Source organism: Paratissierella segnis, from assembly GCF_014385195.1.
Classification (GTDB): Bacteria; Bacillota; Clostridia; order Tissierellales; family Tissierellaceae; genus Paratissierella; species Paratissierella segnis.
The window spans coordinates 114,017-229,359 of record NZ_JACRTG010000018.1 but is presented as its reverse complement, the minus strand read 5'-3'; the positions used below and the strand labels follow the sequence as shown (position 1 = coordinate 229,359).

Annotated in this window: 134 protein-coding genes, 1 pseudogene and 1 other annotated feature (2 of these 136 running past the window's edge); of the genes and pseudogenes, 18 read left to right on the top strand and 117 right to left on the bottom strand. The window is 34.3% G+C overall.

Annotated features, from left to right (window positions below):
* From H8707_RS08345 to H8707_RS08320, 6 genes are all read right to left on the bottom strand, one after another.
* On the bottom strand, positions 1–464 hold the 5' portion of the coding sequence (locus tag H8707_RS08345) for an amidohydrolase (RefSeq protein ID WP_262429682.1). It extends 1,000 nt beyond the left edge of the window; the window shows 464 of its 1,464 coding nt (coding positions 1–464); the start codon lies at positions 462–464; the stop codon falls past the left edge of the window.
* 4 nt (positions 465–468) lie between these two features.
* Entirely contained in the window at positions 469–1,467 is a 999-nt protein-coding gene (locus H8707_RS08340; protein ID WP_262429681.1) for an ABC transporter ATP-binding protein, read from the bottom strand.
* A gap of 5 nt (positions 1,468–1,472) precedes the next feature.
* Complete coding sequence (locus tag H8707_RS08335) at positions 1,473–2,438, bottom strand: ABC transporter ATP-binding protein (protein WP_262429680.1); 966 nt, start codon at positions 2,436–2,438, stop codon at positions 1,473–1,475.
* A 42-nt stretch (positions 2,439–2,480) separates the two neighbouring features.
* The gene (locus H8707_RS08330; RefSeq protein WP_262429679.1) at positions 2,481–4,121 is read right to left on the bottom strand and encodes an ABC transporter substrate-binding protein; all 1,641 of its coding nucleotides are present in this window, start codon (positions 4,119–4,121) and stop codon (positions 2,481–2,483) included.
* 68 nt (positions 4,122–4,189) lie between these two features.
* Complete coding sequence (gene opp4C / locus H8707_RS08325) at positions 4,190–5,083, bottom strand: oligopeptide ABC transporter permease (RefSeq protein WP_262429678.1); 894 nt, start codon at positions 5,081–5,083, stop codon at positions 4,190–4,192.
* A 10-nt stretch (positions 5,084–5,093) separates the two neighbouring features.
* The gene (locus H8707_RS08320; protein WP_262429677.1) at positions 5,094–6,047 is read right to left on the bottom strand and encodes an ABC transporter permease; all 954 of its coding nucleotides are present in this window, start codon (positions 6,045–6,047) and stop codon (positions 5,094–5,096) included.
* A gap of 530 nt (positions 6,048–6,577) precedes the next feature.
* On the opposite strand from H8707_RS08320, the pseudogene H8707_RS08315 reads away from it, so the two are divergent.
* Positions 6,578–6,954, top strand: a pseudogene (locus H8707_RS08315) (IS5/IS1182 family transposase); the annotation flags it as partial.
* 195 nt (positions 6,955–7,149) lie between these two features.
* Here the strand turns inward: H8707_RS08315 and H8707_RS08310 are convergent.
* The 16 genes from H8707_RS08310 to H8707_RS08235 all read right to left on the bottom strand — a co-directional run bounded on the left by H8707_RS08310 (position 7,150) and on the right by H8707_RS08235 (position 26,156).
* The gene (locus tag H8707_RS08310) at positions 7,150–8,322 is read right to left on the bottom strand and encodes a mannitol-1-phosphate 5-dehydrogenase (RefSeq protein ID WP_262429676.1); all 1,173 of its coding nucleotides are present in this window, start codon (positions 8,320–8,322) and stop codon (positions 7,150–7,152) included.
* Positions 8,319–8,747: a PTS sugar transporter subunit IIA gene (locus H8707_RS08305; protein WP_262429675.1), complete on the bottom strand. Its 429-nt coding sequence runs from the start codon at positions 8,745–8,747 to the stop codon at positions 8,319–8,321. The genes H8707_RS08310 and H8707_RS08305 overlap by 4 nt, the downstream gene beginning before the upstream one ends.
* A gap of 2 nt (positions 8,748–8,749) precedes the next feature.
* On the bottom strand, positions 8,750–10,810 hold the full coding sequence (locus H8707_RS08300) for a BglG family transcription antiterminator (RefSeq protein WP_262429674.1): 2,061 nt from the start codon (positions 10,808–10,810) through the stop codon (positions 8,750–8,752).
* Positions 10,811–10,967: 157 nt separating this feature from the next.
* Positions 10,968–12,374 carry a PTS mannitol transporter subunit IICB gene (locus H8707_RS08295; protein WP_262429673.1) on the bottom strand — a complete coding sequence of 469 codons (1,407 nt, stop codon included), beginning with the start codon at positions 12,372–12,374 and terminating at the stop codon, positions 10,968–10,970.
* Positions 12,375–12,548: 174 nt separating this feature from the next.
* Positions 12,549–14,255 (bottom strand): phosphoenolpyruvate--protein phosphotransferase, encoded by a 1,707-nt coding sequence (ptsP, locus tag H8707_RS08290; RefSeq protein WP_262429672.1) that lies wholly within the window; start codon positions 14,253–14,255, stop codon positions 12,549–12,551.
* 10 nt (positions 14,256–14,265) lie between these two features.
* Positions 14,266–14,526 carry an HPr family phosphocarrier protein gene (locus H8707_RS08285; RefSeq protein ID WP_262429671.1) on the bottom strand — a complete coding sequence of 87 codons (261 nt, stop codon included), beginning with the start codon at positions 14,524–14,526 and terminating at the stop codon, positions 14,266–14,268.
* Positions 14,527–14,541: 15 nt separating this feature from the next.
* The gene (locus H8707_RS08280) at positions 14,542–15,108 is read right to left on the bottom strand and encodes a DUF5317 domain-containing protein (RefSeq protein WP_262429670.1); all 567 of its coding nucleotides are present in this window, start codon (positions 15,106–15,108) and stop codon (positions 14,542–14,544) included.
* A 105-nt stretch (positions 15,109–15,213) separates the two neighbouring features.
* Positions 15,214–15,759, bottom strand: coding sequence for a rubrerythrin family protein (locus H8707_RS08275; protein ID WP_262429669.1), 546 nt, complete (start codon positions 15,757–15,759; stop codon positions 15,214–15,216).
* A 153-nt stretch (positions 15,760–15,912) separates the two neighbouring features.
* On the bottom strand, positions 15,913–16,377 hold the full coding sequence (locus tag H8707_RS08270; protein WP_262429668.1) for a chemotaxis protein CheD: 465 nt from the start codon (positions 16,375–16,377) through the stop codon (positions 15,913–15,915).
* 4 nt (positions 16,378–16,381) lie between these two features.
* Entirely contained in the window at positions 16,382–17,410 is a 1,029-nt protein-coding gene (locus H8707_RS08265; protein ID WP_262429667.1) for a protein-glutamate methylesterase/protein-glutamine glutaminase, read from the bottom strand.
* A gap of 5 nt (positions 17,411–17,415) precedes the next feature.
* Positions 17,416–18,231, bottom strand: coding sequence for a CheR family methyltransferase (locus H8707_RS08260; RefSeq protein WP_262429666.1), 816 nt, complete (start codon positions 18,229–18,231; stop codon positions 17,416–17,418).
* Positions 18,232–18,345: 114 nt separating this feature from the next.
* A complete protein-coding gene (locus tag H8707_RS08255; RefSeq protein WP_262429665.1) occupies positions 18,346–20,163 on the bottom strand; it encodes a methyl-accepting chemotaxis protein in 1,818 nt (605 codons plus the stop codon).
* Between the two features lie 47 nt (positions 20,164–20,210).
* A complete protein-coding gene (locus tag H8707_RS08250) occupies positions 20,211–20,708 on the bottom strand; it encodes a chemotaxis protein CheW (RefSeq protein WP_262429664.1) in 498 nt (165 codons plus the stop codon).
* Between the two features lie 65 nt (positions 20,709–20,773).
* Positions 20,774–22,840 (bottom strand): chemotaxis protein CheA, encoded by a 2,067-nt coding sequence (locus tag H8707_RS08245; RefSeq protein ID WP_262429663.1) that lies wholly within the window; start codon positions 22,838–22,840, stop codon positions 20,774–20,776.
* 163 nt (positions 22,841–23,003) lie between these two features.
* On the bottom strand, positions 23,004–25,478 hold the full coding sequence (locus tag H8707_RS08240; protein ID WP_262429662.1) for a LuxR C-terminal-related transcriptional regulator: 2,475 nt from the start codon (positions 25,476–25,478) through the stop codon (positions 23,004–23,006).
* Between the two features lie 447 nt (positions 25,479–25,925).
* Positions 25,926–26,156, bottom strand: coding sequence for a hypothetical protein (locus tag H8707_RS08235; protein WP_262429661.1), 231 nt, complete (start codon positions 26,154–26,156; stop codon positions 25,926–25,928).
* A gap of 291 nt (positions 26,157–26,447) precedes the next feature.
* Here H8707_RS08235 and H8707_RS08230 point away from each other — a divergent pair, with 291 nt between their 5' ends.
* Positions 26,448–26,612, top strand: coding sequence for an aspartyl-phosphate phosphatase Spo0E family protein (locus H8707_RS08230; RefSeq protein ID WP_262429660.1), 165 nt, complete (start codon positions 26,448–26,450; stop codon positions 26,610–26,612).
* 300 nt (positions 26,613–26,912) lie between these two features.
* On the opposite strand, the gene H8707_RS08225 is transcribed toward H8707_RS08230, so the two are convergent.
* The 4 genes from H8707_RS08225 to H8707_RS08210 all read right to left on the bottom strand — a co-directional run bounded on the left by H8707_RS08225 (position 26,913) and on the right by H8707_RS08210 (position 28,292).
* The gene (locus H8707_RS08225) at positions 26,913–27,188 is read right to left on the bottom strand and encodes an ArsR/SmtB family transcription factor (RefSeq protein ID WP_262429659.1); all 276 of its coding nucleotides are present in this window, start codon (positions 27,186–27,188) and stop codon (positions 26,913–26,915) included.
* A 78-nt stretch (positions 27,189–27,266) separates the two neighbouring features.
* A complete protein-coding gene (locus H8707_RS08220; protein ID WP_262429658.1) occupies positions 27,267–27,839 on the bottom strand; it encodes a manganese catalase family protein in 573 nt (190 codons plus the stop codon).
* A gap of 11 nt (positions 27,840–27,850) precedes the next feature.
* Entirely contained in the window at positions 27,851–28,111 is a 261-nt protein-coding gene (locus tag H8707_RS08215; protein ID WP_262429657.1) for a spore coat protein CotJB, read from the bottom strand.
* Entirely contained in the window at positions 28,104–28,292 is a 189-nt protein-coding gene (locus H8707_RS08210; protein ID WP_262429656.1) for a spore coat associated protein CotJA, read from the bottom strand. The genes H8707_RS08215 and H8707_RS08210 overlap by 8 nt, the downstream gene beginning before the upstream one ends.
* A 267-nt stretch (positions 28,293–28,559) precedes the next feature.
* Between H8707_RS08210 and H8707_RS08205 the strand changes: the two genes are divergently transcribed.
* On the top strand, positions 28,560–28,805 hold the full coding sequence (locus H8707_RS08205) for an alpha/beta-type small acid-soluble spore protein (protein ID WP_262429655.1): 246 nt from the start codon (positions 28,560–28,562) through the stop codon (positions 28,803–28,805).
* 92 nt (positions 28,806–28,897) lie between these two features.
* On the opposite strand, the gene H8707_RS15170 is transcribed toward H8707_RS08205, so the two are convergent.
* On the bottom strand, positions 28,898–29,629 hold the full coding sequence (locus tag H8707_RS15170) for a L,D-transpeptidase family protein (RefSeq protein ID WP_316699627.1): 732 nt from the start codon (positions 29,627–29,629) through the stop codon (positions 28,898–28,900).
* Positions 29,630–29,784: 155 nt separating this feature from the next.
* Positions 29,785–30,072, bottom strand: coding sequence for a hypothetical protein (locus tag H8707_RS08190; RefSeq protein ID WP_262429654.1), 288 nt, complete (start codon positions 30,070–30,072; stop codon positions 29,785–29,787).
* A 292-nt stretch (positions 30,073–30,364) separates the two neighbouring features.
* On the opposite strand from H8707_RS08190, the gene yedE reads away from it, so the two are divergent.
* The 6 genes from yedE to H8707_RS08160 all read left to right on the top strand — a co-directional run bounded on the left by yedE (position 30,365) and on the right by H8707_RS08160 (position 37,434).
* Positions 30,365–31,453, top strand: a complete 1,089-nt coding sequence (gene yedE, locus H8707_RS08185; RefSeq protein WP_262429653.1) for a YedE family putative selenium transporter — start codon at positions 30,365–30,367, stop codon at positions 31,451–31,453.
* Positions 31,446–31,658, top strand: a complete 213-nt coding sequence (locus tag H8707_RS08180) for a sulfurtransferase TusA family protein (RefSeq protein ID WP_262429652.1) — start codon at positions 31,446–31,448, stop codon at positions 31,656–31,658. Before yedE ends, H8707_RS08180 begins: the two co-directional genes overlap by 8 nt.
* 7 nt (positions 31,659–31,665) lie before the next feature.
* Entirely contained in the window at positions 31,666–31,938 is a 273-nt protein-coding gene (locus H8707_RS08175) for a DUF3343 domain-containing protein (RefSeq protein WP_262429651.1), read from the top strand.
* A 91-nt stretch (positions 31,939–32,029) separates the two neighbouring features.
* On the top strand, positions 32,030–33,412 hold the full coding sequence (locus tag H8707_RS08170; RefSeq protein WP_262429650.1) for an NAD(P)/FAD-dependent oxidoreductase: 1,383 nt from the start codon (positions 32,030–32,032) through the stop codon (positions 33,410–33,412).
* 411 nt (positions 33,413–33,823) lie between these two features.
* Positions 33,824–35,605, top strand: a complete 1,782-nt coding sequence (locus H8707_RS08165) for an ABC transporter ATP-binding protein (RefSeq protein ID WP_262429649.1) — start codon at positions 33,824–33,826, stop codon at positions 35,603–35,605.
* A gap of 11 nt (positions 35,606–35,616) precedes the next feature.
* The gene (locus tag H8707_RS08160) at positions 35,617–37,434 is read left to right on the top strand and encodes an ABC transporter ATP-binding protein (protein ID WP_262429648.1); all 1,818 of its coding nucleotides are present in this window, start codon (positions 35,617–35,619) and stop codon (positions 37,432–37,434) included.
* 43 nt (positions 37,435–37,477) lie between these two features.
* Here the strand turns inward: H8707_RS08160 and gndA are convergent, their stop codons facing one another.
* The 8 genes from gndA to H8707_RS08120 form a co-directional block, all read right to left on the bottom strand.
* On the bottom strand, positions 37,478–38,878 hold the full coding sequence (gene gndA, locus H8707_RS08155; RefSeq protein WP_262429647.1) for an NADP-dependent phosphogluconate dehydrogenase: 1,401 nt from the start codon (positions 38,876–38,878) through the stop codon (positions 37,478–37,480).
* Positions 38,879–38,894: 16 nt separating this feature from the next.
* Complete coding sequence (locus H8707_RS08150) at positions 38,895–39,749, bottom strand: MurR/RpiR family transcriptional regulator (protein WP_262429646.1); 855 nt, start codon at positions 39,747–39,749, stop codon at positions 38,895–38,897.
* Positions 39,750–39,765: 16 nt separating this feature from the next.
* Positions 39,766–40,422, bottom strand: a complete 657-nt coding sequence (locus H8707_RS08145) for an HAD family hydrolase (RefSeq protein WP_262429645.1) — start codon at positions 40,420–40,422, stop codon at positions 39,766–39,768.
* Positions 40,423–40,573: 151 nt separating this feature from the next.
* A complete protein-coding gene (locus H8707_RS08140; protein WP_262429644.1) occupies positions 40,574–41,767 on the bottom strand; it encodes a M20 family metallopeptidase in 1,194 nt (397 codons plus the stop codon).
* A gap of 33 nt (positions 41,768–41,800) precedes the next feature.
* Complete coding sequence (locus tag H8707_RS08135; RefSeq protein ID WP_262429643.1) at positions 41,801–42,664, bottom strand: PTS system mannose/fructose/sorbose family transporter subunit IID; 864 nt, start codon at positions 42,662–42,664, stop codon at positions 41,801–41,803.
* Positions 42,664–43,419, bottom strand: a complete 756-nt coding sequence (locus tag H8707_RS08130) for a PTS mannose/fructose/sorbose/N-acetylgalactosamine transporter subunit IIC (protein ID WP_262429642.1) — start codon at positions 43,417–43,419, stop codon at positions 42,664–42,666. Before H8707_RS08130 ends, H8707_RS08135 begins: the two co-directional genes overlap by 1 nt.
* A gap of 24 nt (positions 43,420–43,443) precedes the next feature.
* Positions 43,444–43,926 (bottom strand): PTS sugar transporter subunit IIB, encoded by a 483-nt coding sequence (locus H8707_RS08125; protein ID WP_262429641.1) that lies wholly within the window; start codon positions 43,924–43,926, stop codon positions 43,444–43,446.
* Between the two features lie 48 nt (positions 43,927–43,974).
* Positions 43,975–44,385 carry a PTS sugar transporter subunit IIA gene (locus H8707_RS08120; protein ID WP_262429640.1) on the bottom strand — a complete coding sequence of 137 codons (411 nt, stop codon included), beginning with the start codon at positions 44,383–44,385 and terminating at the stop codon, positions 43,975–43,977.
* Between the two features lie 532 nt (positions 44,386–44,917).
* Between H8707_RS08120 and H8707_RS08115 the strand changes: the two genes are divergently transcribed.
* From H8707_RS08115 to H8707_RS08085, 7 genes are all read left to right on the top strand, one after another.
* Positions 44,918–45,289 carry a DUF2089 domain-containing protein gene (locus H8707_RS08115; RefSeq protein ID WP_262429639.1) on the top strand — a complete coding sequence of 124 codons (372 nt, stop codon included), beginning with the start codon at positions 44,918–44,920 and terminating at the stop codon, positions 45,287–45,289.
* Positions 45,290–45,342: 53 nt separating this feature from the next.
* Positions 45,343–45,729 carry an SHOCT-like domain-containing protein gene (locus tag H8707_RS08110; protein ID WP_262429638.1) on the top strand — a complete coding sequence of 129 codons (387 nt, stop codon included), beginning with the start codon at positions 45,343–45,345 and terminating at the stop codon, positions 45,727–45,729.
* A 75-nt stretch (positions 45,730–45,804) separates the two neighbouring features.
* Positions 45,805–46,368 carry a LemA family protein gene (locus H8707_RS08105; protein ID WP_262429637.1) on the top strand — a complete coding sequence of 188 codons (564 nt, stop codon included), beginning with the start codon at positions 45,805–45,807 and terminating at the stop codon, positions 46,366–46,368.
* 12 nt (positions 46,369–46,380) lie between these two features.
* The gene (locus H8707_RS08100; RefSeq protein ID WP_262429636.1) at positions 46,381–47,145 is read left to right on the top strand and encodes a TPM domain-containing protein; all 765 of its coding nucleotides are present in this window, start codon (positions 46,381–46,383) and stop codon (positions 47,143–47,145) included.
* Between the two features lie 110 nt (positions 47,146–47,255).
* A complete protein-coding gene (locus H8707_RS08095) occupies positions 47,256–47,600 on the top strand; it encodes a PadR family transcriptional regulator (protein ID WP_262429635.1) in 345 nt (114 codons plus the stop codon).
* Complete coding sequence (locus H8707_RS08090) at positions 47,587–48,297, top strand: permease prefix domain 1-containing protein (RefSeq protein ID WP_262429634.1); 711 nt, start codon at positions 47,587–47,589, stop codon at positions 48,295–48,297. Before H8707_RS08095 ends, H8707_RS08090 begins: the two co-directional genes overlap by 14 nt.
* The gene (locus H8707_RS08085; protein WP_262429633.1) at positions 48,290–48,787 is read left to right on the top strand and encodes a hypothetical protein; all 498 of its coding nucleotides are present in this window, start codon (positions 48,290–48,292) and stop codon (positions 48,785–48,787) included. Before H8707_RS08090 ends, H8707_RS08085 begins: the two co-directional genes overlap by 8 nt.
* A 37-nt stretch (positions 48,788–48,824) precedes the next feature.
* Here the strand turns inward: H8707_RS08085 and H8707_RS08080 are convergent, their stop codons facing one another.
* The 6 genes from H8707_RS08080 to H8707_RS08055 form a co-directional block, all read right to left on the bottom strand.
* Complete coding sequence (locus H8707_RS08080; RefSeq protein WP_262429632.1) at positions 48,825–49,247, bottom strand: hypothetical protein; 423 nt, start codon at positions 49,245–49,247, stop codon at positions 48,825–48,827.
* A 76-nt stretch (positions 49,248–49,323) separates the two neighbouring features.
* Positions 49,324–50,211, bottom strand: a complete 888-nt coding sequence (locus H8707_RS08075; RefSeq protein WP_262429631.1) for a hypothetical protein — start codon at positions 50,209–50,211, stop codon at positions 49,324–49,326.
* A gap of 229 nt (positions 50,212–50,440) precedes the next feature.
* A complete protein-coding gene (locus tag H8707_RS08070) occupies positions 50,441–51,217 on the bottom strand; it encodes an ABC transporter permease (RefSeq protein WP_262429630.1) in 777 nt (258 codons plus the stop codon).
* Positions 51,214–52,179, bottom strand: a complete 966-nt coding sequence (locus H8707_RS08065; RefSeq protein WP_262429629.1) for an ABC transporter ATP-binding protein — start codon at positions 52,177–52,179, stop codon at positions 51,214–51,216. The genes H8707_RS08070 and H8707_RS08065 overlap by 4 nt, the downstream gene beginning before the upstream one ends.
* A 421-nt stretch (positions 52,180–52,600) precedes the next feature.
* Positions 52,601–53,998: a hypothetical protein gene (locus H8707_RS08060; RefSeq protein ID WP_262429628.1), complete on the bottom strand. Its 1,398-nt coding sequence runs from the start codon at positions 53,996–53,998 to the stop codon at positions 52,601–52,603.
* Positions 53,999–54,063: 65 nt separating this feature from the next.
* Positions 54,064–54,669, bottom strand: a complete 606-nt coding sequence (locus tag H8707_RS08055; protein WP_262429627.1) for a phosphatase PAP2 family protein — start codon at positions 54,667–54,669, stop codon at positions 54,064–54,066.
* A gap of 359 nt (positions 54,670–55,028) precedes the next feature.
* Between H8707_RS08055 and H8707_RS08050 the strand changes: the two genes are divergently transcribed.
* Positions 55,029–56,129, top strand: coding sequence for a YkvI family membrane protein (locus H8707_RS08050; protein ID WP_262429626.1), 1,101 nt, complete (start codon positions 55,029–55,031; stop codon positions 56,127–56,129).
* Here H8707_RS08050 and fumC read toward each other — a convergent pair.
* The 9 genes from fumC to gcvT form a co-directional block, all read right to left on the bottom strand.
* A complete protein-coding gene (gene fumC, locus H8707_RS08045; RefSeq protein WP_262429625.1) occupies positions 56,126–57,490 on the bottom strand; it encodes a class II fumarate hydratase in 1,365 nt (454 codons plus the stop codon). The two genes, H8707_RS08050 and fumC, sit on opposite strands and share 4 nt — an antisense overlap.
* 53 nt (positions 57,491–57,543) lie before the next feature.
* Positions 57,544–58,974 (bottom strand): aspartate ammonia-lyase, encoded by a 1,431-nt coding sequence (locus tag H8707_RS08040; RefSeq protein WP_262429624.1) that lies wholly within the window; start codon positions 58,972–58,974, stop codon positions 57,544–57,546.
* Positions 58,975–59,069: 95 nt separating this feature from the next.
* Entirely contained in the window at positions 59,070–60,242 is a 1,173-nt protein-coding gene (locus H8707_RS08035; protein ID WP_262429623.1) for an NAD(P)-dependent malic enzyme, read from the bottom strand.
* Positions 60,243–60,399: 157 nt separating this feature from the next.
* The gene (locus tag H8707_RS08030) at positions 60,400–62,430 is read right to left on the bottom strand and encodes a sigma-54 interaction domain-containing protein (protein ID WP_262429622.1); all 2,031 of its coding nucleotides are present in this window, start codon (positions 62,428–62,430) and stop codon (positions 60,400–60,402) included.
* A 112-nt stretch (positions 62,431–62,542) separates the two neighbouring features.
* Positions 62,543–63,958 (bottom strand): dihydrolipoyl dehydrogenase, encoded by a 1,416-nt coding sequence (gene lpdA / locus H8707_RS08025; protein WP_262429621.1) that lies wholly within the window; start codon positions 63,956–63,958, stop codon positions 62,543–62,545.
* Positions 63,959–63,967: 9 nt separating this feature from the next.
* Positions 63,968–65,416 (bottom strand): aminomethyl-transferring glycine dehydrogenase subunit GcvPB, encoded by a 1,449-nt coding sequence (gene gcvPB / locus H8707_RS08020; RefSeq protein ID WP_262429620.1) that lies wholly within the window; start codon positions 65,414–65,416, stop codon positions 63,968–63,970.
* Position 65,417: 1 nt separating this feature from the next.
* The gene (gene gcvPA, locus H8707_RS08015) at positions 65,418–66,761 is read right to left on the bottom strand and encodes an aminomethyl-transferring glycine dehydrogenase subunit GcvPA (RefSeq protein ID WP_316699625.1); all 1,344 of its coding nucleotides are present in this window, start codon (positions 66,759–66,761) and stop codon (positions 65,418–65,420) included.
* A 2-nt stretch (positions 66,762–66,763) separates the two neighbouring features.
* Complete coding sequence (gene gcvH, locus H8707_RS08010; protein ID WP_262429619.1) at positions 66,764–67,147, bottom strand: glycine cleavage system protein GcvH; 384 nt, start codon at positions 67,145–67,147, stop codon at positions 66,764–66,766.
* Between the two features lie 21 nt (positions 67,148–67,168).
* Positions 67,169–68,269, bottom strand: a complete 1,101-nt coding sequence (gene gcvT, locus H8707_RS08005; protein ID WP_262429618.1) for a glycine cleavage system aminomethyltransferase GcvT — start codon at positions 68,267–68,269, stop codon at positions 67,169–67,171.
* Between the two features lie 189 nt (positions 68,270–68,458).
* Here gcvT and H8707_RS08000 point away from each other — a divergent pair, with 189 nt between their 5' ends.
* Complete coding sequence (locus H8707_RS08000) at positions 68,459–69,583, top strand: aldo/keto reductase (protein WP_262429617.1); 1,125 nt, start codon at positions 68,459–68,461, stop codon at positions 69,581–69,583.
* Positions 69,584–69,610: 27 nt separating this feature from the next.
* On the opposite strand, the gene cwlD is transcribed toward H8707_RS08000, so the two are convergent.
* The 66 genes from cwlD to H8707_RS07670 all read right to left on the bottom strand — a co-directional run.
* Complete coding sequence (gene cwlD, locus H8707_RS07995) at positions 69,611–70,342, bottom strand: N-acetylmuramoyl-L-alanine amidase CwlD (protein ID WP_262429616.1); 732 nt, start codon at positions 70,340–70,342, stop codon at positions 69,611–69,613.
* A gap of 104 nt (positions 70,343–70,446) precedes the next feature.
* Positions 70,447–70,917 carry a GNAT family N-acetyltransferase gene (locus H8707_RS07990; RefSeq protein WP_262429615.1) on the bottom strand — a complete coding sequence of 157 codons (471 nt, stop codon included), beginning with the start codon at positions 70,915–70,917 and terminating at the stop codon, positions 70,447–70,449.
* An 11-nt stretch (positions 70,918–70,928) separates the two neighbouring features.
* On the bottom strand, positions 70,929–71,273 hold the full coding sequence (locus H8707_RS07985) for a DUF3885 domain-containing protein (protein WP_262429614.1): 345 nt from the start codon (positions 71,271–71,273) through the stop codon (positions 70,929–70,931).
* A gap of 171 nt (positions 71,274–71,444) precedes the next feature.
* Entirely contained in the window at positions 71,445–71,858 is a 414-nt protein-coding gene (rpsI, locus tag H8707_RS07980; RefSeq protein ID WP_394354650.1) for a 30S ribosomal protein S9, read from the bottom strand.
* 4 nt (positions 71,859–71,862) lie between these two features.
* Positions 71,863–72,291, bottom strand: coding sequence for a 50S ribosomal protein L13 (gene rplM, locus H8707_RS07975; protein ID WP_262429612.1), 429 nt, complete (start codon positions 72,289–72,291; stop codon positions 71,863–71,865).
* Between the two features lie 114 nt (positions 72,292–72,405).
* Positions 72,406–73,146: a tRNA pseudouridine(38-40) synthase TruA gene (gene truA / locus H8707_RS07970; protein WP_262429611.1), complete on the bottom strand. Its 741-nt coding sequence runs from the start codon at positions 73,144–73,146 to the stop codon at positions 72,406–72,408.
* A 5-nt stretch (positions 73,147–73,151) separates the two neighbouring features.
* A complete protein-coding gene (locus tag H8707_RS07965; protein WP_262429610.1) occupies positions 73,152–73,949 on the bottom strand; it encodes an energy-coupling factor transporter transmembrane component T family protein in 798 nt (265 codons plus the stop codon).
* Positions 73,942–74,805, bottom strand: coding sequence for an energy-coupling factor transporter ATPase (locus tag H8707_RS07960; RefSeq protein WP_394354649.1), 864 nt, complete (start codon positions 74,803–74,805; stop codon positions 73,942–73,944). The genes H8707_RS07965 and H8707_RS07960 overlap by 8 nt, the downstream gene beginning before the upstream one ends.
* Positions 74,799–75,623 (bottom strand): energy-coupling factor transporter ATPase, encoded by an 825-nt coding sequence (locus H8707_RS07955; protein ID WP_394354653.1) that lies wholly within the window; start codon positions 75,621–75,623, stop codon positions 74,799–74,801. Before H8707_RS07955 ends, H8707_RS07960 begins: the two co-directional genes overlap by 7 nt.
* 268 nt (positions 75,624–75,891) lie before the next feature.
* A complete protein-coding gene (gene rplQ / locus H8707_RS07950; RefSeq protein ID WP_262429608.1) occupies positions 75,892–76,233 on the bottom strand; it encodes a 50S ribosomal protein L17 in 342 nt (113 codons plus the stop codon).
* 23 nt (positions 76,234–76,256) lie between these two features.
* The gene (locus H8707_RS07945) at positions 76,257–77,204 is read right to left on the bottom strand and encodes a DNA-directed RNA polymerase subunit alpha (protein WP_262429607.1); all 948 of its coding nucleotides are present in this window, start codon (positions 77,202–77,204) and stop codon (positions 76,257–76,259) included.
* 65 nt (positions 77,205–77,269) lie between these two features.
* Positions 77,270–77,893: a 30S ribosomal protein S4 gene (rpsD, locus tag H8707_RS07940; protein ID WP_262429606.1), complete on the bottom strand. Its 624-nt coding sequence runs from the start codon at positions 77,891–77,893 to the stop codon at positions 77,270–77,272.
* Positions 77,894–77,909: 16 nt separating this feature from the next.
* Positions 77,910–78,308: a 30S ribosomal protein S11 gene (gene rpsK, locus H8707_RS07935; protein ID WP_262429605.1), complete on the bottom strand. Its 399-nt coding sequence runs from the start codon at positions 78,306–78,308 to the stop codon at positions 77,910–77,912.
* 16 nt (positions 78,309–78,324) lie between these two features.
* Positions 78,325–78,687: a 30S ribosomal protein S13 gene (rpsM, locus tag H8707_RS07930; protein ID WP_262429604.1), complete on the bottom strand. Its 363-nt coding sequence runs from the start codon at positions 78,685–78,687 to the stop codon at positions 78,325–78,327.
* A gap of 45 nt (positions 78,688–78,732) precedes the next feature.
* The gene (gene rpmJ / locus H8707_RS07925) at positions 78,733–78,846 is read right to left on the bottom strand and encodes a 50S ribosomal protein L36 (protein ID WP_262429603.1); all 114 of its coding nucleotides are present in this window, start codon (positions 78,844–78,846) and stop codon (positions 78,733–78,735) included.
* Between the two features lie 16 nt (positions 78,847–78,862).
* Positions 78,863–79,081, bottom strand: coding sequence for a translation initiation factor IF-1 (gene infA, locus H8707_RS07920; protein ID WP_262429602.1), 219 nt, complete (start codon positions 79,079–79,081; stop codon positions 78,863–78,865).
* A gap of 30 nt (positions 79,082–79,111) precedes the next feature.
* Complete coding sequence (locus tag H8707_RS07915) at positions 79,112–79,393, bottom strand: KOW domain-containing RNA-binding protein (RefSeq protein WP_262429601.1); 282 nt, start codon at positions 79,391–79,393, stop codon at positions 79,112–79,114.
* Between the two features lie 43 nt (positions 79,394–79,436).
* Positions 79,437–80,081: an adenylate kinase gene (locus tag H8707_RS07910; protein ID WP_262429600.1), complete on the bottom strand. Its 645-nt coding sequence runs from the start codon at positions 80,079–80,081 to the stop codon at positions 79,437–79,439.
* Positions 80,082–80,101: 20 nt separating this feature from the next.
* Positions 80,102–81,376 (bottom strand): preprotein translocase subunit SecY, encoded by a 1,275-nt coding sequence (secY, locus tag H8707_RS07905; protein ID WP_262429599.1) that lies wholly within the window; start codon positions 81,374–81,376, stop codon positions 80,102–80,104.
* On the bottom strand, positions 81,377–81,826 hold the full coding sequence (rplO, locus tag H8707_RS07900; protein ID WP_262429598.1) for a 50S ribosomal protein L15: 450 nt from the start codon (positions 81,824–81,826) through the stop codon (positions 81,377–81,379).
* Positions 81,827–81,845: 19 nt separating this feature from the next.
* A complete protein-coding gene (gene rpmD / locus H8707_RS07895) occupies positions 81,846–82,022 on the bottom strand; it encodes a 50S ribosomal protein L30 (RefSeq protein ID WP_262429597.1) in 177 nt (58 codons plus the stop codon).
* An 11-nt stretch (positions 82,023–82,033) separates the two neighbouring features.
* The gene (gene rpsE / locus H8707_RS07890; RefSeq protein ID WP_262429596.1) at positions 82,034–82,540 is read right to left on the bottom strand and encodes a 30S ribosomal protein S5; all 507 of its coding nucleotides are present in this window, start codon (positions 82,538–82,540) and stop codon (positions 82,034–82,036) included.
* Between the two features lie 17 nt (positions 82,541–82,557).
* Entirely contained in the window at positions 82,558–82,920 is a 363-nt protein-coding gene (rplR, locus tag H8707_RS07885; RefSeq protein ID WP_262429595.1) for a 50S ribosomal protein L18, read from the bottom strand.
* A 16-nt stretch (positions 82,921–82,936) separates the two neighbouring features.
* Positions 82,937–83,476: a 50S ribosomal protein L6 gene (gene rplF, locus H8707_RS07880; RefSeq protein WP_262429594.1), complete on the bottom strand. Its 540-nt coding sequence runs from the start codon at positions 83,474–83,476 to the stop codon at positions 82,937–82,939.
* Positions 83,477–83,506: 30 nt separating this feature from the next.
* Complete coding sequence (rpsH, locus tag H8707_RS07875; RefSeq protein WP_262429593.1) at positions 83,507–83,902, bottom strand: 30S ribosomal protein S8; 396 nt, start codon at positions 83,900–83,902, stop codon at positions 83,507–83,509.
* 32 nt (positions 83,903–83,934) lie between these two features.
* Complete coding sequence (locus H8707_RS07870) at positions 83,935–84,120, bottom strand: type Z 30S ribosomal protein S14 (RefSeq protein WP_262429592.1); 186 nt, start codon at positions 84,118–84,120, stop codon at positions 83,935–83,937.
* Positions 84,121–84,138: 18 nt separating this feature from the next.
* Positions 84,139–84,681 carry a 50S ribosomal protein L5 gene (rplE, locus tag H8707_RS07865; RefSeq protein WP_262429591.1) on the bottom strand — a complete coding sequence of 181 codons (543 nt, stop codon included), beginning with the start codon at positions 84,679–84,681 and terminating at the stop codon, positions 84,139–84,141.
* A 29-nt stretch (positions 84,682–84,710) separates the two neighbouring features.
* Positions 84,711–85,025 carry a 50S ribosomal protein L24 gene (rplX, locus tag H8707_RS07860; protein ID WP_262429590.1) on the bottom strand — a complete coding sequence of 105 codons (315 nt, stop codon included), beginning with the start codon at positions 85,023–85,025 and terminating at the stop codon, positions 84,711–84,713.
* A 16-nt stretch (positions 85,026–85,041) separates the two neighbouring features.
* Positions 85,042–85,410: a 50S ribosomal protein L14 gene (rplN, locus tag H8707_RS07855; protein WP_262429589.1), complete on the bottom strand. Its 369-nt coding sequence runs from the start codon at positions 85,408–85,410 to the stop codon at positions 85,042–85,044.
* Between the two features lie 29 nt (positions 85,411–85,439).
* Positions 85,440–85,694, bottom strand: coding sequence for a 30S ribosomal protein S17 (gene rpsQ, locus H8707_RS07850; RefSeq protein ID WP_262429588.1), 255 nt, complete (start codon positions 85,692–85,694; stop codon positions 85,440–85,442).
* A 6-nt stretch (positions 85,695–85,700) separates the two neighbouring features.
* On the bottom strand, positions 85,701–85,907 hold the full coding sequence (gene rpmC, locus H8707_RS07845) for a 50S ribosomal protein L29 (protein WP_262429587.1): 207 nt from the start codon (positions 85,905–85,907) through the stop codon (positions 85,701–85,703).
* Positions 85,897–86,340: a 50S ribosomal protein L16 gene (gene rplP / locus H8707_RS07840; RefSeq protein ID WP_262429586.1), complete on the bottom strand. Its 444-nt coding sequence runs from the start codon at positions 86,338–86,340 to the stop codon at positions 85,897–85,899. Before rplP ends, rpmC begins: the two co-directional genes overlap by 11 nt.
* A 31-nt stretch (positions 86,341–86,371) precedes the next feature.
* Positions 86,372–87,046: a 30S ribosomal protein S3 gene (gene rpsC, locus H8707_RS07835; RefSeq protein WP_262429585.1), complete on the bottom strand. Its 675-nt coding sequence runs from the start codon at positions 87,044–87,046 to the stop codon at positions 86,372–86,374.
* Positions 87,047–87,061: 15 nt separating this feature from the next.
* Positions 87,062–87,397: a 50S ribosomal protein L22 gene (gene rplV / locus H8707_RS07830; protein WP_262429584.1), complete on the bottom strand. Its 336-nt coding sequence runs from the start codon at positions 87,395–87,397 to the stop codon at positions 87,062–87,064.
* A 21-nt stretch (positions 87,398–87,418) separates the two neighbouring features.
* A complete protein-coding gene (gene rpsS, locus H8707_RS07825; RefSeq protein WP_262429583.1) occupies positions 87,419–87,703 on the bottom strand; it encodes a 30S ribosomal protein S19 in 285 nt (94 codons plus the stop codon).
* Positions 87,704–87,732: 29 nt separating this feature from the next.
* On the bottom strand, positions 87,733–88,566 hold the full coding sequence (gene rplB, locus H8707_RS07820; protein WP_262429582.1) for a 50S ribosomal protein L2: 834 nt from the start codon (positions 88,564–88,566) through the stop codon (positions 87,733–87,735).
* Between the two features lie 26 nt (positions 88,567–88,592).
* On the bottom strand, positions 88,593–88,886 hold the full coding sequence (rplW, locus tag H8707_RS07815) for a 50S ribosomal protein L23 (RefSeq protein WP_262429581.1): 294 nt from the start codon (positions 88,884–88,886) through the stop codon (positions 88,593–88,595).
* The gene (rplD, locus tag H8707_RS07810) at positions 88,886–89,509 is read right to left on the bottom strand and encodes a 50S ribosomal protein L4 (RefSeq protein WP_262429580.1); all 624 of its coding nucleotides are present in this window, start codon (positions 89,507–89,509) and stop codon (positions 88,886–88,888) included. Before rplD ends, rplW begins: the two co-directional genes overlap by 1 nt.
* Positions 89,510–89,536: 27 nt before the next feature.
* Positions 89,537–90,163, bottom strand: a complete 627-nt coding sequence (gene rplC / locus H8707_RS07805; RefSeq protein ID WP_262429579.1) for a 50S ribosomal protein L3 — start codon at positions 90,161–90,163, stop codon at positions 89,537–89,539.
* 55 nt (positions 90,164–90,218) lie between these two features.
* Positions 90,219–90,533 (bottom strand): 30S ribosomal protein S10, encoded by a 315-nt coding sequence (gene rpsJ, locus H8707_RS07800; RefSeq protein ID WP_262429578.1) that lies wholly within the window; start codon positions 90,531–90,533, stop codon positions 90,219–90,221.
* Between the two features lie 676 nt (positions 90,534–91,209).
* Complete coding sequence (gene tuf / locus H8707_RS07795; RefSeq protein ID WP_262429564.1) at positions 91,210–92,403, bottom strand: elongation factor Tu; 1,194 nt, start codon at positions 92,401–92,403, stop codon at positions 91,210–91,212.
* Between the two features lie 23 nt (positions 92,404–92,426).
* Positions 92,427–94,496, bottom strand: a complete 2,070-nt coding sequence (gene fusA / locus H8707_RS07790; RefSeq protein WP_262429577.1) for an elongation factor G — start codon at positions 94,494–94,496, stop codon at positions 92,427–92,429.
* A 61-nt stretch (positions 94,497–94,557) separates the two neighbouring features.
* Positions 94,558–95,028, bottom strand: coding sequence for a 30S ribosomal protein S7 (gene rpsG, locus H8707_RS07785; RefSeq protein WP_262429576.1), 471 nt, complete (start codon positions 95,026–95,028; stop codon positions 94,558–94,560).
* A gap of 107 nt (positions 95,029–95,135) precedes the next feature.
* On the bottom strand, positions 95,136–95,555 hold the full coding sequence (gene rpsL, locus H8707_RS07780; protein WP_262429575.1) for a 30S ribosomal protein S12: 420 nt from the start codon (positions 95,553–95,555) through the stop codon (positions 95,136–95,138).
* Positions 95,556–95,572: 17 nt separating this feature from the next.
* Entirely contained in the window at positions 95,573–95,815 is a 243-nt protein-coding gene (locus H8707_RS07775) for a ribosomal L7Ae/L30e/S12e/Gadd45 family protein (protein WP_262429574.1), read from the bottom strand.
* A 109-nt stretch (positions 95,816–95,924) separates the two neighbouring features.
* Positions 95,925–99,455: a DNA-directed RNA polymerase subunit beta' gene (gene rpoC / locus H8707_RS07770; RefSeq protein WP_262429573.1), complete on the bottom strand. Its 3,531-nt coding sequence runs from the start codon at positions 99,453–99,455 to the stop codon at positions 95,925–95,927.
* Positions 99,456–99,489: 34 nt separating this feature from the next.
* A complete protein-coding gene (gene rpoB / locus H8707_RS07765) occupies positions 99,490–103,209 on the bottom strand; it encodes a DNA-directed RNA polymerase subunit beta (protein ID WP_262429572.1) in 3,720 nt (1,239 codons plus the stop codon).
* 240 nt (positions 103,210–103,449) lie between these two features.
* Complete coding sequence (gene rplL, locus H8707_RS07760) at positions 103,450–103,833, bottom strand: 50S ribosomal protein L7/L12 (protein ID WP_262429571.1); 384 nt, start codon at positions 103,831–103,833, stop codon at positions 103,450–103,452.
* 31 nt (positions 103,834–103,864) lie between these two features.
* Positions 103,865–104,398 (bottom strand): 50S ribosomal protein L10, encoded by a 534-nt coding sequence (gene rplJ, locus H8707_RS07755; protein ID WP_262429570.1) that lies wholly within the window; start codon positions 104,396–104,398, stop codon positions 103,865–103,867.
* A 17-nt stretch (positions 104,399–104,415) separates the two neighbouring features.
* Positions 104,416–104,550 (bottom strand) — a sequence feature (ribosomal protein L10 leader region).
* Between the two features lie 38 nt (positions 104,551–104,588).
* Positions 104,589–105,287 carry a 50S ribosomal protein L1 gene (gene rplA / locus H8707_RS07750; protein WP_262429569.1) on the bottom strand — a complete coding sequence of 233 codons (699 nt, stop codon included), beginning with the start codon at positions 105,285–105,287 and terminating at the stop codon, positions 104,589–104,591.
* Positions 105,288–105,333: 46 nt separating this feature from the next.
* On the bottom strand, positions 105,334–105,759 hold the full coding sequence (gene rplK / locus H8707_RS07745; RefSeq protein WP_262429568.1) for a 50S ribosomal protein L11: 426 nt from the start codon (positions 105,757–105,759) through the stop codon (positions 105,334–105,336).
* 85 nt (positions 105,760–105,844) lie between these two features.
* The gene (gene nusG / locus H8707_RS07740) at positions 105,845–106,396 is read right to left on the bottom strand and encodes a transcription termination/antitermination protein NusG (RefSeq protein WP_262429567.1); all 552 of its coding nucleotides are present in this window, start codon (positions 106,394–106,396) and stop codon (positions 105,845–105,847) included.
* Positions 106,397–106,433: 37 nt separating this feature from the next.
* Positions 106,434–106,637 carry a preprotein translocase subunit SecE gene (gene secE, locus H8707_RS07735; protein WP_262429566.1) on the bottom strand — a complete coding sequence of 68 codons (204 nt, stop codon included), beginning with the start codon at positions 106,635–106,637 and terminating at the stop codon, positions 106,434–106,436.
* A 22-nt stretch (positions 106,638–106,659) separates the two neighbouring features.
* The gene (gene rpmG, locus H8707_RS07730; protein ID WP_262429565.1) at positions 106,660–106,809 is read right to left on the bottom strand and encodes a 50S ribosomal protein L33; all 150 of its coding nucleotides are present in this window, start codon (positions 106,807–106,809) and stop codon (positions 106,660–106,662) included.
* 504 nt (positions 106,810–107,313) lie between these two features.
* A complete protein-coding gene (gene tuf, locus H8707_RS07725; protein ID WP_262429564.1) occupies positions 107,314–108,507 on the bottom strand; it encodes an elongation factor Tu in 1,194 nt (397 codons plus the stop codon).
* A gap of 789 nt (positions 108,508–109,296) precedes the next feature.
* Positions 109,297–109,620, bottom strand: a complete 324-nt coding sequence (locus H8707_RS07720) for a phage holin family protein (RefSeq protein WP_262429563.1) — start codon at positions 109,618–109,620, stop codon at positions 109,297–109,299.
* A complete protein-coding gene (locus H8707_RS07715) occupies positions 109,598–109,873 on the bottom strand; it encodes a hypothetical protein (RefSeq protein ID WP_262429562.1) in 276 nt (91 codons plus the stop codon). The genes H8707_RS07720 and H8707_RS07715 overlap by 23 nt, the downstream gene beginning before the upstream one ends.
* Entirely contained in the window at positions 109,866–110,642 is a 777-nt protein-coding gene (locus H8707_RS07710) for a GH25 family lysozyme (protein ID WP_262429561.1), read from the bottom strand. Before H8707_RS07710 ends, H8707_RS07715 begins: the two co-directional genes overlap by 8 nt.
* Entirely contained in the window at positions 110,639–110,872 is a 234-nt protein-coding gene (locus tag H8707_RS07705; protein ID WP_262429560.1) for a hypothetical protein, read from the bottom strand. Before H8707_RS07705 ends, H8707_RS07710 begins: the two co-directional genes overlap by 4 nt.
* Before the next feature lie 98 nt (positions 110,873–110,970).
* Positions 110,971–111,159, bottom strand: coding sequence for a hypothetical protein (locus H8707_RS07700; protein ID WP_262429559.1), 189 nt, complete (start codon positions 111,157–111,159; stop codon positions 110,971–110,973).
* 1 nt (position 111,160) lies between these two features.
* Positions 111,161–111,391 (bottom strand): hypothetical protein, encoded by a 231-nt coding sequence (locus tag H8707_RS07695; RefSeq protein WP_262429558.1) that lies wholly within the window; start codon positions 111,389–111,391, stop codon positions 111,161–111,163.
* Positions 111,384–112,058, bottom strand: coding sequence for a hypothetical protein (locus H8707_RS07690; protein WP_262429557.1), 675 nt, complete (start codon positions 112,056–112,058; stop codon positions 111,384–111,386). Before H8707_RS07690 ends, H8707_RS07695 begins: the two co-directional genes overlap by 8 nt.
* Positions 112,058–112,456 carry a hypothetical protein gene (locus H8707_RS07685; RefSeq protein WP_262429556.1) on the bottom strand — a complete coding sequence of 133 codons (399 nt, stop codon included), beginning with the start codon at positions 112,454–112,456 and terminating at the stop codon, positions 112,058–112,060. The genes H8707_RS07690 and H8707_RS07685 overlap by 1 nt, the downstream gene beginning before the upstream one ends.
* Entirely contained in the window at positions 112,446–114,014 is a 1,569-nt protein-coding gene (locus H8707_RS07680; RefSeq protein ID WP_262429555.1) for a hypothetical protein, read from the bottom strand. The genes H8707_RS07685 and H8707_RS07680 overlap by 11 nt, the downstream gene beginning before the upstream one ends.
* An 8-nt stretch (positions 114,015–114,022) precedes the next feature.
* Complete coding sequence (locus tag H8707_RS07675; RefSeq protein WP_262429554.1) at positions 114,023–114,367, bottom strand: DUF6711 family protein; 345 nt, start codon at positions 114,365–114,367, stop codon at positions 114,023–114,025.
* 11 nt (positions 114,368–114,378) lie between these two features.
* Positions 114,379–115,343 carry the 3' portion of a phage tail tape measure protein gene (locus H8707_RS07670; RefSeq protein ID WP_262429553.1) on the bottom strand. It continues 1,393 nt past the right edge of the window, so only the last 965 of its 2,358 coding nucleotides appear in the window; its start codon lies beyond the right edge, outside the window — the gene reads right to left on this strand; the stop codon is at positions 114,379–114,381.

The window sequence follows — 115,343 nt, the reverse complement described above, 5'->3', positions numbered from 1 at the left end:
TTCATCAAAACCTTTCCACCACCACCTTCTTCAGCTGGGCAACCGTAGAATCGGACGGTTCCTTCCATATTATTAAGTTCAAGATAATCCTTGTTAGCTATTGCAGCAGCCATAGCTGCTGTTCCTAATATATGGTGACCACAACCATGCCCATATCCATCTTTTTTAATAGGTTTTCTTTCAGTAGTATTCGCTGCTTGACTAATCCCCGGTAAAGCATCATATTCCCCCATATAACCAATTATAGGTTCTCCCTTACCCCATTCTGCAATAAATGCAGTAGGTAATTCAGCTACACCAAATATAATTTTAAAACCTTCTTCTTCCAAAATTTTAGCAAGTCGTTTTGAAGATTTAAATTCTTCAAAAATCGGTTCTGCATAATCCCAGATATCTAGACTAGCATCTATATATTTTTGTCTTTTTTCTTCTATAAGTTTTAAGATATCATCCTGTGTTTTCAACACTTTATCTCTCCTTTCTGATCCTATCTACTTTATGACAAGCAGCATAGTGATTGTTTCCGTAATTTACTAATTCTGGTTGATTTTTTTCACAAATTTTAGATGCATATAAACAACGTGTATGAAAATAACAACCACTTGGGGGATTAGCCGGACTTGGTACATCCCCCTTTAAAATAATTCTATCTTTTTTATATTCAGGGTCTGGAATTGGAATAGCTGACATCAAAGCCTCAGTATATGGGTGAAATGGAATATTATATATTTCATTTTTATCCGCAATTTCTACTAAGCGTCCCAAATACATAACAGCAACCCTATCACTGATATGTTTTACCACACTTAGATCATGTGAAATAAATAAAAAAGTAAGCCCCATTTTTTCTTTCAAATCATTCATTAAATTAAGTACTTGAGAACGAACAGAAACATCAAGTGCTGAAACCGGTTCATCACAGATAACCAATTCTGGATTCAATGCCAATGCTCTAGCTATCCCTATTCTTTGTCTTTGTCCACCGGAAAACTGATGGGGATATCTGCCAATGGCTTGTTCATTTAATCCTACCATTTTTAGTAATTCTATAACCTTTTCATTTCTTTCATTTTGTGCCCCTTTTTTATGAACTTTTAACGGTTCTTCAACTATATCTCCTACCGTCATTCTTGGATTTAGTGATGCGAATGGATCTTGAAATATAATTTGTAATTTCTCCCTCTGCTTTCTCATCTCATCTTTATTTAATGATAATATGTCTACACCATCCATAATAACTTGACCTTCCAGAGGTTCAATAAGCCGTATAATACTTCGACCTAATGTAGATTTACCACATCCGGATTCACCTACCAAGCCCAAAGTTTCGCCACATTTAATATTAAGGCTGATGCCATCTACAGCCTTGACATATCCCACAGTCTTCTTGAACAATCCTTTAGTAATGGGAAAATATTTTTTTAATCCTTTGACTTCTAATAAAACCCTCTCTTCCAATTCTATCATCCTCTCTACCCTTTATACAACCAGCATCTGACCTTGTGCTCTTGTAATTCAAATAATTCAGGCTGCTTTTCTTGACATATGCTCATAGCTTTTCCGCATCTTGGCCAAAATCTGCATCCTTTAGGCATCTCTCCTATATCTGGCACAACCCCATCTATCACATGTAGTTTATTTACATTTTGATCTAATCTAGGTATAGAGTGTAACAATCCTGACGTATATGGATGCATTGGCATAGAAAATATTTCTTTAACAGAACCATATTCGATTACCCTGCCAGCATACATAACCAGTACATTTTGTGCCATATCTGCAACTACCCCTAAGTCATGGGTAATAAGAATTATTGATGTATTAAACTGTTTTCGTAATTTTTTTAATTCCAACAAAATCTGTGCTTGAATCGTAACATCCAAAGCAGTAGTTGGCTCATCTGCAATCAATAATTCTGGTTGACATGATAGAGCCATTGAAATCATAACACGTTGTCGCATACCACCACTAAGTTGATGTGGAAACTCATTCATTCTTTGCTCCGGTGATGGAATACCGACTGTTTTCAACATATCAATTGCCTTTAATTTAGCTTCTTTTTTATTTACATTCTGATGTAATAAAATTGCTTCTGTAATCTGTTTGCCAACAGTGTAAACAGGATTTAAGGAAGTCATCGGTTCCTGAAAAATCATAGAAATTTTATTGCCCCTGATATTTCTCATCTCATGTTTATTCAATTTTAACAAATCTCTACCTTCATAAAAAATCTCACCTTTAGTAATATAAACAGGAGGAGAGGTAATTAAACGCAGGATAGAATGTGCTGTCAAACTTTTACCACATCCTGATTCTCCAACTATACTTAATATCTCACCACGATCAATTGCAAAACTTACATCTTCAACTGCATTATTGTATCCTTGCTTTGTTTTTATACTTGTTGTTAATCCTTTTACTTCTAATAACGGTTCCATAATCCCCCTCCTCATGTAAATTTATGCTTTAAATATTTATAACTATTCTGTAAATGTCCATTCATGAGCTTTAAAATTTAGATGTATAAAATCGTCTGCAGGTATATTTTGGATTGTATCCTTATAAACAGGAGCTGCATTATCATGATATAGCCATATATAGGTAGGTTCATCATATAACAATTGTTGATATTCTTTATAAATTTCCATTTTTTCTTCCGTAGTAAGTGCATTTCTTCCTCTTTGAGCTAATTCATAGTATCTTGAATCAGTAAAATTACAGAAATTCTGTGCACCATTAGGTTGCATTAAAACACGTGAATCATCTGGATCAAGGGAACCTGCACCACCTAAAATAGATAAATCACTCTGTCCTTCTCTAGCCATTACAATTAAAGTTGGCCAGTCAACCATCTGTATTTTTACCTTTACACCTATGTCTGCTAAATTCTGCTGTATAATTAATGTTGCTGCTTCTCTTGCAACATTAGTGTTGTAACTAACAAATGTAATTTCTCTATCAAAATCCCATCCCGCTTCTTCCAGTAATTTTTTAGCTTCATTGGGATTATATGGGTCAACCGCTATATCCTTATTAAAATATGGATTATCAGGATTTAATGGACTTACGGCAAGAATACCGTTTCCATAAAGGCCCTGGTTAATAATTTCACTACGATTTATTGCCATACTAAATGCTTTTCGTACACGCACATCTTTAAAATATTCTTTTTCACAATTTATTGTCATATAAGTGTATTTCATGGAAGGTCGGGATTCTGCAACAATCCCAGGTGTTGATTCCAATAAAGACAAATCTGATAATGGAACATCATCAATTACGCAATCCAATTCTCCACTCATCAATGCAGCTGAATAATTCGCTGTAGACATTGGTTTAAATACTACTCGTTCTACATTAGGAGTACCTAAAAAGTAATCTTTGTTCGCTAGGACTGTTATACTTTCTCCAGAAATCATATTATCAAAAATAAATGCACCCGTTCCTATTGGATGTTGCCAATACTCACTTTTTTCCATTTCCGACATAGGAACATCCTTCAAAATATGATATGGTATTGGATAATATCTTTGCGCATCAATACTTAAAAATGTAGATTCTGCCATTGGATTTTTAAAATGATATTCTAATGTGTGGTCATCAACTGCAACCACTCCTAATTTTTCAAAATCATTACATACGCCGGAATCATCCGTACCATCCAATGCAGAAAAATAACTTCTTCTAGTAACAGTAGATTCTGGTGCAGTTCCTACATGAGCAGCAAATACCATGTCTTGTGCTGTAAAAGGTTCACCATCATGCCATTTAACATTAGGATTTAAGTGAAATTTAATTATTTTTCCATCATCTGAAGATTCCCAACTATCTGCCAGCCTTGGCGAAAATGAACCATCAAAACTTGTATATACAAGGCGATCATAAATAAAATCAAAAACTTTATCACCAGATGTAGATGTTGCATTATAAGGGTGATAACTATTCGGTTCATTGTCTATACCAATTGTTATTACATCCTTATGTACTTCATTTCCTTGAGGTATAGAATCAGTTGAAGTATTTGACTCTGGTAATTCTTCTTTCTTACCACATGCACTAAGACTACCAACGATTAATAAAACTAAGAGCAAGCAAATTGAACTTTTTTTCAACTTTTTCATATTAAACCATCCTTTTCCTTTTAGTTTATTTATTAAATCGGTTTCTAACCGTTTAATTACAAAAAACATTATATTTTCATTCTAGGATCTAAAGCATCTCTTAATCCATCTCCTATAAAATTAACGCAACAGATTGTTATAACAAGCATTAATCCCGGTGGGATCCATGCCCATTGTTTAGTAGTCAAAACTGTCAGTGATTGTGCACCGTATAACATATTACCCCAAGAAGCCTGTGGTGGTTGAACACCCATCCCTAAGAAGCTCAAACTTGATTCTTGTAAGATTGCTCCAGCTACTCGAAATGTTGCAGCTACAATGATTGGCGCTACTGAATTCGGCAATATATATTTTAAAATTATTTCTGAATCTTTAACGCCGATTGCCTTCGCAGATTCTACGTACTCCTTTTCACGAACGGATAGTACATTACCCCTTATCAATCTTGCAAATTCAGGCCAGCCCATGATGCCAATAATTACTATAATTGACCACATGGACGGACCTATAATTGAAACTAACACTAGGATCAATATAATAGATGGAAAAGAAATAAAAATATCAGCAATTCTCATGATAATAGCATCAATGGTTTTTCCATAATAACCAGCAACAATACCAAGTGGAATACCAATAAGAACGCTTATACCTGTTGAAAGAAGTCCTACCAATAAGGACACCCTACCGCCGTAAATTAATCTAGAAAAATTATCACGTCCTGCATTATCTACTCCTAACACCAATCCTTTTGTAGGCCCAGAATATGGTAATTCTCTCCCAATGGTATACGGATCCAATTTCATAGTCATTGGTAGAAAAGTAACTATCAATATTAATAATGTCAGAATAATTAACCCGATAATCGCTAGTTTGTGATTAACAAATCTTTTTGCAACATCTCGAAAATATGACTGCTTTTTAGATGAACTATAAATGTTATCGTTTTTATTATTTACCATCATAGTTACCCTCCTAATTGTATGTAATACGTGGGTCCAAATACGCATATAGAATATCTACTAATAGATTTGTTGCCAGGACAACAATTGCTACTATAACAGAAATTCCCATAATAATTGGATAATCTCTTGATGTGATTGAATTAATCATTAAAGTCCCCAAACCAGGCCACCCAAAAACTCTCTCTACAACAACTGAACCACCAATCATAAACGGAAATGAACCACTAAAAATTGTTATAATAGGAATAAGCGTGTTTCTAAATGCATGAATGATAATTACTCCCCATTCTTTCACGCCTTTAGCTCTAGCTGTTTTAACATAATCTTCAGTAAGTACTTCTAACATATTGCTTCTGACATGTCTCATAACTTTACCTATTTCCGGTATAGCTATTGCAAATGTTGGTAAAACTAAATGTTTAATTAATACTAATAAATCAGTAGCTCCACTTGCATCGTACATTCCACCAAAAGGGAGTATTTTTAACTTAACTGAAAAAATATAAATCAACATCATTCCTAAAAAAAATCCTGGTACCCCAGACATGATGAATGCCAATGTTGACATAATATAATCAAGTATAGAATATGGTTTTAACGAAGAAATAATCCCTAAAGGAATTCCAATAATATAGGATAAAACAATTGCTGAAACTGTTAGTACCAATGTTGCTGCTATTCTTTCAGTTACAACATCAACAACTGGTCTATAGGACGTATATGAATATCCCATATTTCCATGTAACAATTCATTTAGCCACTTAAAATATTGAATGTATACAGGCTTATCCAACCCTAGTTCAGCTGAACGTCTTACTACCTCTTCCTTAGTCATTCCAGGATCTGCTAATAAAGCATCCAATGGTGAGCCTGGAGCTAAAGTTGACATGAAATAGACTAGCATTGTAATACCAAAGAATGTTATTATAGCTAATGCTGTTCTCCTAATAATATAATTAGACAATCACACACACCTCGTATTCCATAAATTTTTATTATTTTTGGTACCTTAACTACTTTCATTATCATTATATAACCTTATAATATGAATTTTATTATAATTATCTGAGATTTAACATCATGAAATCATTTACACATTGCTTTGATGCTACTCATATTATAATGTTATAATATGAATATACTTAAAAAATAAAAACTAGTTGCTAGTTTTATAAACAAACTGTTGAACTCCTAAACTCACGAGCTTATGAACTTAATTTTGTAGAATTATATAATTGTAAATGAATGCGCTTTCACTTTATATTAAATACACGGTTTAAATTCCCATAAGAAATTCAATAAATCTATATTATCAATATTTGGATTCTATGTCAATACCTTTTCTATTTTAGTGTGATTATATTTTTTCATATAAATTAATAAAACCTCATAAAAAATAAAGCAATCCCTATGTCAAAGGCATTTATAAAACCACTTTGATATTAAAATTTAATTGTGTATCTTATTCATAAGGAGGAAATATAGCAAGAATCCATGTCTTTTAAATATTTGCTTAATATGGCGTCAGGGGAAGACGTTATCAATTCAAGTTCTTTAACAAAGTTTAAAAAGCAAAGAAAAGACTGTAGAAATAGCATTAGAAAAAGGTATAATAAAGAGCAAATCAATCATTGTGGATTCCACTCATACTCAAAGCAAGGTAAAACCAAAAATCACAAAGAGAGATTCTTACTGAAATAGATGAATCAATAAAAAAGGATTTTCCTGTGAAAGTAAATAGTGGTATTCTAGAAGATGAAATTGAATACTGTGAAAAACAAATATCTGTTGTAGAGAACAATGAAATAATATCTAAATACCCTAAGGCAAGAGAGAAACTAAATTTACTGAAGGAAATAATAGAAGATGATTCGAATTAATATGATATATTCCAAAAACCGAACTAGTGAAGAAAAATATCACTAGTTCGATTTAATTTTTATTACTTAGATTATAAGTCTAGAAAACAATCTAATATTTTTCAGTGGTCTCATAAAAAAGCGGTTATTTTTTACTGTCCATTTTATAGGTTCTATTTTAAAAATTACATGAGGTTTTATTATTAATTACATTCGTATGTTAGATGGGGATTTTTCTAAATTATAGTAGCTTTCTTCGACCAGTTCTGTCAATATTGAGTCTTCTTCTAATCCGGAGTATTTCTTCAAAGTCTTTGATATATTGTTTTCTTTAAGGTAATCATTGAGTTCTATGCTTTCTTTATCCTCCGGATTTATATATTTTAATATATATGATATTGCTTTTGCTAAATTATATGGTATTTTTCCCATTTTAATCAATTGTTGTGCTGGATATATAAATCTTTCATTTGCTGATATCTTTCTTATTGGTGCCCTTGCTACTCTTATTATGTCATCTGATATATGAGGATTTTTAAATCTATTTATTATGGTATCTACATATTTTCTTTGTTCTTCTTCTCCAAATTTAAAACTCTCTATTAAATATTCTGATGTTTCTTTTAAAACTCCTAGTACCATTTCTTCTATCTTTTCATCATCCATTGCTTCTATTATTGTTTTGTATCCAAATGCGTTTCCTATATATGCTGTGGTTGCATGTCCTGTATTTACTGTAAATAGCTTCCTTTCTATATAGGGCTTTAAGTCCTTTTTATACTCCACCCCTTTTATAGGTTTAAAATTTCCTCTAAATTTATCGGCTTCTACTACCCATTCATGATATGGCTCTACTGTTACATCAAGTATATTCTCATTCTTTTGAATAGGTACAATTCTATCTACTGCTGAATTCGGAAAGCCTATATATTTTTCTGCTTTTACCTTTTCTTCCTCGTCTAAATGCAAATATAGATTTTTCTTTAAAGTATCTGTGGCACCTATTGCATTTTCACATGCCATTATGTTGAAAAATTCTATATTTTCTTTACTAAGTCTTTCTTTAATTCCATCTGATATGGTTTTGGCTATTATGGGCAAAATATTTGGTCCAACTGATGTTGTAATTAAGTCAGCTATCCGAATAGCTTCTTTTAATCTTTCCATATCTTTTAAATTGTGAATACCAATTACATCCGATATTCTAATGGATTTTTCATCGTTACTTGCAAAATATACATTATATTCTCTTTTAAGATTTATTTCATCGATTATCTTATCGCTTATGTCTGCAAATATTAGATCATAGCAATTAACTTTTAGAATCTGCCCTATAAATCCCCTTCCTATATTACCCGCTCCGAAGATCAATGCTTTCATAAATCCATCGCTCCAAACAATTTCAATATTTCCTGTTTTGTTTTTGCGTTAACGATTTTATCTACATTTTCCATATCGGAACAAATAACAGCGATATTTGAAAGCAACCCTAAGTGGGTATTGCCCTTACCTGCAATACCTATTACTACTTTCGCTACATCATCGCCGAAGCTTACTCCTTCAGGTATTTGAACGATACTAATTCCCGATTTAAGAATTTCATTTTGAGACCCGCTTGTGCCATGAGGAATAGCTATATTGTTGCCTATATAAGTTGTACTTATATTTTCTCTTTCTAACATTTTTTCTATATAAGCTTCTTTGACATAATTGCCACTTACTAATAGTTCCCCTACTTTTTTAATTGCTTCATCTTTACTGTTAAAATGTTGATTCAATAAAATGTTTCCTTCTCGCAGCAACATAACTACCCCCTTATATTGTTTAATAACTCAATGTATGTTAAATTCAATATATTCTCTAACAATTTATCTATTTCATCCTTAGAAGAATTTGAAAAGGTATTGATATTTCCGGACTCCAAAAGGCTTATGCTAATGCTGCTTATGATATCCAGTTGATATTTGTTTAAATTTTCTTCAGTTATTAGGAACAAAAACGTTTTCACATTCTGCAAATTTGAATCCATACCTTTTACTTGAATCTCTTTATCATTTCTATAGATTTTAAATACTGTTTGATATATATTGTCACTCCTACAGTGAAGAAGCACTAAATCTGAATCCGGGATTCCGCTTCCAATATTGCTTTCTTTTTCCAATATTAAGCTTTTGATCTGTCCTTCATTGCAAATTGAATTTTCTTTTAGATCCTCCTCTATAATATCCAACACACCTTCCAATGTATCAGTTGATATCTTTTTTAGTTCAAATCCCTTTAATATTTGATTTATAGTTGAATTCATCGAATCAATAAAATCAACTTTTTCTAACAAATTTGTAGATTCTTCATTGGTAATCTTAATATTTTCTTTAGTCACATTAATGAGCTTATTATTTATAACATTTTCAATGCTGATTATATCTTCAGCTCCAAGCATTGGATTTACAAGAATATAATCAAAATTGGCATTATATATCCCTACGGTAGAAATTATAATATCAAAATTATCTACGTCTTGCTTGGATAATTCTTTTATTGAACTCTCTTCAATTATTGAAAGCTGAGGAAAATTATCCAATAATCTTTTAGATAACATTCTGGATGCCCCAATTCCATTTGTGCAAACAACCAATGTTGATATCTTAGGCATTTGTTTCAATGTTGGAATTGCCGAGGCAAAGTGTATAGTCAAAAATCCAATCTCATCTTCGCTAAAGTTCAGATTGGGAAATTTGTATTTTAATATGCCTTCCAATACATTAAATAATATAAAATAGTCTTTTTTTATTTCATCCTTTATAGGGTTATATACAAAAATTCCATTTTTAACTCTGTTGAATAAGGGTTCTAAATGAGATATAAGTCCGTCCATAAACCTTTTATCCTGTTTAAATTGGTACCCGGTATGTTTAGAAATAAGATCAATTAGCTCCATTGCAAGTAAATTTATATCCAATTTTTCATTTATGTCAAATTGTCCAATTCTCTTGGAGCCCTTAAGATATTCGGCAAAAAAACTTACTTCTCCCTTAGGAATATCCATAGATATTAATTGGGATATATAATTGTGGATAATAAATGAAGTTTTGTATTCAGGATAAAGTGCAGAATCTTTTGTTGGTTCTTGTTTTATATAATTATTCATCTGTATTCTTTTTACCGAAAGAGATAGGTACAGTAATATTTCCAATTTTGAGTAATCGGTAAGTACAAATGGTAAATTTGGCAATGCTTTCTCCAAAATTCTTTCTATTGTTAAAATCAATTTACTATCCATAATCTCCAATACTTTGTCATTTTCATTAAAGAATACAAATTCATCATCTTTCAAGGAATAGAGAGAGCTTTTCTCGATTCTGGTCATCAGCAAATTGATAAATGATAACCGCTTATCCCTTTCCCTCCCAACTAGTTCAATACCATAGCCTCGCTTTCTGATTAGTTTGATTGGTAATTGTAAAATTTTCTCTTCAAAAAAAGTCAAATCTTGAATTATAGTAGTGTTTGATATGGACAATTCCTTAGAAAGATTGTTTACTTTAAGTGGATATTTACTGGTCATCAATCTATAAAATATGATGATAACCCGTTCCTCTTGATTTAATTCATAATTATGCACATTATTTAATAAGCTCTTGAATCTTTCAACATCTTTGTCACTGCCATTTATTCTTATCCCCTTACCGGTAGCTCTCTCTAAATCTAAGCCAAATTTTTTTAATGTTAATTCAACATTTTTTAATTCTCTCTGAATAGTTTTTATACTGACTCCCAATACCTTTGATATATCCTTAATAGGCATAAAGAGGTGCTGGGAACGTAACAGTATTTCCAATATAGATTTTTCCCTGTTGGTTAAATACATTTCACAGCACCCCTTTATTCAATTCACAATTCACAATCGACCCTTGGGTCGTCCTGCCGTGTACCCTTTGTAGTCTAAGGGTGAGACGGACAGTATAAGCACTGCTTTCGAAGGGTCTCCACTTTTTGGGTCATCTTTCGGGTCTTTATAAAAGAATCTAATTCTTAGTCAGCTTTTCAACTATCTCATCATAAACCGGACTTCCAAGGAAATTATCAACTGATAAATGGATAGCATTATTATTCTTTGCCCTTGCCCTTTGAGTCAGATCCTTATGGGTGATAATAATATCTGCATCATCCGGAATATCGTTTATTGATTTATTAATGACTTCAACATCCAAACCTGCTTCAGTAATCTTTTTCCTTAATAATGAAGCTCCCATAGCACTTGAGCCCATTCCAGCATCACATGCAAATATTATCTTTTTAACATTTTTATATGATTTCTCTTCATCCCTCAATGTATGAGAAACTGAACTCTTCTTGCCCTTCATTTCTTCCATTTTATTAACAGCAGTTGAAATATCATCATTAGGCTCTTTAGCTACCTTTAAGATTGCTGATGCAACCAAGAAAGATACAATAGTTGACACTAGAACTCCCAGCAATACTCCTATATATCCTCCCCTTGGAGTCATAGCCAAATATGCAAATATACTCCCCGGTGATGGAGTAGCAACAAGCCCTGACTTAAAGATACTAAATATCAATGTACCTGAAGCTCCACCAGCCATTGCTGCAAGTATTAATGAAGGTTTCATCAAAATATATGGGAAGTAAATTTCATGAATTCCACCTAAAAAATGAATAATAGCTGAACCGTAAGCAGTATTTTTTGATGTTCCTTTCCCAAACAACATATAGGCAAGCAATATTCCAAGACCAGGTCCCGGATTTGTCTCCAGCATGAATAAAATCGATTTCCCAGCCTCGGCAACTTGCTCTATACCCAATGGTCCCAGTATTCCATGATTAATTGCATTGTTTAAAAACAGCACTTTTGCAGGCTCTATAAATATATGAGCTAATGGTAATATACCCATGTTTATGATAGCTCCAACTCCAGCTGCTAATACATTATTCAATGCCAGGACCAATGGACCTATTATTACATAGGAAATAAGTGCAAGTACAGCTGCTAAAATTCCTGCTGAAAAGTTGTTTACAAGCATTTCAAACCCGGATTTTATCTTACCCTCTAATACTTTATCAATCTTTTTCATCAAAAATCCGCCTAGTGGGCCTACAAGCATGGCACCCAGAAACATAGGAACTGATGCTCCTACGATAACACCCATAGTCGCTGTAGCGCCAACAACCCCTCCTCTATCGCCGTGTACTATTTTTCCTCCTGTGTACGCAATCAATAGCGGAAGTAAATAACCTATCATTGGATCAACCAACGAACCAAATTTTTCATTTGGTATCCAGCCAGTGGGTATGAATAAAGCCGTTATAATTCCCCAAGCAATAAAAGCACCGATGTTTGGCATAACCATACCGCTAAGATTAGAGCCGAATTTTTGAACTTTTGCCTTAAAACCACCTTCTGCCCTTTCCATCATAAAACCCCCTTATATATTTAATATTTCTCTCAATATAATCTTATTCTAAGGTCAAGTATTAAACAACTAAATTAAATTACATAATTGTCCTCTTTGTTAAGACATATTAGTAATAAAGGGTTAAAAAAGGAGATTCCTTAATATAAGAATCTCCTCTTTCTCTTTTAATAATTATTTTATAATATTTTCATCTATATACTTTTCTACATCTTCTGCTGTTGGTAAACTTAACAATGTGTCGAGATGTTTTTGAACTTCTTCTTTCGAATAGTTCTGTAAATCATATCTGGCTCTTAACATAGATGATGCGCTCATGCTGAACTCATCAAGTCCCATTGCTAACAGCACAGGCAACAACTTTTTATCTCCGGCTGCTTCACCGCACATTCCAACCCATATGCCTTCTTTATGACCGTTTTCTATAGTCATCCTAATAAGATTCAATACTGCCGGATGGTATTGGTTGTATAGATATGCAATATCTTGATTACCTCTATCTACTGCCAAAGTATATTGGATTAAATCATTGGTTCCTATACTAAAGAAATCTACTTCCTTTGCAAATATCCTAGAATGTATTGCTGCAGCAGGAATCTCTACCATTATACCTATTTCAATATCTTCATCAAATGGTATATTTTCCTTCCTTAATTCTTCCTTTACTTCCTCAATTATTGCCTTTGCATCTCTAATCTCTTTTATATTGGATATCATCGGGAACATTATTTTGATATTTCCAAAGCTGCTTGCTCTTAATATTGCTCTGAGCTGGGTTCTGAATATGTCTTGTCTGTCAAGACAAAGTCGGATAGCTCTATACCCCAAGAAAGGATTCATTTCCTTTGGTAGACTTAGATAAGGTAATTCTTTGTCTCCGCCTACGTCCAGAGTTCTGATTACCAATGGTCTTGTCCCTAATTTCTGTGCAACAATTTTATATAATTCAAATTGTTCCTCTTCACTGGGTAACCTATCTCTATCCATATAAAGGAACTCAGTCCTGTAAAGTCCAACTCCTTCGCCACCATTTTCAATTACTTTGTCTATATCCTTTGGAGTACCTATATTTCCTGCTATTTCAACTTTATGCCCGTCTTTTGATATTGACTCTCTATCCTTCATAGTAAGTAATTTTTTCCTAAAATCTGCAAGTTCAATAGCTTTTTCTTCATATTTTTTTATTTCATCCGAGGAAGGATTTATAATTATTTCCCCGTTATCACCATTTATAATTATATAGTCCCCATGCTTTAGGGTCTTTGTTGCATCTTTAACTCCTGAAATAGCCGGTATTTCTAAAGTTCTTGCAATAATTGATGTATGGGAGGTTCTTCCTCCTAATTCCGTTACTATACCGACTACCATATCTTTATTCATCTGTGCTGTATCAGAAGGAGTTAAGTCTTCTGCAACTATAATTGATTTCTCATCTATTATAGTGAGATCGGCGGATTTAATCCCCATCAAAACTCTTAATAATCGTTTAGATACATCTTGTAAGTCTACAGCTCTGGCCTTTAAATACTCATCTTCAATATCTTCAAATAATGAGACATAAAAATTTACTACTTCATTCACTGCATATTCAGAGTTTAATTTTTCATTTTCGATTTTGTCTTTTACCCCGGCAATAAATTCCGGATCTTCAAGCATCATGCTATGAGCAATAAAAATTTCTGCTTCCTTTTCACCTATATTTTTTAGACTCAATTCATGAAGTTTGTCTATCTCTTTTTTGGTATCTTTTAAGGCATTTTCAAATCTTTGAATTTCTAAACCCGGATTTTCAATATCTTTTTTTATTATTTTTAATTCAGGTTCTTTAAATAAGAATACTTTTCCAATGCCAATACCTGAAGAAGTACCTATGCCTTTCATTTGAACCCTCCTAGTCTTTTAAATTATTTACTAATTCAACTAACGTTTTAACGGCAGTTTCTTCATCTTCTCCGTTAGCCTGAATTGTTATCTTCTCGCCTTTTGCTGCTCCCATGCTCAATAGCCCCATTATACTTTTAGCGTTATACTCCTTTTCATCCTTAAATAACTTAATTTCAGATTTGAACTTTGATGCTTCCTTCACAAAAATGGATGCTGGCCTTGCGTGTAAACCTGTTTCATTTTGTAATACAACATCTTCTTTTATCATTTAAATTCCTCCCATTTAGTTATTATTTTCTATAGTCATATAATTATATAATAATATAAAGACTCCAATACTTATTAAAATATCACCAATGCTTATAACCTTAGGAAACGGATAAGGTTTTGATAATGGTATTATATCACATAATAATTTCAATTTTGTATCATTATTCATCAAGGAATGGGTCAATATTTGATTATTCTCCAATAGAACAAGCTCCCCATATAATTTTGATTTAAGCAACCCATTTGAGGAAACAGGCATCTTCCCATTATTTAATAATAAAGGTAAAAAGTTTAAAATTGTACCTATAGAAACAATAAAAAGACCTTGTTCCTTATAATTAAATAGTAATCCAATTATTAATAATAAATATATTATAATATGAATAATAAAAAAGTATGTATCTAAAAAAATAGAAATATCGCTTTGTGTTTTAATAATTATTAATAAAGAGATTATATTGATAATGAAACTAAGAAGTATAAACTGCCAGCCTCTAATATATAAAGTACCGATATTTTTGATTTTACCCTTTTTTATTTTTCCTATAAACAAGGATAAAAAAATGGTTTCAAAAATCATGTGCCAGTTTCCCTCCTCTACTCTTAATATGCTTAAAATACATCCATTATAACCTATTTAAAGGAAATTGTTTTCCTAAAAAATAAGACGCCAATTAGCGTCTTATTAATATACTTTAAATATTTCTTTTTTAGCATTACATAAAGGACATCTATCCTCTTCTCCGGTTAATGAAATAAATCCACATACAGGACACATATATATATGCTCTGCTTCTAAATCTTTACCAGCATCTACCAACTCTTTAGCTTTGGTATACAAGTCTGCATGGACTTGTTCCGCTTGGACTGCATATTTCATGGCTTGAATTGCAGCTTTTTCTCCTTGCATTTCAGCTACCGCTATGTATGCAGGGTACATTTGAGTTACTTCATACATTTCTCCGTCAATCCCGCCTTGTAGGTTTTCAGATGTACTTCCTAATCCAAACACACCACCTGAAAGCACTGGAAAATCACCGCTTATGTCTTTTAAAGCTTTGAAATGTAATGTAGCATGTACTTGCTCGGCATCCGATGTTGCCATAAAAAGTCTTGCTACATTTGGGAAACCATCTTTCTCTGCTTTTTGTGACCAAATCCTATACCTCATATGAGCTTGACTTTCACCACCAAAAGCTGATCTTAAGTTGTCTTGTGTCATAGCATTCATTAAAATTCCCCCTTCAGATACATCCATTTTTGGCTTATAAACTCTAATAATCATTATATACTATTATTTTATAAAAGTCTATATAAAGAAACTTGAGTTTAAACCATTGAAGATAGCAGCATTTGTAATCACAATTGTAAGGTAGAACTCAAGCTATATCGATTGGCGAAAAACCTTAACCACTCCGGTTTTCACATTCATTTCGAGACTCCTGCTTTCATTCCCGCGCAAATCGGCTTTTTGAATCGTCAATCCCATGTTTAACAATGAGAGCTTAACAGCATGGATGTTCTTCATACCTACTTTGTATACATCCTGACCGTTTATAGAATCCGCCCCGCCGAACATCTGGATATAGAGTTCTTCTTTGCAGCAACCGTATTTCTGGCAAATAGCATTTATAAGAAGAGGTACACCTGTTACGGCAAAATACCCCGGACGTTCCACGATATCCCTGCTGTGTAGCAATGAAGGAAGTACCACATGAATCATACCTGCCGCCTTTTTCTCCGCACTGTAAACAGTCACCGCCACACATGAGGCCAAGGCAAAGGTCCTAATAATATCATCTTCCTTGTTGGATATAATATATTTTCCCATGCCCACTACAAGTTCCATTTAATCACCTACCTAACAGATTAAACAGCACCTGAGGAATGTTTTTAAGCGCTTCCTGTATTTCTACACCACCCATATCAAATGCAACCCTAGGCATTCCATATACAATTGATGAGGCTTCATCCTGTCCGATGGTTCTGCCACCTTTGCGTCGTATGGCAAGGAGCCCTTTTGCTCCGTCATACCCCATTCCGGTCAGTTGTATTCCAATGGCGCTGCTGCCGGCTTCCTTTGCCACTGAATCAAACAAAACATCCACAGATGGGCAATGCCCGTTAACCTTCTCTCCACGAAAACACTCAACCTGATACCTCCACCCAATTTTTTTAATTCTCATATGTCTATCACCAGGAGCAATCAGCACTGTACCTTGATCCACGAAATCTCCGGTTTCAGCCTCCTTGACACATAATTCGGTTTGATTATCCATCCGCTCCGCAAACATCTTTGAAAATACAGGAGGGATATGCTGCACAATCACAATCCCCGGAATAGTGGGAGGTAGGTATCTGAGTATACTGTAAATCGCTTCGGTCCCACCGGTAGAGGCTCCTATAGCGACAATCCTGTCTGTATCCTGCGCTATATTCCCAGAAACATTTGCAAAAGATTCTTCGTGTTTTTGCAGTGTGGGCTTTGCCCCAGCAGCTGTCTTTATTTTTTGAACAAGATCTTCAGCGAACTCCATGACAGCTTTTGATGACTGGGTACCGGGCTTCACTACAAAGTCTACTGCACCTGCACTCATTGCTTCAAAAACAGTCTTATCAACCGAGCTGACCATGACAACCGGAAAAAAATGCTGAGGCAATAACCAGCGTACAAATTCAATTCCGTTCATTTTAGGCATTTCCACATCACAGGTAAGCACATCGGGAAGAACCTCTATAATTTTATCCCTTGCTTCAAATGGATCGGCGGCAACAGCCACCACCTCAATCTGCGGGTCTGAGGAGAGAATTTTTACAAGCATTTCACGGAACAGTAAGCTGTCATCAACTACCAGAACCCGGATTTTTCTTCGTTTATCCATAAACCCTACTCCTTTCTGTAGACGGCAGGCATTACATACTTGTATTTTGTTCGAGCACGGTTCAGGTTTTCCGATTGTCCGATAAACAGAAAACCTCCGGGCTCGGTAATATCATAGAGGTGCTCAATCAGCTTATCTCTGGTCTCGTTGTCGAAATAAATCATAACATTACGACAGAAAATGACATGCATTTTTCTTTTAAACGGGAATACAGGGTCTATCAGATTGAGCCTGCAGAAAATTACCTCATTCCTGATTTTATCGGACAAAATATATCGTCCATCATCTTGTTCTTTGAAATACTTCCGTATCCAGTTCTCAGGCAGGTCTAATATATTTTCACTGTCATAAATTCCAGCCTTTGCAGAGGCAAGCACCCCTTGGGAGATATCAGTGGCAAGAATTTTCGTATCCCACCCTGTCTTATCCTGCCCAAAGAATTCATCAGTAATCATCGCTAATGTATAAGGTTCTTCCCCTGTAGAACATGCCGCACTCCAGATTCTCAGGTCATGAGATCTTATCGTTTTTTTCAAATATGGTAGCACCATATCTCTGAAATAATAAAAATGTTCAGCTTCTCTCATGAAAAAAGTATGGTTTGTTGTGATTCTATCCAGCATAACGGATAGAGCTTGTCCGGTTTTATCGGCTTTAACATAATCCATATACGCTGTAAAGCTGTCAACATTCATATTTGACAATACCTGACCGAGCCTGCCCTCAATTAAGACCTTTTTTTCGCTTTTGAAGTAAATTCCGTAGTTGGATTTTATATAATCTGCAAATTGTCGGAACTCATTTTCTGTTATAGTTACCATATCTTCATCTTCTCCTATATTTAATAAGATAAAGAAGGTGAGCTATGAGACTCACCTTTAATTCCTGAGTATGTTTATATTTAAAGATAACTTCATATAAATATTTTTTAGATATCAATATTTCCCCAAACTAAATTCGTCTTCAGACAATGGGTTTTCAGATGGCAGTTCTTTTAACAGAGGGATAGTCGAGACCTCATCCTGAGCCTTATCGGATGACAGTTTAAATTTTCTAACCTCCTCGTGTAGCATAGCAGCTTGTGCTGACATTTCTTCGCTAGTAGCAGAGTTTTCTTCAGCGGTAGCTGCATTAGTCTGTACAACAGAGGAAATCTGAGAAAGTCCCAGCTTAATCTGCTCAATAGCACTGTTCTGCTCCCCAATAGACTCTTCAATTATTCCAAAACTTTCGATTACCTCGGTGGCGCTCGTGCTTACATCTTTCAATATCTGCCCTGTTTGACCGGTGATTTCCGTACCCTTTGCCACGGTATCGACGGAATTTTGAATCAGTTCCGCAGTTTGCTTGGCAGCTTCGCCCGATTTTGCAGCAAGGTTTCTAACTTCATCTGCTACAACTGCAAAACCCTTTCCGGCATTTCCTGCACGGGCGGCTTCAATGGCAGCATTTAAAGCTAAGATATTGGTCTGGAAGGCAATTTCTTCAATGACCTTCGTAATATTGGCAATCTGATCGGAAGCTGAACCGATTTCAGTCATAGCTCGTGTAAGTTGTTCCATATGCTCGTTTCCTGCATTTACACCTGCACCAGCCTTCTGTATGGATTTAGACGCAGCTTCGACGATGGATGAATTTTCCATTGCCTTCTGTGCGATTTTTTCAGCAGAGGCAGCAAGCTCCTCTACCGAAGCGGCCTGCTCGGTTGAACCGCTTGCCAATGCCTGTGCTCCACTTGAAACTTGGTCTGAACCTGTAGCTACCTGTTCAGCAGCCACATTGATAGATCTTAACGTTTCGCTAAGAGTATCCCTCATCTTGCGCATTGAAGATAGTATTGGTGAATACCCACCTACATAATATTCAATTGCTTGACTGTCAATCGCAAAGTTGCCATTGGCAAATTCGCTTAAGCCTGATGATAGATCGGTTACAACTGATGTCAATGTATCCGCCATTTGTCGGAAAGACTGGGTTAGAATACCAAGTTCATCATTTGAGGTAACTTCAATATTGATATCAAAATCCCCTTGAGTTAGTTTGTTGGCAGCATCCACTATACGTTTGATTGGTTTTGAAATACCTCGTGAGATAAATAAACCCGTTACCACTGCCAAAATTACACTGGCTACAACACCAACTATCATGACAACATCGGCAGAGGCTGCACGCTCTCCGTTGTTCTTAATCTGTAAAATTGCATAATCCTCGTTATATTTCATCAGGTCGTTAATACTCTTTTCCATGGAATCGCTCAGAGTATACATCCCGCCGCCGTTTTGTAACATTCGATGAGCTTCCACATAGCGTTCCGGAACCATGACAATGCTCTTATATTCTTGGTATCCTACATCAAACGATTCTATGGAATTATCCAGTGCAGCAAGCAACTTCAGTTCCTGATCTACTTCCTCAGGATTGTATTTATCAAGAAATGCTCTATAATTGTCCAAATTTTCGTCTATAGTACCTCTATGAAGCTCCAAAGTTTCACCGACGGCCTGTTTATCCTTTACCTCATCAGCCAAAGCCATTTCAAAAAGGTCAGCTCGTACCTTTTGAAAATAGGTGCTTACTCCTTCCAAGCTTTTAAGCGCTAATACGGAATCCGTATATGCAATACTATACGAGCCGTCAATACGATTAAGATTTATGATACCTATAGCACCAACCACACCGGCAATCACCGCTACAATCAGAAAACCACAAGTGATTTTAGTTCCAATTTTAAAATTTTTAAATTTTTTTCCCATTATTCTTAATCCTCCGATTTTCTATTTTTTTAAAGCTGATTCAACATCTACAACGATGCATTAATCTCTTCAAGTTCATCATCAGTCAGCAGTTTCTGACAATCTAAAAGCAAGGTAATACTACCACCGACCTTGCCAATTCCCTTTATGTAATTGCAGTGGCCTTTCCCAACATCCGGAGGGGATGAAATATCCTCATCCTGCATGGTAAGTACCTCTACAACGCTATCCACAATCAGACCTATGGAAATATCATCAATCTCAAGCACTATGATGCAGGTTCTTCCGTCATATTCCCTTATTTCTTTTCTGAAGCGCAGTCGAGCATCTATAATAGGTATGATTTTACCCCTCAAGTTGGTAATCCCTTTCACATATTTCGGCATCTCAGGAACTTCCGTAATTGGTTGTATCCCGATAATTTCCGTAATATAGCGAATTTCCATCCCATACATCTCTTTTCCTAAAGAAAAAACAAGATATTTCCCTTTTAACGTATCTTCATATTCCATCTCCGACGGATTCAATATGTCAGTCTTTGTCATTTATTACAACCTCCTTCTTCGTTTTCTCCCTTCTTATATATAAAACAATTTTTATAATTCAGATTTCACATTCCAAGCAACCCTCCTGTGTTGAGGATAAGGCTTATACTGCCGTCACCCAAAAGTGTACATCCCGTCAGTTCATCAATTCGCTTCAAATTTTTCATATAAGCCGGAAGTGCCTTAACCACCACCTGATGCTGTCCGACAAGCTCATCTGCAAAAAGGCTCAGACATTTTTCATCTTGTTCAATTATTAACATGATTCCTTTTGTTAGATCTGTGATATCGCTTTTCACCTCAAATAACTTGTGGAGACGGAGAATTGGGTAACATTCTCCTCGGACCATGATCATTTCGTTGCCTTCAGGGTCTAGTATCAGGTCATCAGCCTTTGCCTGAAATGTCTCCCGTATAGACGTGGTGGGGATGGTATATTTGGCATCACCTACCCGAATGTTCATACCATCGATGATTGCAAGGGTAAGTGGAATTTTCAACGTAGTAACCGTTCCATTGCCCTCCACACTGTCTATAGATACCGAGCCCCCGACTGCCTCCAGATTTTTTGTCACAACGTCCATTCCGACTCCGCGACCAGAGAATTCAGTTACTTCGTCATTGGTGGAAAATCCGGGAAGGAAAAGCAGATTATAAATCTCCTTGTCCGTCAGTTCCTTTTCCGACTTTCTAATTAGTCCATTTTTCCGTGCTTTTTGCAAAACTTTTTCTTTATCTATTCCTCTTCCATCATCTCTGACAATGATGAATACGTCACTTCCGACATTTTTCGCTTCCAGCGTAATCTTTCCTGTTTTAGGCTTCCCGACAGCTACACGTACGTCAGGCTCTTCGATGCCGTGGTCAATAGCATTACGAACAAGGTGCATCAGGGGATCTGAAATATGCTCAATAATGTCTTTGTCCACCTCGGTTTCCTCTCCAATTAGCGTTAGCTCGACTTTTTTATCAAGTTTTCTGCTCATATCCCGTACGAGTCTGTGCATCTTGCGGAAGGAAGCCGACAACGGAACCATCCGGATGGACATGACCATATCCTGCATCTCGCCGGTTATTTTTTTAAGCTGCCTTGCAGATTTATAATAAGAATTTAATTTTACACCCTGAAGTTCAGGGTTTTGTGTTACCATCGCTTCGGCAATCACCATTTCGCCCATCAAATCCATCAGCTTATCCAGCTTCACAACATCAACGCTGATGATGCTTTGGTGGGAGCTTCTGCTTTCCATTGGTACCTGTCCAAGCTCATCCTTGGTTTTAAGCTCTGGTATCTTGACCGGCGACTCCTGTGTAACTGCCATTTTTGTCGAATCAGACTCTCCACATATCTGTTCTTCAGAGAGCTCATGAAGTTCAAGCTCTCGTAAAAAGGCGGTAGTACCAATAAAGAAATCATACAATTCCCGATAATCTTTGTCGCTCCTGAACAGGATGGTAAATCCCTGTTCCCGAATGATCTTTACGCTGTTATCATTATCAATTATGTTTTCGGGAATATGGCGAAATTCTTCGGTAATCTCCTTTAAATGATGAATAATACCAAATGCCCTGACATTTTCCATTTCACAGCCGTCCTCAAAGAATATAATAGCTTCATATAACTTCTTGTTGTCGTTTGTCTCGTTCTTGTCTAGAGGCAAACAATAATGTTCTTTGACGATAGGATTTACGTTTGTATCTAAAGTATCTACACCATCTTCTTCTCCCTTTAGAGAATGCAAATAGCTTTTGATGCCTTCAATCAATTCGGTGGGGTTCCCGTCAAGTTTGTCCGAGTTTTTGACCTTTTCCATCTCCAATTTGATAAAATCTACTCCTTTCAAAACTAAGTCAGCAAGAAGTCCGCAGTCTATGTTTTCCGAATTTTCTTCACGAATGTAATAGAAAAGGTCTTCAATAGAATGTGTCACAGATGCGATGTTATCGTACTTCATGATGGCTGAGGAACCCTTGATGGTATGCATTGCCCTGAAAATTTCATTAATCGCATCCGGCGTGAAGAAGTTCTCTTTTTCACTGATAAGTACTGAAGTTTCAATCTGTTCAATGTTCTGTGTTGTTTCATATATGAATAAGTCCAGCATCGATTCATTTGAAAATATGTCATCCAATTTAATTCCTCCTCATAATATTCACTGGTTTTTCTATTTTATATTTTTAGGATGCAACGTACATCACGATTTCGACATAAAATAACAAAAAAACAATCTGTTATATAAAATACGACAAATTGTTTTCTTTTTCATCCCCCTTTTAGGGGGAATTGTATTTTCATCAAAAATCTTTTGTGTTAAGCTCCCTTCTTGAGTGAATTTCAAGTTTACTGTAAACAGCTTTTAAAGTCGACTTGACAGTCTCTTCAGAAATATAAAGCTTATCTGCAATCTCTTTTCTGCTCATTCTATCTTTGAAAAGCAGGGCGATTTCTCGTTCTCTCGGAGTAAGGGGAGACTTTTTATGTAGAATCGCCTTTCTTATTACATCTCTACCCTTCTGTTGGCGTTCACAAAGCGTTATCAAAAAAGTAAAATCTGTAGAACCAAGTTCATTAAGAAAATATTTCATGCATTCCTCTTGAGCAAAGGGCAGATAGATTTGATCCGGCAGTGCTATGTCAAAAGCCTCTCTAAGATACTTCCAAGACTCCAGCTGTTTTCCGTTGTTCCGTTTTAAAATGGCAAGAAAGATGAGTTGATACATCTGCGGCATTATGAATTTAATATTTCCAGTCATATTACTAGATGTATCCATGGCAAACCTGCACGCAGCATAAAATTCATTGTATCTTTTGTCCATAAGTAAAAGCCATAAGTTAAGTACCTGTGCCATTGGAACAATCGGTGCGTACAATGTTTTCTTGATACTTTGCATATCGTAAAACCATGTGGCAATATAATCTTTGATACCAAGCACAAAGCCTATAATCGACATACAATATTCCACCATATGCTGTATGGACGGATTGGAGCTTTCTTTATCGTAGCCTTGAATGTTCCTTACTGCCGTAAAATAACTTCCCTCGTTACCTCGTAAAATAGCAATACGAGCAAGTACCAGCTCTGCGCTAAGGCATATACCGATTTGTCCAAAACTTTTAGCATCATAGAGTGCTTTATAACATAAAATTTCAGCTTCATCGTCCTCACCTCTCATGAGCATTGCCTCCGCCCTTAGAATGCTTTGTGCACCGGCACCTCGTCCGCCAGTCAACTTAAGATATGTGAATGATGCCTCATCCATTTTCTGCAAGGTGTCTTCCAATGTACCTACTTCACGCCAATAAAGGTTCAATATAGAAGGGGAAGCATACCCATATATGGATTTGCGGTTTATAATTTTTAACGGTTTTCCTAAAGTTTCCCATGCGTTTCTCTGACTCTCCATCATTTTGGTAATATCATTAAAATCCATCATAGAGACCAGATAGATATATTCGCCTTTAATTTCTCGAATTTCATCTGACTCAAAACCCTTTCCCTTCCGGATAATAAATTTAAGCAACTCACAAATCTTTAAATATGCCCCATACTGTCCAGCTGCAAATGTCTGATGTCCCAAAACTAGTAATGTGAAAGGATATTTACACAGAGTTTCCTCGGGGCATTCATTGATTAAAGCTTCGAAAACTTCCGGTACGTATTTGTCTTGATAATTGTAAAAATACTCACAACTAAGGGGCATGGAAAGAATGGCGTCGTAATCTTTCACCTTATAGAAAAACTCAGCGGCAGAGCAATACTTCGCCTCAATGACACAAGACACACCAGCTTTTCGGTATGCCTTACTTTGATATTCTTTCGTTTGGCAATGATAGAAGCGGCTTCTCAGATAATCAAGTAAAATGTTGTGAATGATAAACTGACGATTATCTGGCGTGTATCGTATGAAATCACTTGCTTTAAGTGCTGTTTCAATTGTATTTGGATTAAACTCCTCATCCAACATTGAGACTGCTTGACGAGCTGTAAAGCAGTCCAATACAGAAACCCTCAGCAGAAAATCTTTTTCCACAGGCGTAAGCCTATTCCAAACAGCGGTTTCCACCAACTGTTCAATGTCTGCTGAATAAACGAATCGACCCGTTTCTTTATAATTAACCATCTGAAGCCTGATGGCTGATATCCAACCCTCGCTACTGCTTGATAAGCTCTCCAATTCCTCCTTTTTGATACGTAAACCCTCCATTCGGAAAAGACTTGTAATACTATTTTTATCGAATAAGAAAGCAGGCGCTTTTATTAAATAGATATTGTCGTTATGGATGAAAAGCTGCTCATGAAAAGGAAGTTGCTGGGTAATGAATATCATGTGCAGATTAGGGTTTTTATGCATTGAAAAAGCGCTGATAAGCTCCTGATGAACATTGCAGTCCATAAGCTGATAATTATCGATTACTAGGTAGGTTTCCTTTTGGCAGTTTAGGTTTTGTAAGATATTCTCAATATCAAATAACGTTTCCATTTTAGGTATCCTCAACCTTTTCATCTCTTCTGCAGATTCACTGTCGACACAGTTAAATAGATTGCAGATTCTTAACCATGCAACAAAGATAGGCTCACTCAAGCAGGTGTACCATTCGCAGGTGGCATCCGGTAGCTCTTTTCTCAAATATTCTCTCACTGCTGTAGTTTTCCCAAATCCAGAGGGCGCCTCTACAATGGTCAATGGATAGTATGGTATTTGGCTAAGCCGTTCTTTGAGTTTGTCCGAAAAATAGTATGCTTTTTTAAATTCTTTTTTCTTTTGCACTTACATTCCTCCAATTCAACTTTGAGGATATGCATTTGATTCTAAACTGTTTATGCAAATCCCAAAGATTTTGTATTATGATATTATGTATCAGCATGTCCAAGATTATTAATAGCACCTTGACCATTCAATATTCCCATAATATTCCTCAATTTAATACACAATTATACCACAGGCTTTTAGAATCAAATCATTTATATTGTAGGCAAAAAAAAGTTGTAGGTTATTTGTTTCCCTACAACTTTTTACGGCAACAGAGTCTATTTTTTCAGTGACTTCTATTTAAAATTTATTTACTTGTTACTATTAAAAAATATAACAAAATAAGACAAACAATATTACAATTAATATATTGTCCCAATAGTTTATAATAAATTCATACATTTTTAATATTATTATTGGGTTTTATAAATAATTTTGTGTATATTTATCTTAACCCATGTATACCTATTCTATATCTGAATTTCTCATATACATAAAAGTATCCTCTGTTAGAGTTATTAGATTTTCTTTTAAATCATAAGTTAAATCCGTAAGTACAACAAAAGCCCAATCATAAGTTTTTGCATCAAATGCGCCATTAGATATCGCTTGCCATAAAGCTGTACTGATGCTATCAATTTTCAATGCATCATTTTGCAATTTTTCAATTTTAAATGCCATCTCTTTTATTGACATATAAAAAAACCCTTTGAAGTCAAGGGATTTTTTGTAAATTGTACCAATTTTCAACAAAATATAATAAGAAACAATTATAGTCTTTAAAGAAGCCTGTAACTGTTGTATAACAATGGTTATAGGCTTTTTATTTCAACTATTATCCTCCGATTATTTGAGTTATTTCGCCCATTTATTTTATATATTTCTAAATTTCTTCTAAAGATATACACCACTTCCCCCATATTTTTTGTAAACTTATATCAGTGTAACAGGTTAAATAAATCCACTACAGAAAAGGAGCATGTTTAGTTGAACAATAATGCTGTGCTAAAACTCAATAAAGAAATTGAAAGCACTAGAATTAAACTTCACAATCTAATATCTGAGAAAAAATATGACCTTCTTGATTCTGAGGTAATCAAACTAAGTCAGATACTGGATAAACTTTTATCTCAGTATCATGAGTTAAACTAATAATTAATTAAATATATTTAGCCTGTTGTACTGATATATGCAATTTTATGATATTGCCTAATTTTTTATTTTAGTATGTAAAATACATTAAAATAAGGTCCGTAATAGACCCGAATAATTATATCTTATCAATAAGAATCTATTACGGACCCTTATGATATTAGATATATTTAAATCGAACTCTATACGAACCTTACATTTATATTATGTGAGTTTTGTTTTAATTTATACTTGGAATATTTTGACAAAAACCTTGTGGCTAAAAGTGACAATACCAGTCATTGATTGGCTGCTTCCCTATTAAAATAAAGCTTTAATAATTTTGATAGCTTCTTCATTTATTACTCTATAGTAAATTTCCCTCCCTTTTCTTACACCTTCAATTATCCCCAATGCTCTTAACTTTCCTAAATGTTGAGACAAAGTAGATTGGGGAACATCTAGACATTCTTGCATAAAACTTACATTGTTTTCTCCATCCTTAATTAATCCTTTTATAATACACAGTCTTGTAGGATGTCCTAAGACTTTTAATAATTCCGCCTTCTCTTCCAATATGTATTTTTCTATTTCCATTTAAATCCTCCTATATCTATGTATTTATATATTAGAATATTGAGATATATATACCGTTATTAAAGGGAAAGCTTCCCTTTAATAGTATTTTATGCAATTTTCCGTATCTTGAATGATTTGCAATACCTCTCCAAATCTTTGAAAATGCACTATTTCTCTTTGTCTTAAAAATCTTAATGTATCTGTTACGCCGGGGTCATCACTTATATTTATCAGCCATTCATAGGTAGTACGTGCTTTTTGTTCTGCAGCCATATCTTCATGCAAGTCAGTTATTGGATCATCTTTAGCATTAAAATAAGTTGCAGTCCATGGTACTCCTGCCGCATCATGAAGATATAAACCTTTCCCATGATTAACATAGTGAGCTTCAAAAGGTGTACCTTTTATCTGATCCACAGTAGCATCTTTAACAAGCCTATACACCAATGTCCCAATTATTTCCCAATGTGCTAATTCTTCTGTGCCGATGTCTGTTAATGTAGCTTTTCCTTGACTTGTCGGCATAGTATATCTTTGAGTTAAATATCTTAAACCAGCTGATAATTCCCCATCAGCTCCTCCGAATTGTTCTATAATCATAGCTGCTAATGTTGGATTTGTTGTATCTACTCTTACAGGGTATTGAAGTTTCTTTTCATATATCCACATAAAAATCCTCCTTAATTGAAATTAAAGTTGATTTCCCAAGGCCAAGGTTCATCAATATAAGCCCAAGGATATCTACTCATTCCAGTATTTTTTAGAGGACCATATCTTGCCTGATACATTTCCTCCAACTGTACATATTGTGTTGATGCATTGTTGTGTAATCTTAAAGCTCTTTCATCATTAGGATGGGTATTTAGGTATAGAGCTGTCTCTACTAAAACGAAAGATACTTCCATCAATTCTACTATCATATTCATTTGATCTCTATCCATAATTTCTCCACTCCTTATTTTTCCCACAAGGATCATATGGTCTATATAGGTCAGGAAATAGTGTTCCATGTCTCAATGCCTGTTCTTGATTATAAACTTGATCCATTATCTGAAATTTTATATAGGTTGTAGCTAATTGATTGCAGTTATTGCAATTTTTAGAATAAAATTTTTCATGCATCATATTCCTCCCCTTTAATTTACTACTTATTTCATAATACGCAAAATACTATGGATTGTGATTGTAATCTTTAATTTAAAAAATAAATAAAAATTTATAATTTGTTTAAAATAACATTGATATAAACAAAAAATTTCTTTATCATTTTTTTACCATAATTGGAATCTGATAATAGACATACCGAATTTTACATGATTAATCTAAATTTATTTACACATAATACTACTAGACAAACAATATTAACATAAAATGAAAGGAGAAATTTAAATGGCAAGTAACAATAACAGTAACAGAATATTAAATCCAAATGCACGTCAAGCTCTAAATCAAATGAAATTAGAGATTGCATCAGAATTAGGTTTATCAAATTATGATTCAATAGATAAAGGTCAATTACCTTCAAGAGAAAATGGATATGTTGGAGGTTATATGACAAGAAGACTAGTTGAGCAAGCTCAAAATAGTCTGGCTGGAACACCGGGAACACAATCTCAAACTCCAACACAAAGATAACTAATTTTAATTAAAAAGGATAGGTCATAAAAGGAGACCACTGAAAAACTAATAGTTTTTCAGTGGTCTCTCATAAAAGCCTATCCTTTTTACTATTCCATGAGTATAATTCCCATGGCTTCATATATTTCAGTTGTAATCTTATCCGTTAATTTGATATTATTTTCTTTTAAAAAATTTAAAAGACTTTTTTTCATTTCCTCTCCATAGATTCCATCCAAATCTCCGGTATAAAAATTAAAGTACTTCAACCGTTTTTGAACTTCTAGTACATCCGCACCCCTATCGCCAGGTTTTAAAGTTCTAAAACCATATCCGAATGGCCCATAGGGTCCATTTGAAATATGCACTGTACTACCAACTGCAATATGCTCGAAAAGATCCTCAATGTCTGAATTTCTCATTCTAATACAACCCGAAGAAATGTTTGACCCTATTGAACTGGGTTTGTTTGTCCCATGTATACCATACTCACCCCAAGGAACATTCAGACCCATCCACCGAGATCCAAATCCTTCACCCCATTTTTCCTTTGATACTATTTCATACGTTCCCAATGGAGTTGGCGAAGCAGACTTTCCTGTTGCTATTGTATATTTTTTTATAATTTCTTTAGTTTCACTATCCAATAAATTTAATACTTTATTATTGACTTCAATATAAATCATAGTTTCATGCTTTTTCCCTCTTTTATGAGCATCAGCATCTATGTTTAAAGAATCAATCCTTTTTTGAAGCTTCAATATATGTATATTGTTTCCTATGATTATCAATAAAAGAACAAAAATAAATAGCAAAAGGGTCAATCTTTCTCCTCTTCTCATAAACACTCCCTCCTACATAAATTTATATGCAGTAAGATAAAAAAAAGTCTTATAACTAAACAATTTTAGATTAATTAAGACTTTTTTAAAGTTTATAAGTATGTAGAAACTAACAGTGCCCTTCGGCGTAATCTTACATATGTACTCTTTAACTTTTATAAATCAGAATTATAGACTTCATAAACACTATAAATAGGAATATTCGCATTAGCTAGCAATCTTACAATTTTGGGGATGGTCTGTATAGACATACTTATCTCAACCCCGTTGTATTTATATAAAACATCATTACTATCATCTATTAGTCCCGAACTATTTATAGTGTCAATTAACATATCCTTCATAGACGATAAGCTCATGCCTCCTAATATAAAAGAAATACGCCTCTTAATAATTGAATTATCATTTGTGTTTATCCTATTTATTAGCAATACTTGATTCATTTTTTTAATAACTCCTTAACCTGTTATATTATGTATTTACCTAAAATAACTTAAAATACATAGCCCCAAATTATATCTTCCGAAAAGTTTATACCCATGATAAATTATCTTAAGCATATTTTAAAATAATATTTATTTTTATTTTGATAAATTATGGAGTAAACATTTAATATAATATATTATCCTGCTTATAATATTAAAATTATCCATTTTAGTGCCTTTTCCCCAAAACTATGGTATAATTTTAACATAGTTTGAAATATTATTTTATAATCAAAAGGGGGTTAATTTTATGAGTGGAAAAAGGAAAATGTTTTTCTATGGAGGGATTATTGGACTAATCGGAGCTATACTTATGAAACTTGGCAATCCGGGAAATATGGGTTTATGCATAGCATGTTTCTGGAGGGACATTGCAGGTGCATTAGGTCTTCATAGAGCGGAAGTTGTTCAATATATAAGACCGGAAATAATAGGCATTATATTTGGAGCCTTTGGAATATCATATGTAACAGGCGAATTTAAAGCCAAAGGCGGTTCCTCACCAATTGTTAGATTTATTTTAGGTTTCTTTCTAATGATTGGCGCATTAGTATTTTTAGGATGCCCTTTAAGAATGATTCTAAGATTAGCCAATGGAGATTTAAATGCTTTAATAGGATTAGCCGGATATGTAACCGGAATTTTTATTGGTGTTCAATTCCTAAAAAAAGGATATACCTTGGGTAGAAGCATTGAGCAAACAAATATATCAAAATATATCTTCCCCATTTTCGCATTAGTATTGCTTATATTCTTAATTATTAAACCGAGCTTTATCCTATTTAGTACTGAAGGTCCCGGTTCAATGGGTGCACCGGTTATTATTTCTTTAATTCTTGGTGCTGTTGTAGGAGTTGCTCTTCAAAGAAGCAGGATTTGTACTGCCGGTGGATTTAGGGACGCAATCTTGATTAAAGATACTCACTTTTTATGGGGGATATTAGGTATATTTGTATTTGCATTAGCAGGAAACCTTGTCTTAAATTTCAGCAAATTCAATCTCGGATTCGTAGACCAGCCTATTGCCCATAATGACTTTATCTGGAATTTCCTAGGAATGACTCTTGTAGGGCTTTGTTCAATTTTACTTGGCGGATGTCCGATTCGACAAACTATATTAGCAAGTCAAGGAGATACAGATGCTGCAATTACGGTATTTGGCCTTATTATAGGAGCAGCATTTGCTCATAATTTCGGATTGGCTGCAAGTGCTAACGGTGTACCTCAAAATGGTAAAATAGCTGTAATAATTGGAATTTTGTTTGCCTTATCCTTAGCTTACGGAGTAATATCGTCCAGCAAAAAAAATAGTAACAAGGAAGGTGTAAAGAATGCCTAATATAATAGATGCCAGAGGAAGATCATGTCCAGAACCAGTCATAATGACAAAAAATGCTTTGGATTCAAATCCAAATACAAGCCTTAAAGTATTGGTTGATACCAATGTTGCTGTAGAGAATATCAAAAGGTTTGCATCAAGTAAGGGTTATAATGTCCGTGTTAATAAAAATAATGATGAATTTCAAATTCAAATAAGCAAATAGCTATATGATGAAAGAATATTACTGTGTAGTAACTTTTGACATTACTCAACATGCACTGTTGTTTGAAAAAGAATTAAAGCAACATAATCTAGGTGTCAAATTGATGCCTGCTCCCAGAGAACTTAGTACAAGTTGCGGAACTGCTGCTTTAGTCATGTGCGAGGACAAAGATAAAATAATAAGCATATGTGATAAAAACTCTATTCCTATAAATAAATTCCATAAATTAGAAGTAACCAATAAGGATTCTTGGTTTACAAAACGTATACTAAAAAAATAAGATCAGCAATGGTCTTATTTTTTTAGTAGCTTTTTCCCCGCAAATAGTGTATTATATTGAGGGGTTTGATAGCCCCAAGGAGGAGAAAAACATGAGCTATGATGTAATAATAGTAGGTGCAGGTCCTTGTGGAATTTTCACTGCCCTTGAATTAAAGAAAAAAAACCCTAAATTATCAATTTTAATAATTGAAAAAGGAAATTCAATTGGAAAAAGAAAATGCCCTAAGCGGAAAACAGGTGTGTGTGTATGCTGTAAACCGTGCAATATTACAACTGGTTTTGCAGGTGCCGGAGCTTATTCAGATGGCAAATTGTCTCTATCTCCTGATGTAGGAGGGAATCTTCCAAAATATATCGGATATGAAGAAACTAAGAAGTTAATCAATTATGTAGATGATATTTATTTAAAATTTGGTGCGGATGAAACTATATATGGTATTGATAAGGATGATGAAATAAGGAATATAAGGAAAAAAGCTATATCCAGCAATTTGAAATTGGTAGAATGCCCCATAAGACATATGGGCACCGAAGAAGGATACAACATCTATTCCAGGATAGAGGAATATTTAATTAGCATAGGTATTGAATTAAGCTTTATGAATCCTGTAAAGGATTTATTATTAGATGAAAATAAAAATCTCATAGGCGTTTTAGCTGATAAAGAATATTACTCAAAAAAAGTTGTTATTGCTGTGGGTAGAGATGGGTCCGATTGGTTGAGCAATCTCTGTATCAAACACAATATAGATACCGAAACAGGAGATGTGGATATAGGAGTTAGAGTTGAAACAAGAAATGAGATAATGGAAGAATTAAATGAGTCTATGTATGAAAGCAAACTCATATACTATTCCAGTACCTTTGACGATAAGGTAAGAACGTTTTGTTCAAATCCGGGAGGAGAAGTCTCAACCGAATATTATGACGGAAATTTAGCTGTGGTTAATGGTCATAGCTACAAATCAAAAAGCTTAAAATCTCCAAATACAAATTTTGCTCTACTGGTAACTAAGCATTTTACAAAACCTTTTAAATCCCCTATCGAATACGGTAAACATATAGCAAAGCTTGGAAATATGCTTTCCGGAAATAAGGTATTGGTTCAAAGATACGGAGATTTGAAAAAAGGCAGAAGAACTACTGAGGATAGACTATTTAGAAACAATATAATCCCAACTCTAAAAGACGCGGTTCCGGGAGATTTAAGTTTGGTGCTTCCCTATAGAATACTTAAAAATATTGAAGAGATGATAGAAGCACTTGATAATGTAACTCCGGGTCTTGCAAGCGATGAAACTCTGCTCTATGGAGTTGAAGTAAAATTCTATTCAAATCGAGTTGTGGTAGATAAAAACTTTGAAACCAATATTCCCAATCTATATGTAGGCGGAGATGGCGCAGGAATTACCAGAGGTTTGATGCAAGCAAGTGTCAACGGAATAGTTTTGGGAAATATTTTGGCAAAATGACAAAAATTAGTTGACATTTACAATTTATCATATAGAATAGAATTGTTGGATATTATGAAAGGAGGTCGTGATTATGATAATGATCAATAATAAAGTTTATTCAAGCAAAATACATTTTAATATTTCCCATTCACGGCCTATGTTTTTATTCAGTAATATTTGATAATTGCCATAGGTAAGTGTATACCTATGGTTTTTTATCTTAAGCAATTGTTATATTTTTCACCCATCGAATATAATTATGTTTGAGCTCAATTTTTTTGTATATAAACCATAGGTTACTAACCTATGGTTTTTTATAACAATAGAAAAGTTCTACAATTTTAATAAATTAATAGAACTTTATTATTGAGTTTCAAGAAAAGCTTCTTAACATATTAAAATGCTTTTCTTATTAAGGAGGGATAAAACTTGAAAGAATTTAAAAAGCTGCTGCAATTTTCAAAGGGCTACAACTTGATGTATTTTTTTGCCATATTGTCAATTATTATATCCCAGGTTTTTAATATAATTAGCCCTTTAATCATTAGAACTACTATTGATTCAATTATTGGTTCAGAACCTATTACCTCCATTTATATTCAAAAACTTGTAAATTTTTTAGGCGGTAAGGAGTTTCTAAACAAAAGGCTTTGGATTATAGGTATTGTTATAATCTGTAATGCAGCATTAAGAGGCCTGTTTCTCTATTTAAAAAACACCTTAGCAAGTAAATCTGCCGAAACTATTGCAAAAAGGATTCGAGACAAACTTTACGACAACATCCAAAGACTTCCTTACGATTATCATGTAAAGGCAGATACGGGAGAATTAATTCAAAAATGCACATCTGATGTCGATACCATCAGAAGATTTTTAGCAATCCAACTTGTTGAGGTCGCAGGCTCCATATTTATGCTTACATTTATTTTGGGAATAATCGCTAATCTTAATAAAAAGATGGTAATCATTTCAATTGTATTTCTTCCATTCATCTTTGGATTTGCTGTAGTCTTCTTTAAAAAGGTTAGATATAATTTTGAAAAAGCTGATGAATCCGAAGCAAAACTCTCTACTACCCTTCAGGAAAATTTAACAGGGATTAGAGTAGTTAAGGCATTTTCTCAGGAAAGATATGAATTAGAAAAATTTGATGTGCGAAACCAAGAATACAGAAAACTGTCCAATAAATTGGTTTCGAACTTAGCAATGTATTGGTCAATATCCGATTTCTTTAGTATGACTCAAGTGGGTTTGGTAATAGTCCTAGGCAGTTACTTAACTGTAAAGGGAGAATTGACCCTTGGAACTCTGATAGCATTTGTAAGCTATATCAATATGTTGGTATGGCCTATAAGACAAATGGGAAGAACCTTAACTGACATGGGTAAGGCACTTGTGTCTATAAAGAGAATAGACGAAATCTTATCGCAACCTATTGAGGAATTAGTAATAAATGGCGAAGAACCTGTTATCGAAGGAAATATTGAATTTAAAAACGTATATTTTGAATATGAAAAAGATAGACCGGTACTAAAAGATATTTCCTTTACTGCTAATAAAGGAGATACTGTTGCAATAATCGGCTCTACAGGCTCCGGCAAAAGCTCCTTAGTGCATTTATTGCCAAGGCTGTATGAATATAACAAAGGATCCGTAAAAATTGATGGCATCGAATTAAATACCATCGATAAATATTGGATCCGTAAAAATATAGGATTGGTATTACAAGAACCCTTTCTCTATGCTAAAACCATAAAAGAAAATATTAGGCTATCAAATCCTAAAATGCCTGATATAAAAGTATTTAATGCAGCAAAAATAGCTAAAATTCATGATGATATAAACTCATTTGAAGAAAAATACGACACAGTAGTAGGAGAAAGAGGTGTATCCTTATCTGGAGGACAAAAACAGAGAATGTCCATAGCCAGAACTATAATCAACGAGTCCCCAATAGTTATATTTGATGATTCTTTATCTGCCGTGGATACAGAAACCGATATTGAAATCAGAAAAGCACTGAATTTAAGGAAGCATAAAGCTACCACAATAATCATATCCCATAGAATATCGACTGTTTCTGAAGCAGATTTGATACTTGTAGTAGATAAAGGTAAAATAATCCAGAGAGGTACTCACAAAGAATTGATTGAAAAAGATGGCTTGTATAAAAGAGTATATAATATACAATCCTCTTATGATGAAGAATAGGTGGTGAATACATGGAAAGAAACGAAAAAAGCAATGATAAATTTAATTTAAGCACATGGAAGGATTTTTTTAAGTATCTCAAGCCTTACAAAAAAGACTTTCTAATACTTATTGGTCTGAACGTGTTATTGGGAGCTATGGATAGTTCCTTTCCCCTATTGTCCAAATACGCAATAGATAATTTTGTGGAAACAAAAAACCTTAATGGTATGGGATATTTTGCGTCTTTTTATTTCGCAGCAATTCTTCTAATGTCTATAATTATATATTTATTTATAGCACAGGCAGGTAAATTAGAGACAAAGATAGCTTATGATATCAGAAAATTAGGCTTTGCAAAACTTCAAGAATTGCCGCTATCATATTATGATGACAAAGCTGTTGGCTGGCTAATGGCAAGAATGACTTCTGATATAGCGAGATTGAGTGAAACCATATCTTGGGGAATGGTGGATTTTGCATGGGGTTTTGCCATGATGACAGGAGTTACGATATATATGTTTATTTTGAACGCTAAACTGGCACTGATTACTTTATCAGTTATTCCACCACTAGCTATTTTAAGTGTATATTTTCAGAAGAAAATACTTAATGCTCAAAGAAAAGTAAGAAGAATTAATTCCCAAATAACAGGCGCATATAACGAGGATATACAAGGTGCTAAAACAACTAAAACATTGGTAAGGGAGGACTTAAATCTAGAAGAGTTTTCTTACCTTACGACATCTTTGAGGAATAGTGCTATAAAAGCTACTAAAATATCATCAATATATTTGCCATTAGTACTATTATGTGGAAGTATAGGAACAGCAATGGCTATAACCTTTGGCGGAAAATTTGCCATGGCGGGAATAATATCCTATGGGACTTTAGTAGCCTTTTTATCCTATGCCGCACAATTCTTTGAACCAGTAAGACAAATGGCGGTAATATTTGCAGAGGTTCAAGCTGCACAAGCTTCTGCTGAAAGGGTATTCTCCTTATTACAGGAAGAGCCTCGTATCAAGGATAGAGATGATGTAATAGAAAAGTATGGTTCTATCTTTGAACCCAAAATGGAAAAGTGGCCTGAAATAAATGGAAAAGTTGAATTTAAAAATGTGAACTTCTCATATAAGGATGGTGAAGTCGTGTTAGATAACTTTAACTTAGTTGTAAATCCCGGTGAAACCATTGCCTTAGTCGGCGAAACGGGCTCAGGTAAATCCACAATAGTAAATCTGTTTTGCAGATTTTATGAACCAACGAATGGTGATATACTGATAGATGGAATCAATTATAAGGATATGCCTCAGAATTGGATACATGAAAATTTAGGGTATGTATTGCAATCACCTCATCTATTTAGCGGCACAATTAAAGAAAATATAAAATATGGAAAACTGGATGCAACAGATGAAGAAATAGTCGAAGCAAGTAAACTTGTAGACGCTCATGAATTTATAATGAATACTGAAAAAAAATATGACACTGAAGTAGGCGAAGGAGGAAATCTTCTGTCGACCGGTCAAAAACAGCTTATATCCTTTGCAAGAGCAATGGTTAGAAACCCCAGACTTTTCGTCCTTGACGAAGCAACTTCATCGATAGATACAGAAACAGAAAAAATAATCCAGGATGCGATTCAAAAAGTCCTTAAAGATAGAACTAGTTTTGTTATAGCTCATAGATTATCTACTATAAGAAATGCCGATAGGATATTGGTCGTAAGAGATGGTAAAATTACGGAAAGCGGAAATCATAAGGAGCTTATAAAGCTTAAAGGCTATTATTATAATCTATATACAAACCAGTTTATAGATGAGGAAAGTAAAAATATTTTGGGATAGAGCACTGGGGACAGCCCCCAGTGCTCTTATTAAAAGATTTATATTATTCCCATTCGGTATGAAATATTCCTTCTGAATCCACCCTTTCATAGGTATGAGCTCCGAAGTAATCTCTTTGAGCTTGCATAAGATTGGCAGCTGAGTTTTCTTCAATTAATCCAAGAAAATAGTCCATTGATGTATTGTGAATTAAAGCAGGAATGTATAAATCTTTTGCAATATTTGAAATATGCTTTGTAGAATTGAATTTACCCAAAAGAAAATCTACAGACTTTTTATTATTTAAAAAATTGATATTTTCTCTATCTTCATTAATAATTTCAATGAGAAAATTAATCATTTTAGCTCTTATGATACAGCCGCCTTTCCAAATTCTCAATACTTCAGCTGAGTCGATATTGTAATTATAAACGTTGGATGCTTCATTTATAAGCCATATTCCTTGAGAAAATAATATAAATTGATTAAACAATAAAGATTTCTCTAAATCATATATAGTTTTCTCCTTATCTAAAGAAAGATTAACTTTCTTCTTCTCGAAAACATTTGATAATTTAATTCTTTCTTCTTTAAAATGTGATATGAGTCTACCATCTACAGCTGCAGTTAAAGAAGGAGCAGGTATACCAAGTTCCAGTGCTGTAATGGATGTCCATTTTCCAGTTCCCTTCTGTTCGGCCTTATCCAAAATAAAATCAACCAACGGCCTGTTGTTGTTTTCATCCTCATGATACATTATCTTATATGAAATCTCCATTAAATAGGATCCAAGTTCTCCATCATTCCATTTTTTAAAGGTATCCCCTATTTCTTTCGAAGAAAGCATCAACCCTTTTCTCATAATATTGTAAGCCTCTGAAATGCCAAGCATAATCCCATATTCTATGCCATTATGAATCATTTTCACAAAATGTCCGGCACCATCATCTCCAACATAGGTACAACATGGCTTAGAATCAACTTTAGCTGCAATATTTAATAAAATATCCTCTACTAATTTATATGTTTCTAATAATCCACCGGGCATTAAAGAAGGCCCATTTAAAGCACCATATTCTCCCCCCGAAATACCAAGCCCAAGATACAACACATTACTTGCTTTTAATTCTTCTATCCTTCTGTCTGTATCCTTAAAATAAGAATTGCCTCCATCTATTATTAAATCACCATTTTCGAGATATGGTAAAAGTTCGTGAATCAAATTATCCACAGGTTCACCGGATTTCACCATAAGAATAATTTTTCGTGGTCTTTCTAGAGATTCCACAAAAGATTTTATATCATAAAACGGCATTATATTCTCATCTCTTACCTTTTGTTCCATAAACATTTTAGTTTTTTCTATAGTTCTATTTAAAACGGATAAACTATAATTATTTCTCCCAATATTTAAAGCTAAATTTTCTCCCATTACACCTAATCCAATCAATCCAATATCATTCAAAGTACATACCTCCTAATTAAACTCTCCTTTTGGATATTCCTTCTCTAATCTTATATAAATTATTCAAAGTATTTTCTTGGGACTGTTCACTATCTATTGCTACCATCATATATAGAGTATCAATTAATAATAGGGTGCTCAATCTTGATTCTAATGCTTCACTTCTTAAATTATATTCCCTGCCATAAGCAATTAAAGATATATCTGAATTTAAGGCAATAGGGGATTTTGCGTTTGATGTTATAGATATGACACATCTTCCCTGTTCTTTTGAATAAGCAATAACATCCAATAAATCCTTATTACTTCCTGAATTTGAAAAAATAAAGACTATATCATTTTCATCAGAAGTAGATATATACATAAACTGCCAATGAAGGTCTGCAGTTACAAACCCTGTAATTCCATTTCGAACAAATTTATGATAAGCATCCTGTGCAAATGGAAAACTCCCTCCCATTCCAAAGAAATATACTTTATTAGCTTGTTTTAGCTTATCTACCACAAGATTTAATTTATCTATCTTGTTTGATTTTATAGTCTTTTCAAAGCTGTAATTATATCCTAAAGCCAATCTCTGCATCACTATATATGCATCATCTGTTGGCAAAACTTCTTCATGTAAATTCTCTAAAGGCTTAATAGCACATCCTGCAAGATTAATCTTAAATGACTGATATCCGCTAAAACCTAATTTATTACACAATCTAAACACAGTTGTATCACTTACTCCCGAAACCTCTGCTAGTTCACTTATTGTCAAATTTATTACTTCTTTAGGATGGTCTAATACGTATTTTGCCACTTTTTGTTCAGATTTATTTAACGATGAATAAACATTTCTTAAATCCTGTAAGCAATTTTTTTTCATAAAGCACCCCTTTATTTTAGATCAATTCTTTTTTTAATATCTGAACTACATCACCCAAGCCGCTAACCACAAAATCAGCGGTTTTCTTCAATTCATCATCAGGCTCTATTAAATCCGGAACCATTATCACCTTCATTCCAGCTTTAGAGGCTGAAATAACACCATTTGGAGAATCTTCCAATGCCACACAATCCACAGGATCAATAGATAATCTTTTTGAAGCTTCAATATATATATCAGGATTTGGTTTCGAATTCATAACCTGATCTCCTGTAACTATTATATCAAAATAATGAATAATGTCCGCAAGCTTTAATAAATATTCAGTTTCTTCTTCATAGGTAGAAGTTGCAACAGCTATCTTATATTCATTGTCCTTTAAAAACTTTAATAAATCCAGCAGCCCTTTTTTTATTGGTACACCATATTTAATGATATGTTCATTCCATAAAGCCCTGCTCCTTTTAGATATTTTTTCTTGGGGATAGTCATTACCATATCTATTAATGTTTATTTGTCTGATTTCTGCCAATGTTTTACCAAAGGTTTCAGATATTGTGTCATTTTCATAGTCCAATCCCAATTCTTTTTTTACCATATTGCGATACTTTAGTTTTACTCTTTCGCTATCCAGCATCAACCCATCCATATCAAAAATAATCGCTTTTATCATATTGTCTTAGCCCCTTTATCTTACGTATAATGCTTAAAAGCCAGCTATAAAACCATACCTAATATTTGTTTTATAGCTGGCAAGTCCTATTTTTATTATCCTTTATATCACTAAAATATTTACAAATTCACTGCATTATCAACATATTCGATTAAAATGTTTTTTGCAGTCCCTTCAATTCTTCCTTAGCAGCATCAATAATACTAGTATCATTAAATAAATCTAAAGCAGAATAAGCCAATACTTCACTTCCTAAAATTATTACCTCTCTTGACTTTGGAGAGTTGGCCAAATTCATAAAACGCTCAGTATGATTGGATATTTTCTCCTCAGGTAATAATGTTGGATATACCATCACTCCAGGTATTATTCTGTTTAGATTACCAAAATCTTCTCCTCCATTATCGTCTACCATTCCATCCATAAGTGGCTCTTCCAATAATTCAAAGTTCTTTCTACATACATTCCCAAGAACTTGACTTTTAACCCTGCCATAATATCCGGGGATATCCTGTATCTCTACCTCACAACCAGTAGCAATTGCCCCTGCTTTAGCACAATTTTTAATCTTCTCTACAGCAATCATCATTCCTTTCAAGTCAAAGGCACGAACATTTATAACCAATTTTGAATAATCCGGTATAAATCCATTCTCAGTGCCACCATCCAGTATTAAAGGCATGATGGATAAATCATTTTTGACTTGTTGTCGTAAGCAGCTTACAGCAGTATAACAAATATGGGCTGCATCCACAGCATTTATACCTTTCTCCGGATGTGAAGAGGCATGAGCTACCTTCCCATGGTATTCTACAATCAACTTATATGCAGATCTGCAATTCCCTGCAATTTTGGATACACCACTGGTAGGATGTAATAAAAACATCGAATCCACATCATCAAAGACTCCTTGTTTTTGCATTATAATCTTGCCACCGCCTCCTTCTTCGGCTGGTGTCCCTATAACTCTTAATGTCCCTTCAATACTATTCTCATCCATTACTTGCTTAAGTGCCATTCCTGCTCCTACAGCAGTAGTTGCTATTATATTATGTCCGCAGGCATGCCCTATACTAAGTGCATCATATTCACCAAGTATAGCTATCACCGGATATTTTACACCAGTAGGACAATATTCAGCTACAAAAGCTGTATCGAGTCCTCCAGCATTTCTAGTTAGATTAAAACCATGTTTTTCTAAAAACTCACTTAAGATCTTAGAAGCTTTATATTCTTTAAAACACATTTCAGGATTGTCAAAAATGTATTGGCTAATGCCAAATAATTCTTCCTTATTTACTTGTATAACTTCACTGATTTTATCCTTCAATTTATTAATATCCATAAATCTCCTTCCTTTCTCTTCCTCAGTTCATTTCTAGAACAATCCTATATAGGAAGTTATCAATGAAAATATTAATACACCTATTAATATTTTAGATTGTTTTACCTTTTTATTGGTAATTAAATAAGAGATTAAAAAAACCAAACTTAAAGGTAATATTCCAGGTATTATACTATCCAATTGAGATTGCAATGTGACCTCTTCCCCACTAATCATATAAGACACAATTGGCTCCATTTTTACAAATTGAGCTGATAAAACACCCATCATAAACAACCCTAAAACACCAGCAAAATTAATTATTTGCTTTATCTTCCCACTTCTTAAGATTTCCATTATTGAATTTCTGCCGACCTTATATCCTAACATAAACAACTGGTAACTGATTGTCCAAGTAAATAAAGGCACTACCAGTAATGGACCAATTGCTCCTATAATTGAACCTTCAGCAGCCATGGGCAGGAAGAAGGCTGTAACTATAGGTATTATTGTCCCCCAAGATACTGTATCACCTATACCAGCTAAAGGTCCCATAAAACCGGTTTTTAAATTTACTATCATTTCATCTGGTATTTTCCCTGATATTGCATTTTCTTCTTCCATAGCAACAGTTATACCATGAATTAAAGTTCCCCAACTACCTTCTGTATTGAAAAAAACCAGATGTCTTTTCAACGCTTTTACTAAATCGTCTTTATCTTTGTATAATTTCTCTAGTATCGGAGAAATCCATGCTACGAAGGTAAGTGATTGCAATCTTTCAAATGAACTACTAAATTCTACGGTGTTTATCCATCTAAACCAACTCTTTACTAGATCCTTTTTCGTTAAAACCTTTTTTTGTTCTGTAGCTTCATTTTCTTCATTTATAACTTCATTTTTCTTATCTTTATCCATTATATAATACCTCCTTCTGAAGAAGAGTCTCCTTTACTAAATAGCACATGTAGATAGGCAAAAAATAAACCAAATATTGAAAGAGTGATAGTATTAACATTCGTAGCTATTTTAGTTAGTAAAAAGCCAACTATAAAATATGGAATAATTTCCTTTTTGCCAATAACCGTTATAGTAATAGCAAAGCCTAATGCAGGCAATATTCCTCCTGCAACTGAAAGTCCATGAATAAACCATTCCGGAATGGAATCTAATATCACATTAACTACAGTTGGTCCATAATACATTGCTAAGGTCATAGGCACAAAATAAATTAAAGCAACTAATAAGCCTGGATATAGATATGCAGCCCTTTTTATACCCTTTATATTTGCTTCTTCTGCATATTTATCTGCCATATGAACAAATGTACCATTCAATGTTCTTCTTACAGAGTGCATTAATACTCCCAACAATCCAGCAGGTACTGCTAACGAAACAGCAACTGTTGGTTCTAGATCATTTATTAAAGCAATTGGAATTGCAATAAAAGCTGCAATTCTGGTGTCAGCCGGAATATTTCCACCTGGTGCAATAAATCCTAAATAAATTGCTTGTATTGCCGCTCCTATAATTATAGCTTGTTTTACATCTCCCAATACTAACCCAATTAATAATCCTATAAACATTGGAGAATTTTTTGGTACAGTATATATGAAGCCTTCTTCTAAAATCACTAAAAATACACCTAAAATAATAGCTTGAGTGACGCTCATTTGTCTTCCTCCTAATTGTAATTTTTAAAAATATTTATTGACAATATGGTCAAATTCTATTTCTTTTTCATCGGGTAATATATGCAAATATACATTAACCCCTTCCGCTTCTAATTCTTTTAATTTTTCCACATCTTCCTCATTTAGTGTAATGTTCTTATGAACGTTTATTCTACCTGGAGCTGAACCAATGCCGCCAATTTGCAAATTCTTGTATTTAAATCCAGCATTCCACGCGTTATAAGCTTCATTTACTCCCCTAAAGAGAAATAGTATCTTATCATCCTTATTTTTATCCCAATTTTTAGCTACTTCATCTACACCATATACCTCTACACTAACATTTGATGGTGCTGCAAGTATATATACCTGTGCCATAAATTCATCTTGTGCCAATGCATCGTCGATAATAATAATTTTATTGGCTTGAGTTTGCTTAACCCATCTTGTAACTACTTGCCCATGTATTAGTCTGCTATCAATTCTCACTAAAGCAATTTCTGCCATAAATATACCTCCACATCTAATAATTTTAAGTTATTTTACCTATTTACACTATTTATTATTCCTATTTCTTAGTTTACTGCTAAGATCTACAATGGAATTATGGGCTGCATCTTCTATTATCTTAGATAATTCATGTTTTGTATTTTGATTATTCAATAATCCTTCAATAACCATGCCAAGATTAACCCCAGTAATAATAGGATAATCTTCTCTAGCTAAAAAAGATGCAGCCACGTTGGCAGGTGTTCCACCGAAAATATCTGTTAAGATTATAGTATTACTTCCTAATTCTTCTAATTTCATTTCAACTTTTTGTTTAAATTCCTCAGCCATCATAGAAGGATATAAGCCTAATGCATAAATTTCGTTACTGTCTGAAACAAACATTTTGCTGGTTTCAACTAAAGCTTCACCTAGATTTCCATGGGTCAATATTAAAATATTACATCCCTCGCTCATGCCCTCACCTCCTTAAAGTCTTTCAATTCGTATTAGAAAATTATTTTTTTATTCTTGATACCTTGCTGTATTTATATAATGAAAAGAAAATATTTTCCTTAACTCAAATTATACCACAAATTTTAAAATTGAAAACCCTTTTAAGTAAATTATTTTTTTATTTTTATTATTTATTTATAATATAACCAATTTAAAGAAATTTATTTTTATTTTTGCGAACAAAATGGCTCAGGTTTTCCTAAATTTATTCTTTAGTAATTATATTTAGTAATTATCTGATTAAATTGAAGTAGATATACATTGATCATGATAACTATGTTTTATTAAATTTAAAATAATATTAACATTATTAATTAATATATTAATATTATTAATATTTATATTGACATATTTAATAAACTATAATATTATAATACTAATTCACATATAATTAATTTGCGATGATATATTAATCCCTGTATATCTTTATATAGCTATAATTACTATAAGGCAATAATGAATGTTTCTATACTCTAAAGAAAGGATGAAAGTTTTGAAAAATGAAGTAATAGGCAAGTGTCCCGTATGCGGTGAAGAACTTTATGTAACAAAGCTTAGTTGTCATAAATGTCATACTCAGATAGAAGGCAATTTCACTCTTTGCAAGTTTTGCAAACTAAGCAATGAGCAGAAAAGCTTCGTTGAAGTATTTATAAAGAGCAGAGGAAACATAAAGGAAATTGAAAAAGAATTGGGTATATCCTACCCTACCGTTAGAGGAAGGCTTGAAAATGTAATTGAAGCTTTGGGATATAGTCCCAAATATTCAGAACCCAAAATTGATAAAGGAGAAATCGTAAAAAGATTAAGTGACGGTGAAATAACGTCGGAAGAAGCCCTTAAGCTACTTCAAGGTGAAGAATAAAAGATGTATTTGAATCTTAATTTCCTAATAAAAATATTTTAAGGAGTGGTATAATGTTAGAAAAAGAAAAAATGCAAATTTTAACAATGGTAAAGGAAGGAAAAGTAACAACTGAAGAGGGTGTCAAGCTGCTAGATGCTCTAGATGGCGGCGATACATCTTTAAATGACACTAATATTAAAAACGGCAAAAAGGCAAAATGGCTAAAAGTGAAAGTCTTTGATCCGGAAGATTCTACTAAAGTAAATATTACTTTACCTATTTCTATTATAAATGTCGGCGTAAAATTGGCTCAAAAATTTTCTCCGGAGTTTAAAGAAACAGGTTTGACAGAAGATGATATGGATGAAATATTTTCAGCTATCAAAAATGGTGAAACCGGCAAGATTTTGGATGTGGACAGTAATGATGGCACTAAGGTTGAAGTCGTTGTAGAATAGTAGTTAACTGATACAATCTATATAACTTGGATATAAATATAATATCAGGGGATTTTAAATATTAGGAGGGATTAAATGAAAGGAAAATCATTAACTTTAATTATAATAATTATTGTAATAGCCTTAGTGGCTATAACATCCATTGGGACATATAATAGACTTGCCAGTATGGAAGAGAGCGTGGACAGTGCATGGGCACAGGTTGAAAATGTTCTAAAGAGAAGAGCTGACTTGATACCCAATCTGGTAAATACCGTCAAAGGATATGCCAGTCATGAAGAACAGGTCTTAACCCAGATAACAAATGCCCGGGCGGGATTTAATAGTGCAACTTCACCGCAGGAATTTGCAGCAGCTAATGATCAGCTTGATGCAGCAATAAGATCCTTAAACGTAGTAGTAGAAAATTATCCGGATCTTAAGGCTAATCAAAACTTCTTGGAATTGCAAGCTGAACTTTCCGGAACAGAAAATAGAATTAGCACTGAAAGAATGAGATATAACGATGCTGTAAGAGGATTTAATACCACTATAAGAAGGTTTCCTACCAATATTGTAGCGAAAATATTCGGATATCAGTCAAGAGAATATTTTGAGATTAACCCGGAAGATGCAGAAGTTCCTGAAGTAAACTTTTAAGAGGGTGCTTAAATGAAAAATCTCAAAAGTAAGTATATTTTTATTATCATAGCTTTTGTGATTATCCTAGTTTCTCCCGTATATGCATTGCCTAAACCTAACAATGACTTCTATGTATATGATGATGCAAATATATTAGATGAAACAACAGAAGAATATATTATAACTACTAATACGGAACTATATCAACAAACCGGTGCACAAATTGTCGTAACTTCTATCAATGACTTAGAGGGTATGGATATCAATAGATATGCCACAGCCTTATTTGATGAATGGGATATTGGAGGAGCCCAATTAGATAATGGATTGTTAATACTAATTGTCCCCAACGAAGGAGAAATTTGGATAGAAGTAGGCTATGGGTTAGAAGGAGTACTCCCAGATAGCAGAGTAAAAAGGATAATTGAAAACAATATAATACCTTATTTTTCACAAGGAGATTACAATACAGGAGTATTATCAGGCTATGAAGAGATTTTGGATTATGTAGAATCTGAATATAATATCCAACTTGAAACAAGAAATGATGAATATTATGCCCCGAATAATCAAAATCATATTGGAAATAAAATATCAAGTATATATATAATTATCGGCATAATAATATTCATGTTCATAGATTTTAGATTCTTTAGAGGATGGTTAACCTATAGTATTTTTCGAGGCTTTGGAAGAGGCGGCGGAAATTACAAAGGAAGCGGTCGTAACGGAGGAGGCAGCTCAAGAGGTGGCGGAGGTCGCTCCGGCGGTGGCGGTGCCGGTGGTAGATGGTAAATAATAAATTTTTAAATAGCTCTATATGGAGCTATTTTTTTCTTGACATACATCGACATTCTATGTATCCTATACATAGAAGTCCAATGTATAAATGCGGAGGTGTGGTTATGAAAATTGATAAAGGTCTTGTTGGCGGAAGTACAATTTTACTATTACTATCATTATTACAAGAAAGAGATAGATACGGCTATGAGATAATTAGAGAGCTGGAAACACGCTCTGACAATACCTTTCAGTTCAAAGAGGGTACCCTATACCCTGTCTTACACAAATTAGAGAATATAGGATATGTTGAGTCTTATTTGTCTAAGGGCGATGCGGGAAGAGAAAGAAAATATTATCAAATTACTAAAAGAGGAAAGAAACAGCTTATTGAAGAAAAACGGCAATGGGAGACTTTTTCTAAATCAGTAGAAAAAGTAGTCTATGGTGATGACCATGAATTTGCTTAAGAGTGATAAATTCATAAATGAGGTTATATCCTATATAAAATTTCCCTTTGATAGAGAGGATATAAGAAAGGAATTAGAAGATCATATACTAGATAAAATGGAATATTACGACAGCAGAGGCATTGATAAAGTGACTGCTGAAGAGCTTACATTAAGGGATATGGGAAATCCTAAGGAAATAGGTATTGCCTTAAATAGGGAACATAATTTTGTTTTAGGATGGATTTATAAAATAACTAATGCGCTAGTGACTATATTTTTAATAATCACTGTTTTTACAGTTGGCATCTCATTAATAAGTACAATTTTCTCTGGAAATCCGGCAAAGCATATTGCAAAAGAAGATATTGTTTATGATATAAAGGTCAACGAGAAAGTAAAAATTGATGACAGAGTGATAAAGTTTAAAAATGTTATATATGAAAAAAATGGGGACTTAAATATAATATATGAGTATTATGACACCAAACCTTTAGGGATGGGATGGTCACTTGGCTCTATTGGAACTATAAGGGATAATTTAGGTAATGAATATTTTGTGAGCTCCGGCTCTTCATCTGGAGGTATTGTTACTAAGGGCATAAGTACTATCAGCAATTTTTCAGATAAGATAGATACATTGATTATTGAGTATGATATGTATAACAGATACTATAAAGTCGAAATTCCATTAAAGACAGGTGACTTAAATGAATAGAAAGAAAAAGATAGTTAGAAATATAATTATACTGATAGCACTATCCACATTGTTCCTTAACAGAGGCATATCTCTAACACCAATGGCTGCTCATGAAGCATCTGAGAGAAGTATCCATTATGGCCCATCTAAGGTAGTTCATATTGAAGATTTTGATGATGGAAAATATATACTATGCAAATATGATAAATGGATTTCTTGCAACACTGTTAAAAAAACCATGTTTTTCTTTTGGACTTTTGGAAATCAAGTCACTGGAATTGAAATAGATAAAGGGAGACCATTGAATTTTACTTGGGGTTATTCCAGTGATAGAAATAAGCTCTATGGTATTATAAATGATAGCAATATAAATAAAGTTGAGCTATATTTAGATGATGGAAGAACATTATCTCAAACAGAATTTTACGATAATGATATGTTTTTATTCACTTGGGAAGGTGAAGCTAGCTTCGATAATATTAAATTCCCAAGGAAATATATTGTTTGATGAAGATAGATAAGGTCACTGGGAATTCCCAGTGACCTTATCTCAATTGGATATTTAAAAAAGGTAGATCTTCACCTGATTCATCAGGTATTCTTTTATACAAAAGGTATTCCCTTGTTGTATCATTTAAACCTATGGAAATAATAACCCGATCTTCAAATTCTTTAAAATCAATACTATCAACATATGCTTGATTTATATCCTTTAAAATGTCTAAATCTAACTCCTCTGATATTTTAGATTCTTTAAGCTCAATTATCATATTATTATCTATAAAATTTACAGTAGTTGATGGAATATCGGAAAATGCGGCATAAAAATCAGCCTCTTCTCCTTCATATGCTGAAAAATAGATCTTCAAGCCATTCCTTTCTACTTTCAAATCGCTTATAACGCCTTTATCCGAAAATTTAACTGCTAATAGATTTTGATATTCCGCTGTTAGCAGACGGCAATACACAATTTAAAGCAATTTTTTAGGCAAATTAAATTCAACAACTTTAGAAGGATGGTAATCATACTATCTCCTTTAGAATTCAACTAAACTTGTAAGCTAAGATTGAACTTAAAATCAACCCAAATATACTAAATATTATAATAAAACCCATGCCACCACTTAATTCTTTTCCCATTACTTTATAAAAATTTAAAAATATATAGTATAGACTAATTAATACTAATAAACTTGATTTCCTCTTAGTCCCAAAGATGACCTTAAACACATAAACTATAAATATAATTATACATATAACTCTTATATATTTACCCAATATATGATTAAAGATCAAGTTCTTGTTATATATTTCAATCGAGCTAATATAATACTCCCCTACATTTAGGTTAATTGATTTTTCATCATCTAATATATTGTCAATTTTAGCATTTGTTATAAATGTAGACAATCTAATAATAACCTTATTTCTATCAAAAATTTTCCTCATGGGAAGCCTAATTTTTATAGTATAGGCTTCATCTTCAGGAGCACTAAGCTTTTTAAAACTAACCCCTGTATAGTCAAAATTACTTATTTCATCATAAATAGGTTTTAATTTAGATATATTAACTATTTCTTGGGTTATTTCTGCAGAATTATCAACTGCTATTTGAACTGTATCTTCTATATTTATATTATGTTTAGTTATGATATTGTCAATCTCTTTCCCTAAAATAAAGACTTCTAGGTTGTCTTCTCCAAGATAATTAAAGCTGCAAGTATGTTCAATGATATCACTCATATCCTCAATATTTCTTTCAACATAAAAATTAGAAATCAAGTATGGATCTTTAAAAATCAAACCATGAAAAGGCTCGCTATAATTTCTCCCATATCTAGTTTGAGCTCTTAAAAGTCCTGAAAATGGTAATACAAATACCCCTAATAGGAACATTAGAAAAATTATAAGGTTATTTCTTTTTTTATCCACGAAAGAACACCTCACCGACTCAAATATTTTAGTCTATCTAGGTCTAATAGTAAAAAGATACCATAAATATGGATTATCATAATTCCAATCCCTTAATCTTGCATTTCTCCCCCAACCATCTGATCCCATATATCAACTATTTAAAGAGGATAGCAACAATACTATCCTCCAAATATTAAATTTTTTGCATTACTGAACTGCCATCAAACATTGCAAAATCTTTTAATCATCAGTTTATTCTCCAATCCATATGCTTTTCAATCCAGATAAAAGATATTAGACAGAAGACACATAGAACTAAAATACTAATCCAATCAAAACTACCTTCCAATGCATTTCTTATGGCAATGGCAGCATATCTAGTTGGAAAAATATGGGCGATATATAGTAATAATGGTGGCAATGCGCTTTCGGGAATAAATACAGGAGATACAAAAACTATTATAGGCTGTACAATTTGAGTTATTATATTGGCTTGTTTTGCATCTCGGCTACGTAATCCTATAAAAACTCCCACTGCTGACAAGGAATATCCGGCAATCAAAAGAACTAAAAGTAGAGAAATATTAAAATAAACATCCAACTTAAGTAGATATTTACCAATCAAAAATATTATCAAATAAGATGGTAACCCTATAATTGTTGCTTTTGTTACATACGCTACCACTAAATTAAATCGTCTAATTGGAAGTACAGCATAAAAATCAAATCCCCTAATCTCTTTTAAAACACCAAATTCCTGACCAAGTGATAACATTGTCCCTGTAACCATTGACATTACCATATTCCCTGATAAAGCATATATCATATAGTTGTTATTATCCCCTACAAAAATATACAAAAAAGCTAAAAAACTAATTGGAGATATCAGTACGACAAGGAAAGAAAATTTCCAATTTAGCCTTAAATCTGCAAATGCTGATTTTATTAAAACCCATTGATTCAATAATTTCAATTTATTTTGGGAACGATATAAAGCATTGCTTTTCAATTCCTTAATAGTCATACTAAACCCTCCTCACCATTATCGTATTTTTCACTTACACTGTATAAATATGCGTCAGCTAATGATGGTAATAAGATTTGGATATCTCTTATATATGGGTTAATATCACTAGTTAGAATTTCTTTGATACGCTCTTTTAATACCTCTCTAGCAACTACTATTTGATATGTAGTGCTATCAACTTTAACCGCTCCCAGATTTTCAATTGAATGTTGAGGTATAGCAATGTCATGATATACACTAAAGACTATTCTACACATATTTGATGCTTTGGATATTAGCTCTTTAGGTGTACCAAGATGAGTAATCTGCCCTTTCTGTATAATAGCCACACGATCAACTAATGATTCTGCCTCTGCTACATTGTGAGTAACGAGCAATATTGAAGACTGTATTTCATCCCTAATTTCTTTTAATAATTTCCATAGAATGCTTCTATGTTCGGGATCCATATCATTTGTAGGTTCATCCAAAATAATTAATTTTCTAAATCCTATGATTGTCGCGATAAAAGAGATAATTCTAATTTCTCCTCCGCTTAATGTGTCTATAATACGATTTTTTAAGTTTAATATGTTGAACCTTTCTAATAAATAAATTGATTGTTCATCAGCACTTTTGGTACTAAGCCCCCTAAGTATTCCTGTATAATATATATGCTCATAAACTGTTAAATTTCTATGAGTATATACAAGCTGACCCATGCTGCAAATCGTTTTTGGAATTATCTCAGGGCAATCCTCTATATTGTATCCATCAATTATAATCTCCCCTGCTGATGGTTTTAAAATCCCTGAAATCTGCCGAACTAAAGTAGTTTTTCCGGCTCCGTTCGGACCCAACAAGCCCAGTATTTCACCTTCGAATAACGATAAATTTAAATCATAATTAGCATAATAATCATCATACTTTTTGTATAAACCTACGACTTGCAAAAGCGTTTTTTCATCCTTTAGATACATTAAGACCCTCCTTATGAGGGTTACTTCTGAAGTCTAATTGAGAGACCCCCTTTGTAATCCCCATTTTATTTTTAGACTAATATAACGTTTTATCATCATAAAATCACTCCTCATATAATAGTATTTGCAAGGGAATATTTATAGAGATAATAGCCTTGCAATTTTTTGTAACTACATAATACCATACACTATTAAATTAATACAGTTAATCATAATCTATCAAAAGTCATTTTTTCAATGATTTCGCACTTGTCTTAAATGACCTATTTATAAATAAAGATTTCTTCTATTGGTGCATCCACAGCTCTTGAAATATCAATAGCAAGTTTCAACTTTTCTGATTCAAATAAGTCTTATAATTCACTCTGCCTTTACTACCAAGATATGATATAGATAAAGAGACAATTAATTGTCTCTTTATCTATATCAAAAATATACCTGCTATGGTCGTAATGACTAACCCAATAACAACCGGTTTAAAATTCCTTCGAGTTAGTTCAAATGGATCAACACCACATATTGCAGCAGCTGGGATTACCGCCCAAGGGATTAAGGTTCCCCCTCCTACCCAAATTGCAGCTATCTGCCCCAAGGCAGTCAGAGTAGAAACCCCTCTTCCCAGAGCCGAACCAAATAATTTTGCTACCGAACCAGCTAATGATATGCCGGAGAAACCTGAACCATCAAGTCCTGTGATTGCTCCAACAGATGTTAGCGTCACAGCTCCGATAGCCCTATTTAATGGAACAGCATTTGCTAAAGCGATTCCCAAATCATTAACAAGTCCTTGGGAATTTTGAGGTAAAAATTCTCCTATTACTTTTATAAATCCTTCATCCCCCAGATAGAAAAATGCGGCTATTGGGATTACCGGACCAAATATTTCAAATCCAAATTTCAAACCCTTTACCAAATACTTGGTTATTTCCTCCAACGCCTTCCCTTTATGAAGTAAGATGGATACCAAAATGAGTATAAATATTGCTGTACCTCCTACAAGGGCAGTAGCATCTCCGCCTTGAAGTTTTGCAACTATCATAATTACAACATCCATGGCAAAAAGGATGGGAACCAAGATTGCCAGTGTATTCTTGGTCTTTGGACTTAACACATTTTTATATTCTTCATCTTCTTTATTTAAAATCTTCGGACCTCCATTATCTACTTTCAACTTTCCCGATTTTAGATCCTTTTTAATAAATATAAAGGCTGCTACAGTAGTTACAACTCCCATTATAAATACTAAAGGAATACTTGCACTTATTACTTCGCCAACAGATATCCCCGCTGCATCTGCAGTAAGCTTTGGTGCCCCTTGGATAATAAAGTCACCGGACAATGCTATACCGTGCCCGAAAAGGTTCATTGCCATTGCAACAGCTAAAGCAGGCAACCCTACTTGGACAGCTATGGGAAGCATAACGGCTCCTATCAAAGCAACAGCAGGAGAAGGCCAGAAAAACCATGAAATAATCATCATTAAAATACCTATGACCCAGTATGCCAATGCAGGACTTTTTATAAGTTTTGTAAATGGAGATATCATCAATTCGTTGATACCTGTTTTCGCAAGTATTGTACTCATTGCAACTATTACTGAGATAATCAATATAGTTCCCATCAGTTCTACAATAGCATATATAAAACTGTTAAATACGGTGATTATACTACTGGAAAGTGAATTGGTCGCAACTAATGCCAGAAGAAATATGCCCACGATACAAACCAATGTTGTATCTCTCTTTTTAATCATTACCGCTAATATTAAGAGAGTAAATACAAGGTAGATATAATGTAGAGCACTTAAATCAACATTCATATAATCCCTCCTATATAAATTTACTTAACATTACAATATGCAGGAGAAGATTATATGGTGAAATCTTATTCTTTTATGAGATTTATATATAATGAGAAAAACAAATATCCTCCGATATATCCTCCAATAATATCCGTAGGCCAATGCACACCTAAATACATTCTACTAATTCCCATAAGTAAAATAAAGATAGCCGATAATGAATAAATTAACGGTCTTTTATTTTCATATTTCTTTGATAAAAGGTAACTAATGGTTAAATACATGCTCATAGTAACCATTGAATGACCACTGGGATAGCTTAATCCCCCCTGCTTTACAAGAATAAAATCCAATGGTCTGGTTCGATGAAATATTTGTTTCAGTAAAAAGTTGACAACCCAACTACCTAAGGATGACAGCAATAAAAGTTTTGAAATATAGCGTTCATTTTTTTTCAATGAATATATAATGCCGATTCCCATTACAGGAACTAAAAAATATCCCGAGCCAATAAAGGATATAAATTTCATTAATGATAATAAATATGGATTGGTATTACTATGTATAATTTCCAACAAGAATTCATCAAATAATATTCCCTCAGATGAATTTCTTACCGCCAGACCAATAGATACAAATATAATCAAACATGCTAAAATAAAAATCAATTTGAAGTTATTTTTTTTCATTTTACGCCTCTATTCTTATTCATTCTTAATTAATATATTACCACAAAAAAACACAAGTATTGCCATCAATTATATAAATTTAGACCTAGAGAAAAATCTAGGCCTTTTAAAATTTAAATTGCTTCTATTCAGTATCAACATCCTTCAACCTATCTTTCATCATCTCAAACCGCTCAGTAACGCTTTTAGAGTCATTTGACATTTCTCTTTGAAATGGATATAATAAAATTCAATATGTAGTGATTCATTTGGGAGAAAAATTAATGTAGAATTGTCCCACTAACATTGATATGTTATACATCAAAAGAGCCCATTCTTATTAGAAGATGGAGCTCTTTTGAATTTTTAGTCTTATGCTTATGGAGGTAATATTCGTGGAAGAGAAGAGTAATATTTTAACGATTTTAAAAATAGCCGGTACATACATTTCTTGCTGCATGGGAGCGGGATTTGCAACTGGACAGGAAGTAATGCAATTCTTTACTTCGTATGGATATCTTGGAATTCTCGGACTTGTCGGTGTTGTCATTTTATTTGCATGGTATGGCTGGGTTTTTATGAAAGCCGGCAACGAATTAAAAGCAACAAGTGCCAAGCCTGTACTAGAATTTCTTTGCGGTAAAAAACTGGGAATAGTAGTTGAATGGATCACCATGTCCTTTGTATTCGCTTGTTTTTCAGCCCTTGTTTCCGGAGCCGGCACAACTTTAAATCAATATTTTGGTATTAATTCGTATCTCGCAAAAGTTATTGTAACATTGGCAATTTGTTTGACTGCACTTCTTGGATTAAATTCAATAATTAATATTATTTCAGCAATTGCACCTATTGCAATTGTACTGTTAATAATTATTGCTATCTATACCATCAGCACAAATCCAGAGGGGCTACTCAATGTCGGCAAGGCTATGGAAGGGATGGACTTAATCAAAGCTGCACCTACATGGTGGATATCTATGCTCCTTTATGTTTCATATTGTGTCCTTCCATTTATTCCGACATTATCTATTATGGGTGCAACGACAAAAAACAAAAAAGATGCAAAATTCGGAAGCATTTTAGGAGGTATCTGCCTTGGTATAGGTGCAATGCTTATTAATTTAAGTTTGCTATCAACTATTTCAGAAAGTGGTACACAGGAAATTCCAATGCTGTATTTAGCAGACAAAATGTCCCCGATTATTGGAATACTATTTTCTGTCATTATTATTTCACGAATTTATGCGTCAAATGTACCACTTCTTTACTCGATTGCTATGCGTTTCAGTAAAGGAGACAAAAGGAAATATAAACTTTTATTAGTTTGTGTCAGTATTGCAGGGCTTCTACTCAGTTTCGTACCTTTTGCCCGATTACTTAATATAATTTATCCATTCTTTGGGTGGCTTGGTCTAATCATTATGGCTTTCGCTGTATATCGTACAATTATCAAAAAAGAAAAACCTGTTATACAGTCTTAAACCATTTTTTCCGGTTTAATTATTTCATCAAATTTTTCTTCAGTTAAATATCCTAATTCTACTGCGGCTTGTTTCAGATTGATTCCTTTTTTATGTGCAGTCTTGGCTATAGTTGCGGATTTCTCATAACCTATATAAGGATTAAGTGCAGTTACCAGCATCAATGATTTATCCAGATTTTCTTTCATTTTTTCTTTATTTGCTTTGATGCCTATTACACAATTATAATTAAATGAATTCATTGCATCAGATAACAATCTAACAGATTGCAAAAAATTATATATACACATAGGCAAAAATACATTTAGCTGAAAATTACCTTGTGATGCACCCATAGATATTGACATATCGTTCCCCATAACTTGGCAAACAACCATAGTTAGAGCTTCGCATTGTGTAGGATTCACCTTTCCCGGCATTATTGAACTTCCGGGTTCATTTTCAGGAATTATTATCTCCCCTAATCCGCATCTTGGACCACTTGAATACCATCTGATATCATTGGCGATTTTCATTAAATCTGCAGCCAATGCCTTAATAGCACCATGAGAATTTACAAGATCATCTAAACTGGTCAATGAATGGAATTTATTTTCAGCAGTTATAAATCTGGTATTCAACAATTCCGATATTTCATTTGCTGAAATTCTGCCGAAATCTTTATGAGCATTTAATCCTGTCCCTACAGCTGTACCGCCTAATGCTAACTCTCTCAATCCATCCAAAGATTTCGTTATATTTGTTTCCCCTTTCTTGAGCATCTGCTTCCATCCGCTTATTTCCTGTGAAAATTTTATAGGAACTGCATCTTGTAAATGTGTTCTGCCGGTCTTAATTATGCCTTCATTTTCAATTTCCAATTTTTCAAAGGAATTTCCCAAATTTTTTATGGCTGGTAAGAGATTATTCTCTATTTCCATAACCCCGGCTATATGCATAGCTGTAGGAAATGTATCATTGGAGCTCTGGGACATATTTACATGATCATTTGGATGAATGATCTTTTTTCCCATTATTTGATTCGCCCTATTGGCAATAACCTCATTAACATTCATATTGCACTGAGTTCCGCTTCCTGTTTGCCAAACTTTAAGGGGAAAATGGTCATCTAAAATTCCGGAATAAACTTCATCGCACGCTTTCCTAATAGCCCCAGTTCTTTCGTCATCTAATTTTCCTATTTTATTATTTGCTTTAGCTGCTCCCTTTTTTAAAATACTAAATGCTCTTATGACTTCTATAGGAATTGTTTCTATTCCAATCCTGAAGTTTTGCAAACTCCTTTGAGTTTGAGCACCCCAAAGTTTTTCAACAGGGACCTCCACTTCTCCCATTGTATCTTTTTCTATTCTAAAATCCACTTTATACCTCCTAACCTATATCAGCGTTTTACAAATTTTAAGTCAAAATCTTTTTAATTTTCTGCAAGACGTTTTTTAAGCAGTTCTTCGCCTGATATACCCGGTTTAGTCATTCCATAATAATCCAATATCGTATTAAGATCATCTTCATCAAGCAGTTCTTCCTCTAATATCAACTTTCTAATCGGTTCTTTAGTTTTTAATGCATGTTTGGCAATTTTTGCTGCTTCTTTATATCCTATATGTGGGCACAAAGCTGTTATTATCCCAACGCTAGTTTCCATAAGATGTCTACAATGCTCTTCATTTGCAGTAATACCATCGATGCAATTTACTATAAATGTTTCTATTCCATGAGTTAGGGTTTCAATGGATTCATATAAATTGTAGAATAATACAGGCTCAAATGCATTTAATTCCAACTGACCGGCTTCAGCAGCCATAGTAATAGTCAAATCGTTGCCTATTATATTGAATGCAATTTGACTAACCACTTCAGGAATTACAGGGTTTATTTTACCCGGCATTATAGAAGACCCGTTTTGTTTAGGAGGCAGGTTTATTTCCCCCAGTCCGGTTCTGGGTCCCGATGAAAGCAATCTTAAATCATTACTAATCTTTGAAAGACTTACAGCACATGCCTTAATGGCTCCGGAAACCGATACAAACACATCTAAATTTTGTGTCCCGTCAATTAAATCATCATTTTGTACCAAATCAAGACCGGTAATTTTGTTTAGATTTGGCACTATATTTTTTACATATAATTCATCTGTATTGAGCCCGGTTCCTATAGCAGTAGCTCCAATATTGATATGCTTTAATTCCTCTTTTGCCCTTTTTATCCTAACTATATCTCGTTTTATGGCATTGGAATATGCATTAAATTCCTGACCTAGCCTAATCGGTATTGCATCTTGAAGCTGAGTTCTTCCCATTTTTATAATGTGATCAAATTCCTCGGATTTCTTCATTAATGCTTCAACAAGATTATTTACTTGAATCAAAGCTTTGTCAAGCAACCTAATAGCTGCAATTTTACCGCTGCTGGGAATTACATCATTGGTTGATTGTCCAAAATTAACATGATCATTAGGGTGAACATAACTATAATCCCCAAGTTTTCCTCCTAAGATTTCAGTAGCTCTATTGGCCACAACTTCATTCATGTTCATATTAATAGAAGTTCCTGCCCCTCCCTGAATAGGGTCTGTAATAAACTGATCATGAAGCTTTCCGCCTATAATTTCATCGCAAGCTTTAACTATTGCTTGCCCTTTTTCAGTATCCAACAAATTGAGGTCCATATTGGTTATTGCTGCTGCCTTTTTTACTTCCGCTAATGCTTTTATAAGTTCCGGCTGAACTGTTCTGCCGGTAATTCGGAAGTTTTCACTAGCTCGTAAAGATTGCACTCCGTAATATGCATCTTGAGGAACTTTTTTTTCACCTACTGAATCACTTTCTAATCTATAATTTGTCACTAAAATCCCGCCTTTTTTATTTGTAATATTCTTCTTTTGCTATCTTTACTGCTTTAGCTACCAAAATACATATGAATGGCACAAATCTATATCCATTAAATTCTTGCCATTCCGGTTTTTCTTGCTGCATCTTTTACTGCTTCAGCTACAACTTGAGCTACCCTTTTATCAAGTACATCAGGTATGATATGTTCTTCGTTTAAGTCCTTATCATCAATATATCCGGCAATAGCATATGCTGCTGCAAGCTTCATTTCATCATTTATTTCCTTTGCTCTTACATCCAAAGCACCTCTAAACAAGCCCGGAAATACTAGGACATTATTTATTTGATTGGCAAAATCAGAACGACCTGTGCCTACCACTTTAGCTCCGGCATTTTTAGCCTCATCAGGCATTATTTCCGGAATAGGATTTGCCATAGCTAATATAATAGAATCATTATTCATTGATTTAATCATTTCAGAATTTACAATGCCTCCGGAGGATACTCCTATAAATACGTCCGAACCTATCATGGCATCTTTCAATTGTCCTTTTATATTCCTAGGATTTGTTTCTCGCGAAAGAATTTTCTTTATACCATTTAGTCCTTCTCTGTCCTCGTAAATGGCGCCTGTCCTATCACATAATATTATATCTTTAGCTCCTGCTATTGTAAGAAGTTTTGAAATTGCTATTCCAGCAGCACCTGCTCCATTTATTACTATTTTTACATCCTCAATATTCTTATTCACAACTCGCAATGCATTGATTAATCCGCCAAGGACAACTATGGCAGTACCATGCTGATCATCATGGAATACCGGTATATCCAGTTCTTTTTTTAACCTTTCTTCAATTTCAAAACATCTTGGCGAACTAATATCTTCCAAGTTAATTCCACCTAACCCCGGAGATATCATCTTAACAATTTGCACAATTTCATCCGGATCTTTAGTATTTAAGCAAATTGGAAAAGCATCAACATTCCCAAATTCTTTAAATAGAATGGACTTACCTTCCATAACCGGAAGAGCTGCCTTAGGACCTATATCCCCTAAGCCCAATACCGCAGAGCCATCTGTAATTACTGCTACCATGTTGCCCTTAGAAGTATATTTGTATACATCGTCTTCATTTTCATGAATTTTTTTGCAAGGCTCAGACACCCCCGGAGTGTAAGCTAAACTTAAATCATCTCTGGTTCCAATTTTAATCTTTGATACAACTTCTATCTTACCTTTATTCTTTTCATGAAGTTTTAAACTTTCTTCATAATAATTCAAAGCATTTCCCCCATTTCTATAAAATTTTAAAAATATGACATATAATTTATATTGCAAATTATATGCCAATAAAAAAACTGCTAAATTCTAATGTTTTAAAAAAACCATGTTAGTATTGGGATAATAATCTATCCCATTTAATCGAATATCTAACCCATTAATTATTTGAAGATGACGCAGCAATATGTCCCTTTTCTGTTAAAACAGTACCATTCCTTCCGGCAGTAGATGTTACTAGTCCAAGAGACTTAGCAGTATTGAGCAAACTCCTAATCTGGCTTTCTGTAAGCTTTATATTCTCCTTTTCAGCAAGCTCTGATAGATGTCGCCTGCCACACCCGTTTGAATTCATCAGCTTGTTTAAAATCCATATCATTTCATCTCCTAGAACTTCCTGTATCAATGATTTGTTAGGATTTATCGAATTATTTAAAACGTATTCAGGAAGATGCGTTATATTTAATTTCATTCCTTCTTCACTGCCTATAATATATAAATATTCCATTGCATTCTCTAATTGTCTAATATTCCCCGGCCAATCATAATCATATAACGCTTTAATAGCGTCCTTGTTTATAAATTGATTAATATCAGTAATCTTTCCTTTGCTGTACATACTCAAAAAATGATTTGATAAAATCAAAATATCGGATTTTCTTTCCCTTAAACTTGGCATTCTCAATGGTAAAACATTCAATCTATAATATAGGTCAGACCTGAAATTCCCCTTATTTATTTCCCGAACTAAATCTTTATTTGTTGCTGCTATTATTCTTACATTTATGGGGATTTCTTTAGTTCCGCCAATTCTTCTTATTTGCCTCTCCTGAATAACCCTCAATAGTGTACACTGAAAGTCTAAAGAAGCATCCCCTATTTCATCGAGAAAAATAGTTCCTCCATGAGCTTCTTCGAAAAGACCTCTTTTCCCACTTCTTATTGCTCCGGTAAAAGATCCTCCTTCGTATCCGAAAAGCTCGGACTCTATAAGGTTTGTTGGCATAGCTGCAAAATTTACGGGTACAAAAGGTTCACTTGCACGTTTTGAAGCAGAATGAATAGCCTGAGCAAATAGTTCTTTACCTGTACCATTCTCTCCTTGAATCAAAATCGTAGAATCTGTATTAGCAAAAATTTTCGCCCTTTTTATTAGCTCCTCCATGCTGTTTGCTTCATATATAATGTCCTTGAAAGTATAATGGTCGGTTCTTATAGCTTTTCTAGTTGTTAATCTCCTAATTATATGCTCATTTTTTTCTATTTCTTCACTTTTCTCAAAAGTATAAATAATCCCATCCTCACTGTCTCTTCCTTCTATTACATTGGAAGTAACAAATAGCGTATTGCCACCTATTGAAACAATTTCATCCTTATCATTGTCTTTATCATCACTTATTGACAAATTGGGAAGTACATCTTTTATATTTTTCCCTATAATATCTTTTTCTCCAGCTCCCAAAAGATCATACATAACCTTATTGCTTACAATGATATTCCCATTATTCCTCACATACAATATTGCTTTAGGTAAACAATTCGCTACTGTATTTAACCTATTCCCAATTATTTTCATTTCCTTTGCATCATCATTTATTTGGTTTAATAATCCAATTATTTCATTTAAATAATGAGAGGATAGATTATCTCCTAATACTTCTATTAATCCCAGCCGCTTCGCTATATCCGCCAATGTAGTGATATCTAGTTGTCTCGTTCCTATGTCAATTATTTTTTTAGCTTCGTAAGGCAGCAAACGTGGTTCTCCTACTGTAACCGCAATATCCAGCTTTGGATATGAGTCAACCCCGGGATAATAAGGATAATATTTGATATAGTTGACCCCAAGCGCCTTTAGTTGTGCTATTGCTTGGTATGTTGTTTCTTCCCTATCATTTACTAATAGAACTTCGCTTGCCCTAGGAAGATCCAATAATTCCTGTATATGCTTATGATGTATTACTCTTCTGCCTATGATATAATCCAACCCTTTATCTATTAAAACCTGTATCCTGTCATTTATTATACTTGGAGATGATAATACAACAAGAGAACTCGAAATATCAAAATCTAAATCGTCACTAAAACAATATGGTTCAACTTTGATATATTTACCGAAAATATTTCTACATTGAATGGCTAAGTTAATTGCAGTTGTCTTTCCCGGGCTTAACACTATTAGTCTTTCCATCGGCATGCCTCCTTAAAAATCTAATGAAGTTTATTCATGATTTTATTTTGTAAATATACCAAAAAAGATAGCCAAAGCTATCCTTTTTATAAACTGCGGATTGCATTTTTATCTATCTCTTTCTTTTCCTAGACGGTGCTATATGAATGGCAGCATCGTCTAATCCTAAGGTAGCTTCAAAGAAACTTTCCGACAGAGTGGGGTGGGCGTGAATTGTTCTCATTATAGCATTTGCATCCATATCATTTGCCATAGCAAGTGTACCTTCGTGGATTAAATCATTGGCATGGGGACCCAATATGTGCACACCAAGGATTTTATTATCATCCCTACCTGCCAATATCTTTATGAATCCGTCTTCTTGTCCCAGTGATAGCGCCTTTCCATTTGCTCCAAACATAAACTTACTTGATTTATATGGAGTTTCCTCAATCTTTAGCTGCTCCTCGGTAAATCCTACCTGAGCGACTTCATTTAAAGTAAATACACATGCAGGATAGACATCTAAATTTATATCCGGAGAATGTCCCATTATTTTCTCCGCCACATATACTCCTTGTGCTGAAGCCACATGCGCAAGTTGTATGCCTTTGCTATTTACATCCCCTATGGCATATATTCCCTCTACAGTAGTTTCAAAGTCATCATCGACCTTTATTCCTCTGCTTGAATATTCTATACCTATACCATCCAGATTTAATCCTTTTATTAGCGGAGCCCTTCCCGATGCTATAAGAACATAGTCTCCGGATGCTTCAATTTCTTCGTCTTTTTCTTTATATTTCGCAACTACTTTTAATTTATCGCCATCCTCGATTATTTCCTTTGCTCTAATATTTACATAAACATCAATACCTTGTTTCTTTAGAAGAGGCGTTAACCGTCTTGAAATTTCTTTGTCTGCATCTTTCAATATTCTAGATGCTAACAGGATAACCTGTGAACCCAGTTCTTGATAAATACTTGCAAATTCAAGACCTATAACTCCTCCACCTACAACTATCAGAGTTTTGGGAATCTCCTCCATCTCCAACAATTCATCAGAGGTGATAACACGAGGTAAGTCTACTCCCTTCGTTTCCGTCATTTGTGGGGTTGAACCTGTGGCTATAATTATATTGTCAACTTGCACTTCTCTATTACCACCGGCTATTAATTCTACAGAAACAGTATTTTTATCTTTTATCATTGCAGTTCCGGGTATGAATTCAATGTTTTTATAGGAAGAGATAAGCTTTTCTATGCCTGTTACAAGAGTATTTACGATTCTTTTTTTTCTTCTTTGAAGTACTTTCCCATCCATTCTAAATCCATCTACTTCAATGCCAAATTCATTTGATCTTTTTAAATCTGACATTATTTCTGCACTTTTGAAATAAGTTTTAGTAGGGATACAGCCTCTATTGAGGCATGTTCCCCCTACTTCTCTATTCTCAATTAAATATATTTCTGCGTCAAGTTGTGCAAGCCTTATAGCTGCAACATAACCGCCCGGTCCTGCACCTATTATGGCTATTTTTTTTGTCAAATACTACACCTACCTTTCGTATTTCACTATAGGATTCCTTGCCGCCTTGGTTTCATCAGGTCTTCTTACTATAGTGTTGTGAGGTGCTGTTTTTAGCAATTCAGGATTTTCTTCTGCTTCTTTTGCAATCCGTATCATAGCATCTGCAAACATATCCAAAGTCTCTTTACTCTCCGTTTCAGTTGGCTCAATCATTATAGCTTGATTGATTATCAACGGGAAATACATTGTAGGTGGATGGAATCCATAATCCAACAATCGCTTCGCCACATCCATGGATGTAACTTCGCTTAGTGTATCTTTTAATCCGCCTAATACAAATTCGTGTTTATAAATTGTATCTATTGGAAGATAATAATGTTCTTTAAGTCTGCTCAATAAATAATTTGAATTGAGTACTGCTATCTCTGAAGCTTTCTTCAATCCGTCACTACCCATTGTCAATATATAGGTATATGCTCTGACTAAAATGCCGAAATGCCCATAAAAATCTTTTACCTTGCCTATAGATTTAGGATAATTGTAATCAAGGTAATATCTATCACCATCTTTTTCTACAAGCGGCACCGGTAAATATTGGACTAAATCCTTCTTAACTCCTACAGGTCCTGAACCCGGTCCTCCACCGCCATGCGGGGTTGAAAATGTCTTGTGAATATTGAAGTGAACTACGTCAAACCCCATGTCTCCGGGCCTTGCATGACCAAGTATTGCATTGGCATTTGCGCCGTCGTAATATAATAACCCACCTGCTTCGTGAACCAAATCGGCTATTTCTTTAATGTTTCTATCTGAAATACCTAAGGTATTTGGATTTGTGAGCATAAGTCCGGCTATATCATCACCCAATACAGCTTTTAATGCTTCCAAATCGACTAATCCCTCTTCGGTGGATTTGATTTCAACTATAGAATATCCTGCCATAACTGCCGTAGCAGGATTGGTTCCATGGGCAGAGTCCGGAACTATGATCTTATTTCTTTTAAAGTCCCCTCTGTTTTCATGGTAAGCTTTAATTATCATAACCCCTGTAACTTCCCCATGAGCCCCTGCAGCAGGCTGCAATGTCATTCTATCCATGCCCGCAATTTCACAAAATGATTTTCCCAATTCATACATTAACTGCAGTGAGCCCTGTATGCAATTTTCAGATTGATACGGATGTATATTTGTAAACCCATCCAGAGATGCTATATCTTCATTTATCTTAGGATTATATTTCATAGTACAGGATCCTAATGGATAAAAGCCTGTATCAACGCCATAATTTTTAGATGATAAATTTGTATAGTGCCTTACCACATCTACTTCACTTAATTCAGGGAAGTCAAGTTCTTCTTCACTTAAATATTCTTCGGGTATTATATCCTCTAAATTGACATCTTCTACATCAAGAGGCGGTAATCTATAAGCTTTTTGTCCCTCATGCGATAATTCAAATATTAGCTTATCATACATATTATATCCCCTCCAATACACGAGTTAACTTATCAATTTCTTCTTTGGTCCTCTTCTCAGTAACAGCATATAAAACAGCATTTTTAAGTTGGGGATAATCTATTTCTAAGTGATAACCACCCGTTATCATTTCGTTCTCCAATTCCGTTGTAATAGTTTTAGCATCCAGCCCTGAGGTAACGGCAAATTCTTTGAAGAACGGTTTATCGAATAATGGTTTAAATTTACCTGATTTAATGATTTGTTCATAAGCATAGTGTGCTTTTTTAGCGCTTTGCGCAGCAACCTCCTTTATCCCTTCTTTTCCTAAGGTTACCATGTATATAGTTGCTCTTAAGGCATTTAATCCTTGATTAGAGCAAATGTTGGAAGTAGCTTTCTCTCGTCGTATATGCTGCTCTCTTGCTGTAAGGGTCAGGACATAGGATCTCTTACCATCAACATCTGTGGTTTCTCCTACAATTCTGCCGGGCAACTTTCTCATATATGATTTTTTTGCTGCCATAAATCCTAAGTATGGACCTCCAAAGCTTACAGGAATACCCATTCCCTGTGCTTCCCCAACAACTATATCAACATCCAATTCTCCCGGTTTTTTAAGTATACCTAAGGAAATAGGATCTACAGATGCAACAAAACTTGCCTTTTTTATTTTATGTGTTATTTCCGCAGCCTTTTTTAAATCTTCTATTATCCCAAAGAAATTTGGACTTTGAATTATTACAGCCGCAGTATTGTCATTTATCTTATTTTCTAACTCTTCTAAATCCGTAACTCCATCTTTCATATCAACTTCAACGACTTTTAAGCTTTGAGCATGTGCATATGTCTTTAAGATTTTCCTTGCATCCGGTTTTACCGTTTTAGAAATGATTATTTCATCTTTGCGTGCAATATTTGCAGCCATTATCGCCGCTTCTACTACTGCTGTTCCTCCATCATATAATGATGCATTCGCAACATCCATACCTGTAAGATTGCATATCAAAGTCTGGAATTCAAATATATATTGTAATGTTCCTTGACTTATTTCAGCTTGATACGGTGTATAAGAAGTATAAAATTCACTTCTGGAAACAAGATGATCTATTATAGAAGGAATATAGTGGTCATAAGCTCCGGCTCCAAGAAAACTTATCATATCACTTTGAGAGCAATTCTTCTTTGCAAGTGATGATAGGTATGAAAATACCTCCAATTCGCTCTTTGATTTAGGCAAATTCAGCTCCCTATTAAGTTGTACTTCCTTTGGGATATCGGCAAATAATTCCTCTATGCTGTTTAAGCCTATACTCTCAAGCATCTGTTTTTCATCATCCGTAGTTATAGGAATATAAGGATACATGATTATTCCTCCTCAGCTAATAATTTTTCATATTCCTCACTCGTCATTAATTCATCAATTTGAGATCTATCATTTACCTCGAATTTTGCTATCCAATTTTCATAAGGGTCAGAATTAAGTAATGCAGGATCGTCTATCAACGCTTCATTAACCGCTATTACTTTACCGCTTAATGGAAGATAAACATCTGAAGCCGCTTTAACGGATTCTACTGCTGAAAAAGCTTCTTCTTTATCAAATTCATCATCGATTTCCGGTAATTCTACATAAACTATATCACCAAGATTATGCTGTGCAAAATCCGTAATACCTATATAAGCTTCTCCTCCTTCAATTTTAACCCACTCATGATCATTAGTATAATATAAATCTTTTAATACTTTCATCGTAGACCCTCCTATTTATATTTATTTTTTTAAAAATTTTCTATCAATTATTTTAGCCTTTACATATTTGTTTCTTATTTTGATATCTATTTGCTCTCCAAGTTTTGCGTATCTAATATCAATTAATGCATTCCCTATATTCTTTTTAAGAGTCGGACTTAAGTATCCTGTTGTTACATGCCCAATTCGCTCTCCGTCTTTATAAACTTCATATCCTTCTCTAGGTATACCTCGTTCTGTTAATTCAAAGCCTACCAATTTTCTTTTCATTCCATCGTTATAATATTTATTTAATGCTTCCTTACCTATAAAATTGGAACCTTTTTTGAGCTTTACAAAAAATTTAAAATCCCCTTCTAATGGATTAATATCTTGAGATATTTCATGCCCGTATAAAGGTAGTGCTGCTTCAAATCTCAATGTATCTCTACAGCCCAACCCTGTAGGTTTTATCCCTTCTTCTTTTCCTGATTCCATGATATCTTTCCAGACCTTTACTATGCCTTGATTATCGGTATAGATTTCAAATCCGTCTTCACCTGTATATCCTGTTCTGGATATCAGACACTTAACTCCATTTATGTCTACATCGTTTGCAAGATGAAAAAATTTTACGTCATTTAAATCATAATTAGTTAATTTTTGAAGAATTTTTTGAGCCAATGGGCCTTGAAGTGCAACCTCTCCAATTTCATCTGATATATTATCTATTGCTACGTCAAATTTCCCTTTTTGTTTCAAAATCCAGTCAAAGTCCTTGCAGACGTTAGCAGCATTTACTACTAATAGATAATCTTCATCACCAAACTTATATACCAGCAAATCATCTACTACCCCTCCAGTCTCGTATGCCATAAAAGTATAGATGATTTGTGCGTCAACCATTTTGGAGATGTCATTTGTTAGTAGAAAATCAAGAAATTTTGTCGATTCCTTTCCGGTAACTTTAATTTCCCCCATATGAGACACGTCAAAAAGTCCGGCTGTATTTCTTACTGCTTCGTGTTCTACAACAAGGCCTTGACCCTCATATTGGACAGGAAGTGCCCAACCTGCATAATCGACAATTTTTCCCCCTAATCTTAGATGTTCGTCGTATAAAGGGGTTTTTTTTGCATCCATTTCACCACTCCTTTCATATTTTATGTTATAATCTTATTATAATTATAACACCAATACTACTGGTATTCTACCCAATAATTCGTTTGTAAATCAATAGTATTTATTAATAGATATTATTTGTTAGACAAATAGCGTTTGTTAAATAAATAACTATGATTGTATTTTCATTATACTTTAGGAGGGGAATTAATGCAATATCGCTACATAACAAAGGACAAATTAAAAGTATCCCAATTAGGATTTGGAACTATGAGATTTCCAATTATTAATAATGACTCTTCATTAATAGATGAAGACAAAACCAAGGAAATGTTTGATTATGCAATTGAAAATGGTGTAAACTATATAGATACTGCCTACAATTATCATCAAGGCAAATCTGAAACCTTTATTGGAAAATATCTCAAGAACGGTTTAAGGGAAAAAGTCTATTTGACTACTAAACTTCCCGTATGGTTGGTTGAAACCTATGATGATTTTGAAAGACTTTTAGATGAACAATTGGAAAAACTTCAAACTGATTACATTGACTTTTATCTTTTACATTCTCTTCATGAAAAACCTTGGAGAAAAATAGCTGATTTGAATGTTTTTAAGTTTTTAAAAGAGGCAAAGGAGAAGGGAAAAATCAAATATGTTGGTTTTTCATTCCATGATGAATTCTCGTTATTTAAAGGGATTGTAGACTCCTTTGATTGGGATATATGTCAAATTCAATTGAACTATCTTGATAGGGATTATCAAGCCGGATTAAAGGGTCTATCCTATGCTAAAGAAAAAGATATTTCAGTAGTTATCATGGAACCTATAAAGGGTGGAAAGTTAGCAGATCCACCAAATGATATCCTAAAGATTTGGGATGCAAATGAGATTAAGCGTAGTCCGGCAGAATGGGCATTGAGATGGCTATATAACTTAGATGATATATCAATCGTTCTAAGCGGTATGTCTACTATGGAACAGGTAATGGAAAATATTGAAACTGCCAGCACTGCAACATCCCTAACTCATAAGGAAACGAAACTTATTGATAAGGTTACAGCTGTATATAAGGATAAGGTAAAGGTAGGATGTACAGGATGTGAATACTGTCTGCCTTGTCCATCAAATGTATCCATCCCAAATATTTTTGCATTATATAACGATATGTTTGTTTACGGAACTGTAAACGAATCAAAAGAAAGCTATAAAAAACTTATTGAATTGGAAAAGGCTGTTAATAACTGTGTTGAATGCGGTGCTTGTGAGGATATCTGCCCACAACACCTAAATGTAATAGAATTATTGAAAGAAGCGGAAAAAGCAATGATTTAAATCATGGACGGCAAATGCCGTCCATTGTTATAAACTTTCTTTTTGACTGAAATATTTCATTATACCTGCATAAATCGACCATGCAATTTTTTCTTGATATTCCGATGTATTTAAGAGCATTTCTTCTTCAGGATTTGATAAAAACCCTGCTTCTATCAATACGGACGGGATTTTAGCTTCTTTTAATAAATATACATCATCCCTATGGGAAGGCTGTCTGTTGTTTTCTTTATCCAGAATATTTTTGAGCTCATCTTGTATTACGTATGCCAATTTTTTACTTTCCTCTAGCTCCTCATTATAAAAGGTTTGTGCCCCATAGTACTTATGCTGTGTAAAGCTATTAAGATGAATAGTTACAAATATATCACAGTCAGATTCTTCAATTATCTCTTTTCTTCTTTTCAAATCCTCAATTTTCATCTCTTTTAAGGTTGTTGAATTCTCGGAATACAACCCTTTGTCAGTATCCCTTGTCAATATTGCAATTCCACCGCTATGTTCTATAAATCTTTTTAATTTCAAGGCAATTTTTAAATTTATATCATCTTCTTTTATCCCGCCTTTTGATACAGCTCCCGGATCTACTCCACCATGACCCGGATCTATACCTATTACCTTATTTGTAATTGGAAGATAAATGGGTTCAGCCTTATTGTATTCTTTAAATTTAAAAAAGATAAATACACATACTATAATGAACAATAATAATAGCACCAGAGTATACAATACTTTTGTACTCATATAAATAATTTTCATAATAGACCACCTCTATTTTATTTATATGAGGAAAAAATAAAAAAAGCACCGTGTTCTATGCTCAACCCAATTTAAACCAACATGATTATAGTTGATAATGCAAGTTAAGAACCAAATTCCATCCTAATAAACTCACCATGACCTATAGGTGTATCTTTTTCATATATTCCCTTTACCTTAAATCCTGCCCTTTTATAGCATTTAATTGCTCTCTCATTGAAAGAACGTACTTCCAAAGCAATTTTTTTATTTGGATACAACTCTCTACATTGCTGTTTCACTATCTTCATTATTGTATTTCCTAATCCTTGTCCACATAGCGACGGCTTTAGCCCAACTCCAATTAAGATATATTCATCTTTTTTCTGTAGCCTTATATAGCCACATAAATTATTATAATCATCAACAACAGCAGAAAATTCCTTTTTTCTTTTTTCTTCTATAGTAATAGCCCATTTCTCATCAAATGCTTTATCCCATTCGGGGTAATTATATATAGAATATTCACCATCATACTTCCAATCACAAATTTCTTTTGCATATAGTTCTGTAAATTCTACTAACATTAATTTCATTACAAGCACCTCTAATAATTCATTTTAATATCAATTCCTATATCATCACAAAACTCTTTTAAAACATCGGTCAAAGAGTTTTCCTTTGTGGCAAATAAATATAATCCCCTATCATCATATAGATAGAATATGCAACCTGTATTTATATCAATTATAAATATGGACGAACTTAAATCTAGTTCTCCACCGATATCTGATACGATTATTCCCTTAAATAATTCCTTGGTAGATATATTCCCTGTTCGGTAGATTCTTCTCTTCCTATTTAAACTTCCATCTTCTAAATACGGATACTGGTCGCTTAAATCAAAATGTACCCTGTATCTGGATTTTAATTGAAATATACTACTTTCCATTATATAAAGTTAATTCTTTACTATCTTGGTTAGGGATTTAATTGTAATTTATATCAATATTAGTATAATTAAAACAGGATGCAAAATCAAACTAAATAAATTAATTGGATGTTTTAATCAAAAATAAAGAGCCACATCGCTGTGACTCTTTTTCTTGATTTTCTTCCTCGTTTATCTCTTGCTAAATTGTGGTGCTCTTCTAGCCTTCTTAAGACCATATTTCTTTCTTTCTTTCATTCTTGAATCCCTAGTTAAAAATCCTGCTTTTTTAAGTATCGGTCGCAAACTTTCGTCATATTCAAGCAATGCCCTTGCTAAACCGTGTCTAACTGCTCCTGCTTGACCTGTAAAGCCTCCACCTTCTACCTTAACAAGAACATCAAATTTATCTAAAGTCTCAGTTAGTACTAGAGGTTCTCTTGCTATAACTCTTAAAGTTTCATAATCAAAATATTCTTCTATATCTCTTTTATTAATAGTCATCTTCCCATTACCGGGGATCAATCTAACTCTTGCTACAGAAGTTTTACGTCTTCCCGTTCCTGCATATTGTGCTATAGCCAACTTTCGTCCTCCTTTCTTCATCCAATTAGAATTCATATATTTCAGGCATTTGAGCTTCGTGCTTGTGCTCTGGTCCACTATATACTTTCAGTTTTTTGATCATATTTCTACCAAGGCTGCTCTTTGGTAACATTCCTTTTACAGCCAATTCAATGATTTTTTCAGGTTTTGATTCAATTAAGTCCTTGTATGGAATCTGTTTTAATCCTCCCGGGTAACCGGTATGATAAGAGTAATTCTTTTGCTCTAATTTTCTTCCTGTCAGTTTAATTTTTTCCGCATTTATAATAATAACATAATCTCCAGTATCAACATGAGGAGTATATGTGGGTTTGTTTTTTCCACTCAAAATAGTAGCTACTTCTGTCGCAAGTCTTCCTAATACCTTGCCTTCAGCATCTATAACATACCATTTTCTTTCAAGTTCTTCCGTTTTTGCCATAAAGCTTTTCATCATTTTCCCTCCCTATAACAGACGTTTAGGTGTATAATAAAAAAGTTTCCGGGTCCTTTTTAAAACACTCTAATATATTCTAATACAAGTAATTATCAATGTCAAGCCGAAAATTCAATCATAAAATACTCTTTCCAAAAATAATCCTTGAGGTGGAGCAGTATGCCCTGCCGCTTTTCGATTTTTTGCTTCCAATATATTTACTATATCATCCCTGTTTCTTTTCCCAAGTCCAATCTCCACCAAAGTCCCAACTATTATTCTAACCATATTTCTTAAAAAACTATCTCCATCAATTGAAATCTCAACAAAGTCTTTATTTTTTTCTATGCTGATTGCATTTATAGTTCGGATAGAACTTCTAACTACAGCCTTCGAGCTCTTAAAAGAATTAAAATCATGAGTCCCAAGGAGATATTTAGATGCAATGCGCATATCTTCCAGGTTTAGTTCTTTCCTAATATGATAAGAAAAGTTTCTGTATAATGCCTTTGGCATTTTCCCATTATATACTAAATATTTATATTTCTTATGAGTCGCGCTAAATCTAGAATGGAAATCCTCATCTACCTCTTTAGAATCAATAATCGTTATATCCCCCGGTAATTTTGTATTCAAAACATATTTAAAACTATATCCCGGTATATCCGAATTTGTAAAAAAATTTGCTACCTGATATAAAGCATGAACTCTTGCATCCGTACGTCCCGAGCCAATTAATTTTATCCTTTCCCCTTCTATGGATTGAATCGCTTCTTCAATTATTCGTTGAACAGAAATTGCATTTTCTTGATATTGCCACCCTGAATAATTGGTGCCTTCATACTCTATTATAAGCATTATATTTCTCATCATAAAACTTAAATATACCTCGTAGATATTATAAAACCAAAAAATGCTATCTGAGATAAGAGTATGGCAATATCATAATTTTTCAATTTCAATTCATTTAATCTGGTTCTATTATCTCCACCTCTATAGCATCTTGCTTCCATTGCTGTTGCAAGTTCATCCGCTCTTCTAAACGCATTGATGAAAAGAGGTACCAAGAGGGGGACTAAATTTTTTGCTCTGTTTAATATATTTCCGGATTCAAAATCAGCGCCTCTTGCCATCTGCGCTTTCATTATCTTATCGGTTTCTTCCAACAATGTAGGTATAAACCTTAAAGCAATAGTCATCATCATTGCTAGCTCATGAGCAGGCAGACCTATTATCTTAAACGGTGACAATAATTTTTCAATGCCATCAGTTAATGCAATAGGAGATGTTGTCAATGTCAATAAAGATGTCCCTGTTATTAGAAACACCAGCCTTAATGCCATAAAAACAGCCATTGATATTCCTTCTTTAGTTACTGTTAGCGGACCAATAGTGAACAAAACTTCACCTTTAGTCATAAATATATTTATAAAAAGAGTTATCAATATAATAAAATACAAAGGTTTCAATCCTTTTAATATAAATTTTATAGGCAATTTAGCAATTTTAATTACAATTCCAATAAATAGAAGAATTAATATATATGGATAAAAGCTATTTATAAAAAATAAGGAAGCTATAAATAAACCTATAATAATAATCTTCACTCTAGGATCCAATTTATGAATAATGGTATCACCCGGAAAATATTGACCTATTGTTATATCCCTAAGCATTTTTATTTCTCCTTAAATACTTCAATATTTCTTCTTTGGCTTCTTCAACTGTCAATATATCATCCCGGACATCATTCCCTTTGGATTTGAATTCTCTCATGAAAGAGGTGATTTGAGGAATTCCAAGCCCAATTTCTTCTAATTCTGATGCCTTTTTGAATACTTCTCGGGTTTCATCATTTATAATTATTTTACCTTCATGCATGACAAGTATTCGATTTGATAACTTAGCAACATCCTCCATACTATGGGAAACCAAAATTATAGTTATGCCTTCTTTTAAATATAGTTTTCTTATCTCATCTAAAATTTCATCTCTGCCACTTGGATCTAAACCTGCGGTTGGCTCATCAAGTATCAACAACTTTGGCTTCATGGCTATAACTCCTGCAATAGCAACCCTTCTCTTTTGACCTCCACTCAATTCAAAAGGTGATCTATCCTTCAAAGTATCGTAATCCAGTCCAACCAGTTCCATTGAACTTTTGACGCGTTGTTTAAGTTCTTCATCTTTTAATCCTAGATTTTTAGGTCCAAAGGCTATGTCTTTGTATACAGTTTCTTCAAACAATTGATGTTCCGGGTATTGAAATACTAACCCGACTTTTTGTCTAATCTCCCTTAAATTCGCATCTTTATCATAAATATTTATTCCATCAACAATAATACTGCCTGAAGTTGATTTCATAATGCCGTTTAAATGTTGTACTAATGTGGATTTGCCGGATCCTGTATGTCCGATAAGTCCTATAAAATCTCCTTCATCTATTTGCAAATTTATATTATCCAACGCCTTTTTTTCAAATGGAGTATTGGGATTATATATATAGCTTAAATTATTAATCTTAACTAGCATAATAAGTCAACCAACTCCTCTATAGATAATACATCATTCCTAATATCAATTCCCTCTTTACGCAGCTCATAAGCCAACTCCGTCACTTGGGGAACATCCAACCCAAGTTCTTTCACCTTCTCAACTTGTCTGAATATTTCTTTTGGAGTGCCCTCTAATGCTATTTCACCATCGGACATAACTAAAATTCTATCTGCTTTAACCGCTTCATCCATATAATGAGTTATCAATACTATAGTTTTACCTTCATCTTTGTTCAATTTCTTTATTGTTCCCATGACTTCTTTTCTTCCATTGGGATCCAGCATAGCAGTCGGTTCATCAAAGATTATACATTCAGGATTCATTGAAAGAATCCCTGCTATTGCAACTCTTTGTTTTTGCCCTCCGGACAATAGATAAGGGGCATGATGTTTGTATTCTAACATTTCAACTGTTGAAAGTGCTTCATCTACTCTTTTTCTTATTTCCTTAGGCGGAACTCCCAGGTTTTCAGGACCAAATGCCACATCTTCTTCTACTATAGTTGCAACTATCTGATTATCCGGATTTTGAAATACCATACCGGCTTTTGACCTTATATCCCATATTTTATCTTCATCTTTTGTATTCATTCCTGATACGTACACTTCTCCTCTTGTAGGCAATAGAAGTCCATTCATCATTTTGGCAAGAGTGGATTTCCCGGAGCCATTGTGCCCCAGGATAACTAAAAATTCGCCTTTTTTCACTTCTATACTTAAATCCTTAACAGCGGTTTGAACACTATCATCTATATTGGATTTGTATTCATAGGTTACTTTATCAGTTTTTATCATTATATCATCCATATTTTGTACCCCATCTTTTTTATTTCCATAAAACACTATAACATATAGGTACACTTATTTCAATTCACAATTCACAATTCACAATTCACAATTCACAATTGTTACGGTCGAGCTTTATGGTCTTAAAAACAATTTACTCATAAACCATTTGCCAAGAAATAAGAGTGAAGAATCGTGCATTGCAAATTGTGAATTAGTTTTAACTGCTCTTAAGTTAAAACTAAAGGGACTAAGCTCAAACTTAATCCCCAACCCTTTATACTAATTCTAATATTGCCATTTCAGCGCCGTCACCACGACGAGGACCAACTCTTAAAACTCTTGTGTAGCCACCGTTTCTGTCAGCGTATTTAGGTCCGATTTCATCAAATAACTTCTTTACTACATCTTCATCATACACATATGCTAATACTTGACGCCTAGCATGCAAATCTCCTCTTTTGGCAAGAGTTATCATTTTATCTGTCATTCTCTTTGTTTCTTTTGCTCTAGTAACTGTAGTTTCAATCCTACCGGTTCTTAAAACAGAAGTAACTTGATTTCTTAGCATAGCTTTTCTATGAGCTGTAGGACGACCAAGTTTTCTTAATGTTGTCACATTTATCCCTCCTTGCAACCAGATTACTCATCACTTCTTTTAAGACTTAACCCTAATTCAGCAAGCTTTCTTTGCACTTCCTCAAGGGATTTCTTTCCAAGATTTCTTACTTTCATCATGTCTTCTTCAGTCTTTTGGGTTAATTCCTCTACTGTATTAATTGCTGCACGTTTTAAGCAATTATAACTCCTTACAGAAAGGTCTAATTCTTCAACAGTCATCTCAAGAACTTTCTCTTTTTTATCTTCTTCTTTTTCTACCATTATTTCTACGTCATTAACATGCTCAGTTAACCCAATAAAAAGATTTAAGTGCTCTGTAAGTATTTTTGCTCCTAATGAAGTAGCTTCATCTGCATTCATAGTTCCATTTGTCCAAACTTCAAGTACAAGCTTATCATAGTCTGTAATTTGACCTACTCTGGTGTTTTCAACGCTAAAGTTTACCTTGTTAACAGGGGTAAAAGAAGAATCTATAGGAATTACTCCAATTGGTTGCCCTTCCTTCTTATTCTTTTCAGATACAACATACCCTCTACCCTTTACAAGTTCCATTTCTACATATAGCCTGCCATCTTCATTAACTGTAGCTATATAATGATCTTTATTAACAATTTCAACATCAAGTCCGGTGATTATGTCACCAGCTGTAACAACTTTAGGTCCTACTACATCAATAAGCAATGTAACAGGCTCTTCAGAATATGATTTAGAAGCAATTCCCTTAATGTTTAGGATGATTTCTGGAACATCTTCCAGTACTCCTGGAACAGTGGAAAATTCGTGAAGTACTCCTTGAATTTTGATATTTGATACAGCTGCTCCCGGTAAGGAAGAGAGCAACACTCTTCTTAAAGAATTTCCAAGAGTAGTACCATATCCTCTTTCAAGTGGTTCTACAACGAATTTGCCATAATTTCCTTCTTCATTCAATTCTAAAATTTCTATTCTAGGTTTTTCAATTTCTATCATTAATACAAACCCTCCTTGATTTTTTAATTATTAAAGGACGAGGGCAACTGATATTGTTATATATATTATTTGGAATATAACTCAACGATTAAGTGTTCTTCTACTGGAATATCTATATCTTCCCTTGTTGGTTCAGCGACAATAGTTCCCTTTAAAGCATCTAAATCTATATTTAACCATGGAACAATATTTCCATTATGGTTTTCCACTAATGATTTAAATTTCTCACTATTTCTGCTTCTATCTTTAACTTGGATTACATCTCCGACCGTAGTTAGAAGCGATGGGATATCTGTTTTGACACCGTTTAGGAGAAAATGTCCATGAGTAACCAATTGTCTAGCTTCGGCTCTTGATGATGCCAAACCCATTCTATATACAACATTGTCTAACCTTAATTCCAGTATCTTTAGTAAATTCTCACCTGTGATACCTCGCATTTTATCAGCCATATTAAAATATTTAGTCATTTGAGACTCTGAAATCCCATAGAATCTACGAACTTTTTGTTTTTCTCTTAACTGCAAACCATATTCTGTAACCTTTTTCCTTGATTGTCCGTGTTGACCAGGTGCAAAATTTCTTTTTGCTATAGCACATTTATCTGTATAACATCTATCGCCTTTAAGAAATAATTTTTGACCTTCTCTACGGCACAATCTACAACTGGGTCCTGTATATCTTGCCATTTTTTTGCACCTCCTATTAAACTCTTCTACGTTTTGGTGGTCTACAACCGTTATGTGGGATTGGAGTAACATCCTTAATCATATTTACTTCTAATCCTGCAGCTTGTAATGACCTTATAGCAGCTTCTCTGCCTGAACCGGGTCCTTTAACGTAAACTTCCACAGTCTTTAATCCATGTTCCATTGCTTTCTTAGCTGCTTCTTCAGCTGCTTGTTGTGCTGCAAAAGGAGTAGATTTTCTGGAACCTCTAAATCCTAGTTGACCAGCACTTGCCCATGAAAGAACATTCCCTTGTAAATCTGTTAATGTAACCATGGTATTGTTAAAAGATGAAGAAATATGAGCTTGACCTCTATCAATGTTTTTACGCTCTCTTCTTTTTACACGAGTTGCTTTGCCTTTTTTTGCTACCATCTAACCTCCTCCTTTCCTATTTTTTCTTAGTAATTGCTCTTTTAGGGCCTTTCCTAGTTCTTGCATTGGTCTTAGTTCTTTGACCTCTAACCGGGAGTCCCCTTCTATGTCTTATTCCTCTATAACAATTTATCTCTTTTAATCTCTTAATATTTAAAGCTATATCTCTTCTTAAATCACCTTCAACATGATAAGTATCAATAACAGCTCTTAAATTAGATACTTCTGTTTCAGTTAAATCCCTAACTCTTGTATTGGGATCAACTCCTGCTTTCTTTAGAATCTCATTGGATCTTGATCTTCCTATGCCAAAAATATAAGTAAGTCCAATTTCAACCCTTTTATCTCTTGGTAAGTCTACGCCTGCTATCCTCGCCATTAAAGTCTACACCTCCTAAAATCTTCATCTCACTTAATATATCCATTAACCTTGTCTTTGTTTGTGCTTTGGATTTTCACAGATAACCATTACTTTTCCATGTCTTTTAATGATTTTACATTTCTCGCACATCTTTTTAACAGATGGTCTAATCTTCATTTAAATCCCTCCTATACTACTTGTTTCGCCAAGTAATCCTTCCTCGTGTCAAATCGTAGGGCGATAGTTCAACTGTTACTTTATCTCCAGGAAGTATCCTTATATAGTTCATACGAAGTTTCCCAGAAATATGGGCTAAAATTTCGTGACCATTCTCAAGCCTTACTTTAAATATGGCATTAGGTAAAGCATCTGCAACTGTACCTTCTACTTCAATAACATCTTTTTTAGCCATTAGGTTTTCGAACCTCCTGTTCAAACAATTTTAGAAACTTTTATTGAAAGGTTCTAACAATTTTCTAACGTACGCATTATTAATCTTAATTTTTGAATCAAGTTTTAGTTTGAATTCCGGTAAAACAGTATTATATATAATTAAATGTTTAACCTTCTTTAACTTAGGATTATCTAGTTTTCTTAAGTCCCCATCGACTACCAAAACATATTGGTCATCGACTACCCCAAGAACTAAAAATATCCTACCTTTATCTCGGCCAGCTCTTGACTTAACCACTTGACCAATGGCTATGTCACTAGTTGAATCCATTAAATTCACCTCTTTATGGACCTTTATGATGTCTTTTGACATATTAACTCTCAAGTTCATCAAGTATGGAATTGGTGATCTCATCTATTGATTTAGTTCCGTCTATATCAAGTAATAGTCCTTTTTTTTGATAATAATCAATTAAAGGCTGTGTTTGCTCATGATATACATCAATACGTGTTCTAACAGTTTCTTCATTATCATCATCTCTTTGATATAGTCGAGATCCATCCAAATCACAAATACCTTCTACCTTAGGGGGATTGTATTTTATATGATAGGTTGCTCCGCATTCTTTACATATTCTTCTGCCCATAGCTCTTTCAATTAATACATCCCTATCTGCTTGAATATTGACAACTCCATTTAATTTTATACCCATAGCTTTTAGTTCAGAATCTAAGGCTTCAGCTTGTTTAACATTTCTAGGAAAACCATCTAATAAAAATCCATTTTTACAATCGTCTTCTTTAAGCCTATCCCTAACTATTAAAACAACCAATTCATCTGGTACTAACAAACCTTTATCTATATAAGATTTAGACTCAATGCCAAGTTTAGTACCATTTTTTATATTTAATCTTAAAATATCCCCAGTTGAAATATGTGGAATTTTATATCTTTCAACTATAGCTGATGCTTGAGTACCTTTCCCAGCTCCCGGAGGTCCTAGTAGTACCAATCTCATGCTATTTCATCTCCTATAGCTTATTTTAAAAATCCTTTATAATGTCTCATTAACATTTGTGCTTCTATCTGTTTTACTGTTTCAAGAGCAACTCCAACTACAATTATAATTGCAGTTCCACCAAAGCTAATGTTCATATCAAATATCTTCGATAAAATAATTGGTAATAAGGTCAATACCGCTAGAGATAAACCACCTACAAATACTATTCTATTGACTACCTTAGTCAAATAATCGGATGTAGGTCTTCCAGGTCTAATCCCCGGTATGAAACCTCCATTTTGTTGCAAATTCTTCGCATATTCTACAGTATTAAATTGAATAGCTGTATAAAAATATGTGAAAAACATAATCAAAACTACATTTAATATCGAGTAAATCCAAATACCAACTGATCCTTGTGGAGTTAAATACTTAGTAATGAATGTTGAAACTCCACCTTTTGAAAATAGTGCAATAGTCTGTGGTAATGCAAGTAATGATGAAGCAAATATTACCGGCATAACTCCTGCCATTGACACTTTAATAGGTATATGAGTACTTTGACCACCATACATTTTTCTACCTACTACCCTTTTGGCGTATTGTACAACTACTCTTCTTTCAGCTTCTTGTAAAGCTACGACAACTGTAATTATCCCTAAGAATACCACGCCAAATATCAATAATTTAACTATATTTAGCTTCCCTATCATTGCTAACTTAATCATATTGAAAACACTGCTAGGCAGTCTAGATATAATACCTACAAAGATTATTAGGGAAATACCATTGCCTATACCCTTTTCAGTGATGAGATCCCCTAACCACATTAAAAATGCTGTACCAGCTACCATAGAAATTATTACTATTGATCTTTGAAGCACACCTTCTGCTTCCAAAGCAGGTTTAAATAAGCCAAAGGTAAACCCAATTGCCTGAATCAATGCTAAAGCAATAGCTGCATACCTAGTATATTTATTTATCTTCTTTCTGCCTTCTTCTCCTTCTTTAGCCAGCTCTTCTAATTTAGGTATAGCTATAGTTAAGAGTTGAATAACAATTGAAGCCGTAATATATGGCCCTATTCCGGTTGCAAAAACACTTAAGTCACTCATATTTCCACCGCTGATTAAGTCTAATAACTGAAATATGCCGCCTTCTCCACCGCTAAAAAAACTAGCGATAATTTTTTTGTTCATATAGGGTACTGGTATAGCTGAACCCAATCTAAATACCAATAACATAAGAATTGTAAATATAATCTTTTTTCTAATCTCTGGTATTTTCCATGCATTTTTCAAGGTTGACAACATCTATATCACCTCAACCCTTCCTCCAGCAGCTTCAATCTTTTCTGCTGCAGTTTTACTAAATTTCTGTGCTTTAACAGTAAGTTTGACTGCTAATTCTCCATCTCCGAGAATCTTAATGCCGTCCTTGGCTTTTCCTTTCTTTACTACGCCTTCACTAAATAGTAATTCAGGAGTAACCACTGTATTATCAGCAAATTTATTCAAATCATCTATATTAATAATCGCATATTCTTTTGCATATATATTTGTAAAACCACGCTTCGGTAGTCTTCTGAACAAAGGCATTTGGCCACCTTCAAAACCCGGTCTAACACCTCCGCCGGATCTTGCATTTTGACCTTTATGTCCTTTACCTGATGTCTTTCCAAGACCAGATCCGATTCCTCTTCCAAGTCTCTTTCTTGCCTTAGAGCCTCCACCTTCATTTGGTCTTAAATCATGTAATTTCATTGGTACACCTCCCTTTAATTTAGTCTATAACTTCAACCATATAGTCTACTTGATGTATCATGCCTCTAATTTGAGGGGTATCATTCATTTCAACTACTTGGCCAATCTTTCTTAATCCAAGAGCTTTTATTGTTTTCCTATGGGTTTCAGGTTTCCCTATTGGACTTTTAACCAATTTGATTTTGATTGTAGCCATCTTTATCCCCCCTAGCCTAAAATTTCATCCACTGATTTGCCTCTTAATCTAGCAACGTCCTCAGCTCTTTTTAATCCCTTGAGTGCTTCCATTGTAGCATTTACTACGTTTCTAGGATTGTTAGTTCCTAAAGATTTAGTTCTTATGTCTCTTATTCCTACAAGCTCGCATACAGCACGCACCGCTCCACCTGCAATAACTCCGGTACCTTCCTTTGATGGCTTAAGCAGTACTCTGCCTGCTCCATAAATTCCGGTAATTTCATGTGGTATTGTAGTCCCAACTAGGGGAACTTCGATAACATGCTTTTTAGCATCTTGAATAGCCTTCCTAATAGCTTCAGGTACCTCTAATGCTTTAGCCATACCAACACCAACGTGTCCGTTTCCATCTCCAACTACAACAAGTGCACTAAATCTAAAGTTTCTACCGCCCTTAACTACTTTAGTAACTCTATTTATATTAACGACTCTTTCTTGCAAATCTAATTCACTTGCATCAATATATGAACGTTCCATTTATTCCCCTCCTTCTATTAGAATTTAAGTCCTGCTTCTCTTGCACCGTCAGCAAGTTCTTTAACTCTTCCGTGATATAAATATCCGCCTCTATCAAAGACAACTTCTTCAATGCCTTTATCCAAAGCTTTTTTAGCAATTAAATTCCCAACAGCTCTAGCAGCTTCCTTGTTATTAGTAGAAGAAAGGTTTAATCCTTTATCCAGAGTGGAAGCTTGAGTTAATGTATGAGCTTTTGCATCATCTATTATTTGAGCATATATATGGTTCCCACTTCTAAAGATATTGAGTCTAGGTCTTTCAGGAGTTCCATATACTTTTTTCCTTACTCTTTCATGCCTTGCTTTTCTATTTTCATTTTTATTTACCTTCTTAAGCATATATTCTCACTCCTTTCTACTTACCGGTCTTACCAACCTTACGTCTGACAACTTCATTTGAATACCTAATACCCTTGCCTTTATATGGTTCCGGTTTTCTAAAATCTCTAATCTTTGCTGCATAACTTCCAACTTGTTGTTTGCTGATTCCTTTTACAACAATTTTATTTGGTTCCGGTACTTCTACTTCAATATTTTTTGGATCAACCAGTTCTATCGGATGAGAATATCCCATAGTCAACACCAGTTTATTTCCTTGTTTTGCAGCTCTGTATCCTGTTCCTTCAATTACTAATGATTTTGAGTAACCTTCTGTAACTCCTATAATCATATTAGAAATTAATGTCCTTGATAGACCATGTAAGGATTTATATCTTTTAATATCTGATGGTCTATCAACTGTTAGTATACCACCTTCTATTTTAATATCCATATCTGGATTAATACGCTCGGATAATTGACCTTTAGGTCCTTTAACTTCAACAATATTGTCATTGTCAACTTTGATTTCAACACCACTTGGAATGGTAATTGGTTTTAATCCTATTCTTGACATGAGTGCACCTCCAATCCTTTTCTAGTCCTTTTACCATACATAACAAATTACTTCTCCACCCACCATTTGTTTTCTTGCGTCTTTATCAGTCATTATTCCTTTTGATGTGGATAGAATTGCAATTCCAAGACCACCTAATACCCTTGGAATCTCATCGTTTTTTACATAAACTCTTAATCCCGGTTTGGAAATTCTTTTGATTCCGCTGATTACTTTTTCATTGTGATTTCCATATTTAAGGTCAATTCTAATTATACCTTGTTTTTCATCATCTATAATATCAAATCCTTTAATAAATCCTTCATCCAACAGGATTTGAGCTAATTCTTTTTTAATATTTGAAGCAGGAATATCAACTGATTCGTGCTTTGCATTATTCCCATTTCTAATTCTGGTTAACATATCTGCAATTGGGTCAGTCATCATAATAACAGCTACCTCCTTTCATAACGTATACTCTACCAGCTTGCTTTTTTTACTCCGGGGATTTGACCCTTATATGCTAATTCTCTAAAACAAATACGACATATGCCATATTTCCTTAAATATGCATGAGGTCTTCCACATATTTTGCATCTATTGTATTCTCTAGTGCTAAACTTTTGTTTCCTTTGTTGCTTAGCTATCATAGATTTTTTTGCCAAAATTTATTCCCTCCTTCTTTACTTTTTAAAGGGCATTCCCATTTTTTCAAGGAATACTTTAGCTTCTTCATCAGTCTTAGCAGTCGTAACAATTATTATATCAAGCCCTCTTATGGACTCAACCTTATCGTATTCAATTTCAGGAAAAATTAATTGTTCTTTAATTCCTAATGCATAATTCCCTCTGCCATCAAAAGAAGTATCGCTAACCCCTCTAAAATCTCGAACTCTAGGTAAAGCAATATTCATTAATTTATCTAAAAAGTCGTACATTCTTTCTCCTCTAAGAGTAACCTTTGTACCTACTTTCATTCCTTCACGTATTTTAAAGTTAGCTATTGATTTTTTTGCTCTAGTAATAACAGGCCTTTGCCCTGTAATTGTTTCCAATTCACCTACGGCAGCTTCAAGAACTTTTGGATTGTCTTTAGCTTCTCCAACTCCCATATTAATTACAACTTTCTCTAATCTGGGAACTTCCATAATATTTTCATACTGAAATCTTTCCAGTAAAGCAGGTATAACTTCATTATTATATTTTTCTTTTAATCTGGAAGCCATTCCTTTACCTCCTCTCATATCATAAATGTCTATTTATCTAATACTTCTCCGCATTTTTTGCATACTCTTACCTTTTTACCATCTGATAAGAACTTATGACCAATTCTAACGCCCGTTTTATCCTTTTCACAATAATACATCACCTTGGACACATTGATAGGCCCTTCGTATTTAACAATGCCTCCCGGTTGAGTTGGCCCCATAGTTTTTTTATGCTTTGTAATCATATTTACGCCTTCAACGATTACTCTGTTTTCTTTTGGTAAAGCAACCAAGACCTTACCCGTTTTCCCTTTGTCTTTTCCAGATATAACTACAACAGTATCTCCACTCTTTACATGCATAATTTACACCTCCTTGTTATAGTACTTCCGGTGCTAGGGATATAATTTTCATAAAGTTTCCTTTTCTCAATTCCCTAGTTACAGGTCCAAATATACGTGTTCCAGCCGGGTTCTTATCATCCTTTATTATTACAGCAGCATTATCATCAAATCTAATATAGGAACCGTCATTTCTTCTAATTCCGGATTTAGTTCTAACCACAACAGCTTTAACTACATCACCTTTTTTAACAACCCCACCAGGTGTTGCACTTTTAACCGTACAAATTACTATATCTCCAACACTTGCATATTTCTTATTAGTTCCACCAAGCACTCTGATAACCAATACTTCTTTCGCGCCCGAATTATCAGCTACCCTCATACGACTCTCTGTTTGAATCATCTAGAATACCTCCTCCCTAGTTCAAAGGACTATTTTGCCTTTTCTATAATACTTGTAACTCTCCATCTTTTATCTTTACTAAGTGGTCTAGTTTCCATTATTTTAACTACGTCACCAATACCACATGCATTTTCTTCATCATGAGCTTTAAATTTTGTAGTCTTCCTAATTTGCTTTTTATATAAAGGATGTGTTACAAAAGTTTCAATTGCAACAACAACTGTTTTATCCATTTTATTGCTTACAACCGTACCGATTCTAACCTTGCGATTTCCTCTTTCCATTCAGGACTAAACCTCCTTTCCTATACCTAGTTCTCGTTCTCTGATGATAGTTTTAATTCTAGCTATATCTTTTCTGACTTCATTTATTCTCAAGGGGTTATCTAATTGACCTGTAGCCATTTGAAATCTCAAGTTAAATAATTCCGCTTTTAACTCCATTAATTTTTCATTTAACTCTTTTTCTGACATTAAGCGAATATCTTTAGCTTTCATTAGCTTCACCACCCTTTTCTTGTGCTTCTTCACGAGTTACAAATTTAGTTTTTATGGATAATTTGTGAGCAGCTAATCTCATAGCTTCTCTGGCATCCTCTTCAGAGACACCACCCATTTCAAATAAAATTCTGCCCGGTTTAACTACAGCCACCCAATATTCCGGAGATCCTTTACCGGAACCCATACGAGTTTCTGCAGGTTTTTCTGTGACAGGTTTGTCTGGAAATATTTTTATCCAAACATTTCCGCCTCTTTTGATATATCTTGTCATAGCACGTCTTGCTGCCTCTATTTGATTGGAAGTAATCCAAGCCGGTTCTAATGCTTGTAAACCAAATTCACCATAAGTAATTGTATTACCGCGATGTGCTTGACCTTTCATTCTTCCTCTATGAACTCTACGATATTTAACTCTCTTAGGCATTAACATTTTTACTTTTCCTCCTTCCTACAGCATTAGGTTATTCTTCTATTGTTCTAGGCTCTTCTACTTGTTTCTCCTTTTTAGTAGGAAGAACTTCTCCTTTATAAAGCCATACTTTAACGCCAAGCTTACCATAAGTTGTATTAGCTTCTGCAAAACCATAATCAATATCCGCTCTTAAAGTTTGTAGTGGAATAGTGCCTTCACTGTATCCTTCAGTTCTAGCCATATCTGCTCCGCCCAATCTTCCTGATACAGAAGTTTTTATTCCCTTGCCGCCTGCTCTCATAGTTCTTTGAATTGCTTGTTTCATAGCTCTTCTAAAGGTAACTCTTCTCTCTAATTGTGATGCAATATTTTCAGCAACAAGTTGAGCATCTAATTCCGGAACCTTTATTTCTTCTACATTTATTACAACATTTTTCTTTGTTAATTTCTCAATATCAAGTCTTAATTCTTCAACACCTGCACCGCCTCTACCTATAACCATCCCTGGTTTAGCAGTGTATACAGTAACTTTTATTTTATTTGCAGCTCTTTCTATTTCAATTTTTGAAATTCCAGAGATAAATAATTTCTTTTTAACATATTCACGAATATTATAATCTTCTATAAGAAACTCATTAAAAGACTTTTTGTCCGCATACCATTTTGAATCCCAGTCCTTAATTATACCTACTCTTAATCCATGTGGGTTAACCTTTTGGCCCATAAACTATCCCTCCTTCTACTCACGTTCTTTAACCACTACTCCAATGTGACTACTTCTTTTTATAATTGGGTATGCCATTCCTTTTGCTTTCGGTCTATATCTTTTCATTCTAGGTCCATCATTCGCAAAAGCTTTATAGACATAAAGATCTTCTCTATCTAAATTAAAGTTGTTTTCAGCATTAGCAATTGCAGATCTTAGCACCTTCTCAAGAATTCTAGCACCTTTTTTTGGTGTAAACATAAGAATTGAAAGAGCTTCATCTACTTGCTTCCCTCTAATTTCATCACATATGAAATGTACCTTACGAGGTGAAATCCTCACATATTTAGCTATAGCTCTAGCTTCCACTTAAATTCCCTCCTTCACTTTCTATCTAACACCGGATGATTTTTCATTCTTGTCAATGTGACTTCTAAATGTCCTTGTTACAACAAATTCACCTAATTTATGTCCTACCATATCTTCTGTTATATAAATTGGAACATGTTTTCTTCCATCATGTACTGCAATTGTATGACCAACCATTTCCGGGAATATAGTTGAACGGCGAGACCAAGTTTTAATGACTTTTTTATCATTCGCTTTATTTAATTCTTCAATCTTTTTTAGTAGATGATCATCAATAAAAGGTCCTTTTTTTACAGATCTACCCATAATTTTTCCCTCCTTCAGGCTTTAAATTATTAGTTCTTAGTCCTTCTTCTTACGATATATTTATCAGATTTTTTATTCTTCTTCCTAGTCTTAAGTCCCAAAGCCGGTTTCCCCCATGGAGTTAATGGTGCAGGCATACCAACAGGGGCTCTACCTTCTCCACCTCCGTGTGGATGGTCTACAGGGTTCATTGCACTACCTCTAACAGTAGGTCTAATTCCCATATGTCTTGTTCTTCCAGCCTTACCTATAGTTATATTCTCATGTGTAATGTTTCCAACTTGGCCTATCGTTGCACGGCACTCTACGCTTATAAGCCTGAATTCCCCTGAAGGAAGTCTAAGCTGTGCAAATTTACCTTCTTTAGCCATAAGTTGTGCTTCAGCTCCGGCTGATCTAACTAATTGAGCACCTTTTCCAGGTTTTAATTCAATATTATGAACTGTAGTTCCAACCGGGATGTCTTTTAATTTTAAAGTGTTCCCTATTTTAATATCAGCATTTTCGCCTGATTCAATAACATCTCCAACTTTAATTCCGTTTGGTGCAAGAATATATCTTTTTTCACCGTCTGCATAGAATATAAGTGCAATATTTGCAGTTCTATTTGGATCATATTCAATAGCTGCAACTCGACCAGGAATACCGTCTTTATCTCTTTTAAAATCTATAATCCTATATTTCCTCTTAGCTCCGCCACCTCTATGACGTATAGTTATTCTCCCTTGAGAGTTTCTTCCTCCACTTCTGTTTAAATTAACTAATAGAGACTTCTCGGGTTCAGTTTTTGTTATTTCTTCAAATGTTGAAACCGTCATCTGTCTTAGGGCAGGGGAAGTAGGTCTAAATTTTCTAACGCTCATTATTTTCCCTCCTTCTATGATGCTTTTTATTGCATTCCTTCAAAGAATTCAATCCTTTTAGAATCCTCTGTTAATTTTACAATGGCCTTCTTCCAGCTTGGTCTTCTTCCGCTGTTCATTCCTTGCCTTTTTACTTTACCAAGCATATTCATTGTATTTACCTTATCTACCTTAACTCCAAATATACTTTCTATAGCTCTTTTTATTTCAGATTTATTCGCTCTTTTATCAACAGCAAAAGTATATTTGCCCGATTCCATATCTTCCATACTTTTTTCAGTAATTATCGGTTTAATGATAATATCGTGCGGAATACGCATTATGCATACACCTCCTCCACTTTTCTTACTGCATCTTTAGTGATTATAAATGAATTGTATTTTAATATATCATATACATTCAATGTATTAACAAGAGTTGTTTGTACATTTGGAATATTACTTGCTGATTTTATTACATTCACATCTTTAGCATCCAAAACTATAAGAGCCTTTTTATCAGCATTTAGCTTATTCAATACTTTAACCATCTCTTTAGTTTTAGGAGCATCAAATTTCAATTCATCAACAACGATTATTTCGTTTTCTTGAACCTTCGAAGTTAGTGCGGATTTCATAGCAAGTCTCCTTACCTTTTTAGGCACGCGATAGCTATAATCCCTTGGCTTTGGCGCAAAGGCAACTCCTCCACCCGTCCATTGAGGAGAATTTATACTTCCTTGACGAGCTCTACCTGTACCTTTTTGTCTCCAAGGTTTTCTTCCTCCACCTTTTACTTCGGCTCTGGTTTTAGCAGATTGTGTTCCTTGCCTTTTATTTGCAAGTTGGTTTTTAACAACTTCATACACTACATGTTCGTTTATTTCAACGCCAAACACATTTTCACTTAATTCAATTTCTTCAACTTGTTCCCCTAACATGTTATAAACATTTACTTTAGGCATTTTTAATCCTCCCTTCTGTAGGTATTATTACTTTTTAACTGTAGCTTTTATAGATACAAGCCCTTTTTTAGGTCCCGGAATAGCGCCTTTAATTAGAAGTAAATTCTTATCTGCATCTACACGAACAACTTGTAAGTTTTGAACTGTAACTCTTTCATTACCCATTCTTCCCATCATTCTGTGCCCTTTAAATACTCTTCCCGGATATGTTCCTGCTGATAATCCACCTGGTCTCCTGTGGAATTTAGATCCATGAGACATCCTGCCTCTACCAAACCCATGTCTCTTTACAACGCCGGCTGTACCTTTGCCCTTTGAAGTACCGGTAACGTCTACCATATCTCCTTCAGCAAATACGTCAGCTTTGATTTCTTGACCTATTTGGAAATCATCTATATTATCTACACGGATTTCTCTTAAGAATTTTTTATATCCAACATTAGACTTATCAAAGTGTCCTTTTTTAGGTTTATTTACTCTGATTGCCTTAACATCAGTAAACCCTACTTGTATTGCATTATAGCCGTCTTTATCTATAGTTTTCTTTTGCACAACATATAATGGCCCTGATTCTACTACAGATACAGGAATCACCGTTCCATCTTCGGTAAAGATTTGAGTCATTCCTATCTTTATTCCTAACATATTCTTCATCGTTGCACCTCCTATTATTTTACAGCGGATTACCCTCGGTAATCATATAAAGTAATTATGACTTTATCTCTATATCTACGCCTGCCGGTAAATTCAATTTCATTAATGAATCTACAGTCTTTTGATTTGGATTGAGAATGTCGATTAATCTTTTATGAGTTCTTTGTTCGAATTGTTCTCTAGAGTCTTTGTATTTATGAACTGCTCTCAGTATAGTTATAACTTCCTTCTCTGTAGGTAGTGGAACCGGACCTGAAACAGTCGCGCCTGTTCTTTTTGCAGTTTCAACAATTCTTTGAGCTGATGCATCCAGCAATTCATGATCATAAGCCTTCAACCTGATTCTTATTTTTTGTTTCTTGTTTGACATATAATTCCCTCCTTCTATCGCATGCTTTATTCCTACTAAATACATGCGACTATAGACGCCGATACACCCATCCGGGTGTGTTGTATTTTTTTTAAAAGAAAAATACATGAGTCTTAGCCGCCCGATTTTAAATCGGACATTCTCCGCAAAAATTCCCCTCGCACTCAATCCGATAAACAAGCCTTAATTACGAGGCCACCTTTTGCTTCATCGCATGTCGTAAATTACACTAGTATAGTTTACACTAAACAATTTTAAAATACAAGCTTTTTTACTTAAATAATTGAAAATTATTTAAGTAATTCACAGTTCACAGTTCACAGTTCACAATTAAAAAACGATGAGAGCTAAGATCTATGATCCATCTTATGCAGAATAATCACTGCTATTGTCATCCTATGGTACCTGAGCATAAATTGAAAGATCTCTACCGAGCAAATCTAAAGATCTCTATTATTGATATTCTAAAATACTATGGGATTCTTCTCTAGCGTTCAGAATGACACCTTCGGTGTTATTCGCTATTCACTGTTAGTTATTCACTATGTTTTTACCTTTTACCTATTACCTATTACTTATCTTTTTTTGTTTTTCAACTCTTCACTCTTAGTTCTTAACTCTTCACTGTCTTTTCAATTGTGAATTGATAAAAAAAAGGAGGTCCCCCTCCCCTTTCTTATTCAATTATCTTTGTTACTACTCCTGATCCTACTGTCCTTCCACCTTCTCGTATTGAAAACCTTAAGCCTTCTTCTATTGCTATCGGTGTGATCAGTTCTATAGTAAATTTTGCATTATCTCCCGGCATTACCATCTCTACGCCTTCTTCTAATCTTATGTCTCCTGTTACGTCGGTTGTTCTAAAATAGAATTGTGGTCTATAACCGTTAAAGAATGGTGTATGTCTTCCTCCCTCTTCTTTTGTTAGTACATATACTTCTGCTTCGTATTTTGTATGAGGGTGGATTGATTTCGGTTTCGCTAATACTTGACCTCTTTCTATTTCATTCCTTTGTACTCCTCTTAGCAATACTCCTATGTTGTCTCCTGCTTGCGCTTCGTCTAGGAGTTTCCTAAACATTTCTACTCCTGTTATTACTACTGTTCTTGCTTCGTCGGCTAATCCTACGATTTCTACCGAATCTCCTGATTTTACTACTCCTCTTTCTACTCTTCCTGTTGCTACTGTTCCTCTTCCTGTGATTGAAAATACGTCTTCTACTGGCATTAGGAACGGTTTGTCTGTGTCTCTTTTTGGTTCCGGTATATATTCGTCTACTTCGTCCATTAGTTCTACTATTTTGTCTCCCCATGGTCCGTCTGGATCTTCTAATGCTTTTAATGCTGATCCTACTACGATTGGTGTATTGTCTCCGTCAAAGTCATATTCTGATAGCAGTTCTCTTACTTCCATTTCTACTAGTTCAATTAATTCTGGGTCATCTACTTGATCTTCTTTGTTTAAGAATACTACTATCTTTGGTACTCCTACGTTTCTTGATAATAGAATATGTTCTCTTGTTTGCGGCATTGGTCCGTCTGCTGCTGATACTACTAGGATTGCTCCATCCATTTGTGCTGCTCCTGTTATCATGTTCTTTACATAGTCAGCATGTCCCGGACAGTCTACGTGTGCATAGTGACGTTTTGCTGTTTCATATTCTACGTGAGATGTGGATATTGTTATTCCTCTTTCTCTTTCTTCAGGTGCTTTGTCTATATGTGCATAGTCTATAAATTCACCTGTTCCAAATCTCTTGTTCAATACCAATGTGATTGCTGCTGTAAGTGTTGTCTTACCATGGTCTACGTGTCCTATGGTTCCTATGTTTACATGAGGTTTAGTTCTTTCAAATTTTGCTTTTCCCATCTTTATATCCTCCTTAAAAAAGACTATTTATTTCCAATTACCTTTTCCGCAATTGCTTTAGGCACTGGTTCATAATGATTAAATTGCATGGAATATACCCCTCTGCCTTGGGTATTTGAACGAAGGTCGGTTGCATAGCCAAACATCTCTGCTAAAGGAACTAAAGCATCCACAACTTGTGCTCCGCTTCTCAATTCCATTCCATCAATCCTTCCTCTTCTTGAGTTGATATCTCCAATTACATCTCCCATATATTCTTCAGGTATAATAACTTCAACTTTCATCACAGGTTCTAATAGCACCGGATTTGCTCTTCTAATAGCATCCCTAACAGCCATTGAACCTGCAATTTTAAATGCCATTTCCGAAGAGTCTACCTCATGATAAGATCCGTCAAATAGAGTTACTTTAACATCTAATACCGGATAACCACCGAGTATACCTGCTTGGAGAGCATCTTGAATTCCACGATCTACAGCTCCGATGTATTCTTTTGGAATTGCACCGCCAACTATAGCATTGACAAATTCGTAACCTCCACCGGATTCTTGAGGCTCTATTCTCAACTTAACATGACCATACTGCCCACGTCCACCGGATTGTCTTACATATTTTGCTTCTGCTTCAGCTTTATCCGTAATTGATTCTTTATATGCTACCTGTGGGCTGCCTACATTTGCTTCAACTTTGAATTCTCTTAGAAGCCTATCAACGATAATTTCAAGGTGAAGTTCACCCATCCCTGCGATTATTGTTTGACCCGTTTCCACATCAGTATATGTCCTAAATGTTGGGTCTTCTTCTGAAAGTTTAGCAAGTGCAGTTGTCATTTTGTCTTGACTTGCTTTTGTTTTTGGTTCTATTGCAACATGAATTACAGGTTCCGGAAATTCCATAGTTTCTAAAACTATAGGTTTATCTTCAGCACATAGTGTATCTCCTGTACTTGTATCTTTAAGTCCTACTGCAGCTGCAATATCTCCTGCATAAGCTTCTTCAACTTCTTCCCTCTTGTTAGCATGCATTAATAGAATTCTACCAATTCTTTCTTTTTTCCTCTTTATAGGATTTAGAATATAACTTCCTGACTTTAATGTTCCAGAATATACTCTAAAATATGCAAGTTTCCCAACATAAGGGTCTGTAACTATTTTGAAAGCTAATGCTGAAAACGGCTCATCATCCGATGAATGTCGTTCTTCTTCCTCTTCAGAGTCTAGACCAATCCCAATAACGGGCGGAATATCTAATGGCGAAGGCAAATAATCAATAATCGCATCCAACAACGGCTGAACTCCTTTGTTTTTATAAGAAGAGCCACATAAGACCGGTACAACTTTTGCTTTAATACAAGCAGTTCTTATACCTCTAATTATTTCATCAGTTGTTAACTCTTCACCTTCTAGATATTTCATCATTAATTCTTCATCATGCTCTGATATTTCCTCAATTAACTTTTCTCTATGTTCCAAAGCTAATTGTTCTAATTCTTTTGGTATATCAGTTATTTCAATTTTTTCTCCTAAGTCGTCTTTATAAACTTCGGCTTTCATATTAATCAAATCAACAATCCCTCGGAAAGAATCTTCTTTACCTATAGGTAATTGCACAGGGATTGGATTGGCTTTAAGTCTAGTCCTAATCATTTCAATTGTTCTAAAGAAATCTGCACCAACAATGTCCATCTTATTAACAAAAGCTAAACGTGGAACATGATATTTATCAGCTTGTCTCCAAACGGTCTCGGATTGAGGTTCAACTCCTCCTTTAGCACAGAAAACAGCTACAGCTCCGTCAAGAACTCTTAAAGATCTCTCAACTTCTACTGTGAAATCCACGTGCCCTGGTGTATCTATAATGTTAATTCTATGATTTTTCCACATACAAGTTGTAGCAGCAGAAGTGATTGTTATACCTCTTTCTTGCTCTTGCTCCATCCAGTCCATTTGGGCTGCCCCTTCATGGGTTTCGCCTAATTTGTGTATTTTACCAGTATAAAACAAAATTCTCTCTGTGGTGGTTGTCTTTCCTGCATCAATATGAGCCATTATGCCTATATTTCGTATTTTCTCTAATGAAACTTGTCTTGGCACAATTTTTCCTCCTTACTTATTGTATCTAAGTCCCCCTCCACACATAAAAATGAATATTTAATTACCATCTGTAGTGTGCGAAAGCCTTATTAGCTTCTGCCATCTTATGTGTATCTTCTCTTTTCTTAACGCTTGAACCTAAACCATTAGATGCGTCAATTATTTCTTTAGCTAATCTTTCAACCATAGTTTTTTCTCCTCTGGCTCTTGAATAATTTACTAGCCAACGAAGTCCTAAGGTTTCCCTTCTATCTGGTCTAACTTCAATCGGAACCTGATAGGTTGCTCCGCCAATACGTCTAGCCTTAACTTCTAGTACAGGCATAATATTGTTCAATGCTTTATAAAATACTTCCAATGGATCTTCATTGGTTTTTTCTCTTATATAGTCAAAAGCTCCATAAACAATATTTTGAGCAATACCTTTTTTGCCATCAAGCATAATATTGTTAATCAATTTTGTTACTACCAAATCATTATAAATCGGATCTGGCATTACTTCTCTTTTAGGTATATGTCCTTTTCTTGGCACTTTACTTCCCTCCTTAACTATTAAAGTAGATTCATTGGTACTCGGTTAATAACCGTGAGTGCGCAAAATGCATCTATATCAAATAAAATTTAGCATTTCAAGCACAATTACTTCTTAACTTTTGGTTTTTTAGCACCGTATTTTGATCTGCCCTGTTGTCTTTTATCTACACCGGCAGCATCTAAGGTACCTCTTACAATATGGTATCTAACTCCAGGAAGATCTTTAACCCTACCACCTCTAATTAGAACAACACTATGTTCTTGTAGGTTGTGTCCAATTCCCGGAATATATGCAGCTACTTCTATACCGTTTGTAAGTCTTACCCTAGCAACTTTTCTAAGAGCTGAGTTTGGCTTTTTTGGAGTAACTGTTCTGACAGCTACACATACACCTCTTTTTTGTGGAGAATTTACAGTAGTTTCTTTCTTCCTCAAAGTGTTAAGGTTCACTCCTAAAGCTGGTGATTTCGATTTGTAAACAACTTTTTCTCTGCCTTTTTTTATTAACTGATTTATTGTTGGCATCAAGGCACCTCCTATCTTTATTTTAATAAAGCAGCAACTGCTGCATTTATGTCAATTCCACAAGCCTTTCCTAAATCTCTCATAGTATCAATATGGATAATTTGGACTTGTTTGTTTTTACATAGCTCAACTATTTCATCGGTTACTCTTTTTTCTGCATCGTCAGCTATATAAACTAATTCTACCTTAGATGAATTTAAAGCTCTTTTTACCTGTTTAGTACCAACTACTTTGTTGTCTCCTTTGAGTTCAGAAATCAATCTGATTCCCTCCTTTAAACATTTTAAAGATTATGTGGACTTAAAGCCCACATAATCTTTATTGTTATCAAGAGCTAACTTCAAGTTTACACACTATAACATTTTACCATTATAGAATTTCACTGTCAATATCATTCTCCTCAAGTAATTGTAAATTTTCATCTGTTTTTATAGAAACATTTTTATATCTTCTCATTCCTGTGCCTGCAGGGATTAATTTACCTATTATGACATTTTCCTTTAGCCCCAATAGATGATCTTCTTTACCCTTGATAGCAGCTTCGGTTAATACTCTTGTAGTTTCTTGGAATGAAGCAGCTGACAGGAATGAGTCTGTAGCTAAAGAAGCTTTTGTAATTCCAAGCAATGCCCTTTTCCCTACAGCAGGACTTCCGCCTTGAGCTATAGTGGATTCATTTTGTTCTTCAAAATCATGCAAGTTCGCTAAACTACCAGGTAGCATATCTGTATCTCCCGCATCCTCTACCTTAACCTTAGACAGCATCTGTTTTACTATAATTTCAATATGCTTATCATTGATATCTACACCTTGTAGTCTATATACTCTTTGCACTTCTTTCACCAAATAATTTTGTACTCCCTGAATTCCCTTAATCTTCAAGATATCATGCGGATTTACAGAGCCTTCTGTAAGTTCATCCCCAGCTTCTATTATATCACCGGGTCTTACTTTAAGCCTTGAGCCATAAACGATATTGTAAGTGACGGTTTCACCCTTATCAGATGTAATAACTACTTCTTTTTTTCTCTTATTTTCGTTTATGCTTGCTTCTCCTGCAATTTCAGAAATTATAGCTAAACCCTTTGGTTTTCTAGCTTCAAACAACTCTTCAACTCTAGGCAACCCTTGAGTAATATCTTCAGCCGCTGCAACTCCACCAGTGTGGAAAGTTCTCATTGTAAGCTGTGTTCCGGGTTCACCTATTGATTGAGCAGCTATTATTCCTACCGATTCTCCTATATTCACAGGTTGCCCGGTAGCTAAATTCTTTCCATAACAATGAGCGCAAACACCAAATTTAGCCTTACATGTTAAGACTGAACGCACTTTAACTTCATTTATCCCAACCTTCTCAATTCTTTCAGCCATTTCCTCCGAAATCATTTCATTAGCCTTGACAAGTATTTCTCCTGTCTTAGGATCCACTATATCTTCAAATGAATATCTTCCTTCTAATCTATCTTTCAAATCTTCAATTACTTCTTTACCATCTTTAAAAGCTCTAACAGTTAGATATTGATCAGTCCCGCAATCTACTTCCCTTACAATAACATCCTGACTTACGTCAACCAATCTTCTGGTCAAGTAACCGGAGTCAGCAGTTCTTAGGGCAGTATCTGCAAGTCCTTTTCTGGATCCATGAGTTGAAATAAAAAACTCAAGTACTGACAGACCTTCTCTGAAATTTGATTTGATTGGTATTTCAATTGTTCTACCTGATGCACTTGCCATGAGCCCTCTCATACCAGCCAATTGACGAATTTGATTTTTACTACCTCTGGCTCCTGAAAGTGCCATGATATAAATATTGTTCATCGGATCCAGTCCATTCATCAATGCATCAGTTACCTCGTCTGTAGTTCTATTCCAAATTTCTATTACCTTCTCATATCTTTCCTCATCGGAAATAAGTCCACGACGATATGACCTCTCGAACTTATCTACTTCCTGTTCTGCTTTATTAATTAATACTTCCTTTTCTTCAGGTACAACAACATCTTCTATAGATATTGAAATTGCACCAATTGTTGAATATTTAAATCCAGTTTCCTTTATATGGTCTAATAGCGTTGCTGTAACTATGTTCCCATGTTTTCTAAAACACTTTTCAATGATAACTCCTAAAAACTTCTTATCGACTACTCTGTCAACTTCAAGACTATATTGATCCTTGCTTCTGTCTACAAATCCCAAGTCTTGAGGTACATGTTCATTGAATATGAACCTTCCAACTGTGCTTTCAACAAGTTGACCCTTATCATCAGAAGAAAGTTGTACTCTGACTTTTACATTAGCATGAATGCCTACATCACCGTTGTAAAAAGCATGCAGCATTTCATCAAAGTCCTTAAAAATTTTTCCTTCCCCTAATTCACTGCCTCTTTCAACCGTTAAATAATAACTTCCTAATACCATATCTTGTGTCGGGGTTGTAATAGGTCTTCCATCTTTAGGAGCTAAGATATTATTTGTTGATAACATCAATAATCTAGCTTCAGCTTGCGCTTCTGTTGATAATGGCACATGCACAGCCATTTGGTCACCATCAAAGTCAGCATTGTATGCTGTACATACGAGGGGATGCAGTTTTATAGCTTTTCCTTCAACCAAGACCGGCTCAAAAGCCTGAATCCCAAGTCTATGAAGTGTAGGTGCTCTATTCAAAAGTACGGGGTGATCCTTTATAACATCATCAAGTACATCCCACACCTGTGGTTTAACGCGCTCTACCATTCTTTTTGCACTTTTAATATTATGTGCATGACCTTCTTCAACCAACTTTTTCATAACAAAAGGTTTAAATAGCTCCAGTGCCATTTTTTTAGGAAGTCCGCATTGATAGAATTTAAGCTCCGGTCCTACAACAATTACAGAACGTCCTGAATAGTCAACTCTTTTCCCAAGAAGATTTTGTCTAAACCTACCTTGTTTTCCCTTAAGCATGTCGGAAAGTGACTTTAATGGTCTATTCCCAGGTCCGGTAACCGGTCTTCCTCTTCTGCCATTATCTATAAGTGCATCCACAGCTTCTTGAAGCATTCTCTTTTCATTTCTAACTATAATATCCGGAGCACCTAAGTCCAATAATCTCTTTAATCTATTATTTCTATTTATAACCCTTCTATATAAATCATTCAAATCAGATGTTGCAAATCTTCCACCGTCCAATTGAACCATAGGTCTTAAATCCGGTGGGATAACAGGGATTACATCCAGTATCATCCATTCAGGTCTATTACCGGATTTTCTAAAAGCTTCAACTACTTCAAGCCTTCTGGTAATTCTAATTTTCTTTTGTCCCGTTGCATCTTTTAATTGCCCCTTTAAATCTATAGATTCACTTTCCAAATCAATTCTTTGTAAAAGTTCTTTTATTGCTTCTGCTCCCATCATAGCTTTAAATTGATTGTGATACTTATCATATGCATCTCTGTATTCAGCTTCAGTCAAAAGTTGCTTCTCATATAGAGACGTATTGCCCGAATCTATTACTATATACGATGCAAAATACAATACCTTTTCCAATGCTCTTGGGCTCATATCAAGAATAAGACCCATTCTTGACGGTATCCCTTTGAAATACCAAATATGCGAAACAGGAGCAGCCAATTCGATATGTCCCATTCTTTCTCTACGAACTTTAGATTTTGTGACCTCTACACCACATCGATCACATACTACGCCTTTATATCTTACCCTTTTGTATTTACCACAATGACATTCCCAGTCTTTAGTCGGTCCAAATATCTTTTCACAAAAGAGACCTTCTTTTTCTGGTTTTAACGTTCTATAATTTATTGTCTCCGGCTTTTTCACCTCGCCTTTTGACCATTGTCTTATTTTTTCAGGTGAAGCAAGCCCTATCTTTATTGAATCAAAATTATTTAATTCAAACAAGGAGTCTCTCTCCTTTCTATAATTTAGTAAAATATTAATCAAAATCTACATCATCAAAGTCGTCATTGTCTGTATCATCGTCATCTTCCGAGCCTTCCTCCAGTATAAATCCTGATGGAACCCCTTGGCTTATATGCTTATCAGCTTTTTTGTCTTCTTCATCGTCCTCATCTTCGAATACACTGTCTTGGGATAAATCTTCACCAATCAGCTCTAAATCCGACAAATCATCATCTAATGATTCTTTAATTTCAATTTCCCCATCATCCTCTGTCAATACCTTAACGTCCAAGGCCAAACTCTGTAATTCTTTAATCAATACTTTGAATGATTCGGGTATTCCAGGCTCCGGAATATTCTCTCCTTTTACTATAGCTTCATATGTCTTTACTCTACCCACTATATCGTCAGATTTAACTGTCAATATTTCTTGAAGTGTATGTGAAGCTCCATATGCCTCTAATGCCCAAACTTCCATCTCTCCAAACCTTTGACCTCCAAATTGTGCTTTACCTCCTAACGGTTGTTGAGTAACTAAGGAATATGGTCCTGTAGATCTTGCATGTATTTTATCGTCAACTAAATGATGAAGCTTCAGCATATACATATATCCAACGGTAACCGGATTTTTGAAATAATCACCCGTTCTTCCATCTCTAAGCTGAATCTTACCTGATTGAGGATACCCTGCTTCTTTTAATGCTTCCCATATATCCTCTTCGTTAGCTCCATCAAATACAGGAGTCGCAACGTACCACCCTAATTTTTTAGCTGCTAATCCCAAGTGGACTTCCAATACCTGCCCCAAATTCATACGAGAGGGAACCCCTAAAGGATTGAGTACAATCTGAATTGGAGTACCATCTGGCAAATACGGCATATCCTCTTCCGGAAGAATTCTGGAAATAACACCCTTATTACCATGGCGGCCACACATCTTGTCCCCAACATTTATTTTCCTCTTAGTTGCTACAAAAACTCTAACCATCTGATTTACTCCAGGTGGCAATTCATCTGAATTTTCTCTGGAATAAATCTTTACATCAAGTATTATGCCGGCTTCTCCATGAGGAACACGTAGTGAAGTATCCCTTACTTCCCTAGCCTTTTCCCCGAAAATAGCTCTTAACAGTCTTTCCTCAGCCGTGAGCTCAGTTTCACCTTTTGGCGTTACTTTGCCTACCAAAATATCCCCGGATTTAACTTCAGCGCCTATACGTATTATGCCTCTGTCATCCAAGTCCTTAAGCATGTCGTCTCCAACATTTGGTATATCTCTAGTAATTTCCTCCGGTCCAAGCTTAGTGTCTCTAGCCTCCGACTCATATTCTTCAATATGAACAGAAGTTAAAGTATCCTCCATAACCAATTTTTCATTTATTAAAATGGCATCTTCATAATTATATCCTTCCCATGTCATAAAGGCTATAAGTACGTTTTTGCCCAATGCTATTTCACCCAAATCAGTACTTGGACCGTCAGCTATTATCTGATCCGCTTCAATCTTTTCACCTTCTTTTACAATAGGTCTTTGATTGATTGTTGTACCTTGATTTGATCTTTTGAACTTAAGCAATTTATATCTATCTAGCTGATTATCTTTTTCTCTGCGAATAATTATCTCACTTGAACTAACTTTTTCCACTACCCCTGAATTTTTGGAAACAACTACTACTCCCGAATCCTTAGCGGCCTTATACTCAATACCTGTGCCTATAATAGGCGCCTCTGATTTTAGTAGCGGTACAGCTTGGCGCTGCATATTAGCTCCCATAAGCGCTCTATTGGCATCATCGTTTTCCAAAAATGGAATCATCGCTGTACCCACGGAGACTATTTGTTTTGGAGATACATCCATATAATCTACTTCCGTACTTGCGTAGATATCTGCATTACCGCCTTTACCCCTTGCCACAACCCTCTTATTTATAAACTCATTGTTTTCATTTAATCTCTCGTTAGATTGGGCAATAACAAATTCGTCTTCCACATCTGCAGTTAAATAATGAATTTCATTCGTTACTATCCCGGCTCCCTTGATTACTTTTCTATATGGAGCTTCAATAAAACCATATTCATTGATTCGCGCATAGGTTGCAAGAGAAGTTATAAGACCGATATTCGGACCTTCTGGGGTTTCTATCGGACACATTCTTCCATAGTGAGAGTTGTTAACATCTCTAACCTCAACTCCTGCCCTATCTCTGCTTAAACCTCCCGGTCCCAGCGCAGACATTCTTCTCTTATGAGTTAATTCAGCTAACGGATTTGTTTGATCCATAAATTGAGACAACTGGCTGCTACCGAAAAATTCCTTAATTGAAGCAACTACAGGTCTTATGTTTATCAGTGCTTGCGGTGTTGCAACATCAATATCTTGAATCGTCATTCTTTCCCTTACAACTCTTTCCATACGTGATAGGCCGATTCTAAATTGATTTTGCAACAGCTCCCCAACAGATCTCAAACGCCTATTGCCCAGATGATCAATATCGTCAGTCTTCCCTATTCCAAAAAATAAATTAAATTCATAATTCATACTAGCTACTATATCGTCAGTTAATATATGTTTAGGAGATAAATCTTTTACTCTCTCTTTAACAGCTTCTTTTAATTGTTCAGGATCGTCATAGAGATCTACAAGTTCTTTCAGTAAAGGATAATATATTTTTTCTTTTAAACCTAATTCTTCTAATGAAAATGGTAGATTTAACGACTCACCATTTACAAAATTGTTTCCTACAACTCGGATGCTTTTGCCATCTTCCAATAGAATATTTACAGAATTTATACCGCAATTTTCTATTTCAATAGCCTTATCCCTAGTGATCTTTTCTCCATGAGCTACAAAAAGTTCACCTGTTTCAGGATTTATTATGTCTTCAGCTGCTCTTTTTCCATAAATTCTATTATAAAGGGATAATTTTTTGTTGAATTTATATCTGCCAACCTTCGCCAAGTCATATCTTCTCGGGTCAAAAAACAAATTATTTAATAACGTTCGAGCACTATCTACAGTCGGCGGTTCACCTGGTCTAAGTCTTTTATAGATTTCAACAAGTGCTTCTTCTTCAGTAGTAGTATTATCTTTCTCAAAGGTTCTAAGCAATTGCTCAGTTTCACCTAAAACCTCAACAATCTCACTATTGGATACAATACCTAAAGCCCTAAGCAATGTCGTTATAGGTACTTTTCTTGTTCTGTCAATTCTAACATATACGATGTCATTTGAGTCAGACTCATATTCTAACCAAGCTCCTCTATTGGGTATAAGCGTTGAGAAATATAACTTCTTACCGGTTTTGTCAATCTCCTCTGCAAAATACACCCCCGGAGACCTCACCAGCTGACTGACTACAACTCTTTCTGCTCCGTTAATAATAAAAGTACCTTTGTCAGTCATCAATGGCATATCGCCCATGAAAACTTCCTGCTCTTTTACTTCACCTGTTTCCTTGTTGATTAACCTTACCTTCACTTTTAATGGTGCCGAATAATATGCATCTCTTTCTCTAGCCTCATCCTCATCATATTTTAAGTTATCCCCAATATGATAATCGACAAACTCTAGAATCAAATTTCCGGTATAATCTTGTATAGGAGAAATATCCTCAAAGACTTCCTTCAACCCTTCCTTGATAAACCACTCAAATGAAGATTTTTGAACTTCTATTAGATCAGGTAAATCAATCACCTCATCTATACGGGAATAACTCATTCTGACCCGCTTGCCTAATGTCACAGGATGTACCATAAAAAAATTCACCCCTTATTAAACTAAAATATCCAAAAGTATATACTTTTGGTAATAACATGAAAACTAAATTTACATTATTATAATATTGCCTTATATGTAATTCTTTATACAAAAAGACCATTATAATCATTATTATGCAATATATTATACTATCATATGTAAACAACCCTGTCAACGAAAATTTAAAAATTATGGAATAAAAAAAGCCTTCGTCTTACGAAAGCCTTTTTAATTTAACTATTTTACTTCTACTTGAGCTCCTACTTCTTCTAATTTAGCTTTTATTTGGTCAGCTTCGTCTTTTGAAGCACCTTCTTTAACTGCCTTTGGAGCATTGTCTACTAATTCTTTAGCTTCTTTTAATCCTAAACCTGTTAACTCTCTTACTACTTTAATAACTTTAATCTTTTCAGCGCCAACTGAAGCTAATACAACATCAAACTCAGTTTTCTCTTCAGCTGCAGGAGCTGCCGCTGCTGCTTGAGGAGCTGCTGCAACTGCCATTGGAGCTGCTGCGCTTACCCCAAATTCTTCTTCTAAAGCTTTTACTAATTCTGATAATTCTAATACTGTAAGATTTTTAACTTCTTCAATTAAATTTAATACTTTTTCACTTGCCATTTATATATCCCTCCGAAATATTTTCTTATTTTTATGCTGTTTTTTCCTTTTCTTCAGCTATTCTATTTAATACTATAGCCAAACCTCTTATTGTACCTTGTAGTACATTTGCAAATCCTTGAATTGGAGCATTTAATCCTCCAAGTGCCTGAGCAATAAGAACTTCTCTTGGTGGTAACTCAGCTAAGTTCTTGATACCATCTAAATCAATTATTTTTCCGTCTACAATACCGGCTTTGATTTCTAATTTGTCATTCGTCTTTGCAAATTCTGACGTAACTTTTGCAGCTGACACCGGATCATCGTAACTAAAAGCAATAGCTGACGGCCCTTTTAGAAATTCATTGAACTCTTCCATGCCTGCATTTTTAAATGCAAATCTCATCATTGAATTCTTATAAACTTTATACTCAACGCCGCTGTTTCTATATTGGCTTCTTAAATCGGTTAGCTGAGCTACGTTTAATCCTCTATAATCCACTAAAATAATTGATTCCGCATTATCTATCTTCTCTTTAATCTCTTCAATTATAGCACTCTTTGCTTGAAGCGTTTCATCTTTCACTGTAATTCACCTCCCGGATTTCCATAAATAAAGGTCTCTTACGTAGACATAAGAGACCCTAATTCCAATTTAATAATTAGTTTTAATCTCACCTCGGTAGGTAATTTAAACCTTTAGGTTCCTACTGTCTACGGTTCCTATTTAATTAACATAAAATATTTTAACAGTAATTATCTATAATGTCAATAAATTAATCAACTAATTTTGCCGGATTGATTTTAATTCCGGGACCCATTGTACTTGACATAACAACTGATCTTAAGTACCTGCCCTTTGATGATGCAGGTTTAGCTTTTATTAAAGCATCCATCAACGTATTAAAATTTTCGGTTAATTTTTCAGTACCAAAAGACGCTTTACCAATCATAACGTGAACTATACTCGCTTTATCTACTCTATATTCAACCTTACCTGCTTTGATTTCTTTTACTGCTTTTTCAACTTCAAAGGTTACAGTACCCGATTTTGGATTAGGCATTAATCCTTTAGGTCCAAGTATTCTACCTATTCTACCTACTACACCCATCATATCCGGAGTAGCAACTACAACATCAAAATCCATCCAACCTTCATTCTGTATCCTAGCGACCATTTCATCTGCTCCAACATAATCTGCTCCCGCTTGTTCAGCTTCTTTTTGTTTGTCGCCTTTAGCAATAACCAATACTTTTCTAGTCTTGCCGGTGCCGTGTGGTAATACTACAGCTCCCCTTACTTGTTGATCGGCATGTCTTGGATCTACTCCAAGTCTAACTGATAATTCTATAGTTTCATCAAATTTGGCTTTAGCGGTTTTTTGAACTAATTCAATAGCTTCACCTAAGTCATATAGATTATTTCTATCAACTATCTTCATACTTTCTTTATAATTTTTACCTCTTTTTGGCATTTACATTTACCTCCCTGTGGTATTAACGAAATATTCTCCCACTAAACTATCGTTCTACTTCAACTCCCATACTTCTAGCTGTCCCTGCAACCATGCTCATTGCAGCTTCAACTGAACCGGCATTTAAGTCCGGCATTTTTAATTCAGCTATTTCTTTAAGCTTTGCTTGAGATAGCTTTGCAACTTTTGTCTTATTTGGTTCTTTAGAGCCTGATTCTATTCCTACAGCCTTTTTAATCAATACCGGCACTGGCGGTGTCTTTGTAATAAAAGTAAATGATCTATCTTGATATACTGTAAGAACAACTGGTATAATCATTCCTGCTTGATCTGCAGTCTTTGCATTGAACTCCTTAGTAAATTGCATGATATTAACTCCATGTGGTCCTAATGCTGTACCTACAGGTGGCGCTGGAGTAGCTTTACCAGCTGGAATTTGTAATTTAACTAAAGCTATGACTTTTTTTGCCATAAATTCCACCTCCTATATACGTTGTGGTTTTGCGGGATAAACCCTCCCACTTAAATCTATTTAAAAAGCTAATTGCTTAATAAACTTAAATCTTTTCTACTTGCTCAAAATCTAATTCAACTAAAGTTTCTCTGCCAAACATGGAAACAAAAACTTTAACCTTCCTTTTTTCTATATTTAAGCTATCTATAGTGCCCATAAAATTCTCAAAAGGACCGGATGTTACTTTGATAACATCCTTTACCTTAAAGTCAACTGTTGGCAATACGGATTCTTGAACTCCTAAAGCCCTAACTTCTTCATTGGTAAGAGGTACTGGTTTAGATGCCGGTCCTACAAACCCTGTTACTCCTCTGGTATTTCTTACAAGATACCAAGATTCATCATTAATAATCATCTTTACAAGGACATATCCCGGAAATAGTTTTCTTTCTTTAACTTGTCTTTTGCCAGATTTTATATCCGTATATTCTTCCGTAGGCACTGCTACTTCAAATATATCATCTATCATTCCCCTGTTTTCCACCATTTTTTCAAGGTTAGCTTTAACTTTATTTTCATGCCCTGAATAAGTATGAACTACATACCATTTAGCATCTTTAGCTCTTTTTTCTCTATTTATATCCCTATCCGTCATATGCTAGGGACTTATCTCGTCCCTTCCCTCCCTTGTGTTACTTTATAAATAACGATAATATACCATGTATTCCCAGGTCTAAAAGATAAACCAATACAGCAATAACCGCGCTCATAGCAATTACTACCAGGGTATAATTAACTAATTGTTTTTTAGTTGGCCAAATTACCTTTTTCATTTCTGCTCTTACGCCTTTGAAATAAGACTTTATTTTGCCCTTATTAGCAGCTTGAGTTGCCATGATTTCACATCCTTAATCTACATTATTTTGTTTCCCTATGCGTAGTATGAGCCTTACAGAATTTACAATATTTTTTTAATTCCAATCTTTCAGTAGTATTCTTCTTATTCTTTTTAGTAGTATAATTTCTTTGTTTACAATCTGTACAAGCTAATATAACTTTATCTCTCATTAAAACACCTCCTACCAATGCATCTATATAAAATCTTATCCTATTTTCTGAGTCTCAATAACGCTACTAATATAAACTATCACAAAAATTTTTCAATGTCAATATATTTCAGTTCACAATTACTTTCAATTCACAATTCAGCAGTTCACAATTCACAATTAAAAAACGATGAGAACTAAGATCTATGATCCATCTTATGCAGAATAATCACTGCTATTGTCATCCTATGGTACCTGAGCATAAATCTAAAGATCTCTACCGAGCAAATCTAAAGATCTCTATTATTGATATTCTAAAATACTATGGGATTCTTCTCTAGCGTTCAGAATGACACCTTCGGTGTTATTCGCTATTCACTGTTAGTTATTCACTATGTTTTTACCTTTTACCTTTTACCTTCTACTTATCTTTTTTTGTTTTTCAACTCTTCACTCTTAGTTCTTAACTCTTCACTGTCTTTTCAATTGTGAATTGATAAAAAAAAGGAGGTCCCCCTCCCCTTTCTTATTCAATTATCTTTGTTACTACTCCTGATCCTACTGTCCTTCCACCTTCTCGTATTGAAAACCTTAAGCCTTCTTCTATTGCTATCGGTGTGATCAGTTCTATAGTAAATTTTGCATTATCTCCCGGCATTACCATCTCTACGCCTTCTTCTAATCTTATGTCTCCTGTTACGTCGGTTGTTCTAAAATAGAATTGTGGTCTATAACCGTTAAAGAATGGTGTATGTCTTCCTCCCTCTTCTTTTGTTAGTACATATACTTCTGCTTCGTATTTTGTATGAGGGTGGATTGATTTCGGTTTCGCTAATACTTGACCTCTTTCTATTTCATTCCTTTGTACTCCTCTTAGCAATACTCCTATGTTGTCTCCTGCTTGTGCTTCGTCTAGGAGTTTCCTAAACATTTCTACTCCTGTTATTACTACTGTTCTTGCTTCGTCGGCTAATCCTACGATTTCTACCGAATCTCCTGATTTTACTACTCCTCTTTCTACTCTTCCTGTTGCTACTGTTCCTCTTCCTGTGATTGAAAATACGTCTTCTACTGGCATTAGGAACGGTTTGTCTGTGTCTCTTTTTGGTTCCGGTATATATTCGTCTACTTCGTCCATTAGTTCTACTATTTTGTCTCCCCATGGTCCGTCTGGATCTTCTAATGCTTTTAATGCTGATCCTACTACGATTGGTGTATTGTCTCCGTCAAAGTCATATTCTGATAGCAGTTCTCTTACTTCCATTTCTACTAGTTCAATTAATTCTGGGTCATCTACTTGATCTTCTTTGTTTAAGAATACTACTATCTTTGGTACTCCTACGTTTCTTGATAATAGAATATGTTCTCTTGTTTGCGGCATTGGTCCGTCTGCTGCTGATACTACTAGGATTGCTCCATCCATTTGTGCTGCTCCTGTTATCATGTTCTTTACATAGTCAGCATGTCCCGGACAGTCTACGTGTGCATAGTGACGTTTTGCTGTTTCATATTCTACGTGAGATGTGGATATTGTTATTCCTCTTTCTCTTTCTTCAGGTGCTTTGTCTATATGTGCATAGTCTATAAATTCACCTGTTCCAAATCTCTTGTTCAATACCAATGTGATTGCTGCTGTAAGTGTTGTCTTACCATGGTCTACATGTCCTATGGTTCCTATGTTTACATGAGGTTTAGTTCTTTCAAATTTTGCTTTTCCCATCTTTATATCCTCCTTAAAAATTAATATTAGTATAAGAAAACTCATCCGGGTGTATCTTGTAGCAAGAGTTTATAAGGGTTTTGCATAAGTACAAAACCTACAAAAATTTCATCAAGGCACTCTTTGCACCTTATTATAAAATTTGAATTTGGAGCCCACGATCGGAATCGAACCGGTGACCTCTTGCTTACCATGCAAACCGCTAATATGTATTTTGCAAGCATTTGAGCCTGTTTTGTTAGCTACCCGTTAGTTACGTATATATATAGTACCCATACATTATACTATCTTGTTTTATAATATTCAACAATATTTTCAAATTTATTTACTTGTAGAGGACCTTTTGAGGTCCTTTTTTTATACTTTCAAATACCATCTCATATCCATCTTCTTAAAATAAATATCTACACACCTCTTTCTATCTTGTATAACGCATTCACACCTATATTTTAACCTTCCTTTTGTTTCTTCCTCACAAAATAATACTCTACTTATATTTACTACAACTAAACTTTCATCTTCTGCGGTAAGTCTAAATCTATATGGTCACATATTACCTTCTTTATCAATATGTACTATGGTTTCTATCGCTTTCACGTTATCACCTCAAGATAATCATAGTAAACATATGTTCCCTTGTCAATAGCCTTTATTTGCCTTTTTAGGAGGTTTTATGCTTTGTCATACCTATTATATTAGTATGTACATTAAACAGCCTGTACAAGCCGACTAATAGGCAGAATATATGTTCCTGTGGATGATAATACAAAAAATAAAAAAGCCCTGGCATCACACCAGGGCATCTTTAGGAGGATTATTTTGCTGTATCAAATTTAACTCCTTCACTGCTGCCTCTATAAGTACATCCAACTCCTGTATAGTTATATTTATTCCCTTAGACGTTAGAAAATCTACAACATATTCTTTTTTAAGTTTCCCTTGTCCTTTTTCTGCGTATATTTGTTCAGCCGCCCCTACTGCTATTTTAACCCAGAAATAAATATTATTTCTCTGTTCTTTTGTGGTTTTTTGCAAAATTAAAGGCACTAATATATACGTTATAATAGCACCCAAAATAGGTATCACCACTTTAATAATTATCTCTATATTCATCTTCATTCCTCACTTTCTTCTTTTTTATACTAGATAACATCCAAAGTTCCCCCGTAGTAAATGCAAACCAGGCCCCTATAAGTGTTACTGGTTCACTTCCTACTTGCAGGTAGATATATAAGACCGCTGTTGTGAAGATTGCATTTAATAAAATTACTAGTGTTACTACGAACTTCGAGAACCTACCCTTTTTCTTTTGTTTTTTCTTTAATTTTAGTAGTTCTTGTAAATCCTTTTCGCTAATATTATCCATCTATGGTCACCTGCTTTGTTTTGTCATTCCAGCCGACCTTAAAGCCTAAAAGTTCCGCTACATCTCGAAGTGGTACATCTAGATCTCCAACTTTCATATAATTTGTTCCATTTTTTAAGTACCCTTTTAGCTTTATGTTTTTGCCATTTACTAGCACATCCACGGTACTTGTCCTCTTTTCTTTCCCTGTAAAGAACTCCAAAGGTTTTGTTCCTGTGAGTTTATTTAGATCTAGGTTTCCAGAATATCCAGGCAATCTACCAACGGAAGTATATTGCCATATATCACATGGATACGCTGGTTTTGTTTGTGGTTTTCCATTGTTGGTTCCGTATCTAGGGATCCATACTGCATCCACTTCTGATAAATTCAAATTGAACTGCTTGTAGAGGTGATGTGCTATATATATGCCTATCTTCTTTGCTCCAAGTTTTCTGAGCTCGTCCACATAAGCGGATATTCCAGCTCTCATGTTGCCCATGCTTTTTTCTTCTACGTCCAAAAACCAAAAGCATGGGTTTAGATCTTTAGTCCTGTTGTAAAAATCTCTAGCCTCTACCCTCATATCATTGAGGGATACTCCACGAACCCAAGCATAACATGCAGTAGGAACACCTCTCTTTTGGAACTCTCTATGATGAGTTTTGTAATGCCTGTCTAATGTTCTACTGCCATATTGGGTACGGATGATTGCAAGGTCAACTTGTTTGGCCAACTTATCATAATTCATACTTTTTGGATCTTGATGATGTGATATATCAATAATCATTTTCTTACCTCCTTTGTGGCTTCTTCTAAATCTTCTATTCTATGATTAGCGACTTTCATTTTTTCTTCTAAAATATACGTTCTTTCAATAACACTATTGTGCTTATCAACTTTATCTTCAAGCTTCTTTAGTCTAAAACTTGTTAACTTGCTAGAGGCTAGAATACCTCCACCTGTCCCCAAAGCTGTCCCTAATAGTGCAATTATCGCTACTATAATATCATTTGTCATATTCCACCTCCGTCAATTTATCCAGAAGGGCATTAAAAAAACACCCTCCTAGGTGTTAAACTAAATTCAATTACTACATATAAGAAACCTATTGTTCATTAACTAAACGCTTCAATAGTCTTCTCTGCTACAATAATTTCAACTTCACTTCTAATAGGATAATCAACTATACCTATCCTCTTGTATTCAGGTACATCCGCGATAGGCATGCCTTTTGTTTCATCAACCATATTTGCAAGTACCAATACTACATAAGAATCAACTAATCTGTTCTGTATAATGTTCATACTAAATTACCTCCATTTCTAATAATAAATTAATAATGTTAAGTTCTATTTCTGCCATTAAGATTTCTTTTTCCGATGGAAGGATACTGTTGAACAAATCTTCTTCCAACTTTTGTTGTTCTTCTAATTCTCTTTGTGTCTTATATCCTGCCGATTCATTTCCTACATACAGGATTTCAAAATTACCTTCAACTTCTTTCTTGCCTTGTTCATCTATTATATAATTACTCATATTTTCGCCCCCATATCTCAAAAGTTGCTCCTGCCACAATAGGTATATAAGATGGTTCAGATAATAAAGTAATTGTGCTTATCTTTTCGTATGAATTTGAAAGAGCATAATACTTATTAAAAGTTTGTAAAGCTCCGATACTTGTAACACAATCGACAAAAGTCCCTAGATTATCTTTTGAGTTAAATACTAACAAATTAACCCGAGAATTTTTAGTATACGAAGGCGAGGCTAATACATCATCCATTTTAAATTGGGTGATTGCACTATTACCACCGGCAGATGTAGATTTATAGCCTTTTACCACTCCATTTTGATTGATTTTTAATATTAATGCACCATTTAAACTAGCGTGAGTACCTTTTAAATTTGAACATATTATTCTAAATTCATCGTAATCACTAGGCATGTTTAAATCTACCTGAACTGCATCTGCGGATAGTATTACCTCGTCTATTTTATTCCAGTGTGCCGCATAATCTGCCTCATGCGACTTAAGACCTTGCTCTAATTTATTCAAATTATTTGCATTAACAGGAGTGCCTTCTTCCGTTACAATCCCAGGCATAGGAATTAATGTTACAGTTCCGTCTCCATTGTCTTGTATCGTATATGTTTTAGGTTTTTCTACTGCTCTATCCTTCCAAATTGTTGGTTCATAAGCCATTAAATCACTTCCTCTCCACAAATAAACTCACCACAATATTTATAACTTTCATAAATAAGTTGAGCCCATTTATGCAATAGTAATAGATTCTTCTCATATCTGTTGGCATCATTAAAATCAAACCCCATCTTGTTAGTCCAAACTTTCATTTCCTCATAACTAGGTGGAGTTATCATATTAGATTTAATACTATCTAGGTTTCTTTCAACCCTATTTATTGAGCTTATAAAATCTATATCAAACATATCCCTATTGGTTACAACCTCTTCTAAAGGGATGCTATAGCCTATACTTTCAAGGTAATTAGCTACAATCTGTATATTAACCTCAACCTTATTTAAATCTCCAAAATTGTAGAAGTCATTACTTGTCCAATTAGTTTTAGGATTAATCAGCATTAAGAATCAACCCCCTAGCCTCTGTTTTACCTTCTAAATATCCCTGATAAGTTAATTCTATTTTAGTGATTATAGCATCTCTATTCTGATTATAAGCATCTTCCATTGTCACAATATCACTAAGCTCATGAGCTGGATTACCTCTCCAATTAGCTGTGTATATTGCTCTATAGTTTCTTTGATTTAGTATCCAGTTCGCTACATTTGTAGCCTGTGCTTGAGTATTGATTAATGCATTATCAACTTTGATTACCTCGCCCTTATCTGCATTATTTATAATCACATCTTGCTTAGTATTTATGTCACTATAATAAGCTACCTCTACACCCTTAACTATTTTATCAAGTTCTATCTGAGGTTCATTGTACATATTATCCATACTTATAATGTCTACCGGACTTCCGAATGATAACTGTTTTAAAATTAGATTATCATCCCGGGTTACATATACATTACACATTCCAGCTACTGCTATCATTTGCAGTACATTTCTACAGTTAGTTTTCTTTACCAAACCTTTAGTTTGTATATTTTGTAATGATAGATCTATTTCATAATTGGTAATTCCACATATATTAAATATGTCAGCTGCCATTTGATATAGTGTATAGTTACTCTTTGCTACTAAGTTTTCATAATCAAAACTACTCATTAAGTCTATAATGTTTCTAGCTGTAAATGTAGCAGTTAAACTCCCTTCATCACTTGTCCATTCCATGAGGTAGAAGTTACCTAGTTGAATATACTCTGTAGTTGTTCCAACCAAAACACCTATTTCAGGAACTACATTCTGCCTTTGTTGAAGAAATTTGTGAAATCCGTCAGGATTAAGTATATTAAAATCTTTATTTGCATTATCTGCAGTAAACTTAAACTCTGCTGAAGGCAATGTTTTTGTTATAATATCCATTTCATCAACCAAATCCATTTTTATTAAGTTATTATCTGTATATATCTTTACTATCCCAAAATCAACCTCTACAACCCTAGCTCTTCTATAAGGCTTAGACCACTTCTTAATAATAACTTCTATTTTCTTATATTGATAAAATTGCCCTATTGTAGCTACTTGAACTAAATCATTGTCTACAACATGCTCTGACAATACTAAATTATTTGAGCTATCATAAGCATTAATAATAAACTCTGTTGCATATTCGTCATTTAACACATCAAATGTAAGAGTAATACCCATACTTGAATGAGGACCACCAAAGGTAAATATAAGTGTAGGTTCTAACTCAAATATTCCATTCTCATTACATAGATTATCGCTTACAAACCCTAATTCTCCATTGTTTCCTATAGCATCATCCGGGAATACAAAGCTACCATCAAGTTTAAATCTGTTAGGCTCCCATGTTGCTAAATTAAGACTTTGTTCTCTTTTTTTATTAATTAACTGTTGTTTATTACTTATTATTGATTCTGTAGTGGTAGATATATCGTTAACATCACCTCTAGCAGTTACATCCGATATATCAAAGGTTACTCTACCTTTAGTAGTTCGTATAGGTGCATATATAGCTTGTTTATATTCATTACTTACTTCTCTCATATACACACCTACCTTTCAATTAAATTAACCGATATATCTTTATATCTTATGTTTCCATTTATAAAATCTATTGCTCCAGCTTTTCTGTCTCCAGCATAAAAAGTACCTGATTTTATTCCGTTGTCTTGAGGATCTATATATTCTACTTCAAAAAATACAGGACTAACTCTATTGAATAAGTCGCTTAATTGTACTTTAGATAGGTACTTCCAGGCTAATTCTAACTTCCTTTTAGTCGTCACTCTTTCAATTATCATTGTACCTCTTGCATTTCTTTCAGCCTTAGATAAATCCATGATGCCAACTATATAATCACTAGGAGTAGGAATGACTACTCCATCTATTTTAATCATACCTACACCTCCTATGTTGTTTGAATCACTACATTGTTTCCTATACGTTCATTTTCTTTAGCATTATAAGGATTTATTATTCTTGCAAATGTAGTACCATCTACTTGAAGGATAATATCTCCACCATTACTATTAGAGTTAAATTGACTTGTACCTAGTATAGCAGTCCCTACCGCTTCTACTATCATGCCTTTTAAATCATCTAAAGGTGATACTACCTCTTTACCACCAGGGTTATCACCTATCATTGCTAACATAGGACCATTAGTTATTCCACCTTTTGCAAGAGCTGGGATTGCAGCTAATCCTCCTAACGCACTAGCTACATAAGGTATTGCTGCCGGTGCTGCTAAGGCAAGTCCTGCCCCCGCTAAAACAACACCACCTATAATAGCAGTTGTTACTATTACTTCCTTATTAGCTTTAAAAGTACCAGATATTTTTTCTCCGATAGCCGACATTAAGCTTTTGAAATTATTCCATACCGTTGCAAATCCACTAACCATATTTTCAACAAACCCTTTTGAAGTCTCTGCTGCAATTTCTAATACACTACTACCCCATGACTTTAAGTTTTCTAGCTGATTATTAGCAAATGCGATTGTATTAGATGCTGTTGTTTTAAATCCTGAAGCTATATTTGCAGAAAATGCTTTTGCAGTTTCTATTGCTATTCCTCCAAGGTTTCTACCCCAAGTCTGCCAATTGTTTTGTGTAGTAGTTATTGTAAGATTGGTGTTTATCCCCAGTTTAGACAAACCTTGATTGATGTTAGCGACTAATACTGTCGATATGCCTGCTGCAATAACTCCCATATTTTCTTTGTGTGTATTGTAGTTCGTTTCTATTGAGTTCCACGCACTACTTAACCCTAGATTAAGTTGAGTTGAAAACTCGCCATATTTTGCTTGCAACCAAATTAATCCTTCTGATGTTTTTGTTTTTATGTTTTCTAATGAAAAATCATATGCAGTAT

Coding starts and splice junctions, on each gene's coding strand:
- H8707_RS08340 (WP_262429681.1), bottom strand. CDS start 1,467: ATGATAGAATTGGAAGAGAGGGTTTTATTAGAAGTCAAAGGATTAAAA.
- H8707_RS08335 (WP_262429680.1), bottom strand. CDS start 2,438: ATGGAACCGTTATTAGAAGTAAAAGGATTAACAACAAGTATAAAAACA.
- H8707_RS08330 (WP_262429679.1), bottom strand. CDS start 4,121: ATGAAAAAGTTGAAAAAAAGTTCAATTTGCTTGCTCTTAGTTTTATTA.
- opp4C (WP_262429678.1), bottom strand. CDS start 5,083: ATGATGGTAAATAATAAAAACGATAACATTTATAGTTCATCTAAAAAG.
- H8707_RS08310 (WP_262429676.1), bottom strand. CDS start 8,322: ATGAAAGCATTGATCTTCGGAGCGGGTAATATAGGAAGGGGATTTATA.
- H8707_RS08305 (WP_262429675.1), bottom strand. CDS start 8,747: ATGTTGCTGCGAGAAGGAAACATTTTATTGAATCAACATTTTAACAGT.
- H8707_RS08300 (WP_262429674.1), bottom strand. CDS start 10,810: ATGTATTTAACCAACAGGGAAAAATCTATATTGGAAATACTGTTACGT.
- H8707_RS08295 (WP_262429673.1), bottom strand. CDS start 12,374: ATGGAAAGGGCAGAAGGTGGTTTTAAGGCAAAAGTTCAAAAATTCGGC.
- ptsP (WP_262429672.1), bottom strand. CDS start 14,255: ATGAAAGGCATAGGTACTTCTTCAGGTATTGGCATTGGAAAAGTATTC.
- H8707_RS08285 (WP_262429671.1), bottom strand. CDS start 14,526: ATGATAAAAGAAGATGTTGTATTACAAAATGAAACAGGTTTACACGCA.
- H8707_RS08280 (WP_262429670.1), bottom strand. CDS start 15,108: ATGATTTTTGAAACCATTTTTTTATCCTTGTTTATAGGAAAAATAAAA.
- H8707_RS08275 (WP_262429669.1), bottom strand. CDS start 15,759: ATGAATGCTATGACACAAGACAACTTAAGATCAGCTTTTGGTGGTGAA.
- H8707_RS08270 (WP_262429668.1), bottom strand. CDS start 16,377: ATGGAACTTGTAGTGGGCATGGGAAAATATATTATATCCAACAAGGAA.
- H8707_RS08265 (WP_262429667.1), bottom strand. CDS start 17,410: ATGGATAAACGAAGAAAAATCCGGGTTCTGGTAGTTGATGACAGCTTA.
- H8707_RS08260 (WP_262429666.1), bottom strand. CDS start 18,231: ATGGTAACTATAACAGAAAATGAGTTCCGACAATTTGCAGATTATATA.
- H8707_RS08255 (WP_262429665.1), bottom strand. CDS start 20,163: ATGGGAAAAAAATTTAAAAATTTTAAAATTGGAACTAAAATCACTTGT.
- H8707_RS08250 (WP_262429664.1), bottom strand. CDS start 20,708: ATGACAAAGACTGACATATTGAATCCGTCGGAGATGGAATATGAAGAT.
- H8707_RS08235 (WP_262429661.1), bottom strand. CDS start 26,156: ATGTCAATAAAAGAGATGGCATTTAAAATTGAAAAATTGCAAAATGAT.
- H8707_RS08225 (WP_262429659.1), bottom strand. CDS start 27,188: ATGGAAATAGAAAAATACATATTGGAAGAGAAGGCGGAATTATTAAAA.
- H8707_RS08220 (WP_262429658.1), bottom strand. CDS start 27,839: ATGTGGATATATGAAAAGAAACTTCAATACCCTGTAAGAGTAGATACA.
- H8707_RS08215 (WP_262429657.1), bottom strand. CDS start 28,111: ATGGATAGAGATCAAATGAATATGATAGTAGAATTGATGGAAGTATCT.
- H8707_RS08210 (WP_262429656.1), bottom strand. CDS start 28,292: ATGCATGAAAAATTTTATTCTAAAAATTGCAATAACTGCAATCAATTA.
- H8707_RS08205 (WP_262429655.1), top strand. CDS start 28,560: ATGGCAAGTAACAATAACAGTAACAGAATATTAAATCCAAATGCACGT.
- H8707_RS15170 (WP_316699627.1), bottom strand. CDS start 29,629: ATGAGAAGAGGAGAAAGATTGACCCTTTTGCTATTTATTTTTGTTCTT.
- H8707_RS08190 (WP_262429654.1), bottom strand. CDS start 30,072: ATGAATCAAGTATTGCTAATAAATAGGATAAACACAAATGATAATTCA.
- yedE (WP_262429653.1), top strand. CDS start 30,365: ATGAGTGGAAAAAGGAAAATGTTTTTCTATGGAGGGATTATTGGACTA.
- H8707_RS08180 (WP_262429652.1), top strand. CDS start 31,446: ATGCCTAATATAATAGATGCCAGAGGAAGATCATGTCCAGAACCAGTC.
- H8707_RS08175 (WP_262429651.1), top strand. CDS start 31,666: ATGAAAGAATATTACTGTGTAGTAACTTTTGACATTACTCAACATGCA.
- H8707_RS08170 (WP_262429650.1), top strand. CDS start 32,030: ATGAGCTATGATGTAATAATAGTAGGTGCAGGTCCTTGTGGAATTTTC.
- H8707_RS08160 (WP_262429648.1), top strand. CDS start 35,617: ATGGAAAGAAACGAAAAAAGCAATGATAAATTTAATTTAAGCACATGG.
- H8707_RS08150 (WP_262429646.1), bottom strand. CDS start 39,749: ATGAAAAAAAATTGCTTACAGGATTTAAGAAATGTTTATTCATCGTTA.
- H8707_RS08145 (WP_262429645.1), bottom strand. CDS start 40,422: ATGATAAAAGCGATTATTTTTGATATGGATGGGTTGATGCTGGATAGC.
- H8707_RS08140 (WP_262429644.1), bottom strand. CDS start 41,767: ATGGATATTAATAAATTGAAGGATAAAATCAGTGAAGTTATACAAGTA.
- H8707_RS08135 (WP_262429643.1), bottom strand. CDS start 42,664: ATGGATAAAGATAAGAAAAATGAAGTTATAAATGAAGAAAATGAAGCT.
- H8707_RS08130 (WP_262429642.1), bottom strand. CDS start 43,419: ATGAGCGTCACTCAAGCTATTATTTTAGGTGTATTTTTAGTGATTTTA.
- H8707_RS08125 (WP_262429641.1), bottom strand. CDS start 43,926: ATGGCAGAAATTGCTTTAGTGAGAATTGATAGCAGACTAATACATGGG.
- H8707_RS08120 (WP_262429640.1), bottom strand. CDS start 44,385: ATGAGCGAGGGATGTAATATTTTAATATTGACCCATGGAAATCTAGGT.
- H8707_RS08110 (WP_262429638.1), top strand. CDS start 45,343: ATGTTAGAAAAAGAAAAAATGCAAATTTTAACAATGGTAAAGGAAGGA.
- H8707_RS08105 (WP_262429637.1), top strand. CDS start 45,805: ATGAAAGGAAAATCATTAACTTTAATTATAATAATTATTGTAATAGCC.
- H8707_RS08100 (WP_262429636.1), top strand. CDS start 46,381: ATGAAAAATCTCAAAAGTAAGTATATTTTTATTATCATAGCTTTTGTG.
- H8707_RS08095 (WP_262429635.1), top strand. CDS start 47,256: ATGAAAATTGATAAAGGTCTTGTTGGCGGAAGTACAATTTTACTATTA.
- H8707_RS08090 (WP_262429634.1), top strand. CDS start 47,587: ATGAATTTGCTTAAGAGTGATAAATTCATAAATGAGGTTATATCCTAT.
- H8707_RS08085 (WP_262429633.1), top strand. CDS start 48,290: ATGAATAGAAAGAAAAAGATAGTTAGAAATATAATTATACTGATAGCA.
- H8707_RS08070 (WP_262429630.1), bottom strand. CDS start 51,217: ATGACTATTAAGGAATTGAAAAGCAATGCTTTATATCGTTCCCAAAAT.
- H8707_RS08065 (WP_262429629.1), bottom strand. CDS start 52,179: ATGTATCTAAAGGATGAAAAAACGCTTTTGCAAGTCGTAGGTTTATAC.
- H8707_RS08060 (WP_262429628.1), bottom strand. CDS start 53,998: ATGAATGTTGATTTAAGTGCTCTACATTATATCTACCTTGTATTTACT.
- H8707_RS08055 (WP_262429627.1), bottom strand. CDS start 54,669: ATGAAAAAAAATAACTTCAAATTGATTTTTATTTTAGCATGTTTGATT.
- H8707_RS08050 (WP_262429626.1), top strand. CDS start 55,029: ATGGAGGTAATATTCGTGGAAGAGAAGAGTAATATTTTAACGATTTTA.
- H8707_RS08030 (WP_262429622.1), bottom strand. CDS start 62,430: ATGGAAAGACTAATAGTGTTAAGCCCGGGAAAGACAACTGCAATTAAC.
- gcvPB (WP_262429620.1), bottom strand. CDS start 65,416: ATGTATGATAAGCTAATATTTGAATTATCGCATGAGGGACAAAAAGCT.
- gcvPA (WP_316699625.1), bottom strand. CDS start 66,761: ATGTATCCTTATATTCCTATAACTACGGATGATGAAAAACAGATGCTT.
- gcvH (WP_262429619.1), bottom strand. CDS start 67,147: ATGAAAGTATTAAAAGATTTATATTATACTAATGATCATGAGTGGGTT.
- gcvT (WP_262429618.1), bottom strand. CDS start 68,269: ATGGATGCAAAAAAAACCCCTTTATACGACGAACATCTAAGATTAGGG.
- H8707_RS08000 (WP_262429617.1), top strand. CDS start 68,459: ATGCAATATCGCTACATAACAAAGGACAAATTAAAAGTATCCCAATTA.
- cwlD (WP_262429616.1), bottom strand. CDS start 70,342: ATGAAAATTATTTATATGAGTACAAAAGTATTGTATACTCTGGTGCTA.
- H8707_RS07990 (WP_262429615.1), bottom strand. CDS start 70,917: ATGAAATTAATGTTAGTAGAATTTACAGAACTATATGCAAAAGAAATT.
- H8707_RS07985 (WP_262429614.1), bottom strand. CDS start 71,273: ATGGAAAGTAGTATATTTCAATTAAAATCCAGATACAGGGTACATTTT.
- rpsI (WP_394354650.1), bottom strand. CDS start 71,858: ATGAAGAAAGGAGGACGAAAGTTGGCTATAGCACAATATGCAGGAACG.
- rplM (WP_262429612.1), bottom strand. CDS start 72,291: ATGAAAAGCTTTATGGCAAAAACGGAAGAACTTGAAAGAAAATGGTAT.
- truA (WP_262429611.1), bottom strand. CDS start 73,146: ATGATGAGAAATATAATGCTTATAATAGAGTATGAAGGCACCAATTAT.
- H8707_RS07965 (WP_262429610.1), bottom strand. CDS start 73,949: ATGCTTAGGGATATAACAATAGGTCAATATTTTCCGGGTGATACCATT.
- H8707_RS07960 (WP_394354649.1), bottom strand. CDS start 74,805: ATGCTAGTTAAGATTAATAATTTAAGCTATATATATAATCCCAATACT.
- H8707_RS07955 (WP_394354653.1), bottom strand. CDS start 75,623: ATGATAAAAACTGATAAAGTAACCTATGAATACAAATCCAATATAGAT.
- H8707_RS07945 (WP_262429607.1), bottom strand. CDS start 77,204: ATGATAGAAATTGAAAAACCTAGAATAGAAATTTTAGAATTGAATGAA.
- rpsD (WP_262429606.1), bottom strand. CDS start 77,893: ATGGCAAGATATACAGGACCCAGTTGTAGATTGTGCCGTAGAGAAGGT.
- rpsK (WP_262429605.1), bottom strand. CDS start 78,308: ATGGTAGCAAAAAAAGGCAAAGCAACTCGTGTAAAAAGAAGAGAGCGT.
- rpsM (WP_262429604.1), bottom strand. CDS start 78,687: ATGGCGAGGATAGCAGGCGTAGACTTACCAAGAGATAAAAGGGTTGAA.
- rpmJ (WP_262429603.1), bottom strand. CDS start 78,846: ATGAAGATTAGACCATCTGTTAAAAAGATGTGCGAGAAATGTAAAATC.
- infA (WP_262429602.1), bottom strand. CDS start 79,081: ATGGCTAAAAAAGATGTTATTGAAGTAGAAGGTACAGTTGCAGATGCT.
- H8707_RS07915 (WP_262429601.1), bottom strand. CDS start 79,393: ATGGATTCAACTAGTGACATAGCCATTGGTCAAGTGGTTAAGTCAAGA.
- H8707_RS07910 (WP_262429600.1), bottom strand. CDS start 80,081: ATGAGATTGGTACTACTAGGACCTCCGGGAGCTGGGAAAGGTACTCAA.
- secY (WP_262429599.1), bottom strand. CDS start 81,376: ATGTTGTCAACCTTGAAAAATGCATGGAAAATACCAGAGATTAGAAAA.
- rplO (WP_262429598.1), bottom strand. CDS start 81,826: ATGAAATTACATGATTTAAGACCAAATGAAGGTGGAGGCTCTAAGGCA.
- rpmD (WP_262429597.1), bottom strand. CDS start 82,022: ATGGCTACAATCAAAATCAAATTGGTTAAAAGTCCAATAGGGAAACCT.
- rpsE (WP_262429596.1), bottom strand. CDS start 82,540: ATGGAACGTTCATATATTGATGCAAGTGAATTAGATTTGCAAGAAAGA.
- rplR (WP_262429595.1), bottom strand. CDS start 82,920: ATGCTTAAGAAGGTAAATAAAAATGAAAATAGAAAAGCAAGGCATGAA.
- rplF (WP_262429594.1), bottom strand. CDS start 83,476: ATGTCAAGAATAGGATTAAAACCAATTACCATTCCAAGTGGTGTTGAA.
- rpsH (WP_262429593.1), bottom strand. CDS start 83,902: ATGATGACTGACCCAATTGCAGATATGTTAACCAGAATTAGAAATGGG.
- rplE (WP_262429591.1), bottom strand. CDS start 84,681: ATGGCTTCCAGATTAAAAGAAAAATATAATAATGAAGTTATACCTGCT.
- rplX (WP_262429590.1), bottom strand. CDS start 85,025: ATGCATGTAAAGAGTGGAGATACTGTTGTAGTTATATCTGGAAAAGAC.
- rplN (WP_262429589.1), bottom strand. CDS start 85,410: ATGATTCAAACAGAGAGTCGTATGAGGGTAGCTGATAATTCGGGCGCG.
- rpsQ (WP_262429588.1), bottom strand. CDS start 85,694: ATGGAAAGAGGAAATCGCAAGGTTAGAATCGGTACGGTTGTAAGCAAT.
- rpmC (WP_262429587.1), bottom strand. CDS start 85,907: ATGAAAGCTAAAGATATTCGCTTAATGTCAGAAAAAGAGTTAAATGAA.
- rplP (WP_262429586.1), bottom strand. CDS start 86,340: ATGTTAATGCCTAAGAGAGTTAAATATCGTAGAGTTCATAGAGGAAGA.
- rpsC (WP_262429585.1), bottom strand. CDS start 87,046: ATGGGCCAAAAGGTTAACCCACATGGATTAAGAGTAGGTATAATTAAG.
- rpsS (WP_262429583.1), bottom strand. CDS start 87,703: ATGGGTAGATCTGTAAAAAAAGGACCTTTTATTGATGATCATCTACTA.
- rplB (WP_262429582.1), bottom strand. CDS start 88,566: ATGAGCGTTAGAAAATTTAGACCTACTTCCCCTGCCCTAAGACAGATG.
- rplW (WP_262429581.1), bottom strand. CDS start 88,886: ATGCGTATTCCGCACGATATTATCATTAAACCGATAATTACTGAAAAA.
- rplD (WP_262429580.1), bottom strand. CDS start 89,509: ATGCCTAAAGTAAATGTTTATAACATGTTAGGGGAACAAGTTGAAGAA.
- rplC (WP_262429579.1), bottom strand. CDS start 90,163: ATGAAGAATATGTTAGGAATAAAGATAGGAATGACTCAAATCTTTACC.
- rpsJ (WP_262429578.1), bottom strand. CDS start 90,533: ATGTCAAACAAGAAACAAAAAATAAGAATCAGGTTGAAGGCTTATGAT.
- tuf (WP_262429564.1), bottom strand. CDS start 92,403: ATGGGAAAAGCAAAATTTGAAAGAACTAAACCTCATGTAAACATAGGA.
- rpsL (WP_262429575.1), bottom strand. CDS start 95,555: ATGCCAACAATAAATCAGTTAATAAAAAAAGGCAGAGAAAAAGTTGTT.
- rpoB (WP_262429572.1), bottom strand. CDS start 103,209: ATGGTACATCCTGTGACATTAGGCAAGCGGGTCAGAATGAGTTATTCC.
- rplL (WP_262429571.1), bottom strand. CDS start 103,833: ATGGCAAGTGAAAAAGTATTAAATTTAATTGAAGAAGTTAAAAATCTT.
- rplA (WP_262429569.1), bottom strand. CDS start 105,287: ATGCCAAAAAGAGGTAAAAATTATAAAGAAAGTATGAAGATAGTTGAT.
- rplK (WP_262429568.1), bottom strand. CDS start 105,759: ATGGCAAAAAAAGTCATAGCTTTAGTTAAATTACAAATTCCAGCTGGT.
- nusG (WP_262429567.1), bottom strand. CDS start 106,396: ATGACGGATAGGGATATAAATAGAGAAAAAAGAGCTAAAGATGCTAAA.
- secE (WP_262429566.1), bottom strand. CDS start 106,637: ATGGCAACTCAAGCTGCTAATAAGGGCAAAATAAAGTCTTATTTCAAA.
- rpmG (WP_262429565.1), bottom strand. CDS start 106,809: ATGAGAGATAAAGTTATATTAGCTTGTACAGATTGTAAACAAAGAAAT.
- tuf (WP_262429564.1), bottom strand. CDS start 108,507: ATGGGAAAAGCAAAATTTGAAAGAACTAAACCTCATGTAAACATAGGA.
- H8707_RS07720 (WP_262429563.1), bottom strand. CDS start 109,620: ATGAATATAGAGATAATTATTAAAGTGGTGATACCTATTTTGGGTGCT.
- H8707_RS07715 (WP_262429562.1), bottom strand. CDS start 109,873: ATGGATAATATTAGCGAAAAGGATTTACAAGAACTACTAAAATTAAAG.
- H8707_RS07710 (WP_262429561.1), bottom strand. CDS start 110,642: ATGATTATTGATATATCACATCATCAAGATCCAAAAAGTATGAATTAT.
- H8707_RS07705 (WP_262429560.1), bottom strand. CDS start 110,872: ATGACAAATGATATTATAGTAGCGATAATTGCACTATTAGGGACAGCT.
- H8707_RS07700 (WP_262429559.1), bottom strand. CDS start 111,159: ATGAACATTATACAGAACAGATTAGTTGATTCTTATGTAGTATTGGTA.
- H8707_RS07695 (WP_262429558.1), bottom strand. CDS start 111,391: ATGAGTAATTATATAATAGATGAACAAGGCAAGAAAGAAGTTGAAGGT.
- H8707_RS07690 (WP_262429557.1), bottom strand. CDS start 112,058: ATGGCTTATGAACCAACAATTTGGAAGGATAGAGCAGTAGAAAAACCT.
- H8707_RS07685 (WP_262429556.1), bottom strand. CDS start 112,456: ATGCTGATTAATCCTAAAACTAATTGGACAAGTAATGACTTCTACAAT.
- H8707_RS07680 (WP_262429555.1), bottom strand. CDS start 114,014: ATGAGAGAAGTAAGTAATGAATATAAACAAGCTATATATGCACCTATA.
- H8707_RS07675 (WP_262429554.1), bottom strand. CDS start 114,367: ATGATTAAAATAGATGGAGTAGTCATTCCTACTCCTAGTGATTATATA.